Source organism: Spirosoma humi (assembly GCF_054776575.1).
Genome location: NZ_BAAHBR010000003.1, coordinates 286,934 through 402,276, shown reverse-complemented (window position 1 = coordinate 402,276; position 115,343 = coordinate 286,934). Strand labels below are relative to the sequence as shown.

Here is a 115,343-nt window from a genome sequence, read left to right as displayed (position 1 = left end):
GCCGTTAGTCATTCTGGCGAATGGGCCGTGTGGATCGGGCTACTGAGGTGACCAGCCGGTTCAGCGTCAGCCCCTGCCCAATGATGGAAAACAGGACCACACCATAACAGCAGGCTAATATCAATTCATTATAAGAGGAATCGGGCAGGGATAAGGCCAGCGCGATTGAAATGCCCCCGCGCAGGCCTGCCCAGGTTAAAATACGAAGACTTCCTTTGGGTTGCTTGGCTAACTGAAACTGAAGCAGGAACGGCAGCAGAATACTTAACCAGCGGGCTACAATAACCAGACAAATTGTACCCAGCGCGATCCAGCCATACTTCGATAAAGAAGGTGAACTCATTACCTGTAAACCAATCATGACGAACAGCACGGTATTCAACAATTCGTCGATTAGGTGCCAGAACCGTTTGAGGTAAACTTTGGGACTTTCGGCTGACTGGCCACCGGGTAAACGCCGTCCGAGCAACAAACCGGCTGCCACTTCTGCCAGAGGAACCGAAACGTGCAGGGAATTGGCCACCACGGACAGAATCATTACCAGCGCCAGTGAAAGCAACACCACCGTTTGGAAATCGTCACTTGCCTTGATGAGCCGGTAAACCACGAAACCCATGAACAGCCCTAAGCCAATTCCCCCGATTACCTCCTGAGCAAACAACTTCACGGCATCAATCAGGAAAAAGTTAACCTCAGGATCGGCTACCTCCTGCAGAGAAACGAACAGCACCAGCCCAATTCCATCATTAAACAGGGATTCACCCGAGATAATGGTCTCTAGCCGCGGTGGAATGGGCGACTGCTTCAGGACAGCGCCTACCGCCACCGGATCGGTTGGGGATATCAGGGCACCAAACAGCAGACAACCCAGGAGAGGAATGGGAATACCCATCCACTGCGTCAGCCAGAACAAGCCAAACCCAATTAAACCCGTCGAGATAACGACACCAACCGTGCTGAGTACCAAAACCTCCCGAAACTGCTTCTTCAGCGCATCCAAGTCCACCTGCAAGGCCGCAGCAAAAAGCAGAAAGCCAAGCATGATATCGAGTAAGGTGCTCGAAAAATCGATCTGTTCATTGATCTGAAGGAGCTGTTGAGCCGTATGGGTGGAGAAATTGCCCGCTAATCGAACCAGCACGATGAGAACGAGTGTCAACACAACGATACCGATCGTGCCGGGTAAACGAACAAATCGGTGATTGATGTAGGAGAGCAGAGCACTGAGGCCAACCAGGGCACTGACAGCCGAAAAAAGATCCATAGTATTTCATAAATGATCTTCTCAACGCATGTATTGCACTGAGGATGGGTATTCCGAAAGGAACCCGCTACTGATAAAAGTAACTCTGGATTAAAAAGTTTATCAGCGGGCAATATACCCATCTCTGACGGATACGGCCAATCCGGTACCTACACTGGTTGAGCAGCGCCTTTTTGACCAACGTGCGGCATCCGTCGGCCGTATCGGCATGGCGGTCAGTTCCTCGGATAAATAGCCCAATTCAGGATTCGTTTCCCATACTGCCGAAAAAGGGCTAATGAACATCGATTTTTACCGTCTCAATCTGGCTATGTTCAACGGTTAGATTGACAGAGCGCCCATCTTTGGGCCGGGTTCTGTGGGCTACGTTTTTAGGGATGGTAACGAGTTGGCCAGGATACAACTCAATCGTTTCGGTTTCCAGATCAATCAATAAAACCCCTTCCATCGTAATGAACGTCTCATCCGAATTGGGGTGATAATGCCAGAAGTAGGGCTCGGTCATAACACTCAGCTTTACCACATGGTCATTGACTTGGGCTAAGTCAACATTCGCGTAATCGGTTGTGATGGCACGAGTCAGTTCGCCGATATCGATTTTAGTCAGTGGCGTAGCGTTCATAATGGGGAGTTGAAGATGGTTAAGGTAGTAGCTACCAAGTCAGATGCAAAGCCTTAAAGCCGCTCTGCTCATTAAGAAGCGGGGCTATAGGGTCCAGTAGGCTTTATTCTTCGCTCAGGATTTCGGCCGCCAGCGCGTCAACCGTTTCCCAGGCAAACGGATACCACTGGTCACGGTAGGCATCGAACACTTCCGTAGCGGCCTTGCAGGCAAATAATTTGTAGTTAAATTTCGTGTACTTACTGGCCAGGTAACCGGGATAGTAATAGGCCTTTTGTTGACGCTGGGCGAAATTGATTTTCAGCAACATCAGGTATTTTCCCAGACTCTGTTTGTGATAGTCTGGGTGATAAAAATTCATAATGCCGGCAATACTTTGCTCTCCATTATCGAAAATACCAACCGCAATCAGCTTATGCCCATCCCGAATTTCAATAGCATAGGTATCGAACACGTTGTCATTGGCTCCATCGAGCAGGCAGGCTTCGACGGATTTGGGCGCATCAAAATTTATCCCCCCTTTATACGTGGCATACAGGGCTTCGATCTCCTCCGTAATGACCAGGGGCCTGATGGTCACGGAGAACGTTTCGTTTATTCGAAAGAGCCGGAGTTGTTCTTTTCCGAAGCTCACATCCGCCAGCACAATACGCAACCAGTGTACCGGACAAACGGTATCCTCAAAGAGCACGGCATAACAGGTAAAAACTTCCTGCTGCATCCTGAAATACCCTTTGCTCAAATACAAATCCAACTTACTCCCTCTCATAATCTCCCGGGCCTTTTGATAAAGCAGAATAGGCGTTGAAAGCCAATGAGCAGCCAACGCCACTTCCTGTCTTTACTACAGCCCACTTCGAAAATCAATTCCCTACTGCCGGCTTTTTTAACGCCAGAGTTTGGTTTTTGAGCCCCGCTGGTCCGTCACTCCCCCCATTCCGGCGGGTACTGGTTCCATTGTTCGAGCAGGAAATCAGCTAAATCGGCACCAGCCGCTCGTTCGGGTTCAGTAGCATTATCCTCCAGATAAGTCGACACAGTTATGTTGAACCCCTGCGCCAGCAACTCACCGGCAACCCGGTTCCAGCGGTCAAAAGCGCTTCCGTCTTTTGAGAGATCGGGAAACAACTCTATTTTCCGATTCCGCACGGGAGCCAGCCGCTCAGCATTCAGATACGATAAGGCTCCCACCGCTAACCAGACAAAACCCGGAAAGTAAGGGGTTGCAATGACCGCCGTTTTAGGAGCCTCCACAATCGCGACCGGCTTATCGGAAGGAGCGGTTAGTAGCTGGGGAAGCCCAAACAAACAAGGTGACTTTTGTACGTCGTTGCGCTCATCCAGATAGGCGGTGAGCCAGGCAGGATACGGTAATTTCTGCTCATGGCAGCGCTGGGCAAAGGACGAATGTACCCAGGTCGTCCGGCTTCGTTTTTCGCCATCCTTCACCACGTACGTGACGGTATGAAACGTTTCATCGAATAACTTGATCTGACCACCCCGTATGCGCTGAAACTCATCAATATACCAGAACACACACGCCCCCGGCCAACGACCAGAAGTGCCAATATTGAACCGCTCTAACAGTTCATCGGCCACGTTACGGCCAAAATGACGACGCAATAGCCAGGCAAACTGATTGCGGTCATAATGCCCAAGCGACTGCTTGAGCACCTCGTCAGGAATGGCAAAAACCGTTCCTACTGAACCAGGGGCAGCCCTGACAGGTGTAGCATCGGGTTTGTCGAACAGGAAAGCTGCGACCCGCTCCGCTTGTTCGAAGGTGGCGTTTTCAGTCTGTAGAAGGCCCTTAATTATTTCCTGTTTCGATGCCCCTTTGTATTTCTGTCTGGCCGCTACCGAAAACCAGTCTCGGGGAATAGGGCCCGGATTGGTACGGGCTTTTACTTCATCGTGATAAGACAACCCCGAAGGACCTTTCTTGTACGGATTAAGGTGGTATCCGCAGTTACTTTCCCGGTCGCAACGCCCGTATATTTCGGGTAGTGGCTCGTTGGTTAACGTATCGACGTAGCGGCTCAAGGTCCGGCGATGTTTCGGGGCACAATCCGGGCAATCGGTTTTAATGGCTTTCTTGGGTAGTTGGTATCGGAAAGTTGAGGAAGACATATGGGTAAATTTACGTATTTGTTATTTACCTATACATACTGAATAGCCGTTATTGTTAGCTTTCCGGGAATATCATAGCCATCATCCGTTCGGATTCGGGATTCAAGGCACACCTGTTGAACCGCTTGTTCATCAGAATACAATTTGCTGACAAGTAAAAATCATGGACCATACGAATGGGCATCACTAAACAAACAGGGTAAATTTCCGACCGCCACGGCGGACCGTTTATGCCCACCAGACAAAAATCGAATACACAATCTATCAAATTCTAGTGTTAACGCTTTGCGAATAATTTGACGATTACAAGGCAACTATCGTCTCACAAACTCAGCTAAAATGTGAAATTTTGGACGGTCCGCCGTTGCGGTTTGATTAGCGAGACGACATTTTGAGACCTAAACTTATTTAGACTGTCTGTAGATGGATAGTCGTGGTATCCATCTCATAAATGGGGGGTTATTTCGACTTCTTTAGATTGCTCAGAGAAACATCAACTTACTGACCTCACCTTCTGGCTTACAGCTGTAACACAAGGCTTGTTTTTGTCATACATTCTGTAGTACTTAACATAATCCCATTTATATAACTTTTCAGATACGTTTGATTCTTCGGTATTAAATCTTCTCCGCGATGAAAGTCAACCTCACTTTTTTGGTATCAATCGCCTTCCTTTTTAGTCGATGTTCACCCAATGAAGGTCTCTCTCCTAAGATAGACTACGATCAGGCCAGTATCGAATTGATGCAAGAGATACAACCCAAAATTGTAGGGCAATGGACACTCCGTCAAGTGAATATAAAGTATCAGGACTTCAACTATTCCCAAAAACAACTTAAGATTACGAAGGATACGGCTTTCGTTGACTTTGCCACGTTGTCTATCATTCCCACCAATGAACCACGTAGTTCCCCCAGAGATTTACGTACGGGTGAATACGATGGTACGATTCAATTTGGTACCAAGGCGTATCCTATTCAATTTGATCTACGGTCTAATGCCGAGTGGATTTATAGTAAAAAGGGTCCTCAAGCATTCTTTTCCTTTAGTTACAAATTCCCAGTAGGTACCCGTGTAACAGAAAGTGAAGAGAGATTTTTAGAAGATATAGGCTTGATGAATGATACGTTTTCTTTAGAATTCTCTACTGATCCGAAGAAGATGATTTGGCGAGGTTTGAACCGAGGAGTAAGCAGAATAGAAATGACCAAAAAATAGTAATTACTCGATAAGTGCGTATCGTTTACTGTTTCAGCGTTTCTTTAAATAGTCGAATAACATAAAAACAGTGGCTGTTGCAAAAGTCTGAAACGGGTGTGATGGCCTTAAATAAGTTGCTAATCTCACCGCGTTTACTAGGCAAAACCGGCTTACCCAATATGGCTTTTTGTAGTCTTGTCGACTTTTGCAACAGCCACAATGATTATACAACAGCTTTGCTTTTGCTAGTCAAGTGGTTCGCTATACTCTGGGTTGTTTGGTAGGTATTTGATAATAAGTGAATCCCCGATTTGTAAATCAGGATCTCTAGTATCGCCTTCATAGCTGTTCCCATTTACGGAAAACCTGTAAGAGTATGAGAATTGTTGAGAAACCGGGCTATTTCCGAGGTAGTTCTTCTTGCCAATGACAACGGCTCTAGTTTGTACTGTTTCGCCTTCTAAAGCATTGTTCTTGGCTGTATTTTGAAAACAAGTTTTAAACAAAAACCTATCACTCCAATAAGCATTAGTAAGCCGAACGTATTCTTCAACGTCCAAAAAGGGGTGTTTTCCTCTCTGTCAGCTTTGTATTTTTTTAGACATTACAAGTAAGACGCTTTTATCGGTAACATTAGATCACTCACATAACATAATCTTAGTGGCTGTCGCAAAAGTCACGAGAGGTTTGATTTGGCCCAATTTGGAGGCTTGATTTGGCCCATTTCTAATTTAAAAATAAGAGTCATTAATGGGAGATCATGGCTAGTACCAGCTTTTGCAACAGACACTAGCATTATGTTGAGCTATGGCAATGGATGCTTAGAAATATAGACCACCCCCCGCCCCTGCTTACTGTTGCAGAACGAAAAGGATTCTCCCGAATGCCCCCGCTTACAGACCGCATCGGTACCGGCGATATAGAGCCGCTGTTGCTCATCCAAATACAGACTCTGCAGCTGATGCAACTGAGGCAGATCAATTCGACGACCGGTAGCCGTGACAACACCAGGCGTTTCGAAAATACCAGTCGTGGCGGTTGGCCCATCGAGGAAGACTCGGTTGATTTTATAGCTGTCTCCCGTGGTCGTCACAACCGGATTGACTAGCAGCCGTTTGTCAACAGTGCCGGGGGTAGGCATATCTGACAATAACTGGTTGCGCCCCGAGTAGTGTTGCCAAGTCTGGCCATCATCTAAACTGTAATTGTCGGCCGTGATTAGGAACTGTGGGGACTCATTGGATCCTTTCACGGTTTGGCTTGCCAGCCCATTCATCGTGAACAGTGTATCGCCGTTCTGGACTACGCCAAACATAGCGATCGACTGTTGATGGGCCTGTTGCCAATTCTTACCCTGATCAGTTGAGCGGAAAAGTAAATACCTGGTCGAGATCAACAAGGTCTTGTCCCGATTGCCCCACACGCCTTGAATATCTTTGTCCACTGGCGCTTTGAGTATGTACCAGTCTGGGTATTCGGATAGTACGGTGTCTGGCTTAGGATCGACGACGTCAGCTGGAGTCCTTGTACAAGACAAGGTTAATAGCAGTAGGCTACAGTAGAGCAACGTTTTCATGGTTGTTGAGTCTTAGTTTTACTGCTTTTAAAAGGTACTAATAGCTGCTTATACTCTCTCTGATTTACCCAACGATTATGCTATTACCCTACAGAAATTCCATTAACATAATATCGACCTTTCTTCTCCCCTTTCCAATACACAATCTGGCCTCTTTCCAAAACTTATACAAAGTGTATGATCTTAGAGCGCGTGGACAATTAGGTAAAAGCGGAGTCGTTTCGCAACTTTGCTAAATGCGACGCTATGAGATTACTGACCAGCAATGGCAACGAGTGGCTCACTTACTACCCGGTAAAGTTGGTGATGTTGGCCGATCAGCAGCCGATAACCGACTGTTTATCAACCCAACTCTGTGGATCAATCGCAGTGGCGCACCCTGGCGTGACTTGCCTGAGCGCTTTGGCCCCTGGAATTCGACCTACCACCGATTCTGACGGTGGGCCAAGACAGGCGTCTGGCAAAACATCTTCGAGGCCTTACAGGAACCCGACTTAGATTGGCTGATGATCGACTCGACCATCGTGCGGGCGCATCAACACGCGGCAGGTCAGGCCAGACCCGGGCAAAAAAAGTGATACCGCCAGTGAGTGTCTAGGGCAATCGGTGGGTGGTTGGAGCACTAAAATTCACGCTGCGGTCGACGCTTTGGGTAATCCGTTGCGGCTCATTTTGACGGTTGGCCAACGAGCGGATATCACCCAGGCTCAGGATTTGATCGCTGATTATGAGCTGGCGGCCTTGTTGGCTGATCGTGGTTATGATGCTGATTCGTTGATGGAGTCATTGGTCCTGGCGGGTGTTGAAGTGGTGGTTCCATCCAAAAAGAATCGGCGCGCCGAACGAATAATTGACAAAAATCTGTACAAGGATCGCAACAAGGTGAAACGGTTTTTTAATAAACTCAAGCAGTAGCGCCGGGTGGCAACTCGATACGAAAAGATCGCGACAAGCTTTGCTGGATTTGTTTATTTGGCTTCGGCCATGATTTTACTGTGTTAATAGTCAACACGCTCTAGTTTCCTCCCCTTTTTCTTACCGTTTGTTACAAAGTTCTTGGTTTTGGGTAACCTTCCATTGAAGTTTATGTCAATTATAAAAAACATATGGATAGCCCTGTATTTAATAGAAGTCGGAGCAATAGTCGAGATAGCTCATCTAGAAGTCGGAGTCCTAGTCCAGATTCAAATAAGCGGTTAAGCTTCGGTGCTCACGATCCCAGCCAGAGACAATTAGCCGAAAGTCTACAAAAGCGGTTTGGCCAAATTAAGACTGAGGCTGGCAAACAGAAGCACCACCCGGTTTACAAAAATAGTAAAGAAGAAATAGTCGACATTGACTCATGGGCAATGGACAAAGGTTCATTTCTTTTCTTTAAGAACTTTGGTAATGATCATAAAGCGGATGAAATTCATTTATTATTAGAAGAAAGTGTAAAAAACTGGAACTGCAAAGGCAGTATCATAGAAGATGTTATGCCCATTTTGGACGCTTATTTGAGTGGCTTAGAGGAATTATCACCAAGCGACATTCAACTTATCGACTATTTGTCCGCTCTTCAAAGCAATATAAAAGATTTACGGGTGAACGATCTTGACGAGCAATGCACGACCCAACTAGAGCTTACAAGTGGCAAGACTCTTAAAGGTGTAAAGGAATTTAAAGTAGCCTTAACATTAGATTGGAAGATAATTCTGGAAGAATCTAGAAAACAGATGCAGATGCACGTGAATGGCAAAATAGCGAATCCTCCAGACAAAGACGTCGTTACAAAAATTGTAGATGCCGCTATAAAAAAAATAGCCTCAACAGATGAAGCTAAGCGAGATTTAGCAACTGTCGATCAACATAAGAAGGTACCTCCTCAAAAAATACAAGAGCATAAGCTTTATAAAACTAACACCACTACAGAAGAAGGTTTAAGGCGTTTATATGCTTTTGGCTTTCTGGCTGAACCGGGTAAACATGATAAAACTGAAGCACTGAATTTTGGCTTAGGTAAAAAGGCTACAGATAAATTTTTCCTAACAAACACAACTCCCAAGTTTGAGGAAACTAAAGCAACTGGGGAAAAGGAGATGAAACAACCCAACTTCGAGTTCAGTAAGAATCATATCCGATTTATTATCTTTTTGGAGTGGAAAGCCATATCAGAACTATTAAACTTGACAACTATTTTCAAATAGCCGTCGTTTTCGCAAAATTATTCTACAATAGATTGCTGATTGCCAATCTGTTATACTCTATTTCGCATAGGCAGATGAAACGTTTACGGACCGCCGTTGCGGTACCAGTTATACGTGATACCCCATCACTCCACCGGACGGAATTAATGGAGTTGGCTTACAACACAAATTGACAGCTACCTCAGTTACCTAAGTTATACGCAATGCATCTGTCACTATGTTCACTACTTACTTTGCTCTAAGTACATGGGGCATTTTTTGGATTGGCTGGGCCATATGGGGGTATACAACACGCCGTCGAGTCCAGGTGCAGCAGCAAACTAAGACGAGTTGGTATCGGCCAATCCATGTGGGACTTGTCGTGCTGTCCTTCATCCTGCTGCTCAATCCACTACCCATGGCTTTCCATAAACCGGTTTCCGGTTTGCCCCCCTGGGTTCACTTACTGGGCATGGGGTTGATGCTGATGGGCATGCTGTTGGGGGTCTGGGCCCGCCAGGCGCTGGCTGATAACTGGAGTGGGGCCATTCAGCAAGTTGAAAACCAAACTTTAGTGACTAGTGGTCCCTATCGTTACGTTCGCAATCCGATGTATACGGGTTTCCTTTCGGCCGCGTTCGGGACGACCCTGTATCAACCCAGCCTGTCAAGCTTGACGGGCTTACTGATCTTGTGTGGAACCTATGCGGTGAAAATAAGCCGGGAAGAAGAGTTCTTATTGCAAGTACTTCCAGGCTACGCTGCCTATTGTCAGCATACTTGGCGTCTGATTCCGTTCCTCTACTGAGTTGGGAATCGGCGAGACGTACAGGTATTGCCACAACTGAATTCCCCGGTTGGAGAACGCTACCAAGAAGGTTTTTTTGAGCGGGTTGGCTAATTTTTGCGCAGATCAATAATAACGATGCCGAAAACACACCACCTCAGTAAACGCTCCTAAACCAGACGATTGCTTGTACTACCATTTTAGCGGCCAGCAGCGGATGACCGACCACTCGTTCTCCCAGAGTTATTCGAGACCCTATGCCTGCCCTTCTCAGCTGGTTTGTTACTATATTTGGTCTGTCCTCACCCGATCAACAATGACACGTTTCTGCGCTATTCTTCTCCTAAATGTGCTTGGCAGCATCGCCGTATTGGCCCAAACAGACCGTAAACCAACCGATGACTCCTCATTTAGAAAAAATATCCACTTCAACCATTTGTTTGTCGTCGTCGATGATTCAACCTACACCTATTTATTTGACCGTTTACACTTACCTAAAGACTTTGCCTGGACCCGTGAACAAACTCAGGATGCCGGAAGTGCATCCTGGAGTGGAAAATATATCATGGGAACCCATAATTATTTGGAGATTTTTAAAGCCGGCGGTCTCAAGGGAAGTAAGGTAGGCGATGGAGGATTAGGCTTTACCACAGATAAACTGGGAACTCTAGATTCATTGCATACGTACTGGGCAAACACATTGGACAGTGTGCATGTGGATCATACCACATCCAACAATGATGGAAACGTAGAGCCCTGGTTTACTTCCGTATCCATACCGAATGTTGATGGGCTAAACATTCGCGTCTGGGTGTTTGAAAACTCAAAAGAGGAGATGACGTATGCTGGTTTTAGCGACCAGGAGTTGACTCGGGAGATTTCCTACTGGCAATACACGAAACACATCACGGCCAAACTACGTAAGGTTGCTCTCGACTCGGTGGTGGACAATAAGCGCTTCGATAGAATAACTTCGGTCAGTTTAACGCTATCCCGTAAAGAATTGTCCTACCTAAGAAGGTCTCTACAGGCTATTGGTTTCACCAAGAAGGGCAATTCATTTATAAAGGGAGATTTCCAAATCAGGTATTTATTGACGGAGTCAGCCCATTTTATAGTAAACGAGATCGGCATTTCGCTGGCGGCACCGTTGACCAGGAAAACGTATTCATCCCCAAAGATAGTCCTGCTGGTGGAGGGGAAGCGCGCCAGGATGATTTTTAAGAAATAGTCAAAAACTAACTCCAACTTAATGGCTTTGATGCTTGACCGATACTATTCGCCCTTTATTCACTCCATACGCTCTTCACGGAATTATCCGGGTATCGATCCGGCTCCTGATTACCCAGGGCGATGGGTCAATCTAATGATCGTTCGAGAATAGAGCCATGAGTTGATCATACGGCCCCAATGCCTCAAAATTTACGCTGGTCGATTCGGCTATGCTAGCCAACGGAGCGATTTTAGGATACTATTATTTTGCCGGCTCATCTCCGAAACCAACGCGTTGGTAATTGCCAATCCATGCAGACCAAACCGAATTATCAAGTGCGTTATCTTTAAAGGGTTCGTACATTATGGCTGCCTGATTAATGGAATCTGCAAATTGGTGGGACGGTTCCCTTCAGTGTCGAAGCCACGTCCATCGACGTGCCGCGCCCCCCAAAATAGCATATTGTTCAAGACGTATATTAGATCGTATTCTTAAGATTTGCCCTTCCGCTAACCCAAATGGCGCAAACGCTTTTCCCTGAATACTTTGCGTACCGTTTACCTCCCAGGTATTGAAATTAGCCCTGGCAAACTGATTCAGTATGCGCACAAAATCCGGATGCAATGGCGTTACTTCATACGCTACATCGGCGCTGAAATCGACCTTCTGCGCACCAGCAGCAATCGGGTGCTCGCCCTGCCACTGTACATGGCCTTTGATGAACAGGTTGGCTAAGGGCAGGTTCCCGTAGACATCGGCAAAATTTACAATCTCCAGCGTAAAGGTGTCGTCAGTCTGGTACGTAAATCGTCGGGATAAATAAAATGGCTTGGCGCTTCCATCATCGTTTCGCGAAAGACTTGGACGCACTTCAGGGGCAATACTTATCCATTCACCGCCCGCTATCACTTCTTTGATTTGTTTGATTGTCATTGCTTCTGTAATTGAATACACAAAGCTGTTATCTTCGTCTAAAACAGGCAAGTAGTTTGCTTTATATTACTTAGTATATCTTTTTAGACTAATGGCTAATTTGCGCAAAAACAAGGATTTCAATCCGCACAACTGCCCGGTTACGCACTGCCTGAATCGAATCGGTGGTCAGTGGAAAGTACTGATCCTGTATGGCATCAGTAAAAACTGTAATCGGTTCAGTAAACTGCAACGTGCTATTCCTACCATCAGCAAACAGATGCTCGTCAATCAACTCCGTGAACTGGAAGAAGACAGCATTATCGAGCGGATTATCTACCCGGAAATACCACCTCGTGTTGAGTACAAACTAACTGATTTCGGCGAGTCGCTGATGCCCGTCATTTACGTCATGCAGGACTGGGGAATTCAGGCGATGAAAGACAGATAGTTTGATTATAAGACTTGATTGATTAATTTATTTATATCGCTTAACAGTGAAGCATAGGCTACTGACTAGAATTGACAGATATTAAAACCTTTGTCTCACAAATCGCTTATTCTTGAGATGATACAATCTCCATACATCTGCGTCAAAAACGGGCGTTTTCTGAAATAGTATTTAGCCTGACGTTTTGTACTTTGGCTAACATAACGTCTGATTCTAATAGAGCCTGCAGTACATTGCAGTAGGCTACCGGCAATTCGCTAGATAGGTCCGCTCTCCGTTTGAGAAGAAATTAGTACCTACTATAATCAACGACATGGCCAAAAAATCCCCTTCGACCCCGCAACCCATCCAGCAGTTGACCGAATACCTCTTTGCCCGGCGCGAACCCATCCTCAATAACTGGCGTACGCGCTGTTCAGCCGATGCCGACCTGCATACCCGCACTAGCTTTTCCCGAGAGGAATTTACCGATCAGGCTCCGGTGTTACTCAATATCTTCAACCAACGGCTGCTGGGGCAAGAAGCCGAGTCTGCCCCCGTAGACCGGGCCGGTCAGCATGGCTTACACCGCTGGCAACGGGGATACTCGTTCCGCGAGTTACTCAATGAGTTGAATCACTTATACCTGACCCTAACGGATGAATTTGAGCAGTATCTCACCCTTTATCCTCAGACGCCAGCTCACGTAATGTTGTTCGCCAACCAGCAGCTGATTCGGTTGATTACCGAGGTCAATGTAGGCAGCATTATGTATTACGATGATCTACGCCAAACCACGGCTGCCGAACAAGTGCAGACGCTTCAACTGGCCTTAGATCAGCTACATCAACTCACTAACCGGCGCAGCCAACACCTGCGGGAGACGACGCACGATTTACGGGGTAACTTTGGTATTATCAACTCGGCGGCTCACCTCCTTAAACTGCCTACCGGGGAGGAAGAACGGCAGTTGTTTTTGGCTATGCTAAGTCGCAACATGGACACGGCGCTGTCTTTGCTGGAACAGCTAGCCGATTATGCCCGATTAGAGGCCGGGCAGGAACAATTGACCATCAAAGCGTTTGATGCCGCTGAGTTAGTACAAGATGTAGTGAACGGGGCGCAGCACCTGGCCAAGGAACGTAACCTGGTGCTCCAGGCGGATGGCCCCCCTCAGTTACCGGTAGTGAGTGACCCGCTTAAGGTGCAACGGATTGTTCAGAACTTACTGATGAATGCCCTAAAATTCACCACCAGCGGGTGGATCAGTGTTTCCTGGGCGGCCGAGAACGATACGCGCTGGCTCATCAGCATACAAGATACAGGGACCGGTTTACATGAGGGGCCAGTAGCCATGCTCGCGGAGCAGCTAAAACCACTTTCCGAGCCCACGAGTATTCACCAACCGGGAGGCCCCGAGGATTACCCCTCCCAAGCCACGCCAGCCACACACGCTCACCAACAGGAGCGAAGTCAACCCAATGGGGAAGGCATTGGCTTGTTTGTCGTCAAGCGGCTGTGCCAATTGCTCAAAGCCAGCATGGATATTGAAACGGTACCAAGTCATGGCACGATGATTCGTATTCGACTGCTCACCGACCAGACCAAATCCGAACACGATACGACCGGTGTTTAGTGGAACAAGCACACCCTAAAGGCGCTTCGCTTACCCGGTAGGGAGCGTAACCGCATGCCACCCATATTGGCGTAGTGCAAAGCAGGTAAGCCATTGAGGATAATCCGAGGGTTTGGTAATAAAGAAGAGGCCATTCGCGCATCCCGTCAGTGATTACCTTAGCTTTAGCGGGCTGCTCAGACATCTAACCGCAACGATATGGCACCTTCCTCCCAACCCAATGACTCTCACCAACAGCAGGCCGACGACCTACTGGCAACCCAGAAACTGCTTAGAGCGACCCTGGACGCGTCCATGGACATGATTCAGGTCTTTCAAGCCGTCCGTGATCAACAAGGCCAGATCATTGACTTTACCTGGACCCTCAATAACCACACGTCCGAAAAAATGTACGGCGATGTGGTGGGCAAAAGCCTGCTGCAACAGCAACCCGGTGTCGTAGAGGAAGGTATTTTTGCCGCCTTTAACCAGGTGATGGAAACCGGTCAGCCCCAGCAGTATGAAAAGCATTACGTCCACGAGCAGTTTGATGGCTGGTTTCATCAATCGGTGGTCAAGCTCCATGACGGCGTGGCCACCACCACCGCCGACATTACCCACCGCAAGCGGGCTGAAGAGCAGCTTCAGCAGAGCCAGGCCCTTTTGCAATCGGTTATCAATAGCTCCCTGGATGTGATTCAGGTCTTCGAAGCAGTGCGGGATGAGACGGGCTCCATCCAGGATTTTAGGTGGGTCATGAACAATCAGCGAGCCGTTGCCCAAAATGGGGACGTCATTGGCAAAAGCCTACTGACAATAAACCCCGGCGTGGTGCCAGCCGGCATTTTCGACCGCATGGTCGAGGTGGCCCAAACCGGGATCGCTTATGAGCAGGAACAACAGTATGCCTATGAGCAGTTTGATGGCTGGTTCTATCAGGCGCTGGTGAAAACCGATACTGGGCTAGCCATGACCATCCGTGATATTACTCAGGCCAAACAAGCGGAGCAGCAAATCCTACGACTTAAAGATGAATTGGCGCAAACAGCCACCGATAAATACCGCACCCTGTTCGACTCCATTGACGAGGGGGTTGCCATTGTCGAAGTCTTGCTCGACCAGCAGCAGCGCGTGGCGGACATGATCTGGCAGGAAGCCAACCCCAGTGTGGCGCGACAAACGGGCGGACTCGATTTTATCGGGAAACGGGCCAGCGAAGTAGTGCCCCATCTAGAGCCCGAGTGGCTGGATGCGCTGACCAGCGTTTATCAAACGGGCCAGCCAGTGCGCATGGAAGCCTATAGTGTAGACCTGGACCGCTGGATTGATACGTATTACTCCCAGGTTGGCGGCTCGGGCAGTCCATTTATTGCCGCCGTGTTCCAGGACATCACCCAACGTAAACGGCACCAACTCCAGAAGGACTACCTGCTTCGCTTGAGCGATGCCTTGCGAACGCTGTCCGATCCAAAGGCGATCCAGCAAGCCGCCATGCAGTTGCTCGGCCAGCAGTTGCAGGTGAGCCGCGCTTTTTACGGCGATATGCAAGCCGATCAGGACACCTTACTCATGGGCCCAGGCTACGCCCGGGATACATTTGCGCTAGAAGTTCAGGTGCGGTTTTCCGAGTTCGATGCAGATCTGATCGCCTACTATGGCCGGGGGCAAACCGTCGTGATGGCTGATGTTAATGACCATCCCCTGGTCAATGAGCGATCAAAAGCCGAATTTGCCCAGATTGACTGCCGGGCCGCCGTGGGTGTTCCGTTGCTGAAAGAAGGTAAGGTGCGGGGCATACTTAGTTTACACCAAACGGTTCCTCGTCACTGGACGGCCACCGACATTTCATTGGCCCAGGAAACCGCTGAACGTACCTGGGCCGCGGTGGAACGGGCGAAAGCCGAAGCCGCCTTGAGCGAGTCGCAACAGCGTTTTGAATCGATTGCCAATCTGGTGCCTGACCTGCTGTGGGATAGCCAACCCGACGGGGTCACCAACTGGTACAACCAGCGTTGGTTGGACTACACCGGACAGCATTTCGAGGAGGCCATCGGCTGGGGCTGGATCGATGCCATTCACCCCGACGACCGGGAGGCTTCGTCCAGGCGCTATGGCCAGGCCGTGGTCGCCGGTACTTCCTTTCAACAGCTGCACCGGATACGGCGCCACGACGGCGAGTACCGCTGGTTTGTGGTTAGTACCTCCCCGCTGAAGGACCCGACCGGTCAGGTGGTCAAGATGTATGGGGCAGCCACCGACATCCACGACCGCAAATTAGCCGAAGAAGCCTTGCAGCGACGAGAGGCCGAACTGGCCCGCGTCCAGCAAATCGGACTGATCAGTGGCGTTGTTATTGATGTGGTCAATCAGCTAACCGGAAAGCGCTCGCCTGAGTACCTGCGGTTGCATGGTTTACCGGCGGATACCCAATCCGAAACCCATGCCGACTGGCTACGCCAGTTGCATCCCGATGACCGACAACCGGCTGAACAAGCCTTACTCTCAGCCTTACAGGGCGAACAATCCAGCTACGAAAGCGAATACCGGATCATTCGTCCGAACGACGGTCGGCTGGTGTGGATTTATGCCAAGATGGACATCGAACGCAATGGGGCGGGCAGCCCGGTTCGACTGGTCGGCATTCACATTGACATTACCCGCCGTAAGCAAGCCGAAGAAGCGTTGGCCCGATTGGAACAGCGCAATCGGCTGGCCATTGAGGCTGCTGAACTAGCCACCTGGGAATGGGACCTGGTCAGTGACCAGGTATATTGGAATGAACAGCATTTTCGGCTGTTGGGCATGGGCATTGAGCCTAATCCGTTGCCGGCCCAAGCCTTTCTGAGCCACCTGCATCCCGACGATGCCGAGTCCATCCAGGACCAACTCCGGCAGGCTATTGCCCAGCGCACGCTTTATGATGCGGAGTTTCGCATCGTGCGGGAGGACGGCGTCGTGCGGTGGATGAGCGGGTACGGCCGGGTCACTAAGGAACAGGAGGGTCAGCCGGTCTTGGTTAGTGGGGTGATGATGGACATCACCGAGCGCAAACAAGCTGAAGAAGCCTTGCACCAGGCCGACCAGCGTAAAGACGAGTTTCTGGCCATGCTGGCCCACGAGCTGCGCAATCCTATGTCGACCATCCGTTCAGGGCTGCACATTCTGATACTTACCGATGGTAAAGATGAACCCACCGGGCCGCCGGTCGGCCACACCACGATTGAGATGATGAATCGGCAAACCGATCATTTAGTGCGGATGGTTGATGATCTGCTGGATATAAGCCGAATCAGTCAGGGCAAGATTGAACTGCATAAAAGCCGGGTGGATTTAGTCGAGCTGGCCCGCCAGGCGGTTGATGCAACACGGCCTCTGTTTACCGAGCAGGGGCGGAGCTTACACCTGGCTCTACCCACGACTTCTATCTACCTGGAGGGGGATGCCACCCGACTGACGCAGGTCATCGCCAATCTATTAACCAATGGGGTGCGTTACACCGGCGAAGCAGGCCAGGTCTGGCTAAGGTTGGCCTCCAGCACCGGGCTGGCGTTCGGGCAGGAAGCGATCCTGGAGGTACGGGATAATGGCATTGGTTTGGCGGCTGATCAACTGGCGGCCATTTTTGAGCTGTTTATGCAGGTGGACAACACCACGGCCCGTTCCAAAGGGGGGTTAGGCTTAGGCTTAACCCTGGTCAAACGTCTGGTGGAGATGCACGGGGGACGGGTGCAAGCCCAGAGTGAAGGGCTGGGCAAAGGCAGTACGTTCCGGGTTTATTTACCCACCCTGGAGATGGCTCCGGCAGTCAACCCCAAGCCCGTTGACGAGACTCCCTCCCCAACCACTCATGATCGGATTTTAGTCATTGATGACAATGCGGATGCGGCTTTCACGCTGGCGATGCTGCTCAAGCTAAAGGGCTATGAGGCTCATACCCGGCATAGTGGTCGTGCAGGTCTTGAAGCGGCAGAAGCCCTACACCCATCCGCCATTGTATTAGATCTTGGTATGCCCGGCCTGGATGGCTATGAAACGTGTCGGCAGCTTCGTCAGCAGTCTTGGGGTGAGCAAGTACCGGTGATTGCCCTAAGCGGTTACGGGCAGGAGGAAGACCGGCAACGGACGAAGGAGGCTGGCTTTACGGGTCATTTGATCAAGCCGGTGGATCTGGATGCCTTATTACGTTTACTCGCCAAGAGCCAGTTATATCCCAAAGCGGAGTAAACTACCTGTTGTTTACCGTGTATTGCAAAAACGCTCCCGAATGAGACAAGATTAAACTATATACTGATCAAGGAACCGCTGACTAAGTCAACTTTTTGCGTAAAACGTCACTCGATCTTCGTCATTGGTCAGCGAGTAATCGTAGGGTGGAGACTAATTTTATCCCATCATTTTAACCGCTACGACTATGTTTCTCGGTCATTTTGGGGTCGCCCTGGCCACCAAGCCCCTTCAACCACGCGTCTCCTTAGGGACCCTGTTTCTGGCTACGCAACTCGCCGATTTACTCTGGCCAACGCTGTTACTGTTGGGCATAGAACGGGTCCAAATTCACCCCGGCCTGATGGCGGCTTCACCTTTTGACTTCATTTACTACCCCTTCTCCCATAGCCTGCTAGCCCAACTGCTCCTGGGCTTGCTAGTGGGCACAGCCTATGGCCTCGTCCAGCGTAATTGGCCAGCCGCCCTGCTGGTGGGATTAGTCGTGCCTAGTCACTGGTTTCTAGACTTAGTGGTCCACCGCCCCGATTTACCGCTCTATCTTGGGGACTCACCTAAAGTAGGGCTGGGCTTGTGGAACAACTTATCCGCTACGGTAGCCCTCGAAGTAGGCTTGCTCGCCCTAGGTCTTTGGCAGTATACTCGCACCACCCGGCCCCGAAACCGTACCGGTCGCTTGGCTTTATGGGGTCTGGTTGTGTTTCTGGTGGTTGTCTATTTAGGGGCGGCCTTTAGTCCACTACCGACCGATGTGACGGCATTAGCCTGGAGTGGTCAAGCCCTCTGGCTGACGGTAGTGTTAGGCTATTGGGTGGATGCGAATCGAGTGCCAGCGGGCAAGGTCAGCTAGTTTGGTAAAAGACGTACGCTTGGGCTTTACCGGGACAGCCGTTACCGTAGTGGCCAGCAAGCCTAAAAGGATCGTTCTCAAAAAAGGCTCCTGCCTGAGATGAATAATCGTTCTTAAGTAGGCTTGTGCCGGGAGGACTTTCATGTATCTGTTTATAAAATGGGGCATATAATGAGATGGGAATTCTGTTAGTAAAAAACAGACATCGTAATATTGCGATCAATAATTATTGTGCTACCTTTGTGGCATGGGATTGACCAAAACAGAAATATTCACCAAAGAGCAAAACCGCATCGCAGATTTGGCAAAAGCCTTTGCCCATCCTGCCCGGGTGGCAATACTGCAAATGCTGATCGAGAAGAAAGCTTGCGTTTGTGGTGATCTTGTTGGCGAATTGCATTTGGCCCAGGCAACCGTTTCCCAGCATCTAAAGGAATTGAAACGGATCGGCATCATTCAGGGCGACATCAATCCGCCCCGCGTGTGCTACTGCATCAATCCGCCCGTATGGGAAGAAGCGAAACAAACCTTCGGCGCATTGCTGGATGCAATGGTGGAAGTGCCCTGCTGCTGACAAAGAGCGGGCTTTTTTTTGCCCTTATTCATCGCAATATTACGTTAAACCAATAAATAAAAATCACATGGATACCGCTGAACAAATCAAAGAAGTCGTGCGCCAGAAATACAGCGCGATTGCCGAACGCGGCCCGGCTGAACAACCTGACGCCAATGGCTGCTGGGGCCCAACCTCATGTTGCGGCCCGGAGATCGATGCGAACGTGCCGATCGTTATGGCGCAGGATTACCAGGAACTGAACGGCTATGTGGCCGATGCCGATTTAGGATTGGGTTGCGGTCTACCTACGCAGTTCGCCCAGATCAAACCCGGTGATACGGTAGTGGATTTGGGTTCGGGGGCTGGCAATGATTGCTTTGTCGCTCGGGCGGAAACCGGCGAAACAGGCCGGGTGATCGGCCTGGACATGACCCCGCCCATGATCGACCGTGCCCGAAAGAACGCCAAAGCCTTGGGCTTTACCAATGTCGAATTTGTCTATGGCGACATCGAGGACATGCCGTTGCCGCAAAATTTGGCGGATGTGGTGGTAAGCAATTGCGTGATGAACCTAGTCCCCGACAAGCAGAAAGCTTTCTCGGAAACCTTCCGCATCCTGAAGCCGGGCGGCCATTTCAGCATTTCCGACATTGTGCTGAAAGGCGAGCTTCCCGAAGGCTTGCAGCATGACGCCGAAATGTATGTGGGCTGTGTATCAGGCGCGATCCAGAAGGACGCTTATTTGCAGCTCGTGCAAGATGCCGGATTTACCAACATTCAGATTCAGAAAGAGCGAGAAATCGCCCTGCCCGACGATGTGCTGCAAACCTACCTGTCAGCGGATGAAGTGGCTGACTACCGTCAGCAAGATAAGGGCATCTACAGTGTGACGGTATTTGCCCAAAAACCAGTCCCCAGCACCGAGACCATAACAGCCGCAGCCGCTTGCTGTGGCCAATCCAGGCCGGGACCTGATTGCTGTCATTAATCTATTAAACCACAACGATCATGAAAAATATTCTAGTGCTTTGCACGGGCAATTCAGCCCGTTCGCAAATGGCTGAGGGCTATTTGCAGTATTTCGCGGGCGACCGCGCCCAGGTCTACAGCGCGGGTGTTGCTCCCCACGGGGTCAATCCGTTGGCCATTCAGGTCATGGCTGAAGATGGGATTGATATATCCCACCACACGTCGAACTATGCCGACGAATATACCAGCCTACCACTTGATTACGTGATTACCGTTTGCGACAATGCCCGCGAACAATGCCCCTATTTTCCATCGACGGCCAGGAAGGTGCATCACAGCTTCACCGACCCATCACACGCCCCTGATGGTGATAAGTTGGCGCAGTTTCGCGTGGTCCGCGATGAAATCAAAGCCTATAGCAAGCAATTCATCGAAGAGAATGTAACGGGCCAGGCGACCCGTGCCTAGACTCTCGTTTCTTGATCGCTTACTAACGCTGCGGATCTTCCTGGCCATGCTGATCGGCGTCGGCATCGGGTGTTTCTTCCCACAGTCACAAACCTTCATCAACGCGTTTAATTCCGGCACGACGAACCTACCCTTGGCTTCGGTCTATGCCTACGTTTTATCACCATGCTACCGCCCTTGTTCGGGCGGAAAGGCTATACCGTCAACATTCCCATAGGCGAAGTGGCCAAAAGCGTTTTTATCTATTTGGATGTACCATTTTTGGGTGGATTATTCTCGCGAATCATCCTCACAAGGATTTTCGGCCGCCAGTGGTATGAGGAACGCTTTTGCCCGCTATCAGCCCTATGACACTTATTGCACTGCTGTTCACCATTGTTGTGATGTTCAGCCTCAAGGGGCAGTTGATCGTCTCCATCCCACTCGATGTAGTGCGTATCGCTATTCCGCTGACGATCTATTTTGCCATCATGTTTTTTTCGGCATTCTATCTCTCAAAACGGGCCGGAGCCGATTACGCCAAATCGACTTCGTTGGCCTTCACCGCAGCAGGCAATAATTTCGAGCTAGGCATTGCGGTGGCTATCGCCGTGTTTGGCATCAATTCCGGTGCGGCCTTTGCGGCTGTCATCGGCCCGCTGATCGAAGTTCCAGCCCTGATTCTGCTAGTCAATTTTGCCCTGAAACAGGAGAAAAAGTTTGTCCCTCATTACACAAAAGCCATTCAAAGGCATGTGTAAAAAGTCAGCAGAAAGCCTGAAACGACTTTCCGATTAATTGTCCTGTTCACATACGTACGCACGTATGTGAACAGACTGAGTATTCTCAAAAATCGCTCCCAAATGAGACAATATAATCTTCATGCATCGGCGTCAAAAACGGACGTTTTAGGAGATGTGTAGTAAACGCATTTGGCTAGGTATAATATCGTAAGAGAAGACCTATTAATGCCCCTCCCCCAATCAGGTATAACTCAGAAAGTTTCTTGAATCGGTAAAGTAGCCCCAGTGTACCAATAGCAATCAGGATAGCGGGTATGTCCATTAACTGGCGACGCGCCAACACGACCACCGCCCCGGCAATGGCTCCTACTGCGGCCACGGTAATCCCATCGACGATGGCCTTCACGCCTGGATGCTTCCCCCAGCGTTTGAAGTAGGGAGCGGGCAGGACCGTAAACAGATAACAGGGCAAAAACGTAGCCATGGCCGCCACGCAGGCTCCTGGGAATCCAGCCACCAGGTAGCCGATAAAAGCGACCGTAATTACCACTGGTCCAGGCGTGATCATGGCTACCGCCACCGCATCTAAAAACTGCTGTTCGGTCAGCCAGCCGTATTCTTTGACTACTCCACCGTACAGAAAGGGAACAATGGCCAGCCCACTGCCAAAGACAAAAGCGCCCGCTTTGGTGAAGAACAGGGCCAGTTTCCACAGCAGTGAGTCGGTGGGCAGCGTGAGGGCCTGTAGCAAGAACGGAGCATAGCCGCTGCCTACGCCGGTCCGAATGAAGCCCGACGTTTTAACCAGCCAATAAATTCCCCCTGACAACAGCACCAGCCATAGGATCTCTTGTTCGGCAATGGCCGTCGATAGGGCCGAAATCACAAAGAGAACCCAGCCCAGCGTGTCTTTGCCCACCGTTTTTAGGGTCAGCTTGTAGGTGCCAATGGCAATGATGCCAATCACAGCGGCACCGATGCCGTAGAAAATAGCCTGCATCCAGGGAAAGCCGTTGAACTGGACGTAGGCCCAGCTTAGGGCCAGCACCATGACAAACGAAGGCAGTACAAAGGCCAATCCGGCCAGGGTTGCCCCCAAAACGCCATAATGAACATACCCTAGATAAATGGATAGCTGAGCGGCTAAAGGCCCTGGTGCTAACTGGGCCAGGGCCATGCCTTCGCGGTAGTCTTCTTCCGAAATCCACCCACGCTCCATGACCAGATCATGGTGCATGGCACTGACCAGAGCGGGCGGTCCCCCAAAACCCAGGGTGCCTAATCGCAGAAAGTACTTAACCAGATCAGTTTGCGTATAAGACGCCTGAGATAATTCCATCGCTAAAACGAGTTAAAAGACAATGCCAAATTGGAAACCGATGGTGAAGGAGGCCGTATGATCGTTACCAAAACGAACCGGTAGCGGTACAGCCACAAAATAGCTGTTGGTGGGACCTTTGCGGACGATCTTGTTCAGAACGGGCGTGAATCCGTACCGACCCGATGTTTCGAAGGCCAGACGAGTGGCCAGCGTGTAATCATGGCCCAGGTTAATTAGTACGCCCGGATGAAACAGCACATTGGCGACCCGACTAGTGCCGTTTTCGGCGCGGATTAGTGGGACCACTTCTACGCTAAAGCCAAGCTGTTTGGTTTTCCACAGGTTCAGACCGATGGGAAAGCCCACCACATAGTAGCGATCAAAGTTGGTTTCCGTACCGGTTGAATGCCAGGTAACCAGCGGGTGTAAAACGCCCAGGTAGCCCGCCATGCGCGGGTAGGCTGGTGCTACGGGCGTAGACGGGGGCGGGGTTTGAGCCATTAGCCGGGATGATGGCAGGGCCGATAGCAACACAATAAGAGCAATCCCCAAAAAGAGCCTCTTAGTAGCTGCCCGCTGGGGAGCCGATGCAATAGGTTCTAACGAGTAATGTTGGTCCATGGAACGCGTATACTTTTGGCAAGAATACGCGTTTGCTGATGCCAAAAATAGAACAGATCCTACCTGTTTGTACCTGCTTTACGTTTGGGCATATTTTTTCGGTAGTCGGAGGGATTTTGACCCATCATTTTCTTAAAGATCCGGGTAAAGTGGCTTTGATCGGAGAAGCCCGTCAGGTACGCAATCTCCGACAAAGAATGCGGGGTATCTTCTAAAAGTTGAATGGCTTTCTCGATCCTCAGCTTACGAATATAGTCACCAAAGGTCAGGTTATCGAAGTACTGGGCAAAAACGCGGGACAAATAGGTTGGATTAACCTGTAAAGAGCTGGCCACGGCCGACAGTGTAAAGCTGAGGTTGGTATCGATATGATCCTGAATCAGGTCCCGAAGCTCAGTTGTCCAAGCGGGAGGGGCTATTTTCCGATCCGCTCCTTTCTGGAGATAGGTAGTAAAAATCTGCAACAGCAGTTGCTCTTCGGGTTGCTGGGTGTGCTTTTGATGCTGGAGGTGTTTAGCCCAGCTATATAGGGCATCATAGAGGATGATCCCTTGCTCGAGCAGCGCATCATCGTCCTGAATGTTGTGGGCCAGTCCGGCGGAGATGGCCCATAACCCAGCCGCTTGCTGGGCCAGTTCGTGATGATCGGTATCAGCCCCCCGCACAATGGGTGCGATGGCAACCAGCGCCGGGTCGGTCAACTCATATTTTTTCAGGAAGTAGTCGAAGGTGCAATCCGTTCCATAATGGGAGAACTCGACGCCAGCTATGTCAAAGGGAGTACCGCCTAATTCGGTGGCCTTTTCAATGACTTTATCCGCAGGTACGAACAGGATTTGGGCCTGTGGATCGATAAACCGGCGAATCAGCCAGGGGCAGGCTAACCGGTCGATTTTAGGACGCTGACGAGTGATCCAGATCATGGGGCTTAATGTTTCATTCCTCCGCCTTTGCCTAATTGATCCAGGGCCGCTCGAAAGCCCTTCGCCAGTTTGACGGCTGGCCCCCGCCCGTAGTAGTGCAGGAACACCGTCCGGGGCTGCTCGCCCAGCATGTGATGGTGTAAGGCGACGACTTCCAACTGATGATCGCGTAAGGCCCGCACGACCGCGTTGACCTCTCCCTCCAGCATGGCCATGTCGCCAGCAATGTGGGCATCTTCCTGTTTACCCGCAAACGAAGCCCAGGAGTTAAGCCCAATGGCGGCCGTCATCTGGGCACCCATCGCGACAATCTGCACGTCGTCACGCCCAACGGTGTACTTGTAGGTGGGACCGTTGACGACACCCTTGTACTTCACCAGTTCGTCCAACGCAGGCAAGTCGAACAACTCTTTGCCGGTCGGCATGGTACTCTGGGTCGTTGGGGTGGCGTTATTGCCCGACTGAGCTGCTTGGTTAGGCGTAGCCCCGCTACCCGGCTGACTGGCCGACGTGGCGACGCCCGGAAACAGCTTGGTATGCTGAATAGCCTGCGCGTATTTTCGGGCCAAATCGGCCGTCTGGCCCATGCCGTGCAGGTGCATGTAAACGATGCGGGGCTGCTCGTAGAAGAAGTGGTTGTGAATAGCACCTACCTCCAGGCCCGCTGCGTGGGTGGCATCAATGAGCGGATTAACCTCGGCTTCCAACAGGACGGTATCACTCATCATAACGGTCTGTTTACCATCAAGGGTCTTTTTGAAGGCCACCCAACCTCCAAAGCCAAAGGAAATCGGTACTGGCTCGCCTTTCACCGTTACGTTAAGGTCATGGCGAGGCAAGGGCACCGAGTAAGTCGCCTGCGCGTCATTATAGCTTCCCTTTTTGCCTAAAGCGGTCGCAATGGCCGCTTGCTCGGAAGCCGATAAGGCCGGAGTTGGCCCTACGGGCGGAATAGAGTTGGAGCTGCCTCCCGTGCATAGGGGTATTACGCCAGTGAGAGCCGCTGTTTGCAGAAAGTTTCGCCGTTTCATAGTCAGAGTGATTTTAGGGCAAGATTACACAATGGCGAAACCCAATAATAGAATGAATTTAACTACTTGACTATTCTTTACCTGTTCGCCTATTTTTTCAGAAAAATACTGGGCATAGCTTAAGGAAATCTGTAATCGTAAATTTCCTTAAGCTCACAAATCGCTCCCAAATGAGACAGCCTATTGTAGTTAACAAGTTGCGTCGTGAATGAGTCGACAAGTCAACGCCAGCATCCAAGGCTCTCAAAATCGATACATTATGTATATACTGAGATGAATTAGTTGACCCGTTTGCCGATTAGCTCACCTCACATCGTCTATTTGAACTTGCTGGCATCCAGCCGAAAGAAACGTACCGCATTGTTGAACAGGATGTCCCGCTTCTGATCAAAGGACAGGTAGTCCGCGTTTTCAATCACACTCAGGGAAGTTTCAATTAATTTGGGCCATACCAGCAAATCCGTTCCATAAAGAATCCGTTTGCCAAAACCGGCCTGCACCAATCGCTTTAAGTAGGCGTGGATCTCCGCTTGGGGATAACTCCAGATAAATCCTGCCAGATCCACATACACGTACGCATTAGCCCCCATCAAGGCGATCATCTCATCAATCATGGGGTAGCCCGCATGCATCACCCACAACTTTAACTTGGGATGGCGGGCCAGCATGTCTTCCAGCAGGAAGGGCCTGCCCAGAGAAGCGCGGTAAGTAGCCTGAGTCAGGTTGGCCATCCCGTTTCCACCCGTTCCCATGTGAATACCGACGGGTATATTCAGTTTTTCGGCAGCGGCAAAGTAACCATCCAAACTCATATCGCTGGGGGAAAGCCCCTGATACTGGGGAGCTACCTCGCCCATTACCTGATAAAACCCTGACGAAAGAGAATCGGTAAAGGCCTGGACACTCATCTCCTTAGGCGAACTAACGCCGATGCCCGCAATGACCCGGCCGGGAGCCGCTTTTTTCCATTTTCTAAGAATTACCGGATCCCCAAAGGCAACAATGGTCATGTTGAGTCGCTCCATGGTCGCTAAAATGGCCGCTTGCATGTCCTGATCGGATTTAGCCGGCTGCAGCGGCTCGGCACACTCCGTGTTCAGAAAGGCACGCATTTGCTGGTTAGGATCTCCTCCCGGCATGTCTCGAAGAAACCAGGGACACATCTCAACCGCAAAGCTCGGATTGACCTTCATGGCATGCACATGCACATCGATGATGGGAAGTGGCCGTTTGGGGGGTGTCGTCTGTGCTCGCAAGCTGGACATCAGGCTGCTCAAAGCAACCACTAGTAGTAACGTGTTTTTCATAAACAATCAGTAAAAGATAAGGCTTGACCTGTGGACAAAAATAAACTAACACCCATACTTCTGTTGCTTCATGGTCTTTATTTTATAATCTCGATTTCAACTAGTATATATACTGTAAAAAATTTCTTTAATTTATAACCTAGTAGTTATCGATTTAATAAAAATGAATGCTTATTTCGTCCTATCTGATTAGAAAATATCGTCAAAACGAGCCCATTCCTATTCAGTATTTCTTCTTGCCGATTTTGACAAGTATTTCACTGACCGAAGAGAGCTACTGTACCAAACGGTAGTCTCGACAAAAGCCTTCAATGAAATAGCCACTGGGATCCGGTATATAAACCAGAGAAAGGCTTCAAAGGAATACGAACCATCGGATTATTTTACGTTTATGGAAAATCCTGTTCAAACCGTTCAGATAACTGAGTTTGCTGAAATTACCCCTAGCCCACGTAGCCTGCTATTTTTTACCCCCTTACTTAATCAACAAGGTCATTTAGTGGATTTACAAGTACACTCCAGTGAACAAGCTTGCACCCGAACGGGCAAACCAAATACCGTAAACGCGCACCTGTCTGACTGGATGACTCCCCAGGCAACTCCTTTCCTGAACGCGCTCTGGCGGTCGCTGGAAAAAGGCATTTCCTGCAGGCTTACCTACCAACTGACACCTTCTACGTCGGGCCAGGCAATGGTTACACCGATTAACGGGGGTTATTTAGTCGAGTTTTTTACACCTGACCCAACCCAGGCTGCAGATCCCCTTAGGGAACTAGTGAAGGAACTAACGGACGGCCCATCCCTCCTATCACCGCCAGCTGCACCCCTTCCTCAGCCATTAGGTGCCACTCCCCACTTGTGGGAAGAGATACTATCCAATACCCCGGTTGGGCTTGCCCTTTTACACCCACTAAGACAAAGAAAACAAATCACCGATTTTGTCTATCTGTTGACCAACCCAGCCAATGCCGCTATGACGGGACGCAGCATGGAAGAAATGGTGGGGCAAACCTTTAAAACCCTGTTTCCCGGCACGATTCGAATAGATCTGTTTGAGCGGCTGGTGCATGTTGCCCAGAGTGGTATACCCCAACAGTACCAGGAACAGGTTGAGGTTAATGGTATTTCTATGTGGGGGCAATTTTCCTTGGTACGAGTGGGCGAGAACGTTCTATTCACGGTCATGGATATATCCGCCCTCAAACAAACTCAGGCGCTGCTTGACCAAAAGAACGCACAGTTGGAGAAACGAGTACAAGCGCGTTCGAGACAAATCAGTACACTAACGGTGGTGCAAAATGCGATTCTCAAACATGGCGGTCAAGCCATTATCTCCACCAGTGTCGATGCGGTGATCCAGACCGCCAACGAGGCCTGTGAAAAATTATTGGGCTACTCCGCTCAAGAGTTACTGGGGCAGTCAGTACAGGTCAGGCCTGGTAGCGGCCCCAATCAGCTTCCCGTTATTTCCTTCCAGGCTGGCCAGCAAGCCATGGGCAACACCACTAGCGCAATCTTGCAGAACTCCCTGAATGAACAGGAATATACATACCTGGAAGGTGAAGTAAAAACCAAAACAGGCATGACCATACCCATTCTTTTAGCGGCTATCGCTTTGCAGGATGAGCAGGGCGTTACCATCGGTTACCTAGGGATTGCCTCCAATATATCAGCCTTAAAAACTACCCAGGCCCGACTTCGCCAGAAGAACCGGGAATTAAGCAGCTTCTTCGTGAACGCCCTGGACATGCACTGTATTTCCACTAGTCGGGGCGTTATATCCAAAGTTAACAAGGCCTTCCAAACGGCGCTGGGCTATTCGGCAGCGGAGCTGAAGGCTATCCCTTTCTTACAACTGATCCATCCCGACGAGCAGGAATGGGTGTATCAGCACCGGCTGAAATCCATTCTCCAGCAACCGGTGCGCAATCAGATCAACCGAATGCGTTGTAAAGATGGCACCTACCGCATTATTGAATGGAATGCCATTGGGATAGAGCAAGTCGTCTATGGCTCCGCTCACGATATCACCGAACGCCAACAGACCGAACTTGATTTAAGGAACCTCACTCAGCGATTGCAACTGGCTACCCAGGCGGCAGGCCAGGGCATCTGGGAACATTCGATAGGAACCCATAAATTGATGTGGGACGATCGCCTGTGGCAGTTGTACGGATTAGCCCCCCGTCCGGATGGCTGGAGTTTTGAGGAGTTTATACAATTCATTCATCCTGAGGATTTACCCTCCTTCCTGGAAGACGCTCAGCAGCCGAAACAGCCTAGCAACCGAATCAGGAATGAATTCCGCATCATCCGGCCCGATGGAGCCATCCGGTTCATCGAAACCAACGGTTTAGTGGTCCAGGACGAACACGGTCGCCCGGCGCGAACGATTGGCGTTGCCTGGGATATAACCAGACGGAAGTTGGCAGAAGCGGCCTTGCGAGAGAGTGAACAGCGGTTCCGGGAGATTGCCGACAATGTGGACGAGGTCTTCTGGATTCATTCGGCTGACCCCTTTCGGTTACTCTATATCAACCCAGCCTATGAACGGATTTGGAACCGCACTCGGCAGAGCATCTATGACGATCCGACTTCCTTCATGGAAGGCATCGTGAACGAAGATCGACCGGCTATGGCTGCTTTCTTTCAAGGCTACCGGGGAGGCCAGGAAGGCCAATTGGACTATCGGCTACGACGGCCTGATGGGTCAGTGGCCTGGTTATCGGTTCGAACATTTACCATTCGTGATACGACCGGCAAAGCTGATCGTTATATTGGCATCGTCAATGACATTACCAGTCAGAAAGAAAAAGAGCTGGTCCTCAAACAATCCTTAGAGCGGGAACAGGAACTCAACCAACTCAAGTCCCAGTTTGTCTCCACGGCCTCCCACGAGTTCCGCACGCCTTTAACAACGATTCAAACGAGTGTTGACCTGATCGAGTTGTATCTGGATGTTCCAACGGGTCAGGCATCGATTCGACAGCTTGTCGAGGTGATCGGCAAAGAGATTGGACGCGTGAGTGAACTACTATCCGATATGTTGACTATCGGCAAAATTGAGGCAGGCCGCGTGAGCCTCCAGCCCCGATGGTTGGACCCCATTAAGCTCTGCACGGAGTTGATTGCAACCCATTACAGCGGACGACCTGATCAGCGTAAGGTGCAATTTCAGTTAATGGGTGATCCTTATCTGGCTTATCTGGATGAGAAACTGATGAGGCATGTACTGATCAATTTAGTATCTAATGCCTTCAAATTCTCGACCCAAGACCCCCAGTTAACCCTTTGTTTTCTGGCGAACGAATTGCGCATAGAAGTGTCCGATTCGGGCATCGGCATACCTGCTCAGGATATCGACAATTTATTTCAGGCCTTTTTTCGGGCCAGTAATACCATGGGAATTCCCGGGACGGGGTTAGGCTTGGTCATTGCCCGTCAGTATGTGGAGCTTCATCAGGGCCGGCTTACGGTCCAGAGCGAAATTAAGCAGGGAACGACCTTCGCCATTCATTTACCCACCCTACCTGAAGCGGTTTAGCTATTCATTGCCTGCTATACGTTTTTTTAATGAAGTAAACTTATTCGCATTTATATATGCCCCCTAAAATTCTACTTATTGAAGACGAAGAGCAAATTCGAAAAAACTTGCTGGACATTCTAAGCCTCAAGGGCTATCAAGTTGTTGCTGCTGCCGATGGCTTAGAAGGCGTCGATATAGCCAAACAACAACCACCAGATTTAATCCTTTGTGATATTATGATGCCGCATCTAAGTGGGTACCACGTATTGGAGCTCATTCGCAGGCATGAACCCTCAATGTTTGTTCCGTTTATTTTCTTAACGGCTAAATCGGATATGGTCGACTTGCGCCGGGGCATGGAGTTGGGGGCTGATGATTATCTAACCAAGCCATTCAGCACAAAGGATCTGCTGGCGGCCATTGAGAGTCGTCTGAAACGGCATCAACAAAAGCCCCTATTTCAGCCACCACCCAGTTGGCTCCAGACAATCCAGGCACACGGGGAGGGAGGTAGCAGGATGCTACAAATAGCCGATTGTCTTTGCTTTTATGTGCACAACAGAGCCTATCGGGTGCGCCATCCGTTAGGCACCTTTCAGATTAACTTATCCCTGACGGAGTTGGTTTCTAAACTAGATTCAAGGCAATTTTTCAGGGCTAATCGCCAGGCGATTATTCAGCGCAATAGCATCCAGAAATATGCCTACTGGCAGCAGGGGAAGTATTGTTTATACCTGACGAATAGTGCGGAACATAAAGAAATTATTATATCGAAGGCCCGCTTTAGGCAACTAAAGAAATGGTTAGCCGATTAAATACCAATTTGTGGAGACAAAACTTCCAACGACCTAATTGTATTCAATCTTATACGTAAGGACTAAACCCTTCCCCCAAGTTACCCCTATGAGTTGATCACGCGGGTGAGTTAGGGATGCAGTCCCGTTTCGTTCAGCTTGACCTGACGCAGACTTTGACCGAATTGCGGCTAGTATTGCTTCACAAGCCCATCGCTGTAAACTTTGCCTCGCTGACGGGTGCCCTGCCAACCCAAGTCTGACAATACCACCAATAGGTTCATCTCCTCCCCCAGCAGCGCTCGCTTGCCCGCGTTTTGATATATGTCCCGGTTTTGCAATAACAAGTTGGCCTCTGATCGCCGTACGGCGGCTACCGAACCCTCGCGCGGGGAACGGCATTGTGGCCATCTGGCTTCTCAGAGCATGATAAAGCTAACGATAAGATTAAACCGGGACTTTTAAGGCGAAACCGTCTGTAAGCTTTAGTCGAAATTAGCCGTGGCAGCCGTGAACAGTTGGTCATCCCCTACGGAATTTCCAGTTTAAGACCACACTAATTCGTAGACCCGCTTGTTAAATCTTACCTAATAATTGAACTAATGATAAAGTACTGGTAAGTACCTGATTATTTGAAAAAAATTTTCGATAATTACTCTACTAGCTATCCACTGACCAAACAACAACCCTCTCGATATGATCAACAAGATAGTGGTGATCGAAGATGTAGACCAGATTCGCAACAGTATCGTGGAAATCCTGACGCTGAATGGCTATCGAGTAGGCGCTACGTCTAACGGAATGGATGGTATTAAGCTCATCGAGCGATGGCGACCTAATCTTGTTCTTTGTGATATTATGATGCCCCAACTGGATGGTTACCAGGTCCTGGAAGCGATTCGAAAAAGTCCAGATCAAGCCCATATCCCATTCATTTTTATTACCGCCAAAACGGATGTAGTGGATATACGCCGTGGTATGTATTTAGGAGCCGACGACTACTTACCCAAACCATTTTTAGCCCGTGATCTGTTGAATGCTATCGCAAGCCGACTTAGGAGGAGTCAACAGCAAAGTCAAACATCAATCAATTCAGACTCTGATTTTCTGCTGACAATCCAAGGCCAGGATCAACGCGGGAACAGGATACTGCAAATTCAGGATTGCCTTTACTTCTTTACCCAGCAACGTTCTTACTTCGTAGCCCATTCACTGGGCACTTTCCAGATAAAAAAAACAATTGACAAGCTAGCGGCCGAACTCGACCCGAACCAGTTTTTTAGAATTAATCGACAATTGATCATTCACCGTAGAATGGTTAAAAGCTATGCCTACTGGGAGAAAGGTAAATACTGTTTGGTTTTAGCGCATCCTACCATAAGCCAAGCAATCTTACCTAAAGCACGCTTTGATGCCTTCAAGCGATGGTTACAGGGCTAAAGTTGCCCCTATCAGGATATAGTATGGATAGATACGCCTTTGTCTCTTCATCCCAGCCTGGTGACCCATCCGTCTGACTAAGCCAACCCTCTAACGACTTTACGCTTGGATCGTCTTTTACACGTCTGGTTTGAGTCCTCCCCCCAGGGGGCGGCCATTTTGGAACCCATCCGCTCGACAGGAGAGCGTATCACGGGTTTTCGCTACCAGTTGGTCAACCATGTGTTCGCAGCCATGCTGGAACAAACACCGGAAGAGCTACTAGGCCATCCTCTGAGTACCCTGCATCTGGACAAGTCCGCGAACCAGATTGCCGTGGCACTGCTTGGGGCTAGCGAAGCCATTGATCCTCAGGGCCGCTATGACTATCGAAGCCAGATAGAGCATGGCTTCACCTACCGAATAACGTTAACCTGGCAAGCCGATGAACAGCTACTGCTGGTGAGTATTCTGGATGTACAGGAACAAAAAAAAGCGGATCAGGAGCTGCGCCAACGCCTGGCGATGGAGTCCATCATTTCAACCATAGCCGGACAGTTGATGACCCTGGAAGGGGGGGCGTTGGATAGCTACATCACGGATGCCCTAGGCCAAATCAGTGCCTACAATGGGGCGGATCGAGCCGCTCTGTTTTGGTATTCAGCGGATCATCAACGGGGCAGCTGCTCTCATGAATGGTGTGCACCGGGTATTCCCTCCAGTAGCGCCAAGCTACAGGATTTACCAATTTCTCAATTTGCCTGGGTGCATCAACAGCTGGCCAGCGGTCAAGTCCGGCAATTTTCGACCAACGAATTACCGCTCCAGGCAGCCAGCGAGCAGGCGCTGTTTGAATGGCTCTCCGTGCAATCCATGGTACTTATTCCCTTGACTCATGGCCATGAAACGGTTGGCTTTATTGGGTTTTATGCTATTCGGGCCAAAAAGACATGGGATGCCAAAGACCTTGCTCTATTAAAAACGTTTAGCGCTTTAGTCCTCACCGCCCGGCAACGACAGCAGCAACAAATTGCCATCCAACGGGCTACTCAACGCCTGGAAGGCCTACATGCTATTGATCAGGCTTTACTTAGCCCCCAACAAACGGGAAAATCTTCCCTTCTGATCGCCTTGCAGCACCTGAATGCGCTGGTCCCTTGTGAGCGATTAACGCTATTTCGCATCGACCCCAACTCGGGTATGGCCAAGGCTGAGTATCGATTAGCCAAGGGCGTGCTGGACCCAAACACCAATCTGAGCTTTCCTGCCCATTATATAACCAATCTACTTCCTAGTCAGGAACGCTATTACCCGGATTTACGCGTGGACACGATCCGTCTACCCCCCGGCTTGAACCTGGTCGATGAAGGGTTTCGCTCCATGGTGGTTATTCCGCTGTATAGTGGCCCGATTTGCACCGGTGCCTTCACGTTGCTCTCTTCAGTACCCTTCTTCTTTACGGAGGAGTACCGGCAAATTGCGCAGGAAGTTGCCTACCATTTAGCCTTCGTCTCCAACCAGCAGGAGCAGGATAAGCGGTTAAAGCGGCAAAATGAAGACCTCGAGCTGCGGGTGGCCGAACGGACACGAGCTATTCAGCAGTTGTCAGCCCTGAATCAGGCGATTCTTAAACACGCCGGGCAGGCCATTGTCTCAACGGACATAAACGGAATCATCCTGACGGCAAATCAGGCTACGGAAACCTTAACCGGTTACAAGGCCGACGAGCTTCCCGGCCGCGTAGCGCGGCTTTTCCCTGGTCCCGGAAACAATGCCCCCCCCTTTCTTTCGTATATCGATCAATGGTCGATGAACCTGTCTTCACACGTTATGCAGACTGAGTTAACTACGCAGGGTCATTTTACCCAGGAGTGTATTATGCTCGGGAAAGCCAATCGACAGGTACCTATTTTATTAGTTTCCAGCGTGTTGCAAGATCAAGATGGGACAACGATTGGGTATGTGGGTATTGCTACGGACATTTCAGCCCTGAAGGTGGCCCAGCAACAACTCCTGCAAAAAAATCGGGAACTGAATACGTTCTTCGAAGGCGCTTTGGATATGCACTGCATTTCGGATAGCCAGGGGAGATTGGTCAAAACCAACCTGGCTTTCCAGGCGGTCTTGGGCTACTCCGAGGAGGAGTTGATGGCCATTCCGTTTTTGTACTTAATTCATCCTAATGAGCAGAAATTCGTTTATCAGCAGTTCCTGGCGAACATCCTCCAACAACCGGTTCGTAACCAGGTTAATCAGTTCCGCAAAAAAGATGGAACCTACCGAATCATTGAGTGGAATGCGATTGGGATTAATGAATTGGTGTATGGTTCAGCTCGTGATATTACCGAGCGACAAAAAAATGAGACGCAGGTACGTCAGTTGAATCAGCGGCTGCAACTGGCCACCCAAAGTGTTGGACAGGGTATCTGGGAAGAAGATCTGGAACAGGGAAAGTTGCTCTGGGATGACCGCCTGCTCGAAATGATTGGTCTCGAACCGGGGCGTACCGACTGGAGTTTTGCTACATTCATCAGCATGATTCATCCCGATGATCGCGCCCCTTTTCTGAAAGATACGCAGCGAGTTACTCAAACCGGTGCCCAGGACGACAGATTCTCTAATACTTTTCGGATTATAAAACCCGATAACACGATCGTCTATTTAGAATCACACGGGTTGGTGGTGAAAAACCCGGCTGGTCAACCTGTTCGGGCCATCGGAGTCGCCTGGGATGTAACCGAGCGAAAGCTAGCCGAAGCGGCTCTGCGAGACAGTGAGCAACGCTTCAAGGAAATTGCGGAGAATGTGGATGAAGTATTCTGGATTCATTCGATCGAGCCGTTTGACTTATTATACATTAATTCAGCGTATAAACGGGTCTTTGGTATTTCCGACCAGGCTAATTTAAGCGGAGACTATTCATTTCTGGATACGGTCGTTGCCGAAGACTACGACCGAGCGCTGGCCGAATTCAATAACTACCGGCAAGGGCAGGAAGTAGTGGTCCAGTGCCGGGTGAAGGGAACTCACCCCAGCATTCGCTGGCTTCAAATTAAAACCTTCGTCATGCGTGATCGTCAAGGTATTCCCCTTCGTTACATTGGTATTGTCAATGATATCACCAGTCAGAAAGAAACCGAACTTGTTCTGCAACAATCACTGAGCCGGGAACAGGAATTAAATCAACTCAAATCACACTTTGTGTCGACGGCCTCCCACGAATTCAGAACCCCCTTAACCATCATTCAAAGCAGCGTCGACCTCATAACGCTGTATCAGGACCTGCCCAGGCGTCGAGTCCGGGAGTTGATCCAAACTCATTTAAGAGTCATTCAGGATCAGATCGAAAAAGTAACCATGCTGCTCACAGACCTGTTAACGATTGGCACAATTGAAGCGGGCAAAATAGCCTTCAACCCTCACTGGGTAGATGTTGTCGGTTTCTGTGAGGGCTTGAAGACCACTCATTTTGGCGAACGACAGGATGGCCGGACAGTTCAGGTATCAATTGAGGGGGTTCCTCGCCGGATATATCTTGACGAAAAGCTACTCCACCATGTGTTGGTCAATCTGCTCTCCAATGCATTTAAATTCTCAAGCGGCCTTTCACCTCATCTACGGATCATTTTCAACGAAGAGACCCTGGTTATTCAGGTGATTGATACGGGCATTGGTATTCCCGCCGGTGAGCAATCCACCCTTTTCGACGCCTTTTTTCGGGCCAGTAACACAACCGGGATTCAAGGAACCGGCCTGGGCCTGGCTATCGCCCGGCAGTTTGTGGAGCTCCACCGGGGGAGTATTGAGGTTGAGAGCGAGGAAAATAAAGGAACTACCTTCACGGTAACACTACCGGTTGGCGCAGTCAGCCTTGATGGTTCAGACGAGGGGGCCTCGGTAGTTCCCCTAAACGATTCATTGCGAATCATCAACCGTTCATAAAGCGATTCCCGCCACTGGTGGTCAAATCTTTGGGGCACCTGATTGCTAGCAGCACCTTTGCCATCAGTAAACAACCAGCAAGCCAGCCATGGCCCCATACAATAATGCTACACTCAATCGCACCAAAGAGTAACACAACACGCCTGAAGGTGTTGCTTGACAAGAGTAAAACGACCCTTTATCTGGTGGCTTCGCTAAGCGTCTTTTCGTGTCAGGAAAATAGCTTGGTCAATCCCGAATTAACTCAACGGCAGCATTCGACAACCGCCTTTAACCGGGCCAGGAGCTCCGCTCTCAAGAAATACACACTCACCAAATTTGGCGAACAAAAGCTGATGTATTACCCCGATGGACGGATAAAGGGGTATGTGTATCCCTCCTATGGTCTCACCGCCACGTATAGCTATAACTATACGCCTGGCACGATGTACACCTCAGGATCGGTCGATGTGGTTCTCCAGGCGTCCTACCCCAATACGGTGAATGTTAATCAAACCTACTGGTTCAATAATAAGGGGCACTGCTACAAATATAAAGAAGTCGACCATCAACCTTCTGGTGACGTAACCCTCATGTTTATTCTGGGCTACAACCCCAATGGGCAATTGGTTGATTGCCTGCAGTGGCTTAACAGCAATGTTAGGGGACGAGAGCACTACGACTACAACGCCGATGGAGATTTAATAAAGGTCACGAGCTTAGATGCCCAACAGGTTATCTACCGAACAGTTGTCTTTTCCTACACTGATGCAAATGGGGGGGCTCCGGTGGACGACTTATACCCGGTGAGCTCGAGATGGAGTGATCTTTATGAGGGATTTCTGCCTTATTTTGGCAAGCCCAGTAAGCACCTGGTTCAATCCGTTGTTGAAACTCTTCCAAAGAGCCCGAATCCCACAAGGTATATTTATTATAGCTATGTACGGAATGCCGATGGGTATGTGACCCAACGCAAGGGTACTTATAAGCTGGGCAGTGAGCCGTTCGAGATTACGCCGTATGAGTATGAGGTTACTTTAATTAAAATTCCTAATTAGGGTCTGTAATGCAAAACGGGGGTGGCTGTTGCACAACTCTATCAGTACTGACAACTTGGATTAGGTTGAGTTTTTGTATCTTCAGCTATGCGGGACAGAAATACGACCACGAAAAATTCATCACCTCATTTCAGCTTTCCAGCTGTATTCCCAAGCATAACCGCCCCGGCGGACCGGCTTTGTTCATACTTACACGCATCGTCGCTCGGAGCACAGTCCAGAGCTATTTATAGAAGGCCCTCGCTTTAGAATGTGTTGGGAAATCAAGTTTGGTGAGCGAGTCAAATGTGTTGAAGCATACTCTGGATGTTGGCTGTATTTGGCCAACATCCAGAGTATGCTTCAACGATTACAAGTCAGAAACCAAATTTAATTCCAAAACACTCACTAAAGATGATACCTGTAAAATTGTGGCATCCACATTTCAAGTTCAGGGATTACAGCAACGGCCCTTGTTTCTTGAGCAGGTAGCTGATAATAAGATACTATGCCAGTCGGTGAATCGGGAAATGAATGAGGTAGTGAATTCGCTGAGCGCTTATATCCATAAGAATACCGATAAGCCGTGGTAGTGAGAATTAGATAAAAAATCATACCCAAACTAGTTAGTGATTGCTCGGTTAAGGTCCTTTTATACTCCCTCTAAAAATGAAATAGTAATAAGTTAATTAAAAAAAGGTGTTTTTCCCATTATCACATACTGTTTAAAATCAGACATTTATGGCTACTAATATGATTTGTATAAGTAAAGTCAAACAAATAATTTATACCTATTATTCATGGCTACACCTATTCCACAACGCCCTGTATCAGGACATGGAACACCTTTACGTGGTTTAAACTCAACAGTAAATTCGGAGCTTTTTCAAGGTCGTTTTGGGCGTATGTTTCGTGCTCTTCCCCCTGCTATCTTCGAGGATGACGACCTGGTTAAACTGGCAGAGGCAATGACAGCCCAAGCGGAGTCCGCCCTTACGTCAGAAACTGTCAATGATAACGAGGAGAACTTCGGTATTCCAGCTGGTTACACCTATTTTGGTCAATTTATCGACCACGATATTACGTTCGACCCGATGAGTAGTCTGATCAAGCAAAATGATCCAGACGGACTTGTTGATTTCAGAACCCCTGCACTTGATCTGGATAATCTGTACGGTCGTGGTCCTGACGATCAGCCGTATATGTACGAACGCAATGGGCGGAAGTTTGTGCTTGGGGATCAATTTCTTACAGGGGGCATTCCCGAGCATAAATTGACCAACGATTTACCCAGGTTTCATGAGCGAGCATTAATTGGTGACAAGCGTAATGATGAGAACGTAATTGTCTCTCAACTACAGGGGCTCTTTTTGCGGTTTCATAACCATTTGGCCGATACTTGCCCAAATGATACATTCGAACAGATTCAACGGCAAGTAAGATGGCATTATCAATGGTTAGTCATTTTCGATTTCTTACCCCGCATTGTAGGTCATAAAATGGTTTTAAACATTCTACCACATTTTGATTGGAGTGTTAAAAAAGTACCTAGTTACCCAGACTATTCAGCAACTATTCCTGATATTAAGCCGAAACTGAACATCTTCAAATGGAAAGAAAAGCCATTTATGCCAGTCGAATTTAGTGTAGCTGCCTATCGCTTTGGGCATTCGATGATACGGCCTGTTTATCGCTTAAGTGAACTGAACCTGCCAAGTCAAGTACAGGTAGATGGATTAGAGGGGCGAAAGATGATATTTTCTCCTATTGCCAATGATGGTCTAAATGGGTTTAGGGAGTTCCCGAGCACTTGGGGTATCGATTGGAATCTGTACTTTGAAACGCCAACCCACAAACTTTCACCTGATCAGAAAGGGCCAACTCGTGTGCAGCCATCCTATAAAATAGATACGTCTCTGGTGAGTCCATTGAAATTTTTACCGGAATTTTCAATACCTGGGACCAATGACCCAATTGATGTTTTCGGCTCAAATCCTCCGCGTAAAGAAATCAGTATGTTAGCGCTTCGCAACTTAATGAGAGGTAGTAAATTGGGCTTGCCTTCAGGACAAGCAGTAGCTCATAAGATGGGCTATGTTCCCATTCCTGATGCAGAACTTCTTTTGGGTAAAGCGAACGCAGATTCACTGCCCGGAGGAAAAGATGCAGCAAAAACAGTATCAATTACCGAGATTTCGCCAGCATTTAAGGACAAAGCTCCTTTGTGGTTTTATATTCTCGCCGAAGCGCGTCATAACTGGGTAAAAGCAGTACATAGTTTACCTTCGGATGAGGAAAAAGATAATACACCTACCCATTTAGGTCTGGTTGGTGGACGTATTGTAGCTGAGGTTCTGATCGGACTGCTTTGGGGTGATAGTGATTCGTTTTTAAGTGCAAATACTGCTTTTCAGCCTGCTTTTGGTAATAAGTCAGCTGAGTCAGTTTTCGATCGGTTTACGATGGGGGACCTTATAAATGCGGTTCCAGCTCTTGTATAGAGCTAAGTAAATTATAGGATTTAATGGCATCGGGTCCAGAAAACGCTACAAAGCGTTTTCTGGACCCGATGCCATTTTGTTTTGCATAGCCAATTACTGTATCAGTAAACCATCGTGAAAAGGGGAATTAAATTCGATGAAATCTGCTATTACCAGTTAAGAGTAACCTTAATATATCAAAAGCATCAGTATTATGACCACCCTCTGATATAAATTTATGTGTCAAATTTTCCCTTTCGATTATATCCTTTTCTGATAGTCCATTTTTACAAATAAGATTAGCTGAATCTGCTCCGAATTCTTCAGATAACCTAATTAATCGTTCTAATACAATTTCGGTGGATGGTCGATGGATACCCGTTATTGACGAAAGACTCTGTTGTTGTCTAATGATAAGAGGACTTGAATCGACACAATTTGAGAGCTGATGGCGCCCATGAAAAGAAACAACATCTGATTGAGATGAACGACGCCTAGGCGAAGATGTACTGTCTCGTCTATCAGTGAATTCCGGGGATGGGCTCATAGTACGTTGAAATTTAAGGATTTTGTAAATAAGTCATCAATTTTGGCCAACCTGTTCTGCGATTACTCATCCGTATATTACCGTTCTTGATTTCAATGCTGATGTGTTTGCCTTTAATGCATGCAAGAATATCTGCGGTACCTCTGACCGTAGTTGATTTGCGTCAGCGCCTAGCTTTCTGGTTATAAATACCATTTAAGCTACGCAAAAGGTGGCGGATTTGTCGGGCTTCCCTTTGGCAACCACTCCAGTCACTTGGTCCAGCCTGCATTTCTTAAATAATTATCTGATTACCAGTTCTCCAGTTTATGTTCGGCACAACTTTAGCCAAGGGCATCGTAGTCAACCTGTTTACAGTAGGCTATCAGCCGTTGCGAAAGTCTTACTGTTTAGAGATATCTCGACGCATCAATAACTACAACTACCGGATGTTTGAAAATTAGATTACAAATTCTTTGCCTATAATAAATTAAGGTTCAACTTCCTCTTTTTTGCTATGCAGTCTAAGACTCAACTTAAAACTCAGCCTGAGACCAACAATAAACGTCCCCGTGTCCCTAGTATAACAGATACCCGTGCGCCTATCAAAGGGTCTAAAGGTTTTTCTTTTTTGGATCCTCCAGGTACCATTAGTGCCGAGAAAGCTCGCAAAAAAGTAGTAGCTCCAAGAAAGAAAGGAACGCTGGTTCGAATCACCTCAGGCCCACAAGCATTAAGCAGAATTACGGGCAGTTGGGATCCCAAAAAAAGTCAGTATCAAATCAGTGAAGTAGTTATTGGTGGGCGCACTCCATCTCCCTTCGGTTCAACAATGGGAGCCCATTCAACCGCTTGGGTTGCTCACGTTGACTCGATTAGACGACATTTAGTTGGCACGGATTTACAAAACGCCGTCAAGTCATTTGTGGAGTTAATGGAATCTGAACTAAATTCTCCTTTGCTTGAACTGAAAAAATATATAGGAAAAGATCACCAACAGAAACTTGACGAAGCCTCAGATGCTTTGAAAGCAGCAGGCAGGACATTAATCAATGCGAATAATGCGACGCTTACTGAGGATACGTATAATGCCGTATTACAGCACCTGCGATCGACCATTAATATATATCTGACTTACGTCAACTTTCTGCCGATGGCTACCGTTTCGGGTGGTGACCCATCCGGACACGGAGAGGGTGTGGCACGAGGTGAGCTGACGATGTTCGAAGCAGCGGCTTCGATTAAACACAGTAGGCACGGCGCTATTAAGGATGGCGAATCACTCGAAACCATTACAGCGGTCAAGACTAATGAGAATGGTCAGATACAAGTAGGCGATATCGAGTTGACAGGTATTGATGCAAAGCTCAAGAAGTTATTAACGAATGACTTATCTGATGAGGCCGAAATTAAATATAAACAGCAAATTCGCACGATGTTATGGCAGATGTTTGCCGCCGAGACACCCATGATTTTTTTGGCAAATTCGTCAATTGATACCCCCACACATTCACAAGCCGAGGTATGGGCTTTCGCTATACAAAATTTTCTACGTACCATTCGTATGGCTTACCCATATGCCTACAGTTTTAGCGAAATATATAAGGTAAAATATATTGAAGATAGTCTGGGCAAAGGCGAGTTGAAAAAGAAATTTAAGGCTAACGCCGACAAGGTGATCGCTCTATTGACAGGAAAGGCAGCCTTTACAAATGATTTTACATTATCTGCTAACGATCAAGTGGGACCATCGAAACTGAATCACCAGGCAGTTGGAATTTCAGACTACACCAAAATGGGGACTGAACTTCAAGCAACTGTCCTGCTTACTGCTAATGATAAAATAGGTGATATTCATTTCCAGGGACGCACTCAAAGCCCCTTTGGTAGTACAATGGGTGCGCACTCGACGGCTTGGATAGTCCATTTGGACGCGGTAAGCCGAAAACTGAAAGATGAGTCCCTTCCTGATGCATATCAAATGCTCAAATCCATGACGACAGAAGCATTCAATAACGATGCATTAGAGTATGCTGGTGTTATCAATGAGAAGCATCAGATATTCCTTATCGCAGCTTATAACGTTTTAAAAAATCTGATTTCAGAAACCAACTTCTCTGATTATAATATAGGGACTCAACACGCCAAGATTGAGAAATGTATTTCAGCCTACCTGAATTTTTTAAATCTAATCCCATTATCAACCGTTGAGTCTGGTGGTCTTAACGGCGGGCGAACTGAAGGGTTGCATAGAAAATTTTTACAAAACTATGAGCTGTATGGTGATGACGTATTTGGTAAAAGTAAGAAAAGCAAAGCGGAGATTCTTACTGATCACTTAATGGGCATGTTTGATATTAAAGGGGTTCAAAATTTTATTCCTGAAGTACGCGACGAAGTATATAATTTTAGTGAAAATGTTGAGTATGATGATGGTCACTTTTTATCACCCAAGCTTGGGGATTTTGAAAATGAGGCCAAGAACACAGAGGAGTATGCACTTCAAAACTTTGTCAATACGATCGCCGAAGCATACCCAAAATCATATGAGAATAGTGCTTTAAGGAAGAGAATTTTGAAAAAGTATGGAATTGAGGTAAAGGATCCTGAAGACCATTACAAAGACAAAGTAAGACAAAGAACTAAACGTACAAGAATATCAAAGGGATGGACAAAAAAGGTTGGAACTAGAAGTAGTAAGATGAATTATGAAGAGGATATGGAAATAGATAAGTGATATTTATTTCATGTAATTAGGTAGCCCAGGCGACGGCCAGCTTTTGTCAGGGTTTCTTCTGGAGAGCCTCATTTTGTCTTCAAGTGCTCAGTACCCACGCAGAAATTCATATCCATTTATTCGTGTCAAGTCATCGCTCACAATGAAACTATAGGTCTTATTTTAAAGATTGTAAAAAATCAGTCAGGTGGTTTCAACAATGGGTTTCTTAACTCGAGAAGTTGAACGGCAAACAATATGATCAGCTCAAAAAGCCCTCCGTCGTTCGCGCCGGAGGGCTTTCTTATATCACTTCGTTAGCGGATTACTCGCTATGACACGGCCTGCCTAAACGCTTCATCGACAGTAGCCTACACTTCAATTAATAGATTACGGTCATTCAGGCTGAAACTTTTGTCTCTCCTGTTCACACCTGCCACCTTTGAACCACAAAGCAGCAGGGCAAGCCAATGACCTGATACCGAGTAAGCAAAAATGAACAGTAAACAACATCTTCTAATCATTAAAACCATGTCAACCAATTCCTTTTTCAAGAGCCTGCTGGCAGGCGCATTACTACTGGCCGGTTCGGCCACCTTCGCCCAAACGACGGAAACCTCCCGCCCGTTACTCGTTGGGGTTTACCAGACGAAGCAGGTGAACAAAATTTGTCTGTCTGTTGAAAAACAACCCAATACCATCGCCTTCGTGCAGTTGCTGGCACCCACCGGCGAAGAGTTGTACCGCGCTCAACTGCCCAAGAAGGGCGTTTCCTTCAGACAGGTTATTGATATGAACGAACTGGAAGACGGCACGTATAGTCTGCGTATCGAACAGGGGAAAGACGTCATAATCAAGTCAATTCACTTACAGACAGCGACGCCGGACCCCGCCGTGTCTGCCCGGTTTCTGACACTGGGCAATTGAGCGGATCAACGCGCCAGCCCGCTATTTCTTACTATTCAACTTTAATCACGACGAACACAGTACCCATGAACACATTGTTTTCAAAAATTGCGGTTTCCTTTGCCGTAATAATCGGCTCTTTTGCCTGCCAGAATGATAACCTGGTTAACCCATCGAATCCCGAACAAGTGGCCGACAAGGCTACAAACAGCCTGATTCCGGACAAGCTCCCAAACTACGTGCTCGTCAAAGACGGACCAGAGACGGTGAGTTATTATCCGGATGGCCGGTTGAAACGTGTAATTTATGGCGCAGACGTACCGGGTAATACCAACGAACGTACGGATTATACGTATGAAGGCACCCAGTCAGTTAGAGTAGCCACAGTCTACAACAATAAAACGTATAACGAGGAAACGTTTACGCTCGACGCCAACGGCCGGTGCTACCAGTATAGAGCGTATAACTATCCCGACGGCAACGTGACTAAATTTAAGTACGTGTACAACTCGTCATACACCTACGACAGTCAGGGCCGATTAAAAACCTGGACCAGTTACACGTCTGCTTACACGCTACAGTATGACTATTTCTACACGGTAGACGGTGACCTGAGTAAGGTGGTCAGGCACAATGGGGCCGTGGCAGACGAAGAATTTACGTTTGCCTATAAACTGGCGGAGGCCCCCGCGCTTCTATCGGATTCGTATCCACTGAACGCTCAGTTGAACTTTAAAGGATGGGGCCTTCTCAACGACACCTATCTGGGTATTTTTGGTACCTCCAGCAAGCATTTGGTGAAGCGTATAACCCGAAAAAATCTGGTTAAGAATCAAGTGGAGCAGGACACTAAATTCACCTATACACTGAATGCCAACGGGTACGTATCGAATCGGACGAGCGTTGATGTCCTAACGGGTGTAGTACTGGATAACAAAGCGTATGAGTATGTATCGACCGAAACTCCGCCATCTTTTTAGGCCATTCACGTAACCTGTCCGATTTCATCATCTTTGAAGGGCTTACCCGTCTTGTATAGTCCCGCTTCCCTCCTCTACCAGCTAATCCAATGACTCCCGAACAGAAACGACTCATTAAAGCGACCGTACCGGTGCTAAAAGAAAGTGGCCTGCTGCTGACCACGCACTTCTACCAACGTGTTTTCTCGATCAATGCCGAATTGAAGAACACCTTCAGCATGGCCAATCAAGAGAATGGCCGACAACCGACAGCTCTGGCAATGGCCGTGCTAGCCTACGCTGAAAATATCGACGATCCGGCGGTCCTGCTAACTGCGTTAGAGCGCATTGGCCACAAACACACCAGCCTAGCCGTTCGCCCCGAACACTATGCCGTTATTGGTCGCCACCTGATTGCGTCCATCGGTGAAGTACTGGGTAAGGCGGCAACCCCGGCGCTGCTCGATGCCTGGACAGCGGCTTATGACCAATTAGCCCGTCTGATGATCGGCATCGAAGCCAATTTATACGCGGCTCAGGTAGCGAAACCAGGTGGCTGGACAGGCTGGCGTTCGTTTATTGTCAACGCTAAAATCGCGGAGACTAACGGCAAAACCACCTTCCATCTGTATCCAACCGACGGTGGAACGGTAGCCCATTTTGGGACGAGTCAGTACCTGAACGTGCGCTTGTTTCTGCCCGAACTACAGCTATTTCAGCCACATCCGTACCGCCTTGCGAGTGCGCCAAATGGTCAATATTACACCATTGTGGTCAAGCGCGAAACGGGCATACCTGGTAGCGTTAGCAACCGGCTACTCGACAATGTGCAACCCGGCGATCGCCTTGACCTTAGTGCACCCGCCGGGGCTTGCCCAATGGAAGTGCCTGCTGAAAAGCCAGCCGTTGTCAATCGCGCGGGCGGTTGCCCAATGCATCAGGCTGCTTAATGCCGCTAGTATAAATCTATAGTAATTCGTAACCATTGAACAACTACATAACACTCATGAACCAACAACCATCCGGGGCTTTCATTGCCGCTGCCTGGGCCGCCTTATTTGCCGGGCTGTTAGCGTTTAACATAGGGCTGTGGAACGCACAAATGCCGCTAAATGAAAAGGGCTATTATTTCACTGTTCTTATGTACGGCCTGTTTGCGGCTGTTTCGGTGCAAAAAAGCGTACGCGACCGGCAGGAGGGCATTCCCGTCACGGCAATCTATTACGGCCTGAGCTGGGTATCGGTACTGCTATGCCTGCTACTGCTTACCGTTGGCCTGTGGAATGCTACACTGACACAGAGCGAAAAAGGCTTCTACGGTATGTCATTTACACTTAGCCTGTTTGCCGCCATTGCCGTACAGAAAAACACGCGGGATGCCCAACCCAGGGGACAGGAAGGACAAGGGTAAGTTTATGATTGATCCACAAACCGGCGCCATCTGCTTTTCTGAAACCCTACGCGCAACACCCGCCCTGGCACGGTCGGTGGGCGCAGAACCCGGGTGAGGGGCAACCAATTCGCTACGAGCTAAAACCGGTGCTGCCCGGTATGGTTGATCACTTCATGAGTTGGGCTAAAAAACAGTATCCAGCTATGGAGCCCAAAGTGGAGCGATCTGAGGGTATGATCAGTGCCGTGTTCACCGTCAATGGGTCTATGTTCACCCTCTACGTTCGTGACGACTACAAAAGCCTGAGTCTGGAAAGCACAGACCAGCCGCTGCTCAGAACCATCGGCGATCAGTTTGACGGGGAGTTGCGCAAAGGCCGGTTTCAGGACGGGTTTGGTGAAATGGACCCCGACTGATGCCGAATAATCTTATCTCAAATCGTTAACCGTCCACGCCTGTTTGTCATGCAACCTTATGGGTATTTTCTCTTCCTTGTTTTTGCTTCCGGCTGGGCAGCGAGCCAACCCGTGCGGGAAACACCGCAGCAGTCGCTTAACCGGTACGTAACCTTCCTAAATCAATCGGCTGATGAACTGACTGGTCGTTTTCAAATGCTACAGGGGTATTATGCTGCTGCTTATGCAGTTACCAACAAATCCCACCAAGTTGCCCCCTTACAGCTCCGGTTGCCGTCGTCGGGACCTTTGAACGACTATGGGTACCGACAGGCGCTGGCGAGCGACGGCCTAACACCCGCCGAAAAGCAACGACTCACGGTGACAACGGAATCGCTGTGGCGCTGCCTGACGAAGCTCGACCAAACGGCGAAGGCGTTGGAAACCTACGTCCGGCTTAATGACTATCAGCGTGACAACCTGCGCCAGTCCGATGTACTGATTGGCCAGATGCAGTCGCTGTTTGTGCAGTTTGGCAAGGAACGAGCCACACTCATTAACCAGCTCAGACGTATTTATCGCCGGTACCAGCCCCTGCTGACTACGGACGTTTATCTGGCTACCGAAGAGGGCATGGACCGAATTTTACATAGCCAGCAGCAGTTGCTCGATACGCTTACGTTTTACCTGCGAACCAGTGATCCATCGGACTGGCCGGTTGAGCGGGTACAACAAAGCCTACTGGCCGATGCGAAGATGCTGGACAGTTTTGACAACAACCCGCTGGGGATAGCCTACCCTACTTCCGGGATGATTAGCCAGTTTAGTGTCGCGCTCAAGTCTATTCAGCAACTCAAGCGCGACGCAGTAGACGGCTACACGGTTGCCGCCCGGCAATCCCCCGAGCATGGGAACGCTTTTTACCGCGCACTCCTGATGCACTACAATCAGGATTTATTGGCAGCCCGTGACGGATTCGTCAACTATAGTGTATCGATCAAACGACTGCTCCATTCCCCTAAACTCATACCGGCTTTTAGCCTCGCCAGGCCTACCCCATCCGCCCAAAACTCAGGACAAACACCCGCATTTCAGGACATGGCCCCGGTTGCGTTTACGATTAAACCGGCTACTTCACCCGCCTCGAAAACCACCGTCCAGGTTCTTTCCGACTACGTTGGATTTATTAACGAATCGTTGCGACAGATGCACCGGATTCAGCTTCTGATCCGCAATTACCAACCCATTGCCGAGCGCTATCGGAACCCGGCTGACGCGGCAAAACGTGCCCCACTCACCTACACGTATAAGGAGGTCATCCTTCCGGTTTCGGCCTATCAGCTCCTGCACACGACAAGCCGATCGATTCCCCTGCCTTATCGCACTTCGGTGACGGGTCAGTTAGAGGTGCTGTTTTCGATGCTGACAGAAATGGACGGCCTGAGCACTGAGCTGGTCCGCTACACCACCGAAAAACAGTATCTGCAAGACCAGTTGCATCGTTCCGATGCCATTCTGGATCGGTATGCCGACCTGTTCGAACTATTCGACCAGAAAAAAGAACGGCTCTATACGGACGTACGGCGCATCTATGAAAGTTACCCACCTGCCAGCCGAACGAGTGCCTGGTATGTATCGGGCCGGGCACTGCTGGAGACCATTGATCGGAACCGGGAAGCTATTTTTGGGGTAAAACGATATTTGAGGACACAGACTGATCACCTACCGGCGATGGACTCGGTCAGGGCACACGCCCGAACGCTGATAGCCGATGAATACGCCAATTTGAACGGCCTCAAACGCTACGGACGCAGCAACGGCCTATGTCCCTATTCTCCCTACGAAGATGTAGCCGAAAATTCGCTCCGTTTCGAGAAGGTGGTGGCGGCCGTGAAGCCCGTTACGTCGTCAACGAATCCGTTTGAGTCGGCTTATTACTTTTACAACAACGAGTTGATCCACCAGTACAACAAGTTTAGTGAACTGGCTCCGGCGGATGTACTGCCGACGATCAACCAACCCGATTTGTTTGTCTTTCGGCGGCAACCGCCTATTGACTCCGTAGAACCGGTGGTCCAACCCGTTGAGTCAACCGTTCAGTTGAGCAGGACAGCGTCGCTGGCTGGTTATGCGCCCAACAACATGGTCCTGTTGCTGGATGTTTCCTCTTCTATGAGTTCGCCCGATAAACTGCCCTTATTGAAGCAGTCGATCAAGTCGCTGCTAACCCTGCTGCGGCCCGAAGATCAGGTTTCCATTGTTGTTTATTCGGGTAAGGCACGGGTGGCCCTCAAGCCCACCTCTGGGACTAATAGTAGTGACATTAGCCGTGTCATTGACGAATTAAAATCGGATGGCGATACCGACGGAAATAAGGGCATCCAGCTGGCCTATAAAACGGCCAATAAAAACTATATCGAAGCGGGCAATAACCGGATTGTACTGGCAACAGATGGCGAATTCGACATCAGCGACGAGGTGCAGGCATCGGTGGCGAAAAACACGCAACGCGCCATTTTTCTAACCGTTTTCACTTTCGGAAAAGCGGAAGTCAATGGCCGAAATCTCCAAAAAATTGCCCGTTCCGGCCAAGGAAACTACATCCACATTACCCCCGCAAACGCTGCCCAGCAATTGATTCTGGAAGCACAGGCAACGAAGATACCCTAACGTAATGGGCCATCGGAATGTTGTGCTTCCCGGTTACTCCTTGACGTAACCATTTCACAAAACGTTTCATTGCCAACCCAGTACGGTTAATCGACCAAAACAGGCAACTCGGCTATAAATAATTGCTGAACGGTGTAAGCGTACCCACTTTTGTGTCATCAATTCACCCAGTCGGCACACTACAGCTTATAAACTACACCTCACCATGCGTCTTCTTCTCATCGGCCTGCTCATGGCCTGGTTCCTAAAACCAAGCTACGGAATCGTGAATTGTCCACCCGTTATCACCAACGGAAAACTACAGGGCATTCTGCCGGTAGTGAATCAGAAAGTAAGCTACTCGGAGGTAACCGACTGCGACGCTGTTTCGCAGGTCGATCTGTTCCGGCGCGTCCGGTTGTGGATTGCCCAATCCTGCTATTCACCCGGCGATACGTTCTCACTGAGCGACAAGGAAGCCGGGGATTTGGTCGGTCGGGTGTCGCAGGTTGTTACGCTGCCCCGTACGGAGACGTCAGCCGGTGGCATCTACACGTTTCGGTACAGCTTTATTATCGAATGTACTAACCGCAAATACCGGGCAACCATTACACAACTTGATGTGCTGGAGATTGGAACCAAAACAACCCCGATCGAAAGCTACTGCCAGAAAAACGAAGTGGAACTTCGCGCCATCTACACAGCCCTCGATGGGCACATCAACCACAGGTTGACATCACTTCAAGAATACGTAAAAAATTACAAAACGTTCTGACGATCAGCTGATCAGACAGCATCCTAATTAAACAACTTTACAATCATGGCAAACGAAAAAACGATCATCGACGAATGGGCGGTCAAAGACCTCGAAGACGGCTCCTCACTAAGTATTACAGTCGTGCATTGCACCGAACTAGGTAACCAGTCGCTACCCGGCATACAGGTAATGTACATGGGCAACATCATTAATTACGAGCCGCTGGCAGTAGAGCAACTGGCGTATCAGGCCAATAAAGCTGGCGTTGACGAGTACCTGCTGGATACTCAATCATGGATTGTACATGACGATCAATTCGTTAAAAACTATCTCGTGCTGGGCTCACCCCTGAAGGCTAAAGTAGCCGTGAAAACCCGTAGCTCTAAGGTAATAACCAAAGAATACGAACTCCCTTTTGACGTATGAAAACCATTGACGATCAGCACGTCAGACGTATAGGGATAGCAGTCAACGACTAACCGATTCTTACCTGAATGGGTGGCGAACGTTTTTTAAAGAACGTCAGGAAGGTTTTCAGATCAGACCGAAGGCCCACCCACTGGATTTGATTATGATTTAGTCATGCTCAACCAGGATGCGGACAGGCAACTGGCTTCGCTCAAATTGCTGAAGATCAAGCAGGTGAAAATTGACAGACAACAGGCTATCGTAACGTGTGTGCTGTCCGACCACCTACGAGTTCCGACTGGTGCGCGACACGAACCGATGGCTGATTAATGAAATCCTGAATCTAAGTTACGAGTAACAACAGGGCCGTAAACAGCTCAATTTAAGTCACTTAAACAATGTACTTTTTCTGGATCTTATGGGGTATCGACGCATTTGTTGCCCTTGTATGTATTTACTTCTTTGTTATCGGCCTGGGTGATGGCACCGTCTCGTCGTTCAACATTGCACTTTGGCTGGTCATTCTAAGCGGTCTGGCCGCTGTGTTATTGGGTGGTTATTGGCTGTTTTTGCATCAATATACCGTCATGGCCAAACTTCTACTTGCCATCCTGGCGGTACCCAGCCTACTCTATGGCCTGGTCATGGGCCTAGTGCTTCTCGGCGGTAATTCAAGCGGCTGGAAATGAGCAGGAATAAGCTTACTGCCTTACACCATCCGCCCTACTTACCCAAACAAGAATCAAGACAATGAGGCTTTCAGCGATACAGGAACAGGTAGATTCCCTTATTCGCTATCAGTACACGGGCCTATGGAAAAGAGGTTGATTCATTTCTGATAAAACTAAAGGTATGTTTTGTAATAGTATACTGCCTATCGGTTGGATAGAATGAAAATGAAGGCGATCTGAAGCATAGCCTCCCAACTTTCTATGCTTTTCTCCACATCCCGAAACAACCGACGACGAAATCTGACTATCAATGGCTACCAGACTGGGCGCTTCTTCTCGTTGCTGTCGCTTCCGTTCGCTCACCATCAGACTGTCCAACCGTTGCACCCAAACACCCTGCCGTTTGAATTGGCGGAAATAATAATAAACAGTCTGCCAAGGTGGTGATCCTTTAAGCCGGTTCAACTCCCGCCATTGTAGGCCCGTATAGTTCACCCATAGAATGGCATTGACGATGATACGGAGCGAATGCCAGCGTTGACGCTGGTTATCTACAATTTTCGCTATAACTTGCCCTTGAGAGTCTGTTAGTTCTTGAAACGATTCGTTCATGATATCTGGTAGCCTGAGAACTTCCAAGATAAGACAGACGCTCGTTTTTATCCTATCCAAAACATACTCTAAAAGCAGATAAACCTCTGTTGGTTAACGCAGTAGCTCAGTTTTCGCTATCGAAAATACGTATCCTAAAGTCGTAACAGCGTCCAGACAGTGCATCGATCTACCTCACGTTGAGCACCCTACCCGTATGTCCGAAGATATAGTTTCGCCTGATCGTAAGTACAAAGTAAGTTTTAGCAGTTACGAGGTTCGCATGAGCCACTGGATCGACCAGCCTTACCTTATCCGGGTGAGCGACGGCGTTTGTCTGTTTGCGATTGACGCCGATGGCTGGTCGGCCTGGGCGGTGCGCTGGCTGGATGATTCGACGGTCGAGTTATTGATGCGAAAGTACCCCGGTCAGATCGAGTGTACCATTGAACTGAATACCGACACAAATCAGGCTCAGGCCGTAAGCCAGACGGCTTCGGTTGCGGGTAGCTTTTCGGCAGTAAAAGAATGGGTGCTGGAATTAAATTAGCCTAGGTGTTTGACTGCGTTTTTCTGGTGTATTCAGTATCTGTATTTCCACATACGCACTCTACCTGCTTTGATCTGTTGTTCTGGTCCAATTTAAAGACAATTTCGTACCATTGATTTTTTGGGACGTTTGGACAATCAGCTGAAACTACGCGGCTTTTGGATTGAACCGGCCAAGATCGAACAGGCGCTTTGTCGGCACCCCACCATTGCCCAGGCTTTAGTGGTATCTGATGAACTAAGTTCGGCGACAAAACGCCTGGTGGAACGAGCGATAGAGCCTTAATAGCACAAGTGATACAGGAGGTTACTAGTCACAGCAACTTGATAACCCCAGTAACATGGACAGTCATCTATTCTCAGCCGTTCTCCACATACCTACTTAAAAGACATCTCAATTTTTGGCCAGATGTGGCGGCTACCCAAGACTGACGACCGGATAATAAGTGAATCAAGTCCATCGAGTACGTGCTCCCCTATATTTAGTCGACGGTATTACATTCCGTCTCCAATTTCCATGGCGCTTCGGCTATACATTTTCATCCTGTTCAGTAGCTTGACTACTCACCTCATCTGGGCACAATCAGTTAAGATGATCAAAGACGTTAATCCCGGAGCTGAGTGGGGTGCCCACTGGGATGCACGCCCCATACGTTTTGGTGACAACGTTTTCTTTATGGGTGATGACGGAGTACACGGCTTAGAGCTGTGGAAGTCTAACGGTACCGCCAAGCGTACCGTTATGGTGAAAGACATTAACCCTGGTAAGAATGGTAGTCGTCCAAAATTATTTATCGTAGCGGGTAATCAACTTTTTTTCGTTGCGAATGATGGGCTGCACGGCCAGGAACTATGGCGTACGGATGGCACCTCTGAGGGAACCCGCCTGGTCAAGGAACTGACACCGGGGGATAATGACGAAAGTAAAATTAACTTCGAGCATTACCACTCCGTCGGCTCAACGCTTGTCTTTGGCTTAATTCAAACTGATGGCATCTACTATTGGCGTTCTGATGGAACAACCGCTGGCACCCTTCCTTTGAAGGGCTTGAAAGTTGGTATCTGGCAAGATATGATAAATTACCGAGGGCTACTCTACTTCGCGGCTAACGACGGACTACATGGAACAGAACTTTGGCAGACGGATGGAACCGTTTCCGGAACAACGTTGACCCGTGAGCTTACCCCCGGTAAGCAAGGTACCGTGATGACCAATTTCACTTCCTTTCAAAATAAGTTTTACTTTTTTGCGGATACTACTTTTCAAACGAATTCATCCGATAAGTTTCATGGTGCTTCGCTTTGGCAGTCGGATGGAACAGCGACGGGCACCTTACAGGTAATCAATCCACAACCAGATGCGAAACAGACCTATTCACTACAGAATCTTACGGGTGCCGGTAATCGACTCTATTTTTATCTGACCAAAAATGGCAATACGACGATAACGGAATTGTGGCGCTCGGATGGTACAGCAGGTGGCACTTCATTAGTTAAACCAATCAAAGTGCAGGGCCTCTACCAACTCTCCCCCTTAGGAAGTACTGTATTCTTTACGGCGACTGACCCGGTGAATGGGATGCAGTTATGGAAATCAGACGGAACAGCGACCGGAACGGCTTTAGTTAAAGTAATTGCACCCGCTAAAGGGGGCATGGGGTTTAGTTTGGATTTAGGCGTTTTAAAATCAACTCTTTTTTTTACGGCGGATGATGGCGTGCACGGATTGGAGCTTTGGCAAACGGATGGAACAGCCGCTGGAACAAAATTGACTAAGGACATCGACCCAGGCAATCCCCCTACCATTACCCCTGCTTCTCAGCCAACTGACGGCGTGGTTAAGCTAACGCGACGTCCAATAAGCAAGAGTCCTTTCCGCGTTTTCTCAACAGACGGGTTGTATTTTATTGCCGATGACGGCGTGCATGGCCGCGAACTATGGTGGATCGCTTACGACTCGGTAAACTAATGAGTCGTTTTGGTGAACGTGATCATACAACTGCCTTGACTTGGCCCTGCTTCTATTGGCTAACACGTATGGCAGCTAACACGAGCGAGCCTACGATACCTAAAACCAAAGTCATGGTCGTGTTAACAGCGGCTAATGGTACACGGGATTCGGTTTCAGCACTCGTCAGTATGGTACCTCTGGATGCAGCTTTTACTCACACAACTCCACTAAATAAGACGTATTCATGTTATTCCCCTTTGATGTATTTAAACGAAAACAAACCGCCGGGAGCAACCCTGTCATGTCTTTATCCAGTTTCACCCCCTATTACTTGTATGGGTTTACCCAGAATCCTAACAATGTAGCCGATGACAAGCACCTCTTCGGTGAGCTCTACCAACTGGTTATTGGAGAGATAGGAGGCATTGCCATCAACAATTCGTTTCACCCCTATTTTATTATCAATTCCAAAGGAACAACCGTTTGGAATGCCGCCTACGTAAAGGTGTACGTCAACGATAACCAGGCGGAGGTATTCAATGCCATACAAACCAGCAAGGCGGTCTACACGGTTGATCTGTCGACCCTCTTTCCAGAAGTCAACGTCTGGCCAGATACCAGGTTAACCTATGAGGAAAATCCCCTTTTCAGTACTTATGCGCCTTTTGTCATTCCGTTTTTGGTCGATTCTCAAAACAAAGGCATCAGGTGGGATGCGGAGATTGCCAAAGAAGTTGCCGAAAACGGGCACGCGTCGGCGTATGTAGAACGCGTGACAAAGGCCCTGCGATTTTTCATGGCTGAACCTGCCTTTGTGATTGGCTTTGACGAATTTGATGAGAAAAATCCCTCAGGCCTGATCGACAATTTTATTAAGTGCAAGCGACTACTTTCTGGCCAATGAGTAGCGTTGATGCGGCCGTACGCCTTGGCTGAGTGGCAGACCTTGCCCGATCGCATCATCAAAACCGATAGCCCAGGGTCAGGCCAAAGCGGGGCGTAAAACCTTTCCGGCTCATCTGTTCCGGCAGGACTGCCTTGAGAGGGGGACTGCTGGTCGGTAGTTGATAATGAAGTCCCAAAAACAAATCGACCACCACACGCGGTGTGCTTGTCTGCACGCCCGCCATAGCGCCGGGCATCCAGACGTAAAGCTGCCGTGTACTCCTGACTAATGTACCGCTCGGGTCTCGAATAATAGTACCCTGATTGTCGAACTGGTAGTCGTCGAGCGTAAGCCCGGAATAGCGACCGTATACGCCTGCGTAAAAACCCGTGGGGGACAAAGGACGCCGACGGAAATAGTGCCGATATTCCAACGTAACCCGCTTATAGTGAAATAATCTCGGCAAGGGGTTGTTGGCGTTGTGATACTCATACGTTTCCGAACCGAAGCCCACACCACCCACCAGCGATGCACGTTTGGTCAACATCCGTTCATAAAACACAGATACGTCACCTACAACAAGACTCAGGGGGTTAATTTTAAGACTATTCTTTCGGGTAGCTGAGGAGTCTGCCGTTGACTGGGCGTAGGCCGTATACAGGCTGACGGTACTAAGGAGAACAAAAAGGGATATTTTCATTATCAAATTTGGGTGTCCGTTATGGCCTGTCACCAACAAACTGACATCTGCTATTTTTTTCTGCCGTTGCCTGTTCTGCCATTGCCAGCCTGACGGCCTCGTACCGGTTGACAATATTATCAGTTTTTGAGAGTGCGGCAAAATTAACCTTCTCATTGGTCCCAGGTTTCATCAGTGGTGTGTGCTAAACCAGTCCATACTGCGTAACGATGCGCGTTGAATTGGCAGGAATAGTTTGGGCTCTATTCATATCGAAAGATAATACAAATTGACACCAAGCAAACCAACGTTGGCAGGCAAACACGCACAGATCTGTAACAGTCGTTTCTGCCTCTACTAATTCTCTTCAAACGCTCCAATTCAAGAAGAAGACGCCTGTTCAAAAACGGACCCAACAAGCAAGCAATCTGGTAGATAACTGCCCGGGTTTCTTTGGCTCCAGGCAACCTTGGCTGGTGTTTTGGCATTCCTTGGGTAAACCCTACTCAGTCGATGCTTCCAGCCCAACTTCACCAACCTTTCTGCTTATTCACGATGCGCTACTTTATGTGGGTGGTGTGCTTCCTTTTTTCTAGCTATGGAAACGCCCAGATCGCGAATCCGCAACAACTGCCCCAGCCCGTGTCGCAGGAGCCGAGCCAACTCGATTACCCATCCTATCACCGGGCCATCGTTGAGGCCGAGCGATTAGTGAGCCAGAAAGCGTATGAAACGGCGTTGGGCAGTTACCAGTACTCGTTCGCCACCTACCGCACAGGCTTTCTGAAGGATTACAAAATTGCGGCTCAACTGGCCTTCTATCTGGGAAAAACTAGTCAAGGGTTCAGCTTATTGCAGCAGGCAATAGCCCATGGCTGGGAACTAAAAGACATTAAAAAAATGAGCTTTTATGATAAAATCAGCGCGCAAACGGAGTGGAAGACGATCACCAATCAATACGCTACCAGCAGGGAAACGTATTTACAAGGAATACACCTGGATGTTAGAAAGGTTGTCCATCAACTGTTCAGAAAAGACCAACGAAAGGCCTTTAGAGCACTTTTCCTTTTTACCACGAAAGCGCGGGATCGATATGGGAAACGGGTATTTGCTCCGCACAGCGAAAGGCAAGTCCAGCAGCTCAACAAAATTATGGCCACCTATGGCTATCCGGGGGAAAAGTTGATTGGAAATAGTTATTGGGCATCGGTTATACTAAGCCATCATAATTCGATGTATGGCGACTACGTGAAAACGGATACGCTGTATCCGCAAATGCGGAGCAGGTTATTGCAAGCTGTTGACCTGGGGCAGATGTCGCCCAGGGAGTTCGCCCGAGTTGATGATTGGTATCAAGTGATCAAGAGTGAAGGGAACGACAACGGGTATGGCTACATCAGGCAGGTCGAGACGAAAAGCGAGCAGGAACAGGCCGATCAGCGGAGGGCGCAGGTAGGGATCAGCAGCCTAGAGGTAGTCAGAAAGCTGCTGGCTATTGAGCGAGAGACAGGCTTAACGTTTTACCTATCCAAAATGTAAAGGCTTGCACCTTTGTGTTTACTTCTTGAAAGCAGATTAAAAGTACAATACCCGGTCTGCTATGCGATATGGCCGGGCGTTGTCGAAACGTTTGCCTGCTCGCTAGAGAACCTCTGCGGGGCCGTTCAGAGCCTTATAAACTACGGCTAATTCACCTTACATGGCATACGTACTTATTCCTATAATGCGTCAGGGTAATTTATACAAAAGAAGACAACGCTTAACGGGCGTTGTCAGGTATTCGACACTGATCGTCTCATAAATCGCTCTTCAAATATCTGCTTATTGAATGGGGCCTTTCATGAAACGAAACATCCATGAGCAGATAGCCTAAGAATCGCGCGCTATTTGGACTGAGATAAGAGAGTATTAGGAAACTCCCTTATTTCTTAGTTTACAGCAACTAGTGAATATCGAACTTTTTTTACCGACTAGCCGTCAAAAGAGCATCATTCAGTAGACACTATTTTGCTTGAACCTTCAGCCACTAATCGATCAATTTGAAACCTTGATTCCTTTCAAGGAGAATGAAAAGCAGCTTCTTAGTGAACATGTTACCGAGCGTTCAATTCGACGGCGGCAAGCTATTTTGCAGGAAGGGTTTCACTGCAAACACTATACCTTCGTTGTTGAGGGGTGCTTTCGGATGTATGCCGTTGATCCCAAAGGGACGGAGCATAATATCCAATTTGCCGCTGAAAATGACTGGATTGCTGACATCGGCAGTTTTCATTCTGGTAAGCCAAGTAGCTTATTTATCGAGGCAGTAGAGCCTTCCATTATCCTGCAAATCGAACGGCAGAACCTCTATTTTCTCTATACCAATATAACCAAATTGAATCGAATCTTTAAGGTTATCATTGAAAACAAGTATGTAGAACTTCAAAATCGTGTGTTGCAAACCATCAGCTCAACCGCTCAACAAAACTATCTTACCTTTCTGGAACAGTACCCCAAATTGGCCGGGCGGCTTCCCAATAATCAAATCGCTTCCTATCTGGGTATTACCCCTGAGTTCCTGAGCAAAATCCGGAAGGACATCGCTTCATGATGTCGCAACCGGAACGCCGAGTGCCGGCCCAGCGGTCCGATCTTAAACTAGTTTAAGCCAATTTCTTACGATAGTTTATTGGAGTGCCCTGGCATTCCAACGGAACTTTGCATGGTCAATAAATAAAAAAACCATGTCAAATACGTCAAATTCAAAAGTCGCTGTGATCGGCTTAGGCAAAATTGGCCAAGTCGTGGCCACCAATCTAACCAAGGGCAATCGGTCAGTGATTCTGGCCGACCGTGAGTTATCAAAAGCAGAAAGCCTCGCTGAAAAACTAGGAAGCTTGGCACAGCCGAAGACAATCGAGGCCGCCCTTGAAGAAGCCGACATTATTGTTTTGGCCATTTGGTTTTCAGCCATCAAAGAGCTGTTGACTCAGTATGCTTCTCCGTTAGAGGGCAAAATTATTATCGATCCGTCCAACCCGATTACGCCGGATGAAAAGGGTGGTTTTGTTAAAGTCATTGGCGAATCCGAATCCGCTGGTCAACTCAATGTCTCATTTCTACCAAAAGGCGCTAAGCTGGCTAAAGCGTTCGGCACCCTGGGCGTGGCTTCACTGGCTAAGGCGTCAGGGCAGATGCCCGATCAAGCGGTTCTTTTCTACGCGACCGACGATCAGAGCATCAATGCTGCTGTTGAAGAACTTATTGTCGATGCTGGTTTTGCCCCCCTGCGTGTCGGTGCGCTCGATCAATCCATTCGCTTAGAAGTTTTCGGTGAGCTGCACGAATTTGGCGCATTAGGGAAAACGGTCACGTTAGCCGAGGCAAAAGGGAAAATTTAATTGGTCGTTCTTAGCAAACAGGGCGGCCAGGTTTAGACTGGCAACCAATCCGACCATCTATATAAGACGGGATTGTGGCGCAGTAAGTCTAGCCGTGTTCACCTACAAACGTCGGTTTGTGGGTAAACACGGCTTTTTAATGCATGTTGACAGCATCTCGCAAAACGCTCCAAAGCGAGATTATAGCTATAATTCGTGGACAATGCATTGAGGTGGTCCAATTTAGTGGACGACATACATCGTATATTTATCCGATTGACTGGGGTAGTTGAAGCCAGTAGTTTTGAATCAAACTTAAACCCGGGCTCAACCCTTGGCTCTTGTGAAGTATTTCCCACTCATTCTTGGTCTACTCTGTAGTATAGGAGCCCTCTATCAGCTTTATCGGGGGAGCTGGTTATTCCTGAATGGGCAATCGGTTGAGGGCCGGGTTGTTGGTAATGAACGGAGTTTGGGTAAATCGAGTGTCTATTATCCCATCGTGGAGTTTCAGACACCGGACGGTCAGACCTATAGGTGCAAAGGGCAATCTGGAACATCCCCGGCTGAATACGACGTCAATGATACCGTTACGGTTCATTTTGACCCTGCTAAGCCGACTAACACCATTATTGGCAATTTCTTTAGCGTGACCCTGGGAGCTCTTTTTTCCATGGGGCTGGGTGTTTTGTTCAGTTGGTTTGGCCTGAAGGTGCTAGGCTGGGGAAAGCCACAGACCTCTACCCGTGGAAATTAACTAAACCACCTTCATTAAGAAAGCGCACATGAACGGTTAGCTGTTCGTATCAAATTAGACTGGTTGATAAACACCGCTTGATAAGTAAACTTATTGGTAACTCGTTGAAACGACTACCTTCTCAAAACCTCATGCAGCCTCTAACCTATCCACCCCTGATGAAATCCGGCTTCTTTACGTTTGCTTTAATTTATCTAGGCTTACTCGCCAGTACGGTCTACGCCCAAACTCAGCCTGATCAATGGCATCACCTTGATCCAACCACCGATAAACTTACCGGCATCAGTACTCAGCAGGCCTATCAACTGCTCAGGAGTCTGCCCTACCAACCTACTCAACCAGTCATTGTGGCTGTCATCGATGGTGGTATTGACACCAACCACGAAGACCTGAAAGCCGTCTTGTGGCATAATCCTAAAGAAATCGCGGGCAATCGAAAAGATGACGATGGTAATGGCTATCCCGACGATGTATTCGGCTGGAACTTCATGGGTAGCCCTGATGGCCGCAACTACGTCCATGACCAGAAAGAAGAAACCCGTTTGTATGCCCGCTTAAAGCCTCTTTATGCCGGTAAAGCCAGAGAGAGCCTGCTTCCCAGTCAACAGGCTGATTATGACTTATGGATTCGAGTCAAGCCCTACTTCGAACGCAAACGAGCCGAAACCCTAATCAACTACCAGCAAGACTCGCTCTACTTAGCCGAGGATATGGCCAATATTCAAACGCTCAAAAAAGCATTCGGCGTGAGCCGGTTGGATTCAGCCTTATTGCATAGCCCACCCACCACCGACACGACCCTGCAGAAACTGGCGAAGCGGTATTATCGTGGAGTAAGCCAGATGAATCTGGTTACTACCGACAGTCTGCTAGCCCACTATAAACGCTACAATGCCGAACAGAAAGCGCGGGTTGATTATGCCTACAATCTGGAGGCCAACGAGCGGGCCCTGGTGGGCGATAAAGCCGGGGAGTTCACTCAACGCCATTACGGAAACGCCAACTTAACAAGCCCCCTGGATGGTCATGGCACCTTCCATGGCTCCCACGTGGCGGGTATCATCGCTGCTGACCGCACTAACAAACTGGGCGTGAACGGTATCGCCGACCATGTTCGCATTCTGTCAGTACGCTGTATTCCCGATGGCGACGAACGCGACAAAGACGTGGCCAATGCCATTCGCTACGCCGTGGACAATGGCGCTCAGATCATCAACATGAGTTTCGGGAAGTATTTCTCCCCCGAGAAAGCCCTGGTGGATGACGCCATGCGGTATGCGGAAAAGAAAGGGGTCTTGCTGGTTCATGCGGCTGGCAACGATCACCTGGACCTGGACTCGACGATGGAGTATCCTTCCCCGATGTACTTAAACAGGCAACCCATCGCCAACCTCATTACCGTGGGCGCCAGTGGTCGAACGAATGATAGCAGTTTAGTAGCTGGCTTTTCAAACTATAGTTCGAGGCTGGTCGATGTCTTTGCGCCGGGGTTTAACATCTGGTCCTGTGGCCCGGCCAATACCTATCGGCCGGCCAGTGGTACCAGCATGGCTAGTCCCGTGGTGGCGGGTATGGCAGCCGTTCTGAAAACCTACTTCCCAAGGCTTAGGGCAGCCGATTTGAAGCGTATCATCCTGCAGTCGGCGGTGGTGTACCATACGCCGGTGCTGAAACCAGGTACCAAGCAGAAGGTCGATTTTTCCAGCTTGTCAAAAACGGGAGCCATTGTCAATCTGTATGAAGCCGTCAAGCTGGCGCTGAGCGAGCAAGGCTCAAAAAACTAAGGGGATGCCGCGAGGAAGGCGACAAACCAGGTTTGACAACTGGATATGAACGTGCCCGTCACTGACTCCCGCGATATGGGTAGTGCGTTAAAAAAAGCGGATGGCGCTCCCCGCTACACGGAATAACCCCATGCGGCTTACGGCATCTGGAAAGAATGAAGACGTCTACCTTGCTGAATTGGTTTACATTACGTTTCACTTCGCTTGAGCGAAGTCACGAATTGTCGGCTTCTCCGCAAACCTATTCAGCATCGAGCGATCTTCTCAGGTTTTTATCGGCCTGGTTAACGGTGAAAAATAAAAGCAGGCCCAATACAGTCCCGGTAACGAGAATGGTTATCGATAGTTTCTTCATAATTTGGTCTTGGTTAGACTGTAGATTAATTCAACAATGGGTCACTTGTCACCAACATCCTGTTCTTAACGAAGCTGTTTACCGCGGGCCAGTAGTCAGCCCCGTAGCGGCCATCTCTGGAATAGCTTCGGGGCGTTGGCTTTAAGCCAGGTGGTTGGAGGAAGCGTACTTTTTATTAACAGAAACGGATGGAGTGTCTCGGATGTTTGCGTTGACGTAAGCTTTAAAGACCTTTCTCACTTTTCTTTTTCGTTCAAGGTTCGCTATCAGCTACTTAAAAAAAACTCAACTTATAATGGCAAAAAAACGCTCCTGAGTGAAATAAAGAGAAATCTTTAGTCCGACCATTTCTTAGTACGCCTATGAACACTTGGGCCACGAGGTTTCCAATAGATCTGTAAACCGATTCAGTCAATGTGAGAAAAAAAGTCAACCAGGAGGCAAATGTGCTCGGCTGTTTGGGTAAAGCTGGCGGGACACTGAAACAGAATGGTGGTAACCCTCAATACTCAGGAGCAGCCTCGTTTTTTTTAATGCTTAAGCTACAGCTTAATTGGAATCGTGACGGAAGCGGCTAACCTGGCACCTTTCAGATTCACTTGGCCGGACGCTGATTTGGCTAAGCTCAGTGCTGGTTTTTGCGATAAGAAATAGGCATTCTCGAAAGATAAATGTTCACTGCTGGCTCCTGAAAAAGTAGCCCGCACGTCGAAAAATGATTCAGCAAAGCTGGCATCGTTTAGCGTTGCGTTGCCAAAATCAACCGCATCGCGAAAATGGCAGTTGGTAAAACTGCTTCTACCCGTAAGCTGCGCATAATTAAAGTTGAGCAGGCCGTTGATTTGGCTTAGGGAAAAATCGACATTCTTTCTAAAATTAGTCAGGCTAAACTGGGCGTTGCTTCGATAGACCACCCCCTGAAAGTAGGCGACATCCGCCCAAACAGACTTCCAGAAGTTAACAGATCGTTCAAAAGTAGCGTTTTGAAAACGCGCTTCCTGAGCGAAAAGAACCTCATCGAAATAAGTCTCCGATTGACATTGAGCCCCTTCGAAAGAAGCCCGCCGATTGAACTGGCACTTGGAAAAACAGGCTACGCCTGCTACCGAAACGGACTGAAAATTGACCTCGTTATTAAATCGACAACTATCGAAGGTTAGGTTTTTCCGAAACGCGCAGAGTACGCTATGTCCATTGACCTGACTGAAACCCAGAACCTTACCGGCAAACACGCAATTTTTAAAGAAAATTGGCGACTCGACGGCCGTTTTATGGCTATCAACCGTTTCGGGATAAGCGGTTAGCGAGGTGAAATCGACATCGCCTTCGATCGTTACGTTCTCGTAGAAGACGGGCGCTTGCTGGCTGATTTTTTCCAGAATCTCGGCGGCCCGTACCGTCGGGTGGGTGGTAGCCGTTGCTGTGCAGGCCATACAGCCCGCCCACAGCAACAGCCCCGGCAACAGTTTACTGAGCAGCATGGATCGATGAGGTTGTCTTTTGACGTTGGTACTCCTGAACTTTTTGCGCAAATGCGCCACTTTTCTTTTGTTGACGGATAAAGTGTGAAATTTCCTGAGTCGAATAAGCATTCTGATGCTCGGCATTGATAGCCGAATTAAACGGACGACGTAGTTTATCAGAGCTCTTGATAGTCAGCAGATTTTTGAACGAAAATGCCCCTTTCGCCTGGTCTTGCCCCACATAACCCTGACGGGCGGCATAGCCATTGCGAAATTTAATGGGTCGTTCGGTTGTGTAGAAGTAGTTATCCTCTTCGTCTCCTTCATCAAACGTGTTGTCACCATCGACGATCAAGACCAAATAGTAGGACCCGTTCAGCGTAGCGGGCATACGGTAGTTAATTTCCGCCCCCTCTTCACTGTTGCCAAAAAGCACATTGGAGAGGTCATCCTTGGCCGGGATAGAGACATTCAGTTCACAGTTCCCATTCATACAGTTTGTCTGATTGGCTGGCAGATTCCGGGTCGTGTACGTATGCTGAAATAAAACGCCGTAATCATTGGCATTGCGAGCATTATAGTAGATGTAATAGGCTGTCCAGGGCGTTCCAGGGTTGGCCTCTTTGCTCCCGTCATTGTAAATGTTGAAATTAAGTGTTCGATCAACCGCAGCACCCGTTTGGGAGTACATTGAATAATCTTCATTGACCCAAGCAACTAAATTGACACCACCGGTGCCTGGTTGTGGCGTGGGATCGTCCGTTGGTTTTTCCGCACTTTCGCTCATCACCATCAGAAATTTTTCGCCATTACCAGCATCCCCGGCGAAGGTGTTAACCAGAAAGTTGTAATCGATCCAGATAAAGCCCCTACTCCCCCAGCTAGCCCCCCAGGAATTCACGACTTTGAAGGCTCCGCCAGGGCCTTTTGTATCATCGTAGCCCACAATGGTTAAGGCGTGTCCTGCATGTTGGCCAACCTGCTTGTAGGTTGTATTGGACGAGAGAACGTTATCGCTATTCCAGGTCATGAAATTATCAGACAAAATCGCTCCCAGCAATACGGGTATCTTGCTAGCCAGTTGCTGCTTGATGCTGAAAACGCTTGCTTCGATGGTCCGGTACGTTTTGATTTTGTGTTTAGCGGCATCCGTTTCCCAACCGGCCGATGCCGACGATTTCCGGCAGTCACCCAGGTCCGTATACGGGGCGGTGCTCAAAGTAGCTACCCCCCGTTGCTGCATCATATCCAAAGCGGCCATAAAGGAAGTACCGCCACAGTTCGACCCTTTCTGATTGTCGGGTAGGGAGGTAAACAGATCACGGGGACTAATCTGGTATTGTGGATTCGACAATTGCGAAGCAGAATAGCCTTTTGAAATTCCTTCGATGGTTGTCTTGGTGTAATAGCCTGCGGCCCAGGCAACGCAGGTGCCGTAGCTTCCCTGATTGCCGATAGGCGGCAGGTAGGCGCTCAAATCAATGGACGTGGGTAGACTGTTGGCGGCCAGTAAGCCGAACGTTGTGGCAACCGGCACTTCGCTGATGTCTTCGCTGCTTGCCCAGCCCAGGGCACGTCCGGTGCTGTTGGCGGGGGGTTGCTCGGGCGTTGGTACGGCTTCTTCTTCCGTCTTACAAGAGGCTAATAGTATGGTAACCGTACAGACGGCTAACAGAATTTTGGGGGAGAACATGGTGATCGGTTGCTTGTGATTAAAAAAGAGTCGTTGTGAACAATGTCATTCGTGTACTGCGCAATGCAGGTGGACCACTCCGTTTTTTTAAGTAAAGAGAACGTTGTGACCACACAAACGTAGCCCGCCCCCGTTGGCGGCTAAACGTGAATTGAGTCGAATTGAGCAGGTTGCAGGTTGAGTTGCAATGACGACCTGTTGAATTGTCGGTGTTCCCGGCGAGTCTATCTTACACTTTCCGGGCAAAATCAGCCGAGTCCAATGCCTGACAGAACACAGGCTTATTGGCGATGGCCGTTTTCTTAAACCGAATTGCAACGTGATTACCTGCCTTTAGCTTCACCTGGGTTTTGCCAATCCCTGTCAGCAAACCACCCCGACTGGTTTAGCGACTCCACTTATATATGCCCTTGGCGAGCGGGCATTGACGGGCCAGGCAGTCCGGTTGTGTATTCCCTCAATTCAGGATCGATAATGCTCAATTCGACCCGTATCCGATTGGCTCGGCTGGCTTGTGTGCGCAATTTTGACCCGTCAAGAACAAAATGACCTCTGCCAACACAAGGCCATCAACTGGAAACCTCTATCAGCTTTTAACTAATTTATTTACCACAATGCGTATCAATCACTACTCTGTCCACACCCTTCTTTCCCGCACGCTGCGGTACACAACGGCCCTGTTTGCCATTGGGCTCGTCGCCTGCTCATCGCCCGGCAGCACACCCACGCCTGGCAACACGCCCACAACTGGCAACAACTACGTTAAAGTGACCCTCAATGGACAAACTAAAACATACACCAACGTTAGGCTGGACAACGAGTCCGTTGTCGGTTCGCTCAGGCTCTGGAGCGTGGAAGTCAACATCAGCGAGGATGAACATTTATCCCTTTCGTTATGGGGAACGGGAGTTGGTAGCTATCCCTACAAGCCAGCCATTGACGCCTTCAACCAAGTGAGTCAGATCGAATACAAAACCAAAAATGGAGTCCTGAACAACTATGCCGCACTGGTTTGTCCCGATATGTCAGGCTACTATGCGCCTAAGGGCACTATCGATGTAACGCAGTATACCGATGGTAAAGTCGCCAAAGGCACGTTCAGTGGAGCGCTGATGAGCAATCAGGACGCCGACAATTGCAACAAGCAGGGCACCCCGTTCAGTGGCGAATTCTCCATCAGTCAATAAATCCTAATGCACGAACAATCACCTCTTTTTTAATCATGACTAGTCTTTTATTCCCTGTTCGCCGGTCAACAGTGTTGCGTTACCTATTCCTCCTGGGTATCACGTCAAGTATCAGCCTGGCCTGTACCAAATCTGCTGAAACCGTTGATCCCGACAAGCAATCGCCACCGCCCAGTGGCGTAGGGGGCAAATGGAACTACGGCACGTTCTCCCCCAGCAGTTTCTGGGGAACGAACGGCACCTACAACGGCAGTGCCTATGAACAGGCCATGGCGTTTAATTTTGGCGCCAACGGAACCTACGAGATGTACGTGCTGAACTCAACCACCTACTACAGCTGCCGCACGACATCGTACACCTACTTCAAGGGAAAAGCCAAATTTAATGAAGCCGACCAGTCGATTACCCTGACCACCAACGAGGGCTCCCAACGGGGCGAATACAGCTGCACGCCGGGCAAAGACTTCAAGCGGGCTGCCAACGATGAGGAATTACAGCGCGCCACACGGACACTCCATTATGAGAAAACGACGGACAGTAAGGGTAAACCGGCCTTGCGGCTTTACTTCGGCAACGACGACCAGAAAGGAGTTGTTCTGGAGGCTGGTAACTGGTAAGCCTGTTAGCCACGACCATGATTTATTCAAACAAGAAAAATTTTCAGCTTTTTCTGACTACGACAAGTTGTTATCTGGCTTACACGCTACTACCAATAGCGTGTAAGCCAGATAACAGGGAGCCGCACTCCCTGTTGACAGACTCGGTTCAGATTAGTGGAATCACGTACCCAACCCAGCGTATTGGTAAGCAGCGCTGGACAACGATCCATCCGTTCGCTACACACTACGTTTTGTCAGCGATCAGTAAGCAACAGCAGCCATTCACCTCTACTCGATCATTCCTCAATTCATGTTTATTTCTATCATACGTAAGACCGGTTACGCACTGGGTTTATTGAGTCTGGCACTCGCCTGTAAGCCGGGAACAGAGCCGACAGCTTCCAGCGAGCCAGTTAAACCGGGCGTACCTACCGCCGTCGGCAAACCGCTGAGCGCGCAGCTGAGCAAAACGATTGGGCCGGCGGGTGGTACGCTAAGCAGTGCCGACGGTACCATGAGGCTGCGCGTTCCCCCTGGCGCGCTAAGCAAAGAAACGCTGATTACTGCTCAGCCCGTCGAAAACACGGCATTTGGCGGGGCAGGCGTGGGCTACGAGTTCGGGCCCCACGGCACACAGTTTGCCAAGCCCGTTACCCTTAGCTGGACCTATAAGGATGCCGACCTGCGGGGTTCATCGCCCGAAGCACTGGGCATTGCCTACCAGGATGACAAAGGTATCTGGCAGGGGCGGAACAATCTCGTCGTTATAGCCAATCAACACCGGGTGGTGGCTCCCCTTTATCACTTTAGCCGGTATTCATTTTACGAGAATTTCTGGATGGAGCCGACAGAGAAAACGCTGGCCCCTAATGAAACAGTTGAGTTGAAGGTATTCTATCAGGAGAACCACGCCCTTTGGGAAGGAACTGGTGCAGATTTGCCAGATACCCTCAAAACCCTTAACGAAATGCTAACACCCTTGACTAATACGGTAGAACTCCTCAAAGAGGATCAGGTAAAAAACTGGCAGATTAACGGGCAGACCATCGTGAACAAGCCCGATTCACCGATTGGCACGATGGGTCGTAATGAGGGAAAATCCGTGTACTACAGAGCCCCAGCCAAAGCGCCGGAAAAGAATCCGATAGCGGTAAGCGTAGAAATCGTTTTGAAGGGAAAAAGGAAATTGCTGCTTCTCAGCAATCTGACCATTGAATCACCTAACGAGCTTTTCATCGGTGGAAGCAAACAGCCCGAAGCTTATGCTGCCGCCGACATCACACAAGGTTACCTGGCGGTCAGTGTAACCGGCAAACTTTATGATGGTACTAAGCAGGCAGGCGTCTCCATTCAACTAATTGGTATAAATGGTCCGGGTAGCTATAATCTTAACAAAGAAAACGAAGGAAAACTAACCGTGAATGGTACTGATAAAGCGTTGACCGACTACTTCTGGACGTACACACCTTTCATGAGCAAACCCGTTTACGGCCCTGGCAACATCACCATCACCGAATATGACGCCAAGAATCAGGTAGTCGCGGGCTCTTTTTCGGCCACACTACACCATTACAACGCGTCGACTAAAGTCTATAAATCACTGGCCGTAAAAGGGCAATTCAGGACCGGCGGGTAAAGGGATTCTCCTCGCGTCTGTTCCGCCTGGCAATTTGGTCTAAGCCTTGAACAAGTAAACAACTACCTGATTCGTGAAAGAAGGAGACGACCGGTGGGTACGCATCATTGGTATAGGCCTGCTGTGGTTGCGCGATATGTACACCAACAAGGTGTTTATCAACGAACCTAGCTGGTTTACGCTCAAGCACGCACTGGAATTGCTGATGCTGACCTTCCTGACCTGGGAGGCAACTCGCTGGGTGCTGCGTAGTTTTCAGCGTCGCTACCCGCAGCTTTCACAGACGAAGATGCGGATTAAGCGAGCCCTGCCCTTCTGCTGGCTGGTTTGCCTGTCTGTCGACTGGATCGATATGGGGCTGGTAAACCTTTTCGATTACCATAGTCAATACCCATTGAAATCATTTTTGAACGCCATACCGGGTGCCCTCCTGTTCTGTGGTCTCATTATAGGCATTCAGGAAGCCGTTTTCTATTTCCACCGCCTGGTAAAGTCGGAGCGGGAAGCGGAGGCTCTGAAAAAGGAAAATCTGCAAACGCAACTCGACAGTTTGAAGCAGCAGGTAAACCCACATTTTCTGTTCAACAGCCTGAACACGTTGTCGTACCTGATCGGTGACGACACGGAGCGAGCCGAAGAATTTCTCGACGAGTTGTGTAAAGTGTACCGATACCTGCTGCGGGCTAATGAACACGAACTGATCGATCTGCACACGGAATTACAGTTTATCCGGTCGTATTACCACCTTCTAAAAACCAGGTATAGTGAAAGTCTCCAGCTGGTTATCAATGTTGATCCCATTTATGAGCCGTATTGGCTACCCTCATTGACAATTCAACTACTGCTCGAAAACGCTGTGAAACATAACATAGTCGACAAAGCGCAACCCTTGCTGGTAACCATCTCCACTGGGCCAGACGGACTGCTGACGGTACAAAATAATCTACAGCCAAAGTTGCAGCCGTTGCCTTCCACGCAGGTAGGTCTGCGGAACATTATGACCAAATTTCAACTACTTGGCCAGGGTGAGGTCGTTATCGCTAAAACAGCCGACCACTTTACGGTTTCGTTTCCGCTCATTACGGTCGATGGCCTCTCCAACCACGCCACACCCGCCAAAACAACAATCAGCGAATGAACTTACTTCTAGTTGAAGATGAAGAGATGGCCGCTAAAAAACTGACCAAAACGCTGCGGCACATTGCGCCTGAAGCGAACGTGGTTGCCGTCACCAGCAGCATCCGGGAAACCGTCGAATGGCTTCGCCACTACGGCTCAGGCCATTTCACATCGCCCGATCTGATTCTGATGGATATCGAACTGGCCGATGGGCAAAGCTTTCAGATTTTTGAACAGATCACGGTGAAGCCGCCGGTTATCTTTACTACGTCCTACGATGAATACGCCATCCAGGCGTTCAGGGTAAACAGCATCGACTACCTGCTAAAGCCTGTCCAGAAAGATGAACTGAGAACGGCGCTCAACAAATTTACTCATCAGCGAGCAGAGACCCGGTCAGCGCCTGTCGATTCAGCAAAGACGGTGCGGCAACTGGTGTATGATTTGCAGAAGCAAGTACAGCCAAACGAATATCGGAATCAATTCCTGGTGCAGTATGACAACCGGCTGATAGCGGTTGAAACACATCAGATTGCTTACTTTTTTGCCGAAGACAACCTAAATCAGCTTCAGGGAACCGATGGAACGAAAATGATTATCAATTACAGTCTCGATGAGCTGGAAACGATGCTCGACCCCGCCTATTTTTTCCGTGTAAATACCTCGTTTATCGTATCCATCCGGTGTGTCGATCAGGTACATACTTATTTAGGTAACCACCAGACTCTGCGCCTAACACCAGCGATCAACAAAGACATCATTATCAGCCGGGAAAGGGTAATGCTCTTTAAAGAGTGGCTCGGTAAATAAACCGCCAACGGTACGAAGGACTTTTCGATTGCCTCTAGTTTTTACAATTCATACGCTCTTTTCTACAGTTCATGGCCGGAGTTGAACGGCCTGTATCCTTCTGGCATAAGTTAAACCGGCGAATGGAGTAACTTCGTTGCTATGTTTCAGCGACCTGTTACTCGATTGCGTCTATGATCCGTTTGCTCCCGTTTCGGCTGCCTCGTCCGCTCTTTACCCGCCCCGAACTGTGGTATCATTTAGTATGGTTGCCCGTTGTGTATCCGGTGGCCGGTGGAGTTCTGTTCGGCGAACGGTATTTCAGGCATCTCGACGTATTTGTTGTTGGTACGCTGACCATGTTTGCGCTCCATGTCGTGAACTTGCTGGTGCTAACAGTACTCGTTAAAGGGATCATTGCCCATTTTGCGGACGGTCAGCAGGTGCAACGACGTAACCTGACAACCCTAGCCGTGGGTACGCTGCTCTCGGCCCTAATGTCGGTAGGTTCCGTGTGGATCTGTAGCCAAGTGCCATTGCTGCAAACCTCTTTCTCAGCTGAGGTAATGCTTTACGTCGCCGGCATAGGGGCTATCAGTGCGTTGTTGATGGGCTATGTGCTGATCGTAACGGATACCTACGCACGCTGGCAGAAGAACCAGATCGAAAAGGAACAACTCCGGGAGATGGCCATGCAGCAACAACTGGATGCTTTGAAAGGACAGATCAATCCCCATTTCCTGTTTAATTCGCTTACATCGGTCTCCTCATTGATTGCCGATGAACCCCGGCAAGCCGAAGCGTTTGTCGACGAAATGGCGAAAGTGTACCGGTACATGTTGCAGGCGCATACCCGAATCTGGGTACCGTTGAGTTTGGAAATCCAGTTTGCCCGGTCGTATGCCCAGCTATTGATGGTGCGTTATCGCCAGGCGCTGGTCATCCAAATCGATGTTCCCACGGGTGACGAACAATATGGCTTACCTCCACTGACCTTTCGCAATCTGCTCGACCATATTTTGCACCATCAAATTGTTCAGATCAATAAGCCCCTTTGCATCAGAGTGTGGGCAGTGGGTAACCAGCAACTGCTGATCCAGTACAATCGCCAACCTCGTGCATTGCTGGTAGAAACGAAAAGCGCGGGATTCAATGATGTGATAAATCTGTACAAACTGATCGGTGCCCTCCCACCCCACTGGGAAACGGAAAATGGCGATGATCGGATTTGTCTGCCATTAATTCCCGCTTCGCTCAGCGCCAAAACAGCCGTTGACACGGACTAATTTCACCCACCCGGCTTCCTGGCTGAACATACACATCACTTGATTCGACATGGTATTGCCCAACATTTTTTCTGAGCGTATGCACTGGTACCGATCCACGAAACAACTTAAGCAACAGGTGCCACTGGTGCTGCCGTGGTATATACCAGTGGTCACGTATCTGCTGCTGGGGCCAGCTTATGTTAGCCATTGGTCTACGCTCGCGGGCGCTACGTTGATCAACTTCGGTATCGGCTTAGCCGGCCAGTTTTTGCTCGACGTAGTGACGAAACGTATAATTGACCGTTACTTCGATCTACGCCAGACCGGACTCCGCGTGTCCCTGCTGATGCTTAGCTACATGGTCATCACAACCGCATTTATCGTTGCTACCATGTGGGGGTACGAACACGGGCACTGGTTCGGATATGAGTATCAGCCGGGTACTGCCACGCGTATCCTGCTGTTCAATGTAGTGGTCAACCTGATTTCGGTGGGCGTATTCGAGAGTAGCTACTCAATGCGCATGTGGCGCACCAGTGTGGTTGAAAAAGAGCAGCTAAAAAAGATAAACCTGCAAAGTCAATACGAAAGCCTGAAAAATCAGGTCAATCCGCACTTCCTGTTTAACACGCTCAATTCGTTGTCGTCGCTGATTGCCGACGAGCCTGAGCGAGCCGAGGAGTTCGTGGACGAAATGGCGAAGGTGTACCGCTACCTGTTACAAACCAACCGCCAAACTGACGACACGGGTGAATTGACGACACTGGCTACCGAAATGGCTTTTATTCAGTCGTATTTCCACCTTCTTAAAACGCGCTATGGTTCAGGAATCCAACTTGATGTAACCATCGACGAGGCTGATCTGACGAGTCTGCTGCCTCCACTCACGCTGCAAATGCTGGTTGAAAACGCCGTGAAGCACAACGTTATTCACGCAAACAAACCGCTGATCATTGAAATTAAGTCGGCTCCCACTGGCCGGTTATTGGTTCAGAATAACCTGCAGCGAAAAACCACCCGGGTGCTCAGCAACCAGGTGGGACTAAATAATATCATAGCGAAATACCGGTTGCTGGCTCAGCAGCGTCCCGGCCTTGTTCCCGCCACAACCGACATTACAGTAGCCGAAACCGATTTTTATTTTACCGTGAGTCTCTCCCTTATAAATCCCAATCCCTCATGAACGTACTGATTGTCGAAGACGAAGAATTAGCTGTTCGCAAACTTCGTAAGTTGATTGCCAGCACAGAACCTACCCTAAACATACAAGGGGTTACTGGTAGCATTGAGGAGTCGGTAAGCTGGTTGCAGCAGCATCCGAGTCCAGATTTAATTTTCATGGACATTGAACTGGCCGACGGGCAGAGTTTCGAGATTTTTGAGCAGGTGACTATCCGCAGCTGGGTTATTTTCACAACGTCCTACGATGAGTATGCGCTTCAGGCCTTTCGGGTCAACAGCATTGATTACCTGCTGAAGCCGATTCAAAAAGAAGACCTGCAACGCAGTCTAAAAAAACTCCGCGACCTGACGGCTCAGGGACCTATCCAGGCACCTGACGCACCCACGCCTGGTCTGAATATCGAGAAACTCCTGCGCAAGTTACAGGGAGTAGGCAACTTGGCCAAAGATTACCGCAAGCGCTTTTTGGTTAAACAAGGGCAAAAACTATTGTCGGTCGAAACGGGGGATATTCTTTATTTCTACACCGACGAACGATTCAGCTTTTTCAAGACTCGTTCGGGGCAAAAATTCCTGGTCGATTATACGCTCGACGAACTGGCTGATTCACTCGACCCGGCTCAGTTTTTTCGGCCCAATCGGGGACTCATTATTACGCACCAAGCCGTGGAGCAAATTCAACCTTACTTTGGGAACCGCCTTTCCCTTACGCTTAAACCGGCTTTCGATAAAGAGGCCCTTGTTAGCCGGGAGAAAGTAAGCGAGTTCAAAGACTGGATGGGTAGGTAAGGCAATTGGCCTTGCCAGGTAGAGCTATCTGACAGGAGCAGGAACAAGTAACAGAGAATTGGTCAAACGGGGTTTTATTTGCCTGAGCTGCCGACGAGAAACGGATAGTTTCCTGTTCCTGGAGAGCTGGACAAACGGGGCGTTCATTTTGCTAAGCTGATAAGCCTCGATATAATCCGGGTTGACCAGCGTTCCTTTGTGAATACGCAGGAAAGATGGCAGTCGCTCCGAAAGGCGTTTGAGGGTGATGGCCACCAACATAGGTCGCTGATTTCGAAGGTGAACCAGTGAATAATTGCTCATCGCTTCGAGGTACTCGATTGACGCCACTGAGACGGGGCGCTTAATGGTAAAGTCGGGTAAGAGTAGAGTTTCCATCGATTGGTTAATATAAAAGTTAGCGTAAAATAGACCCGGAACCACCTGGTCTTAACACTGATTGCTTTAAAGCGTCATGAACGTTGGTTGAAACGTATCAACGGCTTATGAACGGTGAACTGTTCTTCTTACACTGGACCGAACAAGTACTTACCGGATCATAACCGATAAGATTACTTACTAGACCAGGAAGGGCAGGTGGCGCAGGTTACCCGCTGAAGGCTGTCGACAAAGCGACAGCCCCCACCGGACCTGGTACGATCAATAGGTCATCGGCTCTGAAGCTAGCATTCCATTTTCGGGACCGATGGTTTTTCAAATAGCCAGAAACTGTTCCTAGTAACACTTCCTGACGAGTCTAGCCGCTGTTAAGAGAAATGGTTAACCGCCACATAAGTTAACGGCGCGGTTTTGGAACAGTAGCGGACACCTTTTGCGCCGTAACGACCGGTTTTGGCTTGTAGATGGCCCCCGTCGCAAAATCAATGGCAGCACCCGGCCAGAACAGCAATACATCGGCAATGAGCGCACCGATCCGTATTTCACGTTGCGGCTCACCTAATAAAGGTTTTCGCTTTTGATGCTCGGTTACGCGGCCGCCGAAGACTGTTGCGCAACTGCTTAATGACCCCGACAGAGTGATGGTGGCTAAAGCTAAGAGAATAAATTTTTTAGGCGTTTTCATACGATTTAATTGACTGATTGATAGTTATTTAAAAACAGAGTAAGTTCATTTCTGCCAGCGGTAGGACATTGCTAATCGCTCCAGCGATACAAAGGTGGGCAGCCGCGTCAGGCGGATGAAGCGGGCAATGTATGAGTTGATGCAAAAGCGCATTCAACTGATAAGATGGGCTATCAAATTGAAACAGATCTGTCTGGCAGGCTACGCGATTGTCTTCTCTGCGCCATCGCTCGATTTAGTCGCTGGCAACTTCCAGTGCCAGGAACCAGTGAGCGTTTAAGCACTCATCGGCCTGGGCGGCCCTGTGCCCCTGGCGTTTTTTTGATGATACCTTGACGCATCCATTTATGCGGACCCAGCTCAACAACCAACTGCTTTAGGTGCTGGTCTTCTTTGCCTTAGGCCGGCAGATCCAAGTTGTTGCAGCCATCGACGGTTGGAAACCCGTAGTCCATTATAGTGCTATCGGCTTGGCAAAGCGCTAAGCTGATAGCACTGTCCACCCAGTTGCGCTTCGGTGAATTTTGTCTTTCTCAGGAAGTCTCTTAGGCTATTAAATTATCGAAAGAATCGCGGCATTGGCCGTCTGACCGAATTCACTACTAAGATTGGGCCAGTCTACTGGGAGAAGGTCTGGCTCGGGTTTATCTTCCATGACGGCCCAATACCAAAAACTCAAGCAGCCCACTCCCAAGATTAGTGAAGAGAAGGCCTGATTTAGCGCTCGTTTACGGTTGAGTATGCCAACACCCGACTGTATCGTTTCAATGGAATTGAACAGGTAATCGAAGTAAAAACCAGAGAGAGATTAATGACGAGTAAGTTCGTTAGGAATAATCAATTCTTTGATCTTATCCGACAAGAAGTGGCCATAAGGTGGCTCTGTATTGGACAGGATAATTACGGTATAGCCACTATGGCGATACATGTTCAACTCCGTGCACACACCAATGTAGCCACCGCTGTGGCCTGTGACCACTTCCGCCCCTAACGCCTGATATTCCTGACCCAGTCCCCAGTCTGGTGTATGCTCGGTTAAGAACCGCTCCAAAGTCGATTTTTTTAACAGTTTTCCCTTTTGGATCGCCTGTGCTAACGTATACATATCCGGGCTGGTAGAGAGGCCGCCCCCAGCTCCGCTGTCAATAAGTGTGTGGTGCATGCCCGCAGGTAAGAGGATGTTCTTTGTGACAAAGTCAGCAAAGCTGGAGCCGGTTACTTTTTCAATGAGCAGCCCTAATAATAAAAAACCCGTATTGCTATACCGAAAGGCAGTGCCTGGTCGAAAATGCGGTTTATCCTTTTCGATGGCAGGCAAAAAGTCGGCTTGGGTAATGACTTTGCCCGTTTGTGGCTGATAAGCCGGGTCGTCAAAAAAATCACCCATGCCGCTGGTATGGGTAAGCAGTTGCCGGATCGTGATGGGATGGAGTGCCTTGTTTTTTAATTCAGGCATAAATTTTCCGACACTGTCGTTGAGGGATAGTTTTCCTGAGTCGACCAGTTGCAATATGCTGATCGAGGTAAACAGCTTACCTAAAGAAGCCAGATTGAATTGTTGGCCCTCCGTATTAGGACTTCCCTGCGGATTGTTGCCGAATGATTTTGAATATATGATCTGGTTGTTATGCGCAATGAGGACATTTCCGGCAAATACATTTTTGGCTAGCAACTTAGTGATGTAGCTGTCGATACCGGTCAGAATCTGCGTTTGTGTAAGCTTGGCAGAACCAAGTCCCTCATTTGAAAGGCGGACCGGCCACATGTGGTGTTCTCTGAAATGGTTCGTACTATCCGTGAGGACAACTAGTTTCCACCAGGAATCATAGGTATTTGCCTTAAGCAACAATTCGGTTTGAACGGGTGATAATCTTGTTGATTGTTTGAGTTGCACCGGCCCTATCTGGGCAAACTCCCGTTGCATTCGGCGACTGTTTGCTGTAATTTGAGCCTGATCAGTGGTTATACTCGCAAAATAGGTTTTAAAATTAATGGAATCCCCGGTGTTGTACACGGCCACCAACTGATCCGTAAACAGCGTGACAGGCGTCAGTGTGGGGGTTTGTGCGGCAACTGTAGCGCCTAAAAGAAGGAATAGTATGGTTTGGCGAAACATAGTCTGAATGGTTTTAGTGAAGGGCGAAGGTGAGGTATTTGCCCTCCGGGTAAAATGTAGCTATGCACCAGATGCGTTTAAATAGCGCTGATCTGGCCAAATAGGCTGTTGAATTGTAAGGCTATCCGAGGAGTTACAATCTGGCTACCAGCCAGATTCTGCTGCGTACGCTTCATAACTTGAGCACACAAAAAAGCCAGACGGCATACCGTCTGGCCAAACACCCAAACCTAATGTGATCGACAAACACCAGGTTACCGTGCCGTCATAATTCCCTGAAATCAGTCGAAGCCACACCCATTCAGACGAAGGGTTGTGTGGTAGTTCGCCTATTAACTGCGTGAGATTTCACTAAATACAAATGAGCTGTGAAGCTTTTACTACAGCTTTTAGCAGCGACATTGTTGTCCGCCCTGGATCACATCTTTATGCTATCGGTTACTGTTGCACACCGCGTTGTGAAGACTGTATCTTTGAGAAAGCAATATCAAATCTGCATGTATGCTATTTCGGCAATGGTTGCTGTGGTTTATTGTCCCGCTTCTGATGAATCCTACAGTGGTAACGGGGCAACCATCGGATGTGTCTTTTCAGCATTTCTCCACACAGAACGGCTTATCGAACGATCAGGTGACGGCGATCCTGAAAGACCGACGCGGGTTTATGTGGTTTGGTACCGTTAATGGGCTGAATCGCTTCGATGGGGTGAAATTTACGGTTTATAAACGGAATGAACGACCCGATGGACTACCTGGAAACTACATCGTATCAGACGGATTAGCTGAAGACCGCGACGGATTTATCTGGGTCTCGACTCATCGGGGCCTTTGTCGGTACGACCCCAAATCCGACCGATTTCTTCCAATAGCATTGCCCCAGCAGCAGGACCAGTTAGCCGATAATGACTTTGTTTCACCCGTACACTTCGATCAGGCCGGGATTGGGTGGTTTGCGTCGGTTGATCATATCTATCGCCTGGATCCACGAACCAGGCAACTTGCTGCCTTTCCCGTTCCCGCAGTTCACCCTGGTACCTATCCCATTCCCCTTCCTGATCGACAGGGACACATTTGGGTATGGCAATGGGGGGCTGTTTACCGGCTTGACCTGACAACTCGCCAATACACCCATTTTCTGGGGTCTGACCCTGCCCATCCGAACGAGCACAGACAAGTTGAACGATTAACCGAGCAAAACGGGCGTGTATATACGCTTTTGACGCAGGGCGAAGTCTGTCTGTATGATTCGACTACTGACCGTTTCAATAAACAGTTCAACCATTCTGAAGTCAGTACAGATCTGGTAGAAGATCGACTACCGGATGGTCAACCGTTACTCTGGCTGGGAGGCTACAACCGCATCATGGCTTACGTACCCGCCACGAAACGGTTTACGGAATTCACGCACGTAGCCGACGATCCGTTAAGCTACCCAGGCGGCTCTGTTGGCGTGATGTGGGCAGATCGGCAGACGGGTATTGTCTGGATAGGTACGTCGGAAGGTATCGCGAAAATTGATCCCGTAGCCTTGAAATTTAGTCGAAAATGGTTGCCGAATCTGTCAACTGGACCACCTGAGCCAGTTGAGATTGTGCGTCAGGATACCCGAAACGATAGCTTGTACTGGGTGCTTGGCCATCAAATGCTTTATCAATGGGATCGTCAGTCCGGCTTGATAAGGGCAGTTTTAACAAAGCCCAACATGGCCAATCGCCGATTTTACAGCATGCTTCAGGATCGGCAGGGGCGGTTGTGGATTGGTATGCAGGGCGGAATCGCTGTATATAATCCGGGAACTGAGCAGTGGCAAACGCATACCGATCTGGGCGGTAAAGACAACCCGACTCAACTTACGATACCAGCCCTTTGTCAGGGTGCTGACGGACGGATCTGGATTGGTACTACCGCCAGTGGTCTGTTTTGGTATGATACCACTACCAATCAATTTCATCGGTGGCTGTCGCCGGGAACAGATCAATTACCGATGGGCATTGGGCTATTGCAACCAGACCCATCTGGAAGGATATGGGCGAATACCCGATCGGGTCTTTTTCGACTGAATCCGATAACGGGTCAAACGAAACGAATAGCGTTGCGAGGTTTTGAAAAAAATGTTCAGCCCTCCGACCAGATCCATAGCACTTTTTTGGTCGATAAACAGGGAAAGCTTTGGGTGTCTGGAATTGATTTTCTGGTCCAGGCCGATACAAATGGACAAATTCAGCAGACCTATACCCTACCCAACGGCCTACGGGCCGATCATGTATTTGGTATTACCGAAGACAAACAAGGGCACCTTTGGCTGGCCACCGACGAACAACTGCATGAGCTGAATCCCAAAACAAGGCAATTTCGGTACTATAATGAATCGAACGGTTTATTTTCCAATACGCAGTTTAAAACGATCAGTATAGACCGGCAAGGGGCGTTGATCACCGGATTTTTCGGCGCGTTTGCTTATTGGAAACCCGAAAATCTTCGACTGAATCGTGTGCCGCCCCCGGTGGTGATCACCCATATCCGGGTCAATAATCAGCCACGGTCAATAACGTCCGCAATTCGGTTAGAACCGGATGAAACAACCCTGGCAATTGATTTTGCGGCCCTCAGTTTCAGTCAGCCTGAAAAAAACCGCTACGCCTACCAACTCGTTGATTTTGACACAGACTGGATCGTAACCAACGAGCGCACCGCAACCTACACGAACCTTGAACCCGGGAATTATACGTTTCGGGTAAAGGCCGCCAATAATGATGGCGTCTGGAATGAAACCGGAGTTACTCTGCCCATTCGAGTGGTACCACCTTACTGGAAAACCGTTTGGTTTCGATTGCTCGCAGTATTTGTAATCCTTGGCATTCTGTATTCCATCTATCGCAATCGTGAACAGCAACGTCAGCACGTTGAACGTATCCGGGATCGAATCGCGACGGATTTGCACGATGACATGGGCTCTACGCTCAGTAGTATTCGTATTTTCAGTGATGTAGTGCAACAGCAGATTGCGCCCACAACGCCCGAAGCCATCCCTGTTCTTCAACGAATCAGCACTAGTGCCACGGCTTTATCCGAATCGATGCAGGACATTATCTGGACTATTCAGACAACGCATGACCGGCTGGAAGACGTAGTCAGCCGTATGCGCGAATTTGGCCTGAAAATGGCCGAAGCAAAAGGCATTATGTTTCGAATGGATGTGTCCGATCAGTTTGAGAAAACCCGGCTGAATGTTGAACAGCGACGGAATCTGTACCTTATTTTTAAAGAAAGTATGAACAACGCGGTGAAGTACGCTGAACCCTCACGGATTGAGGTTAGCCTGACGATCAACACCGGAAAACAGCTACGCCTGACTATAAAGGACGACGGCAGAGGATTCGATCCAGCCACCGTTCAGACCGGAAATGGATTGCCTAACCTCCAAAAACGGGCTTTTGAAATAGGCGGTAGCTTAACGCTGACGTCTAAACCGGGAGCCGGCACCTCGATAGAATTACTGACAAAATTATGATTGACGTTATCAAACTAGTCTATTACGAAGACAATCGCGATCTCCGCGAAGGCATCTCTTTTTTACTTCAGGCCACACCAGGTCTTACATTACTCGGCGCGTTTGCCAACTGCCGAAACCTGACGGATGAGATGCGATCCCTGCAACCGGATGTTGTTTTAATGGATATTGATTTACCCGGAATTACAGGCATTGAAGCCGTTCCCATCGTAAAAGCGACATCGCCCCAAACGCAGGTGCTGATGCTAACGGTATTCGACAATGAAGAGAAGATTTTCCAGGCGATTCGCAACGGAGCCAGCGGGTATCTGCTGAAACACACGCCACCTTCGGAAATCGTCGCTGCCATTTTTGATGTTCACCAGGGCGGTTCACCCATGACGGCCAATGTGGCCCGGCAAGTACTTCGTTTCTTCCAACAGCAAAACGCCCTCCCGACCGAAGCTCCTTCCAACAACATAGCCACACCTACATCGCGGCCGACTACTGAGGACTATAAGCTGTCGACACGGGAGCTGGATATCGTGAAGGGATTGGTGGCTGGTTACAGTTATAAACTCATTGCCGATGAGCTTCACATCAGCATCGATACTGTCCGGTCACACATCCGTCACATCTACGACAAATTGCAGGTAAACTCCAAGACCGAAGCGATCCTGAAAGCCATGCGGGAAGGGCTAGTGTGACTGGCTTTTAGCCCCTAAATCCCCTGAAGGGGACTTAGGGGTTTTTCGGCACTACACCCCCAGAAAAATCACATCATTCGGGCTTTGATAGGGACGTCATTCACATGTTTGTGCGATTGATGGGCGTTCGGTAGACAGCCAACTTTGTAGCCACTAATGAATGCTACAAAATGAAGTGTCAACCTCTCTCCAAAAACCGTATGGCCAGTTTCTTTACTTCCTCCGGTGTAGATCCGTTCCTGATTGGCCTAATCTATCTGCTCAGCGTTAGCCTGATTGCTTCCGCCACCTATGCACAACAACTAAGCCGAACCCGAGTTACCGGTTCAGTTCGTGTTGCGACCGGCAAACCGGTTGAATTTGCCACTATTCTATTAATCAAGGCGGGCGCATCGACACCCACCAGTAGTCAGTCAGCTTCGTCAACACAGTTGGTTAAGGGAGCAGTTACCGACAGTAACGGGCAGTATATGCTTGATCATATCGCACCGGGAAGCTATCAGGTAGCCGCCCAACTAGTGGGTTATCAAAAAACGACTTCTGCTCCCTTTACCGTTGTGGTCGATGAATTCGAAGCTACGGTGCCCCCCATTACAATGGCCCAGTCGGAACAAACACTGAGCGAAGTAACGGTAGCTGCCAAGAAGCCGTTTATCGAACAACTACCCGACAAAACGGTGATCAACGTAGAGAACAGTATCATTTCAGCGGGAGGTACAGCGCTGGAAGTACTGGAAAAAGCGCCCGGTGTCTTTGTCGATAACCAGAACGACCGCATTACCCTCAAGGGCCGCGAGGGTACGCTGGTGATGATCGACGGAAAGCCAACTTATCTATCGACGCAGGAAGTGGTAAATCTGTTACGAAACACACCATCCAACGGAATTGAAAGCATCGAGCTTGTGACCAACCCATCGGCCCGCTATGACGCGGCCGGTAATGCGGGGATCATCAATATTCGCCTGAAACGAGGGAGCCGTAAAGATGGAACCAACGGTAGTGCAACGGCAGGGACTGGCTATGGCCGATTTCCGAAAGCATCGGCTGGATTCACGCTAAATCGCCGAACGGGCGGCTGGAATTTGTTCAGCAACTATAATTTTGATTACCGGGAGACCTACGGTTCCGTGGATGCCCTACGCAAATTTGGCTCCGGCGATTCACTAACTACCGTCAATAATCTTGGTTATCGTCCTAGCAGTGCGCAAAATCACACGTTTAAAATTGGCGCTGACTATGCGCTGAACAAACGGACTACCGTTGGCCTGATGGTGAATGGACTATTCAGTAACAGCCAGACGATGATTGACAACCGGAATCTCGTTTATAATTCGAGCGGTCAGCTAGAACAAACGCTTACCATGATTAATACCTCCACCCGACGTACGCAACGAATGGCTGTCAATGCAAATGCAAAACACACCTTCAATTCCCCAGGCCGCGAATTAACAGCTGACCTGGACTACTCCCGCGTGAACATTCAGCCGCAGGACAACATGCGGACACGGTATCTGGGTGCCGGTGGCGAAGAAACGCAGCCCGAACTCGTGCAACGAAATCTGCCCCCCTCAACGGTTACGATCCGGGCCGCCAAAGCCGATTATGTGCATCCACTCCGCAGTGGTGGCCGACTGGAACTGGGGGGTAAAATCTCTTACGTGACCTCCGATAACGACGTTCGCTTCGAGACATTAACCGAAAATGGCTACACCCCCGATCCGCAGCGCACCAATCATTTTTTATACGACGAAACCATCACGGCAGGTTATCTGAATGCAAATCGGGATTGGGGCAACTGGTCGGTGCAGGCTGGATTGCGGGCGGAGAACACGCGCTCGCTGGGCAATTCGGTAACGCTAAGCAGAGTCCTCGATCGCAATTATCTGAATCTGTTTCCGAGTGCTTTTGTGACGTATAAGATGACCGAAGATCATCAATGGCGTGCTTCTTTCAGCCGACGTATCGACCGACCTAACTACCAGGATTTGAACCCGTTTGTGTATGTCATGGACCCGTATACGTATTATCAGGGAAACCCATTTCTGCGGCCGCAATACACGAACGCCTTTCAGGTAGGCTACACGTATAAACATGAAACAACCGTCAGTCTGAGCTACAACCATACTACCGATGTCATAACGGGCGTGAATGAACAACAGGAGCGAATTATGCGGGTGACAACCGTAAACCTGGCCGCGCTCGATAACATCAACCTGAGTGTCAGTCTACCCCTGAAACCCACCAAATGGTGGACACTCCAGCCGAGTGCCAATGTATTCTGGAATGCCTACAATGCGGAATTCGCCGGGCAGCGACTCGATTATCGGCAACTATCGGCCAATGTAACGCTAAATCAGAGTTTTATCCTGCCTCATGGCCTAACGGCTGAGCTGTCTGGATTTTACAACTCACCTTTAGTCTATGGCACGATGCACATGCGCGGAATGGGCCAATTGAGTGTGGGGGTTCAAAAAAGTTTGTGGAACAAAGCAGCTACTCTCCGATTGAATGTCAGTGACGTATTACACACACTCCGGTCGGGTGGCACCATGAATTTTGCGACGACAAACCTAAGCTTTGTCAATCAGCGGGAAAGCCGCGTGGCCCGACTAACATTCACTTACAATTTTGGCAATCGAACCATGAAAACCACTCGCCAGCGTCGGTCAGGGGTTGAAGAGGAACAGAATCGTATTGGTGGCGGCAACAATTAAGTCCAACTGTGGGCATGGTGGTTGACACTACCCAGCATAAACTGACCAATGAATTAATACCCCCAACTCGCTGTGAAACAAAACCCCGCTTTACTCACAGCATTTATACACCGATCATCCCATCTTAAAGTTCTGTTTCTTGACCTATAGCATTTCCACCAGTTGAATATTATTCCCGCAGGTATCATTGAAAACCGCTAGTTTAACGGTTCCCATGGCTGTCGGTTTTACACTAAATTCAACCCCAAGATGAACCAGACGATCATATTCGCGTTGGACATCGTCTACGTTGAATTGCGTGTATGGAATCCCCGCATCGAACAAGGCCTTTTGATACGTTTTGGCGGGCTCAAAGTTTTCAACGGATGGCTCTAATAAAATCTCCACTCCGTCCTGGTCTTCTTTAGCCACCAGGGTTAACCACCGATTCTTTTCGCTTAGCGGAATGTCATGTTTTTTGATGAAACCCAATGTTTGGGTATAGAAGTTTAGTGCTTTAGTCTGGTCTTGAACTGGGATGCTGACCACTTTAACTTTCATATATACGTGAATTTGATTAGCCTTCGCAACTTCTCAAATCAGTCTCTAACGCACGTTGCGAAAGTTGCTCTTTTTTGAAATTCAATGGGGGATTGACCAATTCGTTGTTTAAAAAGAGTGCTGAAGGAACTAGGCGTGCCGAATCCTACTCTATAGCAAGTGTCGGTCACCGTCATCCCTTTTCTTAAACAGTCCTTTGCTTCCTCAATTCGTTTACCAATCAAATATTGCGTTGGTGTTAGTCCATAATATCGCTTAAAGAGTCGGAGCAGATGAAACTTAGATGTGAAACAGTTATGAGACAGTTTGCCTAACGTCAATTCGTTGTCGAAATTATTATTGATAAAATTCCGGAGCGCGATTACGGTTTGAAGTTGTTTCTGATTAGAGTAGCAGATACGTCTAATTCGGTTTATTTCGGTTTGGTAGAAGGTCATGCGGTTAGTTTGCGGGCCGTAGCCACCCACATTAGGTTATTTGTTTTTCTTAGAAAGATAACTCAAAACCGAGTTCCGTATGCTATTAACTGGACGCGGTGGTGCCGATCAGCCGCTACTGGCCACTTGATAAGTGATTAACAGCTAATCATCCCATAAGACCCTGATTCAATTTGAACGATAAAACGACGGTAATGAATTTGGGTCGTTAACCGGTTATCACCCGCGATTATGTCTCATTTTAAATCAAAAGGCTATCAATAAGTACATTATAATATAATTATTAACAAACAGTTTACTATACTTACCATTTAGTACATAGCCTTTAACAACAAGGCTGTACGCTGCTATACTTTTATCTACTGTCCATCTATATGCCGAATACACCCTTACCCAACCAAAATCCGCTTCGCGAGAAATTGACAGAATACTTAGATCAGCATTCTGTCACTAAAGGCGGAAAGCATTACAAAGGATCATACCTATTCAATCCAGTAGGGTATCACTTCATTGACCTGTACCGCCATGAGAACGAAGAGACGGCCACAGTCATCGTAATAAACGAGCGGGAGCACAATTATAAGGTCAAAGCCAAATACAGTACAGGCAGAAAATACGAAGCTGAGTTCACTACGATTCAGGAAGTAATTGACTTTATCGACAACTTTTCGTGGAAAGACGTGCTTTTAGGTAAATCAACTACGATTGGTGAATGATGATTGGTGAGCGTACGTCACCTCCCAACGCATTAGCCACTAGTCAATAAGCCTATTAAAACAACAGACTCCAGCTTGTTGCAGGCTGGAGTCTGTTGTTTAGTTTACGTGTATCCCCGCTTTTCGGAATTAGTGCTAATCACCAAAAAATGACAGTGAATTTCCTTAAACGAATTCATTGTCCAGTAACTAAAGAAACCCCTATGTTCGGGGCATACAGGTCTGCATCGCTCCTCGGTTAGGCCGCGACCATCTCCAGTGCCGGCCGGCTCCAGTGGCGCGACCCCACCAGGGCCACGAACTGATCGATGGCTTGCTCTTGCCTGCTACCATTGTTTTCCGAAACCACACCCATCTCATTCAGTGCGGCTCCGGCGGGCAGTGCTTTGGTCAGCAAGTCTACCGCTTCACCCAACACGCCAATGGCTTTACCATGTTTGTAAGTCTGGGCTAAAAAGACGCTGGCGTCGCCCTTGGCGGTCAATGTACTCGCTCCTGCTCCCCCCGGCACGAATACCGCATCGAACAGGGCCGGACTGGTATTGGCCAATGTTTTGGTGATCTCCAGTGACTCACCAAGCATCCCTAAACTAGAACCGACCAGTTCACTCGTGGCCCCCGCCTTTTTAAGGGCTTTTTTGAGGGCAATGATTTGATCAACGGCCATGTCATTGGCGACCAGAATGGCTACCTTCCGGCCTTTGGGACCGCCCGGCTGGCCTTCCATACTTAATGCTTTGGACATTTGAAGTCCGCCCGACGCGGTGGTTTCTGACAAGGCGTCGGCCAGTTTCTGAGCGCCCGCAACGGAGTCGGCCGAACCCCGTGCCAGACCATTCTCTTCGGGTTCGCCCAGGGCAGCGGCTACCTGCTCGGCCAGCATGCCATTGATCTGTTGCAGATGCTTGAGCATGCGCTGACGAACAGAGCGGGTTTCTACTTTACTCAGTTCGAACTGAAGGGCTTTAACAATGTGCTCTTTCTCGGCACCGCTCATACTGTTCCAGAACAATTTAGCCTGCCCGTAATGATCGTCAAACGTTCGGCTACGCACCCGTACTTTGGGTCCACTCACGGATTCAGGATAAGTCTTATAGCCGCCCTGACTGGGAGTTACCTCCTCGGGAGAGTGGCCATCCAGCGAGGCTGGTGCGTAGGACACCCGTCCTTTATCGATGGTGTACCGCATCTGGGCATCGCGCTGGTTGTTGGACACTGTAGCAACCGGGCGATTGATCGGTAACTCGGTAAAGTTGGGGCTGCCCAGTCGGCTCAACTGCGTATCCAGATAGGAGAAGTTACGACCCTGCAACAAGGGATCGTTACTGAAGCTGATCCCCGGTACTACATTCGTGGTATTGAAAGCAACCTGCTCGGTCTCGGCAAAGTAGTTGTCGGGGTTACGATTAAGCGTCATCTTACCCACCCGACGAACCGGCAGCAGCTCTTCGGGCCACAGTTTGGTGGCATCCAGGATGTCGAAATCGTATTTTTGTTCGTCTTCTTCGGCCAGCGTCTGAATACCCAACTCCCATTCCAGAAAATTACCTTCTTTAATAGAGTCAGACATGTCACGACGGTGGAAATCGGGATCTTTCCCCGCAATCTGTTGGGCTTCGTCCCAGACCAGGGAGTGAACACCCAGGACGGGTTTCCAGTGGAACTTGACAAACGTCGATTTACCCTGTGCATTGATCAGGCGGAAGGTGTGCACTCCGAAACCCTCCATCGTGCCAAAGCTGCGGGGAATTGAACGGTCGCTCATAATCCACATAACCATGTGCATGGATTCGGGCGTGAGAGAAATAAAGTCCCAGAATGTATCGTGGGCCGTAGCCGCCTGCGGAATTTCGCGGTCGGGCTCGGGTTTGGCCGCGTGGATCAGATCGGGAAACTTAATGGCATCCTGAATAAAGAACACCGGAATATTGTTACCCACAATGTCCCAGTTACCCTCGGGGGTATACAGCTTGACGGCAAATCCACGAACGTCGCGGGCGGTGTCAGCCGACCCGCGCGAACCGGCCACGGTCGAGAAACGCACAAAAACGGGGGTCAGCAATGAGGTATCCGTCAATACTTTTGCCGTCGTCAGCTCTTCCAGTGATTCGTAGAGCTGGAATTGACCGTGAGCGGCTGCACCCCGGGCATGGACAATGCGCTCGGGAATGCGTTCATGGTCGAAGTGCTGCAATTTCTCCCGCAGCAGAAAGTCTTCCAGCAAGGTGGGTCCGCGTTCCCCGGCGCGCAACGAGTTCTGGTCATCGGCAATGGGTTGGCCCACGTTCGAGGTTAGGGGTGAACGGTTGTCGTTGAGCAGCGGCTTATTGACGGGTACTGTATGAGCAGAATCTGTTGATCCTTTCTGGTCCGATGACCGGTCGGCTAAAGTACTGCCGTGATCGTCTGCCTTAGTGGAGAGAGGATACTTGGCGTCTTTTGGCTGTTGTTGCATAACCGTTGAGTTTTTGTTTTATTAGTTAGTTCAATAAGGTTATTTATAGCCATATTGTTTAGCCACTCACTCCGTCAAGTGTTCATCTGTCTATGCAACAATGAAGCTTGTTTTCCATTGTAAGCTTTGTTTCTTTACGTAGCTGTCACTTTTTGAAAGGGGGCAGCCGTTGGTGGTCAACGGTATAGGCCATCTTTTGCCAACAAAGGCATGGATTGGGATCAGTCCAAGCAGCATTGGGCTGTGTTTACGCTTATACTTATCTCAATAGGTTCTTGAGAGCAGCTCTCATGGTGTTTTTCGACTAACGTTCAAGCGTCGGCAAGCGGTACCGATAAATTTCTCATCCAGTCATTCCAGGCCATCCAAATACAGCATCTTACTGAAAAGAGCGACGGGCATATACCCTATTTAAAAGGGAGCTGTAAAACTCACCGATGAACCAGATTATAGTTTCGGTATAAAAAAACCACGATTGAGAAGCAAATCGACTCAATTCAGTAGTCGATCGATTTAGAAGTCAGATCGTTGCGCTGAGCTTTGCCCTGTCAACTCAAACACCGATTCAATGGCAGTCAGGTATTTACTCCTGTTCTTTCTACTCTCCAAGGCGACGATAAACTGTGGTCAGACGCTAACGCCAGCCCAGTTACAGGCCGATTTTACCCGCTTCCAAACGGCCCTGAATGAGGCCCATCCGGCTCCGTACCGCTATTCTTCGAAAGCCCATTTCGACTCACTCTTGGCCGCCGTAGCTACCCAGTTGAACCATCCCATGACACACCATGAGTTTTACTTAACAATGACGCCTTTACTAGTGGCTCTGCGCGATGGCCACATCAAATGGCTGATGCCGGACCAGGATGAACATTACCCCTTTTTTACCAACAACCTGTTTCCTTTAAAACTGTATTTTCTAGACAAGAAGGCTTGGATTATAGATCACTACGGAGCCAACCCGGCACCAGCCGGGGCTGAAGTGCTAACCATCAATGATCAGTCCATTGAGACTATTATTGGCAAACTCCTACCTAACCTATCTTTCGCGGATGGATACACGATAGGTAGCAAATATGAAGACCTCAATCACTTCTTTTCTGGTTATTACGCTACCTATATTGGCGCACCTGCCGTCCATCAGATTACCTATAAGATTGGCGACTCTACACGGACCGTTCAGTTACCCGCTCAGCCATTGGCTGCGATCAGGGCCTACAACGACGCCCATAAACTAGATACACAACTACCTTACTACATCACCTTTGAGGACAATAACCACACGGCTACGGTAACTATTAAACGGTTCTGGACGGAAAAGAACGAGCAGAAATTTAAATTATTCTTAGCCGAAGCATTTCGTCAGATTGACCAAAAGCATATTCAGCATCTCATTCTGGACCTCCGTAACAACGAAGGAGGGGAAGAAAACTACGGTGTCTGGTTATATAAGTATCTGGCCCGGCAACCATTCCGTTACTACGACCACATCAGCGTTCGGCAAAAAAAAGCCTATTCATTTCCGGCTTGGACGCCTAAACTTTACCGAATGCTCCGCTGGCTCGTGGTCCGGAAGCGAGGGGATGGGTACGTTTTCACGAAGCAATCGGGTTTGAAAATGCACAAACCTCAACGCAATGCCTTCGCCGGAAAGTTGTATGTACTGATTAACGGCGGCAGTTTTTCCGTTACAACCGAATTGGCCGCCCGGATTCACGCCGATGGGCGCGGCACATTTATCGGGCAGGAAACAGGCGGGGCATTCGAGGGAAATAACAGCGGCATTTTTGCCATTACGCAACTGCCAAATTCGAAGATTGACCTGGGAATTCCCCTGTTTGGCTTCTACATGGCTGATTTACCCCACAAGATAGAAAAAGGGCAGGGCATTCGACCCGATTATCTGGTAACGCCGACAATTGATGATGTGCTCACCGGTAACGATCGGGCGATGCAATGCGTACAGCGTCTAATTCAACACGGTGACTCAGTTACGCCCCATAGAGCGTCTACGAATAATTGATTAACCAACTACAGCGAATGCCATGAAAACTATGCTTTCGACAGCAGTACTGTCGCTGGGGAGCGCTTTGACCTTTGCGCAGATTTCCCCTTCCCTATCCAACAGGGGTAGTGAACTACAAATCGGGTACAGCCGTCAGACGTTTAAGATGCGCGATCTTGGCGCTTCGCCCATGCTGTATGTGGCTAATCTAGACGGTGTTCACGTGAGCTATACCAGGCTGACACAGCAAAATCAGTGGCAAGCCCGTGTGCAGGTCGGCTTGGGCGACCTTATTCCCCCCGGCTTAGGGATTCGTTCGGTAAAGTTTGCTCAGGAACAAGCGCAGCCGCTCTGGTTAGTACCAACGTTGTACCGTGGCCAACTCGAACTGAATTACCGACGACGCATCGGGCATACGGGTAATCGCACGAGTTGGCTGGGTGTTGGCCTTCATGAACTCATTGGCTATGCGGACGGGTTGGCCCTCAATACCTGGGCATTCAACAGTGCCGCCCTGCGCTTGACTTATCAAAAGCGCTTGCTGATTGGCAAACGCCATACGCTAATCATCGATGCAGCTTTGCCCATGCTTGGGGCTCTTAGCCGGATGCCCTACAGCAACGTCGTTTCCGAACCCAATCGTACCGAGATCAGGTCTTTTTTCAGAGGTACCCGGTTGACGACGCTAAATCGATACATCAACCCGGAAGTGGAGGTAAATTACCATTTTGCTTTTAGCCGCCACGTAGGCTTCGGTATCGGCTACCGCTACAATTATCTCTACTATACTAATCCGCAGTTAATTCGAACGGCTGACCATAGTTTTCAAGCTTCCATAGTCTACAAATGTCAACCTCCTATTCAGTAAACGTATGAAAACTCGACTCACTAAACCGCTTGGCTTCAGTCTGCTTTTCGCCCTGCTGACGGCCTGCAACGACCTGACACTCGGTCCTGAACCAGTTAATACGCCCAACGCTAATTTTGACCGGCTCTGGCAGGAATTTGATCAATTGTATGGGCAATTTGACTCAAAAAATATTGATTGGAGCGCGCTTTATCAGAAATACTGTCCGCTAATTAAGCCGACCACAACGGACGATCAATTGTTTGATGTAATCGCGCAGATGCTAGGCGAATTAAACGACGGACACGTCTGGCTGCTCAAACCCAGTCCTAATTACCGCCGATACGACAGCGGCCCCACGTATACCGGCGAAGACTTTAGCGCCGAGGTCACAAGAAAGTATGTACAAAACAGTCAAATGCTTGGTACCGCAGAAGGTGTCAACCTAGTATATGGCAAACTGGCAGATAAGGTAGGTTACGTATACATCGTTAATCTCGGCGAGAGTCCCTCATTTTACGAAAAGGCCCTGGATGAAATCTTATCGGCCCTAGCCGATACGAAGGGGCTCATTGTGGACGTGCGCAATTGTGAGGGCGGGCTTGACCGATCAAGTCAATATGTAGCGAACCGGTTTGCGCAGCAGCGGAAATTGTTCATGACCACCCGTTTTCGTAGTGACCCTAAGCACAGCAATTTTACCGCCCCAATCGACTGGTACGTTGAACCTGCGGACCAGGTTCGCTACGCCAAACCTGTCGTTTTATTGACCAACCGATTGACCCAGAGCGCAGGCGAAACCTTTACGTTAGCAATGAACCAAAGTCCCACCGTCACTCAAATGGGCGATACCACCTACGGCATTTTCTCGGATAATCCTAAACGGGAATTACCCAATGGTTGGCTTTACGCGGTGCCATCGGGCGATTTTCGGGCGGCCAATGGGCAGCGTTATGAAGGTATAGGTATAGCGCCTAAGATTCGGGGCGTAAATACGAAAGAGGATCTAACCGCTGGCCACGATAAGGTACTCTAAACAGCAATGAGACAGTTTTAACGGCGACAAGTAACGGTAGCCTTGCTTGGGTTGTTTTGTCGACGTTTGGGATCGTCTCCAAGTTGAGCGGTGGACGATTAATTTGCACCTTTACTAGCTGATGGAAAACCTGAGAGACAAGTGGTTACGGATACTTGCCATTGTAGTAGTGACGGTGATAGCAAACTTTGTTTTCTATCAGTCCGACAGCGATGCACAGCGTATGGGTTGGTTAAACGGGCTACTCATTGGTCTTGTTGAATGGACGATCCTGCTGGAGATTAACCGACAAGGCATTCGGGTGGCGCGTTACTATTATCCCCGGCTGGCGCAGACCAAGCAACGGCTTGCCCTGGAATTGAGTTGGTTCGTCTGCGCCACCGTGTCTAAACAAATTGGCATTACCTACCTCTACGATATAACGCATTTTTGGGGTTATCCGCTGCCGGGCGGCACCTATTGGGTGACGACACTGGTGTCGTTTTTATTTACGTTACCCGTAGCTGCCATCTATGAAGGACGCTATCTATACCGACAATGGTGGGCTACCTACCATGAGGCCGAACGACTAAAGAAAGAACAGTTGCAAACGCAGTTGGATAGTTTGAAACAGCAGGTTAATCCGCATTTTCTGTTCAATAGCCTGAGCACACTCTCGTCGCTGGTTCAGGAGAACCCTAAGCAGGCCGAACGGTTTATTGAGGAACTGGCTTCCGTGTACCGCTACCTGCTGCAAACCAATGACCAGCCGTTAACAAGCTTAGCACAAGAACTGGAATTCATCCGGGCTTATTTTCACCTGTTACAAATGCGGTTCGGCAGCAGTATCACTTTAGACATTGACGTTGCCCAGCGGTATGCCGAGTGCCTGCTCCCCCCTCTTACGTTGCAATTGCTGGTCGAGAACGCCGTTAAGCATAACACGGCAATGCCTCACCGGCCACTGCAAATTCGTATTTACACCGACGATGCCATAAATCTGTTCGTGCTTAACAATCTGCAAAGAAAGGTCGTAACCATACCGTCCAACCAAACAGGGCTACAAAATATTGTTAGTAAATACCGACTACTGAAACAGGCCGACGTGGTTATTCGGCAAACGGAAACGACCTTCCAAGTCACAATTCCACTCATTGAAACGAAGCGCCATGACTATTTTACTGATTGAGGACGAAGAGGCAACCGCTCGCAAACTGCAACGGCTACTGGTCGAGGTAGAACCCTCGGCTAAGGTGGTAGGGCAATTAAGTAGCGTTGAGGAGTCGGTGGCGTGGTTGAAAGCTCAACCCACCCCCGACCTGATATTACTGGATATCGAGCTAGCGGATGGGCAAAGCTTCGAAATTTTCAATCAAGTGGTCGTAACTAGCCCGGTTATCTTTACGACGGCTTACGACGAGTACGCCATTCGGGCGTTCCGGGTCAATAGTATTGATTACCTACTCAAACCTATCAAGGAAGCAGACCTGCGTCGGGCGCTGGCTAAATTGCGGACGATGAAAGACGCGTTGTCAGATCAGTCGGATAGTCTGCAGACGGCGCTGGTTAATCTGTTGCATCAACTACCGCTAAGCCTTAATTCTGCGTCACTCCTGGAATCCCCAGTCAAAGATCCTTCAGTTCGGCACCCTCCAGCCGAAAGTCGGTCTGGCCGGGAGCGCTTTTTGGTAAAGCAGGGGCAGCGCTTGCTTTCTATTCCTATTCATGAGGTGGCTTATTTTTTCAGTCGTAATAAGATGACATTTATTCAATCGGCAGCCGGCCCTGAGTGGCTGATTGATTACACGATGGAGGAGGTCGAACAGTTGCTTGATCCGCACCGCTTCTTTCGAATCAACCGCCAGATTATTGTCGAACTACGCGCTATCAAGCAGGTCAATCTGTACTTCAATGGTAAGTTAAAAATTACGCTCCATCCAACCTTTTCCGACGATGTGCTGGTCAGTCGTGATAGAGCGGGCGGGTTTAGGCGCTGGCTAGGCGAATAGTATAGACGGATTAGCTAAGCCATCAAAGGTTTATAGATCACCAACTTCATACAGGTTTTCCACACTTATTAAGAGCCCATGACCACTTAGAAACGAGCTAATAATCTGATTCTAAAGATCAGATTCGATTAGCAGAAAGATAGATTTGGCTAACAGCGTTTGTTTCCCGGTCCTGACCTTTGCTTAGTAAAAAATTAAGCAAACCATGAGTGGTACCGACAAGACATTAGCGGGTAAACTAGTTCTGCTGACTGGTGGCTCTTCAGGAGTGGGAAAAGCCACGGCGTTAGGTATTGCCCAGAAAGGAGCCAAAATTGTCATCATTAGCCGTAGTGCTAAAAACGCAGAACAAGCGCTTCAGGAAATTGCTCAGAAAACCGGAAACGACCAGGGTGACTATCTCCTTGCAGACTTATCTTCACAAGTTTCCATACAGAAAGTAGCTCAGGAATTTAAGCAAAAGTATAACAACCTGCATGGGCTGGCTAATTTGGCAGGTGGTATTTTCTTTGATAAAAAACTGACCGAAGATGGAATTGAACGATCGTTTGCGGTGAATTACCTGAGCCATTTCCTATTGACACACCAGTTGATGGATATCCTCAAAGAGAGTGCTCCGGCAAGAGTAATCACGGTCGGGGGGAACCCCTCTTTTCTAAAAAATCCCTCTATCAACTTTGATGATACACAAAGCCTGAATCGCTTTAATGGGATGAAAGCCACTGCCCAGGCCATGTATGCCCGCATATTTTTTGCCTTTGAACTAGCCAGAAAATTACACGGAACCAATGTAACCTCCGTTGCTTTCAATCCGGGCGTGATCAAATCAAACCTTACAGCTCAGGCACCCTGGTATATGCAGCTTATCGGGGCTATGTATCAACCCTTTGCCAAGGAAATCTGTGAAGTCGGTGCCTATTTAGCCACCTCACCCCAGGTTGAACATACGACAGGTGTTTTCTTCAATGAGAAGATGCAGATCGTCCCTTTGCACGAACGATTTGACCCTTCTATCGGCGAGAAATTATGGGCTGTCAGTGAGTCGCTTATAAAAATATAAACCAAACAAATTCTTTTTACGCCTACCATGCAGCCTTATCGAATAAAAACCATCAGTGAGCATCATCGACTGATAGGCTATGCGAAACCGTTACATCCGTTACTGAGTGTGATCCAACTGGATTTGGTAGAACGACTTCCCGTTGAGGAGTCCACCAAACTAGTTTACGATTTTTATTGCATAAGCCTAAAAAAGAACATCGGTATACACTTCAGCTACGGGCAGCAGACCTATGATTTTAACGAGGGAACGATGTTTTTTATGGCGCCCGACCAAATTTTTGGCTTTCATGTTCATGAGGAGCCATTAATAAAGCCAGAAGGATGGGCCTTGCTAGTGCATCCCGATTTTTTTTGGGGCACCAGTCTGGCTAAGACGATTAAGCGGTATGAGTACTTTGAGTATGCTACGAATGAAGCCTTGCATCTTTCCCAGAAAGAAGCCTTTATTTTATCAAGCCTAATCAGCATCATCGAGCAGGAGTACCAATCGGCAATTGATACGTTTAGTAAGAGGATTATTATTACACAACTCGAATCGTTGTTCACCTACGCCGATCGATTTTATCAGCGACAATTCGTTACCCGGGAAATCGCTAACCACCATGTTCTAGGTCAATTAGAACGTCTGCTTTCCGCCTACTTTACTGACAAAAATCTGGTCGAGAAAGGTATTCCAAGTGTAGCGTATGTTTCAGACGCCCTGCACATGTCCCCCAATTACCTGAGTCGTTTGTTGACGACCCTTACGGGAAAGAGCACGAAGGACTTTATAAGCAATAAGTTAATCGAATTGGCTAAGATAAAGTTGTCGACCACAGATGTGTCTGTTAACGAAATCGCCTATGAATTAGGTTTCGTCTACCCCCAATCGTTTAGCAAGCTGTTTAAAGCCCGCACCAACCTGACGCCGTTAACTTTCAGGCAGTTGTTTAACTAATTGTACCTTTGACTATTGCCCGATTTAATAGCTGAACTTATCATATAGCCAGCCTTTACTTAGTCTCGCTAAGCGCTCTCTTTAGAGAGCACTTAGCCTTCACGCTTCGGCCGCAAAAAGGGGCGCTTCGTGGGGCACTATCTTTGGTCGCTACATTGAATTAGCCTGGGTCGATTTACTGAAACCTGCCAGCTCGTCATCACCCCTTCTATCTCACCAATTTTGAGCTTCCACATCTAACTTTATGGTGGAACATAAAGAATTTGACCTTATTTATGAAAAGAGGAATGGTAATTTTTATTGTCACTATCGTCACCGTTGTTGCCGCTCACCATCTGATGGTCTTAGCACATGAGTGGTCCCATAGTCTGGTTGGCTGGCTGTTGGGTTATAAAGCGCAACCACTCGATATTATTTATGGCGATTGGACTCTGTTTCACGCCGAAGAAGACATTAACTACGAACCCATCTTTCGATCCTTCCCCTGGAAAGCCTCTTTAATTGCCGTTGCCGCTTTGGCAACGAATGTCTTATTGTACTTGCTGTCACAAGCAGGATTACATAAATCAGCTACCCAATCAAGACCATTTTTAACCCAAGCCTTCTTCTGGTTTGCCGTGTTTAATCTAGCCGAACTCTACAGTTATATGCCCTTACGAGCCTTTTCGGCTACCGGAGACGTTGGCCATTTTGAAACGGGTTTGGGTATCCCAGCTGGGGTTGGCTTCGTTTTGGGCACACCCTGGATTGCCTGGCAACTGATCGTATTGCTGACCAAAAGTTTGCCTATTACTTATAACTCTTTAGAACTCAGACGTACGGGCTTAAAGATTGCGTACAGTTTCCTAACGGCTTCCATTGTATTTGGTTTATACGGGAGTGCCCCGATCTTCTATTACAGCTTAGTAGCCCCTCAAGCCAGGTGGTCGCTCTTTTCAGCCCTAGTTTGGATCGTTGTACTATTCCTATTAACCCGTGGTCTACTCAAAAAGCGATCAACTGCACTTAGTTAACCACTACACGGGTCCGTAGCACAACTATATAGCATAGCCAGAGGCAACATCTAAGAGCCACTCACCCTGCTAATCTGTTGAATTTGGGTCTGTAATGGCTCGGCTAATGACTAGCAGCCCAGCAATTTTCATTTTAATTATGTGTAGTGAATACATTGCCCCGTTCTTCACCATGCTACGGTTAGCTACCACCAGTAGATAAACCACCGACAATCAGGCCGTTAGAAGGAGAGCTAATTGACTAGCTGCCTGTTTGGCCTAGCTTTACCAGCTCTACCCGCCGGTTCTTGGCCCTGTTTGCCTCGGAATCATTAGGGGCCAACGGCTTTTGCGCCCCGTAGCCAACAGCCGTCAACCGGGATGCATCGATCCCCGACGCTGTTAATTCACGGAGTACCGTTTTGGCTCGCTCTTCAGACAATGTTTTATTGTGGGCAGCATTGCCCGTATCATCTGTGTAGCCTTCTATACGCAGCTTTAGGCTTTTGTCGCCGGTCAGTACTGCCCCGATTTCCTTTACCGCATCCCGGCCGTCCGCCTTCAGCGTTGCCTGATCGACATCAAAATTGATGTAAAGGATCGCTTTCCCAGTTTGAGTCAACTGGCGCTGTATCTGATCCGCTTTGAGCAACGTAACCGTTTGTTTGAAGGCTTCCTTCTGGAGAATATTGAGCTTGCCCGAAGCGTTATTTCCACTCAGCTGAATATAGACGTCACTGCCATCAGCTCGGCGAATGAGGTACACCTTTATGTTTTCTTCCGTGTAGCCGATCGACCCATCTTCGCCTAAATAGGATGCCTGATCGTGATAGCGGTCATATTCCTGACTGGTGATTTGCCCATCAAACACCTTGACGCCCCCCACACTCTTGATGGCTTCGTCGTAGCTTTTCTCAAAATAGGGCAGTGACCACTCATCGGTGTTGCCTGACTGTGTCACAATGTAACTCTTCCAGACTTTCCCCTCCAGGGGGGTCATCACCCCATCCAGTGGAAAGTAAAGCTTGTCAAACATGCGTTGGACGGGTTTGTTTTGTTCGGCCAGGCCTTTTGGCAGACTAAAGAAAGGAAACGCACCCAGCTCATGGGTAGAGACGGGAATCGTGCTACTATCAAATTTTTTTGACGGTTGGTCATTGGTGGGCACCCTCTGCTGAGCTGTCTCATTTTGTGCCGTCGTATCGGCTTCTTTCTGGTTCTTATTGCCTGCATTGTGGCAGGACGCGCTCAACATCAATAGGCCAAGAGAAGATAAGGTGAGCAATGACTTAATGGATCGAATCATACGTGATTGCATAGTTGAGGTATAGAGAAATGGAACATTAATGAGTCTGTTGTCAGCATCCTGTTGACTATTCTGACAGCCCCAGCGCATAGAGGCCACAATGTTTGCTTTTCTGAGCCTAAGTTGCAAGCATAAATGGATCTTTGGTGGATAAGTAAAGTTATTCTGCTGATAACAGGTACAGGCGGCCATCCGTACAGCATACCTATTTATAGTGATCACAGAGATCGGTAAGCGACCTGCGGCTAAGCTGCCCATTGTGCAGGGCGCGCGACTAGCGCAACTAGGCTGTCTGTTTAATTCATATAAATCTTAGCGGAGTATATCTATCCGTTCAGGCTGTAACCTTTCGTCAAAACAGGAGTTGCCACTCGAAATCTCTATCACTTTTAGGCGAGTAGCGGGCGTTAGGAGATTTACCACCGTGCCAAACAGTTGCTCATCAGTAACAGCCAAACCAACTAATTATGAGTCATTTTTTTGTCAAACTTCTTGTCGTCAGCCTCCTCTTGGGAACACATTCTCTAAACGCACAGATGGCGTATGAAGTCCAGGATCACTATACTAAAACCGAGACGTATATTACCATGCGCGATGGTGTCAAATTGTTTACGGCTATCTATACCCCTAAACAAGCCACGGCGACCCACCCCTATCCCATCCTGTTGCAACGCACCTGCTATGGCATTGCCCCTTACGGTAAAGACAGTTATCCCAACCGCGTAGGCCCATCAATGACGATGATGCAGGAAGGCTATATCATGGTTTATCAGGACGTACGGGGCCGCTACAAAAGTGAAGGGCAGTTTACCAACCTGACACCCATAACGATTCACAAAAGTAATACGGACGTAGACGAAAGCTCCGATACCTTTGACACGATTGATTGGTTGGTTAAGCACGTACCGAACAATAATGGCAATGTGGGTCAGTGGGGGATCTCCTACCCAGGGTTTTACGCAGCCGCCGGTCTGCTGAGTAACCATCCCGCCCTGAAAGCATCCAGCCCGCAGGCACCCGTTTCGGACTTCTTTTTTGATGACTTTCACCATAATGGCGCCTTTTTGCAGAGTTATTTTTTATTATTTCCCTGGTTTGGCGTCCCAAAAAAAGACACGACCACTTTTGCCTGGTACGATAGCCAATCGATCAATACAGCCAAAGTGGTTCGAGATGGCTATCAACTTTACCTGGATCAAGGCCCGCTGACGTTTGCTGACACCTTCTACAAAGACAACGTCTTTTGGCAGGAAACGGTGAACCACCCTAATTATGACAACTTCTGGCGAAAAAGGGGGTTACTTCAGCACTATCAGCCCAATCTAAAAACGGCCGTTATGACCGTTGGGGGCTGGTTTGACGCCGAAGACCTGTCGGGGCCACTGAATCTCTACAAGACGATCGAGAAGAAGAGCCCTGGCACCTACAATACGATTGTCATGGGACCGTTTGGTCACGGGGGATGGGCTCATGAGACCGGCCATACGTTGCACAGTAATCTCTATTTTGGCGACAGCCTGGCGACCTTCTATATGAATGAGATCGAAGCCAAATTCTTTCGTCATTTTTTAAAGGGCATCGGCGACAGCACGGGTTTACCGGAAGCGTATATGTTTGATACGGGCCTGAAAAAATGGAATCAGTTTGATCAATGGCCCGCAGCTCGTATTCATAAGCAAAAGCTTTACTTAAATGCAGCGGGAACACTGGATCGGCAGCCTCCTAAAAAAACTAAGTCCCTATCCTACCCTAGTGATCCGATGAAGCCCGTTCCCCACACCGAGGATTTGACATCAACCATGAACTTTACGCCTTACAATTACATGAGCGAAGACCAGCGCTTTGCAGGCCGCCGGCCCGACGTGCTGACGTTTCAAACCGGTGCTTTGTCTGAAGATGTGACCCTAGGGGGTGAACTTAAAGCGTATCTTAACGTAGCTAGTACGGGTACGGATGCTGATTTCTTTGTAAAACTGATCGATGTGTATCCTTTGGACGAACCCAATCATGCCTACATGCCCAACAAAAACGTCACTTTGAGTAATTACTGGCAGATGGTTCGTTCGGAAATGATGCCCGCCCGGTTTCGCAACAGCTTTGAAAAGCCTCAGCCACTCCGAGTTGGCCAGAAAACGGCCGTCCATTTTCAGTTGCAGGATGTGCTCCACACCTTTAAAAAAGGGCATCGGATCATGATCCAGGTTCAAAGTACGGCCTTCCCCTTATTTGCGCGCAACCCCCAGACATTCGTGCATAACCCGTATAAGGCGAAGTCCTCCGATTATGTGAAGGCCACACAAACTGTGTTCAACGACAGTTTTATTGAGGTGGATTTGCTACAGGGGGCTATTACTGAAAATGCCCAGCAATCTGTCTGGAATTTTGAGGACTACCGACCAAGAGTGATTGGCATGGCTCCATTCGAAAACGGGACTCAATCTGTTAGCACGAGCGCTTCGGTGGTTACCCTTCGCTTCTCCCAAAAGATGGATACGCGATATTATAGTTTTGGCAAAGGCTCTTTGGGCATAGAAAGCATGCCGAAGGTGAAAAGGTTACTAGGCTTTTCGGAGGATGCTAAGTCGTTCTCCTTTGAACTCGAGGTGAAGCCGAATCAGCGTTGCCAGTTAGTGATCGGTTCAAGTTTTCGCAATGAGAATGGCGATCGACTCAAGCCTTACCTGATTGATTTTAAGACTAAGGAATAGAAGTTATTAGCCAGTACAGCAGTTCTGAACAGCGCTATGGCCATTTATACTTTTCGAGAGGTGCCGGTTTTCCAGACAATTTCGGTTTAGACCAGGCGTAATCCGGGTCGACATGGATTAGGTAGCTTATTAAGCCGCTATGGACGCTTACTGAAAATAAATCGTGCTAACGATACGCGCAGTTCGTGACCTTAATGAGTCGCTGAACCCTTCAACGCTCCACCCGGGGTAGTTGCCAGTCCTGCTTGATGGACAGCAAGCGAAACAGCGTGATGAAGCCCGCCGACACTACCACATTTAGGGTAGCCTCCAGGCCTTGATGCTGATTGACTTGATACAGCAACGCACCTCCTAAACAGGGCGTCACGTAAAGTTGACGGCCGAAAATAAGGGGTAATTCATTGACAAACGTGTCTCGAATCACCCCTCCAAACAAGGCCGTCATGATACCTAGCAGAATTGAAGCCCACGTATTGACCCCCGCCAGCAGTGCCTTCTGCATGCCTAGAATCGTGAACAAACCCAGACCGATCGTATCGAAGAGTACCAAAGGGCGTCGCAAGGCACCATGCCACCACCGGCGGCCAACCACGGCCACCAGAACGCCCAGCAGAATCACCAGCAGATAAGCTGGATCGCGGATCCAGACCAGGGGATAGGCGCCCATGAGCACGTCCCGCAGGGTGCCACCGCCCAGAGCGGTCAGAAATCCCACGAAAAACAGGGCGACCACATCATGGTACATTTTCTTAGTCAAGGCCGATAGCGCGCCTGAAACGGCGAACACCCCTGTACCCATTAGATCGATAAAATACCAAATAGTCAATGCTATAAATGATTCGTCAGCCGCCGTCCAGGGGCCTGGTAGCGTAAATGAATGAGTAAATTTACAGCGGATCGCGGCAAATTCCTCCTTGATCGTAGGTTGCGAACGGTAGTTGATCAAAAGGGAGAGTTGAGTGTATAGACGCAACTACCCCGGGAAGGGCCCAATCGAGGAGAAAACAGCTAGCTTAGCACCAAGTATCTGCTGTACTCAGGGTCTCACTAATCCCCAGTTTATCTTTTCAAGATTTTTATTGGTAGCTTCAGATGCGTCAGACTCTATGATAGGATATAAGCCAATTGAACGAAGTGATTAGAGCTAAGAGCGTTTCCTGAGGCATTGATCTCAATTTCTGTCAAACGTCATTCGTATCATACGAATCATGTTGTTTAACCAAAAATAACATCAAAATAGGGCTTCGTGTAATAGTCTACCTGCCGACACCATAACCACCAGATAAGGCCCCAGGACTGATTCGCACGAGGGCGATTCAATCGGTCGGTGATCTGATCAATGACCCATTCCTTATCGTAACCTTGCCAAACGCCGGCTACACGCCATAAATTGTTGAGCAGCACGGGGGCCACTTCGTGGTAATTGATTCGTTTAATCTCAGCTTGCGAGTAATCACTTTGGACAAATACACGCCGGATATAAGCCAAATCAGAAGCTTGCAATTCATTGTCTGCGTAGAGGTCCGATAGGGCTAACCAGACGAGCCGACGACGTTCACTGGTGAAATCCTCCATAAAGATGTTTACTGAAATACTCGTCATAAATATGCGTCATTACTGGGGGTTTTCGCCCATACGTTGAGTCCCAACGAAGCAAGGTTCAAGGTTTAGAACACGCTTCCCAGTTATAATCTACCAAGGGTGCTGTCGTAAGGACCAGTAACCAACTTAACGATACTGGGGCGAGTCTACGTTAACGTTCTTAAATGATGTTCCATGTGTAGGATGTAATCGTCAAGTAACCAGGCCAACGTTTGAGTGGGGGCGTCATCTGCGCCAACTCGAATGGGTTGGTTGCGAACCGGAATGGACATGGCCTTAGCCACATAGACAATCTGGCGATTGAGGCTACTCCATAACCCCAGTAAATGGTCTAACGGAAGGGTTTGATACGTATTAGCAATCACGAATTGATCTTGGTTATAGCCTTGCACCTGGTACAGCCCTTCAGCAAATTGAGCTTCGGTAAACCGCTTCAGGTTGTGCAGTGCGGAATCAATCAAATGGCCTAAAACCTGTTTTCGCGACCACTTTCCAGGCAGATGTTGCGTTAATTGCTCTTCAGAGAAGGCCTGCAACTGCCGGGGGACTTGGTCAATATAGTGCTCAAGTTTGTCGAGGGCATTCATAAGTGATTAGACAAGATAGCTATCTGGCGGACACCGGCACAATATAAGCTATTTGGGTCAAGTTCTTTTGGGAGTAACACTGAAAGCCCCTCCCCCATAAGCTGGCCCAGGTTTACTGAACTGTTGAGTTAACCCAAAGTACGAATACGACCTATCGTGGGCTGCAACGGAAATACTGGCTATGGCAGTTCGTCAACGTCTTTCTGACCTTTCAGTAAAACGCTCCTCCATGTGAGCAACCTTACTTATGACTAGTCGGGAATTTTCCCCCTTTGTTTGGTTATGCCCACCAATATAATTTATCAATTGGGCAAATAATATTGTAACTATTCGGTACTTTTCGCAAGGCAATAAGTTACTTCCTCTCCTATTTACTGCATGAAACGAGTACTCTACTCCACTGCTGACACTGTCACGTATTTATCTGGCCAGGGCAATTATACATATTGTCACTTGCTGACCGACAAGAAGTTACCCCTCACACGAATCCTCTCGAACTGTCTGGACCAGTATTCGGACTTTATTCGCATTCGCCGAACCTATTCTATTGATTCGGATTTTCTGGATGATATCCGCCGACTAGACGCGGCTGCCGACGAGGTGCCCCTGGCGGGCCGTTGGCTCCTCGTTGGCCGGCGACGGTTACGTCTGGTTTTCAGGCATGTGAACCAGCTATCGGTTCTATTTAATGAGTAGTCAGGCCCACGTACTCATATACTTCCTTCGATTCCTCTGCTCTTCGGAACGTTGGTGTTTGGTGAAATTATGGCTTAGAAACCGGCTTTCCCTTCTTTTTCCTATCATGCGATGAATCCAATCCGGGCCAATATTGGCCTTCTTTCTACGATTGCCAGCGACACGGGTCAGGACTATACGGATGCGTATATGGTATGGCAGTTAGTTCGTCAGTATGACGATGCGTACAGAATTGTGGATACGGTACTTTGGTTAGCCAAACGCCAGGAAATTCATGTTCTCGACGCGCTGGAACTTTATAAAGGAATCGAAGAACTCCTGGGGTAAGTCGCTTCCTGTAGGCTATTGATCTATGGGCCACGAGCTACACCAGAAAGCGTAGACCAACCCATACGAAAAGCGATAAAAAAACCCGGTCTACGGTATCGTAGCCGGGTTCAAACCATCAATGGGTTAAGTCAGCTGTAAAAGCTGTACTTAAGACGCACAAACCATCATATGGTAACGTTCGGGTATACCATCAATTCGGCGGATGGACCGTACCCAAGGTTCCACTGCGTTTTATTCTTTTTTCTGCCGGTAGAGTGCGATTTGAATGCCAACGGCCACCGCCGTCAGGACTCCCTGCGTCACGAATGAGATCAGGTGAAATTTCGCCAGCGCAAACGCGCCAACAACCAGAACGGCCGTAAAAATGGCCAGCACGACGGGGCGTCGATAAAAAGGAGGTTTTGTATCCATTACACGTGCATTACAGAGATGCTTCAGTACGTAAAGGTATGACCTTTAAGCAACCGAACAGGAAAATGCCTTTCATGAGGAAGAATGCGAAAAGGGAATCCAATTTGCTCCACCTATCGTATATACTTCTTTTCCGCGCTCCACACCACAGGTCGCCCCAATAGTTGAGGGCGGCTTTTTTTTGAAAGCCAGTCAAACTGTATGAGTTTATTTAGTCTTCGGTAAAGCCATGCATAGAAGGCAAAAATCGTTCATGAGTGCGGCTGTAACTCCCAACGTTTATAGAAGCGGTTGATTTCGCGCACCGACGACAGTCGGATTTTAGGTAAAGTAAGCGCCTGAAACATCCGCTCATACCGAATTCTATTTTTCGGAGTTCCGGCAATAATGTGATGAATCATGATCCACTTGAGGCTATCCTGACTCCCTTCCAGTCCTCCATATCGGCTCAACTCAAAGAGGGTTCTGTTGACGTATCGCCATAAACTCGTTAAGGTGGAAACATCCAGTAGAATCAGCCCGGTAGCGCGCTCAAAACGCGGGCCCATGCAAATGGAGTAATTGCCCTCTATCACCCATTGATCGCCAGCAATGGCGGCATTGTGTAAGGCGATAAATTCGTCGGATGGACGCACCTGCCAATCTGTATTTGGCAAATGATGGAGTTGGTCGAGATGAATGACGTCCAAACTACATTTTCGACCGATGGCATTGGCAAGGGTAGATTTGCCGCTGTTCGATGGCCCTAAAATGCAGATGCGTTTTCCAAGATCGGAGAGTGAGATCATGAATCAACTTTTATCGAGAATAGAATAGACAGGCATCAACGCTGGCAAACACATTTGTAATCAACAAGTCGGGCAAAGTGGCGGGCTTGGCTAAAACATCGCTACACTTCTTTGCTTAACTGCACGTCGATCTGTCGTAGAATGTGGGTAAAATCAGCTGAGTTTTTCGCAAAGTCGATGCCATCTACGTCGACAATAAGCAACGGTCCTAACTGGTAAGAAGCGACAAATTCTTCGTATAACTGATTCAGGTTATTCAGGTAATCGTCACTGATGGCTTGCTCATACGACCGGCCCCGCTTCTGAATTTGCTGACGGAGTTTCGGCAGACTGGCCCGGAGGTAAATCATCAGATCGGGGGGACGGATAAGGCTCGTCATGTTGGCGAACAACGCCTGATAGGTTGTAAAGTCACGTGCCAGCATATCCCCGCTCTGGTACAAATTACGGGCAAAAATGGCGGCATCTTCGTAGATCGTCCGGTCCTGCACGACCGTATGCGGCTGCTCCTGTCTGGTTTGATTTGCCTGATGAATGTCGATGATTCGTTTTACCTGCGCAAATCGACTGTTCAGAAAATACACCTGCAGGTTGAAGGCCCAGCGCGGCATATCACTATAAAAATCAGCCAGATAGGGATTCCCCTCAACCGCTTCGTATAAAACTTCCCAACCATAATGGGCGGCCAACTGCTCGGCCAGGGTTGTTTTACCGGCCCCAATATTTCCTGTAATGGCAATATGCATACGAACGAAGAAAGAAAACGACCGGACAAAAGGGATTTCTCTCTTCCGATCGGCAACGAATGAACTTTCGCAAATTGGGTTTAATTTTGTAATAGAAAACGATTGAGTCTCCTTTTTTCATTTTTGCTGCTCCGGCAGCCCGGTCTTTTGCCTGTACTGTACCTATGAAACCATACCGCGTCCTGCTCTATTATATTTATTCGCCCATCGAAAACCCAGAGCACTATCGGGAAGAGCATCATCTGCTGTGCCTCAACTTGAATCTGCTTGGGCGCGTGATTGTAGCACCCGAAGGACTAAACGGTACGGTGTCTGGCCTGACCGCCGACTGCGAAGCGTACATGGACACGCTCCGGGCCGATCCGCGCTTTGCCGGTATTGCCTTCAAGATCGACGAAAGTGACGGGCATACGTTTCAAAAACTGCACGTTCGGGTAAAAGCCGAAATCGTTCACTCCGACCTGCCCGTTGATCCGCTTCGGCAAACGGGGATTCATCTGGAACCGGACGAATTCCGGCAGCTTAAAAACGATCCTGATGTCGTGCTGGTCGATATGCGGTCGAATTATGAGCATGAAGTCGGTAAATTCAAGGGGGCCATCACCTTCGACATGGAAAACCTGCGCGAACTTCCCGACCACATTCACGAACTCGATCACCTGAGAGACAAGAAAATTATCACCTATTGTACAGGCGGCATCAAATGCGAAAAAGCGTCGGCTTACCTACTGGCTCAGGGTTTTGAGAACGTCTATCAGTTGCATGGCGGCATCATCCGGTATGGTCTGGAAACGGGTGGCGAAGATTTCGACGGGGAGTGTTATGTGTTCGACAACCGTGTAACCGTGCCCGTCAATCACATAAACCCCGTAACGGTATCGGTATGCTACCGCTGCGGCACACCCACCAGCCGAATGATCAACTGCGCCAGTCCAGTCTGCAACAACCACGTAACCCTCTGCGAAAACTGCGGTGCGGAGCATGGCGGTACCTGCACCGATGCCTGTAAAGAAGACCCAAATCTTCGCGCCTACGACGGAACCGGTTACTATGGCAAACAGACCCAAAGTTACTCGCCCGTTCAGGGCTACAAAAGCCGCCAGGGTCAGCGCGTGGGGGTAAGTCTGGGCGGAGTGTAGTGGTCGATGATAGACCCGTCAACCGTGCCATTTGCCCTTTACATTGTCCAGGTACTTCTGGCCCGAGCCGGTGTTGAGCAGCACAACGTGCTCGTTGGGCTGTAGCCAGCCCTGGTGCAGTAGTTTTTTTGTGGCCGCCCAGATGGCTCCGCCTTCGGGAGCCGCAAAAATGCCCTCGTAACGGCACAGGTCACGAACGCCCTCCAGCATGGCCTCTTCGGAAACGGCAATGGCGGTCCCACCCGACTCACGAAGCACATGCAGCATGAGCGGTTCGCCAATGGGCCTGGGTACGGCCAAGCCGTTGGCAAGGGTCGGTTTGCCGATGTATTGTTTGCTGTTGGCCTGTTTGCCGAAGTACGTATCCACAACGGGGGCGCAGTTTTCGGCCTGTACGGCTACCATGCGCGGGAGCCGCTGCTCCTTTGGCAGCCAGCCCAGCGCTTTCATTTCGTGAAACGCTTTCCAGATACCAATCAACCCCGTTCCGCCACCCGTTGGGTACATGATTACATCCGGTAAGGTCCAGTTCAATTGCTCAGCAATTTCGTAACCCATTGTTTTCTTGCCCTCCAGCCGGTACGGTTCTTTCAGGGTCGACACGTCGAAGTAGCGTCCATCTTGATTTAGTTCGTGCACTTTGGCCGCACAGTCGTTGATGAGACCATCGATCTGGATCAGGTTGGCGTTGTAGCCGATACACTCTTCTTTGAAGGCATCGGGCGTATGGCGCGGCATGACTACTACGGCTTCGAGTCCGGCGCGGGCACAGTAGGCCGCCATGGCCACCCCGGCATTCCCGGCTGTCGGGATAATACAGGCCTGCTCCCCATTTTCTTTTGCTTTCGAGATGGCCATGCACAAGCCCCGTGCTTTAAACGATCCGGTCGGATTGAGTCCTTCGTCTTTCAGGCTTAGGTGGCTGAACCCAACCGTATCGGCCAGGCGACCAAGAGCCAGCAAGGGCGTGAAGCCCTCCCCTAACGTTACCTGATTGCCGGACTGGATTACAGGCAGTAGTTCTTCATAGCGCCAGAGCGATTTGGTACGCGTCTGCAGATCGGCTTTCTGCGGCCCCTCCGTATTAAGTTCATACGCAGCCAGGAGCGGGGCCTGACAGCAGCTGGATAAGGTTTGGCGAACGAATGCATTGTGCGTCGATCCACACTGCGAACAGCGCAAATCGGTGAATAGCGATGAAGTGGAGGTACTGATCATGGTTGTAAAATTTCCCGAAAAGTCCCGGTTAACAACGCACGAAGCAAATACCGTTTTGGTATGAGTTATTCCCTGCCGGAATAATGGTGTTTCAAAAACTGAATGAATGTATTGACCAATCGATTGCCTTCGGTTCCTTTCCGCTGGATGAAATAGAACGTTCGCTGAAGCACGAAATCCTGAATAGGAAGCACGACCAGTTCGCCCAGTGCCAGTTCCTTGCTAATCGCACGCTTCGGCAGGAAAGCCAGACAGGTATCCGCCAGCGCGAAGTTTTTGAGTGCTTCCGTCCCGCCCAGGCGAATCAAAACGCGCAAAGACGACAGGGATATGCCTTTGTTGCTCAGTTCGTTCTCAATGATGGCCAGCGTGCCCGACCCATTTTCCCGCAGGGCCATCGGAATAGTGGGCAAATCGGCAACGGTAAGGGTTCGCCCCCGCAACGGACTTCTGGCCGAGCAGACAGCCAGCACATCGTCGGTCATAAAGGGCGTGTAGGTTACGGTGTTTATCCGCGTCAGCCCTTCCACAATACCGACATCGATTTCGTGGGCCAGCAACGCGTTCTGGATGGTGTCGGAATTGCGGTTAAGCACATCGACCTGAATGTGTTCGTGTTGCCGAAGATAAGCAGACAGCGCCGATGGCAGGACGTATAGACTGATGGTTGTACTGGCCCCGATGGCCAGCTTTGTCAAGGGCAGAAACGTCTCGTTGATCTGTTGAAGCTCCTGGTGCAGCTCCTCCTGTAACTGGCCCGCTTCCAGCAACTTAGTGTATAAGGCCTGCCCGGCTTTAGTCAGGCTGATGTGGTTTCCGTGTCGCTCGAACAGGCCGGTTTTGTAAAAATACTCCAGGGCCTTTATGTGCTTACTAATCGCCGACTGGCTCAGAAACAAGGTTTGGCTGGCTTTGGTAAAGCTTAATAAACGAGCCACTTCCATAAAGACCAGGTGGCGGGATGAAAGCATAAGCGGGATATCGTTTCGGTTGCGTCACAACGTCAAAGATACCCCATTTGTGCTGCCAGAACTACCCGCTGGTTCTTCGCGAGGAAAGCTTACGCCCAGTTATCTAAACCCAGCAACTTCCGGCCCAGCGATGAGAGTTCAGCGGTTTGCTCACGCTCCTTTTCCCAATTGCGGGGGTCGCCGGGAAAGGCGTACCCTTCGGGAGCCTGCCGCTCGCGCCAGGACATAATACGCCACTGCCGCAGGGCTTCATTGTCCTCCTCGGCGGGCATCATGGAAATATACTGGGCAATACGCACCTTATCCGTCGACAAATTGGGACGTATGCCGTGGGGTTGCGTGCTGTTAAAAATCAGGAGGTCGCCCGCTTCCATTTTTACTTTCACAAACGCAAATCCGGTGGTGTCGGGTTTAAAGTGGTCGCGGTCGGCGGGTTGGGTTAGTTTCCAGGTGTCGTACGTGCGGTAGAGTTCGGGCAGGCATTGGAAACCGCCCATATTCTCGTCGGTCTGATCGGCCAGCGCCAGTACCCCCTGCACGTTTTGTGGGCGGGTTTCGGGATCGTAGTCCCAGTGAATAAACCCCTTGAACTCATGCCCCGGCCGAACGGGTACATTCAGGTTGGCGCGGTCGATGGTCACCCATAGTTTTTCGGTACCCCAGATATCGACAAAGGCATCGTACACGCGTGGATATTGCCGATTGTCCCACTCGTACTGGTGGTTATACAGTTCGACCATGCCGCTATTGGTGAGTTCCTTCATCTTCATTTCGGCACGGGGCGGGGCATACCAGGTAGTGGGGTCGTTGGGGTCTTTCTCCTCAAATTCCCAGATAAATCGGGCCAGTCGGTCAGCATTTTCCTTGGGCACCGCCTGTTTGATAACGATATACCCATTTTCTTTCCAGAACGCCCAGTCTTCTTCGGATAATACGCGCAGAGGCTCCCCATTGGGACGATCATTGAGCTTGAGTTTGCTGGTCGTGGCTGTCGACGGATTTCCGGGAATGTCTTTGTGTGCATTAGCAGGAATTCCTGCCGGAGCCATTGCGGCAGGCGTACCTGTAGGCTGCATCGTTTCCATGTTAATAGGATGTTAAGGTGTTTTTGTTGAATCAAAATTAGTCTATCCAGGAAGAGACATGTTAAGACGATACTGGCCAGTTTTTGCACTATATTGCTCTTTGGTCTGTCTCTGCCCGTCGTTTATGTCATTTAGCAGCAAAATTGTCTGATTTATGAAGATCACTCTTGAGCAAATCAGCCCCGATACCGATAGTTCGTTTCACATGTTGCTCACTCCCCATCTGAGTGATGTTTTTTTGTGGCACTACCACCCTGAATACGAAATCGTTTACATCGAGGGCGCCAATGGCACTCGGCATGTTGGAGATCATATTTCGCGTTACGAGGGGAGCGATCTGGTCTTTATTGGCCCCAACATCCCACACCTCAACTTCGATTACGGGGTTAAAACCGATCACAGCAAGGTAGTTGTGCAGCTGAAGGAAAACTTTCTGGGCGAGGTGTTGTGGCAGGCTCCCGAGTTTGCGGCCATTACAAACTTATTCGAACGCGCCCGGTCGGGCATTTCCTTTTATGGACACACGAAACAAATCGTTGGCGAACGCCTGAATCAACTGGCCAGCCTCCCTCCTTTTGAACGGTTACTGCTCCTCCTGACGATTTTTCAGCTCCTGGCGACCAGCACCGAATGCACCCCTTTGCAGGGAGAAGCCGTTGCGAGCGCTTATAATCTAAAAGAGCAGCAGCGACTCAAACGGGTAAATCAGTTTATTGCCGAACACTATACCCGCCATCTGGCCATACCCGAAGTGGCCGCCATAGCTAACTTAACGGAGGCTGCTTTCTGCCGGTATTTCAAACGGATGACCCGCCTTACGTTTACGCAGTTTTTGAATCAATACCGGATCAATCAGGCCCAGAAACTGTTACTGTTGAATAACACGGTTTCGGAGGCTTGCTTCGCGTGCGGCTTCGACAGCCTGTCGTACTTCAACAAGATTTTCCGGCGGGTCACGGGTGAGAATCCGCTCCAGTTCAAAAAACGGCATCAGCCTTAACGGCCCTGTCAACATGGCTCTGCGATTAAGTTTCGTCCATCTTTATGCCGTATTTGTGTAGTTTAGCGGCTGCAAAAGTCAGTCGCTAATGGCCGGAAAGCGGTGAACGCGCGTAAGCTACTGACCAGTACCCGGTATGGGCGATTGACACATGACAACCCAGTTTTTATGTCCGAACAAAAACCATTGATTCTTATTACGAACGACGACGGCATTACCGCCCACGGCATCCGCACGCTCGTTGACTTAATGAAGCAAATCGGTTCGGTGGTGGTCGTCGCCCCGAATAGCCCCCAATCGGGTATGGGCCACGCGATCACCATTGCGAATCCCATACGACTGTATCCATCCGATATTTTTGGCGATGTACCCGCCTACGAGTGTTCCGGCACGCCCGCCGATTGTGTTAAACTGGCAAAGAATCACGTACTGAAAGACCGGGCTCCCGACCTGGTTGTCAGCGGTATTAACCACGGCAGCAATTCATCCATCAGTGTTTTGTACTCAGGCACGATGTCGGCAGCGATTGAAGCCGCGATTGAAGGCATTCCGGCAATTGGTTTCTCCCTGGGCGACTTTACCCGCCAACCTGATTTCTCCCATACGCACGAACACATTCTTACCATTGCCCGAAACGTGCTGGAACGGGGTGTGGAGCGCGGTACGGCCCTGAACGTAAACTTCCCGATCCGTGGCGCCGAGCCGTTGAAAGGCATTCGCATCTGTCGGCAGGCCAACGCCAAATGGCAGGAGGTTTTCGATGAGCGACGCGACCCGCACGGCCGCCGGTATTTCTGGCTGGCCGGTGATTTTGTCAACTTCGACACTCACGCCGAAGACACGGACGAGTACGCCCTGTCACAAAATTATACGTCCATCGTCCCTTGTAAGTATGACCTGACAGCGTATACGATGATGGACAAACTGACTGAATGGAAACTGTAAATTTTAATGAAGCATGATGCGTGAAGAATGAGGAAAAAGGGACTGCTATCTGGCGTGTTTTATTCCTCATTCTTAACACATCATGCTTTACGCATCGACAAACATGGCTTTATTAGGTAGTATGCTCAAAAACGGGATTCGATTATCGAATGTCGTCCGACTGCGGAAGTTCAACGCCCTTCGTCAGCAGCGCAAAGTCTTCCGTAAGCTAATCCGCAAAGCGCAGTTTACCGCTTTTGGTGAAGCCTATCACTTTGATGACTTACTCCGGGCGGCCGAATTCGGCACCGAACGGGAATTCTATCAGAAATACAAGCAGAATGTGCCCATCCACGATTACAACAAGATGTTCGATTCGTGGTGGAAGAAAACGCTGGCGGGCGAACCCAACGTGACCTGGCCCGGAAAAGTGAAATACTTTGCCCTCAGCTCGGGTACCTCAGAAGCCGCGACGAAGTACATTCCGGTTACCAAAGCGATGTCGAAAGCCATTCAGCGGACCAGCATCCGGCAGATTCTGACCCTCGGAAAATACCAGAACCTCCCCTCCACGCTGTACGAGAAAGGCTGCCTGATGCTGGGCGGTAGCACTGACCTGAGCGTTCGGGAAGGCCATTACGAAGGCGACCTGAGTGGCATTACCGCCAGCAAAATCCCCCTCTGGTTTGAGCGATTCTATAAACCCGGCCGCGACATTGCGCAGGAGCGCGACTGGGCGCACAAACTGGACGAAATAACGGAACAGGCTGCGGGCTGGGACATCGGCTACGTGGTGGGCGTTCCGGCCTGGATCCAGTTGCTGATGGAGAAAATCATTGCCCGCTACAAAGTCAACACCATCCACGACATCTGGCCAAACCTGATGGTGTTCTGCCACGGGGGCGTTTCCTTCGAACCGTATCGGCAGGGCTTTGAAAAGCTGCTGGCCCATCCGATCACCTATATTGAAACGTATCTGGCTTCGGAAGGCTTCATCGCGTACCAGACCCACCCCGATGCGGAGGGTATGCAGCTGGTGCTCAACAATGGCCTCTTTTTTGAGTTCATTCCTTTCAATGAGCAGAATTTTTCGGCCGATGGCGAGCTGGTCGAAACCCCCGAAACCCTGATGATCGACGACGTGGAAGAGGGCAAAGAATACGCCCTCCTGATTTCGACCTGCTCTGGCGCGTGGCGCTACCTGATTGGCGACACCATTCGGTTTGTCAATAAAAGCCGGGCTGAAATTGTCATTACCGGCCGTACCAAGCACTTCCTGAGCTTATGCGGTGAGCACTTATCGGTCGATAACATGAACAAGGCCATCGAAATGGTTTCCGACGAGCTGGGCATCTCCATCCGGGAATTCACCGTAGCGGGCGTAACCTACGATACCCTGTTTGCTCACCACTGGTACATCGGCACCAATGACGCCGTAGACGCCAACGTACTCCGCGACCGACTGGATGCCAAACTCAAAGAACTCAACGATGATTACGCCGTTGAACGCCGACACGCCCTGAAAGACATTAGCGTGACGGTACTACCGACCAAAACCTTCTACGACTGGATGGCTTCCCGCGGCAAAATGGGCGGTCAGAATAAGTTTCCCCGCGTCCTGAAAAAAGGGATGATTGCGGAGTGGGAAGCGTTTTTGACGAAATGAGGAGTGATCATCCCGACGTTCTTACGTTAAGTGTGGTGTCAGTTTCTTAAAACTGACTTGATAGGTTTCTTAAAACCGTATAATTAAGCTGGTTAACGCGGTTTTGAAAAACCGCTCATGTCAGTTTTAAGAAACTGACACCACTTTAACGAGTAAGAAGTTAATAGTTTGGGTACAATTCATATTCTTAGCTTTTCACAGCACGGGCGGCCCCGTCTTCATTCTTCACTCAAAATCTCACCAGTCCAACGCTTTCGATAGCGGCTCAAGCAACCGGGTGTAGGCAATATTGGCGGCTCCGATCAGGAAAACAACGCCCGTTGTCCGGTTGAAAATCAACACGACACGGGGCGTAAAGAGCCGTTTGAGTCGGTTAGCGTAGTAGGCCAGCGCCGATTCGGTCACGAAGACGCCTACTAGAGCGGCAGCCATAAAGCCGTATTGCTGCCCGACGGAATAATGCAGGTGCGACCGGATATAGGCCACGATGGCGACCCACGATACAAAGTTGACGGGGTTGAGCGCGTTCAGAAAGAAGCCGGTGGTGAAGTAATAGACGAAATTACCAAAACTCGTTTTAGGATACGCCAGCCGGGGGGTTCCTTTCAGGATATTGACCAGCCCCATGGCTACCAGGAACAGCACCCCGACAATGGCCATGAAGTTCTCGAAACCCTGCACTTTGGGAATGAACGCAGTGCCCAGCAGGGCCGCCAGCACGAAGAGCGTATCGCCGGTAATAACGCCCAGAACGATTTTCATTCCCGAGCGAAACCCATTATCAACACTGTTCTGGATTAAGGCAAAAAATACCGTTCCAAATGTCAGGCAAAGCGCCACCCCGACCAGGAAACCGAAAAGGATAGGTAAAAACACAAGCAGATTTTCGTTTGTTGGTTGTTGTTCGTGGTTTTCTATTCCAGCTTATGGTAGCCCAGTAGAGCACCATAGTGACAACTAACAAAC

At 49.1% G+C, this 115,343-nt stretch carries 97 protein-coding genes and 2 pseudogenes; 65 read left to right on the top strand and 34 right to left on the bottom strand.

From position 1 onward, the window contains the following. Positions 1 to 4 precede the first annotated feature (4 nt). The 4 genes from ACYU8Y_RS05290 to ACYU8Y_RS05275 all read right to left on the bottom strand — a co-directional run bounded on the left by ACYU8Y_RS05290 (position 5) and on the right by ACYU8Y_RS05275 (position 4,016). Complete coding sequence (locus ACYU8Y_RS05290; protein ID WP_460934923.1) at positions 5 to 1,264, bottom strand: cation:proton antiporter; 1,260 nt, start codon at positions 1,262 to 1,264, stop codon at positions 5 to 7. Positions 1,265 to 1,538: 274 nt separating this feature from the next. Beyond that, entirely contained in the window at positions 1,539 to 1,886 is a 348-nt protein-coding gene (locus tag ACYU8Y_RS05285; protein WP_460934921.1) for a cupin domain-containing protein, read from the bottom strand. Between the two features lie 103 nt (positions 1,887 to 1,989). Next, positions 1,990 to 2,655, bottom strand: a complete 666-nt coding sequence (locus tag ACYU8Y_RS05280) for an arginine-tRNA-protein transferase (protein WP_460934919.1) — start codon at positions 2,653 to 2,655, stop codon at positions 1,990 to 1,992. 155 nt (positions 2,656 to 2,810) lie between these two features. Then, positions 2,811 to 4,016: a DUF6371 domain-containing protein gene (locus tag ACYU8Y_RS05275; RefSeq protein WP_460934917.1), complete on the bottom strand. Its 1,206-nt coding sequence runs from the start codon at positions 4,014 to 4,016 to the stop codon at positions 2,811 to 2,813. 633 nt (positions 4,017 to 4,649) lie between these two features. Here ACYU8Y_RS05275 and ACYU8Y_RS05270 point away from each other — a divergent pair. Then, positions 4,650 to 5,234 carry a hypothetical protein gene (locus ACYU8Y_RS05270; protein ID WP_460934915.1) on the top strand — a complete coding sequence of 195 codons (585 nt, stop codon included), beginning with the start codon at positions 4,650 to 4,652 and terminating at the stop codon, positions 5,232 to 5,234. A 227-nt stretch (positions 5,235 to 5,461) separates the two neighbouring features. Here the strand turns inward: ACYU8Y_RS05270 and ACYU8Y_RS05265 are convergent, their stop codons facing one another. Both ACYU8Y_RS05265 and ACYU8Y_RS05260 read right to left on the bottom strand, forming a co-directional pair. After that, positions 5,462 to 5,776 (bottom strand): hypothetical protein, encoded by a 315-nt coding sequence (locus tag ACYU8Y_RS05265; RefSeq protein ID WP_460934913.1) that lies wholly within the window; start codon positions 5,774 to 5,776, stop codon positions 5,462 to 5,464. A gap of 245 nt (positions 5,777 to 6,021) precedes the next feature. After that, positions 6,022 to 6,660: a hypothetical protein gene (locus tag ACYU8Y_RS05260; RefSeq protein WP_460934911.1), complete on the bottom strand. Its 639-nt coding sequence runs from the start codon at positions 6,658 to 6,660 to the stop codon at positions 6,022 to 6,024. A gap of 368 nt (positions 6,661 to 7,028) precedes the next feature. Here ACYU8Y_RS05260 and ACYU8Y_RS05255 point away from each other — a divergent pair. From ACYU8Y_RS05255 to ACYU8Y_RS05240, 4 genes and pseudogenes are all read left to right on the top strand, one after another. Continuing rightward, positions 7,029 to 7,794, top strand: a pseudogene (locus tag ACYU8Y_RS05255) (IS5 family transposase). Positions 7,795 to 7,898: 104 nt separating this feature from the next. Then, on the top strand, positions 7,899 to 8,978 hold the full coding sequence (locus ACYU8Y_RS05250; RefSeq protein ID WP_460934909.1) for a hypothetical protein: 1,080 nt from the start codon (positions 7,899 to 7,901) through the stop codon (positions 8,976 to 8,978). Positions 8,979 to 9,195: 217 nt separating this feature from the next. Beyond that, positions 9,196 to 9,765, top strand: a complete 570-nt coding sequence (locus ACYU8Y_RS05245) for a methyltransferase family protein (RefSeq protein WP_460934907.1) — start codon at positions 9,196 to 9,198, stop codon at positions 9,763 to 9,765. A gap of 295 nt (positions 9,766 to 10,060) precedes the next feature. Further along, on the top strand, positions 10,061 to 10,975 hold the full coding sequence (locus ACYU8Y_RS05240; protein ID WP_460934905.1) for a DUF5829 family protein: 915 nt from the start codon (positions 10,061 to 10,063) through the stop codon (positions 10,973 to 10,975). 393 nt (positions 10,976 to 11,368) lie between these two features. Here the strand turns inward: ACYU8Y_RS05240 and ACYU8Y_RS05235 are convergent, their stop codons facing one another. Continuing rightward, positions 11,369 to 11,890, bottom strand: a complete 522-nt coding sequence (locus tag ACYU8Y_RS05235) for a hypothetical protein (protein WP_460934903.1) — start codon at positions 11,888 to 11,890, stop codon at positions 11,369 to 11,371. A gap of 91 nt (positions 11,891 to 11,981) precedes the next feature. On the opposite strand from ACYU8Y_RS05235, the gene ACYU8Y_RS05230 reads away from it, so the two are divergent. The 8 genes and pseudogenes from ACYU8Y_RS05230 to ACYU8Y_RS05195 all read left to right on the top strand — a co-directional run bounded on the left by ACYU8Y_RS05230 (position 11,982) and on the right by ACYU8Y_RS05195 (position 21,721). Further along, the gene (locus ACYU8Y_RS05230; protein WP_460934901.1) at positions 11,982 to 12,320 is read left to right on the top strand and encodes a winged helix-turn-helix transcriptional regulator; all 339 of its coding nucleotides are present in this window, start codon (positions 11,982 to 11,984) and stop codon (positions 12,318 to 12,320) included. 313 nt (positions 12,321 to 12,633) lie between these two features. Beyond that, positions 12,634 to 13,935 (top strand): sensor histidine kinase, encoded by a 1,302-nt coding sequence (locus tag ACYU8Y_RS05225; protein WP_460934899.1) that lies wholly within the window; start codon positions 12,634 to 12,636, stop codon positions 13,933 to 13,935. A gap of 198 nt (positions 13,936 to 14,133) precedes the next feature. Then, a complete protein-coding gene (locus ACYU8Y_RS05220; RefSeq protein ID WP_460934897.1) occupies positions 14,134 to 18,138 on the top strand; it encodes a PAS domain-containing protein in 4,005 nt (1,334 codons plus the stop codon). Between the two features lie 187 nt (positions 18,139 to 18,325). Further along, the gene (locus tag ACYU8Y_RS05215; RefSeq protein ID WP_460934895.1) at positions 18,326 to 18,988 is read left to right on the top strand and encodes a hypothetical protein; all 663 of its coding nucleotides are present in this window, start codon (positions 18,326 to 18,328) and stop codon (positions 18,986 to 18,988) included. A gap of 247 nt (positions 18,989 to 19,235) precedes the next feature. Further along, positions 19,236 to 19,562 carry an ArsR/SmtB family transcription factor gene (locus ACYU8Y_RS05210; protein ID WP_460934893.1) on the top strand — a complete coding sequence of 109 codons (327 nt, stop codon included), beginning with the start codon at positions 19,236 to 19,238 and terminating at the stop codon, positions 19,560 to 19,562. Positions 19,563 to 19,629: 67 nt separating this feature from the next. Further along, a complete protein-coding gene (locus ACYU8Y_RS05205) occupies positions 19,630 to 20,532 on the top strand; it encodes an arsenite methyltransferase (RefSeq protein WP_460934891.1) in 903 nt (300 codons plus the stop codon). A gap of 20 nt (positions 20,533 to 20,552) precedes the next feature. Beyond that, positions 20,553 to 20,981, top strand: coding sequence for an arsenate reductase ArsC (locus ACYU8Y_RS05200; protein WP_460934889.1), 429 nt, complete (start codon positions 20,553 to 20,555; stop codon positions 20,979 to 20,981). A 46-nt stretch (positions 20,982 to 21,027) separates the two neighbouring features. Next, positions 21,028 to 21,721 (top strand): annotated as a pseudogene (locus ACYU8Y_RS05195) (arsenic resistance protein). A 175-nt stretch (positions 21,722 to 21,896) separates the two neighbouring features. Here the strand turns inward: ACYU8Y_RS05195 and ACYU8Y_RS05190 are convergent. The 5 genes from ACYU8Y_RS05190 to ACYU8Y_RS05170 all read right to left on the bottom strand — a co-directional run bounded on the left by ACYU8Y_RS05190 (position 21,897) and on the right by ACYU8Y_RS05170 (position 26,906). Beyond that, positions 21,897 to 23,042 carry a chromate transporter gene (locus tag ACYU8Y_RS05190; protein ID WP_460934887.1) on the bottom strand — a complete coding sequence of 382 codons (1,146 nt, stop codon included), beginning with the start codon at positions 23,040 to 23,042 and terminating at the stop codon, positions 21,897 to 21,899. 12 nt (positions 23,043 to 23,054) lie between these two features. Further along, positions 23,055 to 23,645 carry a hypothetical protein gene (locus ACYU8Y_RS05185; RefSeq protein WP_460934885.1) on the bottom strand — a complete coding sequence of 197 codons (591 nt, stop codon included), beginning with the start codon at positions 23,643 to 23,645 and terminating at the stop codon, positions 23,055 to 23,057. 59 nt (positions 23,646 to 23,704) lie between these two features. Beyond that, positions 23,705 to 24,568 (bottom strand): chromate resistance protein ChrB domain-containing protein, encoded by an 864-nt coding sequence (locus ACYU8Y_RS05180; protein WP_460934883.1) that lies wholly within the window; start codon positions 24,566 to 24,568, stop codon positions 23,705 to 23,707. Positions 24,569 to 24,573: 5 nt separating this feature from the next. Continuing rightward, entirely contained in the window at positions 24,574 to 25,599 is a 1,026-nt protein-coding gene (locus ACYU8Y_RS05175) for a DUF1259 domain-containing protein (protein WP_460934882.1), read from the bottom strand. Positions 25,600 to 25,916: 317 nt separating this feature from the next. Beyond that, positions 25,917 to 26,906, bottom strand: coding sequence for an amidohydrolase family protein (locus ACYU8Y_RS05170; protein WP_460934880.1), 990 nt, complete (start codon positions 26,904 to 26,906; stop codon positions 25,917 to 25,919). A 391-nt stretch (positions 26,907 to 27,297) separates the two neighbouring features. Between ACYU8Y_RS05170 and ACYU8Y_RS05165 the strand changes: the two genes are divergently transcribed. The 17 genes from ACYU8Y_RS05165 to ACYU8Y_RS05085 all read left to right on the top strand — a co-directional run bounded on the left by ACYU8Y_RS05165 (position 27,298) and on the right by ACYU8Y_RS05085 (position 51,481). Continuing rightward, positions 27,298 to 30,450 (top strand): sensor histidine kinase, encoded by a 3,153-nt coding sequence (locus ACYU8Y_RS05165; protein ID WP_460934878.1) that lies wholly within the window; start codon positions 27,298 to 27,300, stop codon positions 30,448 to 30,450. 56 nt (positions 30,451 to 30,506) lie between these two features. After that, on the top strand, positions 30,507 to 31,247 hold the full coding sequence (locus tag ACYU8Y_RS05160) for a response regulator (protein WP_460934876.1): 741 nt from the start codon (positions 30,507 to 30,509) through the stop codon (positions 31,245 to 31,247). Positions 31,248 to 31,922: 675 nt separating this feature from the next. Then, on the top strand, positions 31,923 to 32,666 hold the full coding sequence (locus tag ACYU8Y_RS05155; RefSeq protein WP_460934874.1) for a response regulator: 744 nt from the start codon (positions 31,923 to 31,925) through the stop codon (positions 32,664 to 32,666). Between the two features lie 105 nt (positions 32,667 to 32,771). Next, entirely contained in the window at positions 32,772 to 36,587 is a 3,816-nt protein-coding gene (locus ACYU8Y_RS05150) for a PAS domain S-box protein (protein WP_460934872.1), read from the top strand. Positions 36,588 to 36,691: 104 nt separating this feature from the next. Further along, entirely contained in the window at positions 36,692 to 37,624 is a 933-nt protein-coding gene (locus ACYU8Y_RS05145) for a hypothetical protein (RefSeq protein WP_460934870.1), read from the top strand. 410 nt (positions 37,625 to 38,034) lie between these two features. Further along, a complete protein-coding gene (locus tag ACYU8Y_RS05140; protein WP_460934868.1) occupies positions 38,035 to 38,196 on the top strand; it encodes a hypothetical protein in 162 nt (53 codons plus the stop codon). Positions 38,197 to 38,403: 207 nt separating this feature from the next. Then, a complete protein-coding gene (locus ACYU8Y_RS05135; protein ID WP_460934866.1) occupies positions 38,404 to 40,104 on the top strand; it encodes a peroxidase family protein in 1,701 nt (566 codons plus the stop codon). Between the two features lie 1,022 nt (positions 40,105 to 41,126). Next, positions 41,127 to 43,346 (top strand): hypothetical protein, encoded by a 2,220-nt coding sequence (locus ACYU8Y_RS05130; RefSeq protein ID WP_460934864.1) that lies wholly within the window; start codon positions 41,127 to 41,129, stop codon positions 43,344 to 43,346. 510 nt (positions 43,347 to 43,856) lie between these two features. Beyond that, the gene (locus ACYU8Y_RS05125; RefSeq protein WP_460934862.1) at positions 43,857 to 44,252 is read left to right on the top strand and encodes a hypothetical protein; all 396 of its coding nucleotides are present in this window, start codon (positions 43,857 to 43,859) and stop codon (positions 44,250 to 44,252) included. Positions 44,253 to 44,317: 65 nt separating this feature from the next. Beyond that, the gene (locus ACYU8Y_RS05120; RefSeq protein ID WP_460934860.1) at positions 44,318 to 45,211 is read left to right on the top strand and encodes a hypothetical protein; all 894 of its coding nucleotides are present in this window, start codon (positions 44,318 to 44,320) and stop codon (positions 45,209 to 45,211) included. An 89-nt stretch (positions 45,212 to 45,300) separates the two neighbouring features. Continuing rightward, positions 45,301 to 46,140, top strand: coding sequence for a globin domain-containing protein (locus ACYU8Y_RS05115; RefSeq protein ID WP_460934858.1), 840 nt, complete (start codon positions 45,301 to 45,303; stop codon positions 46,138 to 46,140). A 56-nt stretch (positions 46,141 to 46,196) separates the two neighbouring features. Beyond that, positions 46,197 to 46,601, top strand: coding sequence for an inner membrane protein YiaA (gene yiaA / locus ACYU8Y_RS05110; protein WP_460934856.1), 405 nt, complete (start codon positions 46,197 to 46,199; stop codon positions 46,599 to 46,601). A gap of 8 nt (positions 46,602 to 46,609) precedes the next feature. After that, a complete protein-coding gene (locus tag ACYU8Y_RS05105; protein WP_460934855.1) occupies positions 46,610 to 46,999 on the top strand; it encodes a hypothetical protein in 390 nt (129 codons plus the stop codon). A 48-nt stretch (positions 47,000 to 47,047) separates the two neighbouring features. Next, positions 47,048 to 49,648 carry a vWA domain-containing protein gene (locus tag ACYU8Y_RS05100; RefSeq protein WP_460934853.1) on the top strand — a complete coding sequence of 867 codons (2,601 nt, stop codon included), beginning with the start codon at positions 47,048 to 47,050 and terminating at the stop codon, positions 49,646 to 49,648. A 205-nt stretch (positions 49,649 to 49,853) separates the two neighbouring features. Continuing rightward, positions 49,854 to 50,402: a DUF4468 domain-containing protein gene (locus tag ACYU8Y_RS05095; RefSeq protein ID WP_460934851.1), complete on the top strand. Its 549-nt coding sequence runs from the start codon at positions 49,854 to 49,856 to the stop codon at positions 50,400 to 50,402. Positions 50,403 to 50,447: 45 nt separating this feature from the next. Next, complete coding sequence (locus ACYU8Y_RS05090; RefSeq protein ID WP_460934849.1) at positions 50,448 to 50,810, top strand: hypothetical protein; 363 nt, start codon at positions 50,448 to 50,450, stop codon at positions 50,808 to 50,810. A 380-nt stretch (positions 50,811 to 51,190) separates the two neighbouring features. Further along, positions 51,191 to 51,481 carry an osmoprotectant transporter permease gene (locus ACYU8Y_RS05085; RefSeq protein WP_460934847.1) on the top strand — a complete coding sequence of 97 codons (291 nt, stop codon included), beginning with the start codon at positions 51,191 to 51,193 and terminating at the stop codon, positions 51,479 to 51,481. A gap of 108 nt (positions 51,482 to 51,589) precedes the next feature. On the opposite strand, the gene ACYU8Y_RS05080 is transcribed toward ACYU8Y_RS05085, so the two are convergent. Continuing rightward, on the bottom strand, positions 51,590 to 52,075 hold the full coding sequence (locus ACYU8Y_RS05080) for a transposase (protein ID WP_460934846.1): 486 nt from the start codon (positions 52,073 to 52,075) through the stop codon (positions 51,590 to 51,592). Positions 52,076 to 52,271: 196 nt separating this feature from the next. Between ACYU8Y_RS05080 and ACYU8Y_RS05075 the strand changes: the two genes are divergently transcribed. The 3 genes from ACYU8Y_RS05075 (at position 52,272) to ACYU8Y_RS05065 (ending at position 55,458) form a co-directional block, all read left to right on the top strand. After that, the gene (locus tag ACYU8Y_RS05075; RefSeq protein ID WP_460934844.1) at positions 52,272 to 52,604 is read left to right on the top strand and encodes a hypothetical protein; all 333 of its coding nucleotides are present in this window, start codon (positions 52,272 to 52,274) and stop codon (positions 52,602 to 52,604) included. Between the two features lie 516 nt (positions 52,605 to 53,120). Beyond that, on the top strand, positions 53,121 to 54,572 hold the full coding sequence (locus ACYU8Y_RS05070; RefSeq protein ID WP_460934842.1) for an ELWxxDGT repeat protein: 1,452 nt from the start codon (positions 53,121 to 53,123) through the stop codon (positions 54,570 to 54,572). 226 nt (positions 54,573 to 54,798) lie between these two features. Further along, a complete protein-coding gene (locus tag ACYU8Y_RS05065) occupies positions 54,799 to 55,458 on the top strand; it encodes a hypothetical protein (RefSeq protein ID WP_460934840.1) in 660 nt (219 codons plus the stop codon). 58 nt (positions 55,459 to 55,516) lie between these two features. Here ACYU8Y_RS05065 and ACYU8Y_RS05060 read toward each other — a convergent pair whose 3' ends face one another. After that, positions 55,517 to 56,140 (bottom strand): hypothetical protein, encoded by a 624-nt coding sequence (locus tag ACYU8Y_RS05060; RefSeq protein WP_460934838.1) that lies wholly within the window; start codon positions 56,138 to 56,140, stop codon positions 55,517 to 55,519. A 492-nt stretch (positions 56,141 to 56,632) separates the two neighbouring features. On the opposite strand from ACYU8Y_RS05060, the gene ACYU8Y_RS05055 reads away from it, so the two are divergent. From ACYU8Y_RS05055 to ACYU8Y_RS05035, 5 genes are all read left to right on the top strand, one after another. Continuing rightward, complete coding sequence (locus ACYU8Y_RS05055; RefSeq protein WP_460934836.1) at positions 56,633 to 57,658, top strand: hypothetical protein; 1,026 nt, start codon at positions 56,633 to 56,635, stop codon at positions 57,656 to 57,658. Positions 57,659 to 58,166: 508 nt separating this feature from the next. Beyond that, positions 58,167 to 58,709: a Crp/Fnr family transcriptional regulator gene (locus ACYU8Y_RS05050; RefSeq protein ID WP_460934834.1), complete on the top strand. Its 543-nt coding sequence runs from the start codon at positions 58,167 to 58,169 to the stop codon at positions 58,707 to 58,709. A gap of 70 nt (positions 58,710 to 58,779) precedes the next feature. Then, positions 58,780 to 59,499 carry an NADPH-dependent F420 reductase gene (locus tag ACYU8Y_RS05045; RefSeq protein WP_460935197.1) on the top strand — a complete coding sequence of 240 codons (720 nt, stop codon included), beginning with the start codon at positions 58,780 to 58,782 and terminating at the stop codon, positions 59,497 to 59,499. A gap of 322 nt (positions 59,500 to 59,821) precedes the next feature. Beyond that, entirely contained in the window at positions 59,822 to 60,235 is a 414-nt protein-coding gene (locus tag ACYU8Y_RS05040; protein WP_460934832.1) for a DUF3592 domain-containing protein, read from the top strand. A 131-nt stretch (positions 60,236 to 60,366) separates the two neighbouring features. After that, the gene (locus ACYU8Y_RS05035) at positions 60,367 to 62,019 is read left to right on the top strand and encodes a S8 family peptidase (protein ID WP_460934830.1); all 1,653 of its coding nucleotides are present in this window, start codon (positions 60,367 to 60,369) and stop codon (positions 62,017 to 62,019) included. 897 nt (positions 62,020 to 62,916) lie between these two features. Here the strand turns inward: ACYU8Y_RS05035 and ACYU8Y_RS05030 are convergent. The 3 genes from ACYU8Y_RS05030 to ACYU8Y_RS05020 all read right to left on the bottom strand — a co-directional run bounded on the left by ACYU8Y_RS05030 (position 62,917) and on the right by ACYU8Y_RS05020 (position 65,900). Beyond that, positions 62,917 to 63,855: a pentapeptide repeat-containing protein gene (locus ACYU8Y_RS05030; protein ID WP_460934828.1), complete on the bottom strand. Its 939-nt coding sequence runs from the start codon at positions 63,853 to 63,855 to the stop codon at positions 62,917 to 62,919. Then, a complete protein-coding gene (locus ACYU8Y_RS05025) occupies positions 63,842 to 65,530 on the bottom strand; it encodes a C1 family peptidase (protein ID WP_460934826.1) in 1,689 nt (562 codons plus the stop codon). Before ACYU8Y_RS05025 ends, ACYU8Y_RS05030 begins: the two co-directional genes overlap by 14 nt. A gap of 229 nt (positions 65,531 to 65,759) precedes the next feature. Next, a complete protein-coding gene (locus tag ACYU8Y_RS05020; protein WP_460934825.1) occupies positions 65,760 to 65,900 on the bottom strand; it encodes a hypothetical protein in 141 nt (46 codons plus the stop codon). Positions 65,901 to 66,144: 244 nt separating this feature from the next. On the opposite strand from ACYU8Y_RS05020, the gene ACYU8Y_RS05015 reads away from it, so the two are divergent. The 8 genes from ACYU8Y_RS05015 to ACYU8Y_RS04980 all read left to right on the top strand — a co-directional run bounded on the left by ACYU8Y_RS05015 (position 66,145) and on the right by ACYU8Y_RS04980 (position 74,099). Then, positions 66,145 to 66,717 carry a hypothetical protein gene (locus tag ACYU8Y_RS05015; RefSeq protein WP_460934823.1) on the top strand — a complete coding sequence of 191 codons (573 nt, stop codon included), beginning with the start codon at positions 66,145 to 66,147 and terminating at the stop codon, positions 66,715 to 66,717. A gap of 35 nt (positions 66,718 to 66,752) precedes the next feature. Continuing rightward, on the top strand, positions 66,753 to 67,334 hold the full coding sequence (locus ACYU8Y_RS05010; RefSeq protein WP_460934821.1) for a hypothetical protein: 582 nt from the start codon (positions 66,753 to 66,755) through the stop codon (positions 67,332 to 67,334). A gap of 292 nt (positions 67,335 to 67,626) precedes the next feature. Further along, positions 67,627 to 68,952, top strand: coding sequence for a hypothetical protein (locus tag ACYU8Y_RS05005; protein WP_460934819.1), 1,326 nt, complete (start codon positions 67,627 to 67,629; stop codon positions 68,950 to 68,952). A gap of 73 nt (positions 68,953 to 69,025) precedes the next feature. After that, entirely contained in the window at positions 69,026 to 70,090 is a 1,065-nt protein-coding gene (locus tag ACYU8Y_RS05000; RefSeq protein WP_460934817.1) for a sensor histidine kinase, read from the top strand. Beyond that, positions 70,087 to 70,881: a LytR/AlgR family response regulator transcription factor gene (locus ACYU8Y_RS04995; protein ID WP_460934815.1), complete on the top strand. Its 795-nt coding sequence runs from the start codon at positions 70,087 to 70,089 to the stop codon at positions 70,879 to 70,881. The genes ACYU8Y_RS05000 and ACYU8Y_RS04995 overlap by 4 nt, the downstream gene beginning before the upstream one ends. A gap of 173 nt (positions 70,882 to 71,054) precedes the next feature. Continuing rightward, entirely contained in the window at positions 71,055 to 72,146 is a 1,092-nt protein-coding gene (locus ACYU8Y_RS04990; RefSeq protein ID WP_460934813.1) for a sensor histidine kinase, read from the top strand. 79 nt (positions 72,147 to 72,225) lie between these two features. Next, positions 72,226 to 73,311: a sensor histidine kinase gene (locus ACYU8Y_RS04985; RefSeq protein ID WP_460934811.1), complete on the top strand. Its 1,086-nt coding sequence runs from the start codon at positions 72,226 to 72,228 to the stop codon at positions 73,309 to 73,311. Continuing rightward, on the top strand, positions 73,308 to 74,099 hold the full coding sequence (locus tag ACYU8Y_RS04980; RefSeq protein WP_460934809.1) for a LytR/AlgR family response regulator transcription factor: 792 nt from the start codon (positions 73,308 to 73,310) through the stop codon (positions 74,097 to 74,099). Before ACYU8Y_RS04985 ends, ACYU8Y_RS04980 begins: the two co-directional genes overlap by 4 nt. Positions 74,100 to 74,123: 24 nt before the next feature. Here the strand turns inward: ACYU8Y_RS04980 and ACYU8Y_RS04975 are convergent, their stop codons facing one another. From ACYU8Y_RS04975 to ACYU8Y_RS04965, 3 genes are all read right to left on the bottom strand, one after another. Further along, the gene (locus ACYU8Y_RS04975) at positions 74,124 to 74,477 is read right to left on the bottom strand and encodes a LytR/AlgR family response regulator transcription factor (protein ID WP_460934807.1); all 354 of its coding nucleotides are present in this window, start codon (positions 74,475 to 74,477) and stop codon (positions 74,124 to 74,126) included. 397 nt (positions 74,478 to 74,874) lie between these two features. After that, on the bottom strand, positions 74,875 to 75,162 hold the full coding sequence (locus tag ACYU8Y_RS04970) for a hypothetical protein (RefSeq protein WP_460934805.1): 288 nt from the start codon (positions 75,160 to 75,162) through the stop codon (positions 74,875 to 74,877). A gap of 808 nt (positions 75,163 to 75,970) precedes the next feature. Continuing rightward, the gene (locus tag ACYU8Y_RS04965) at positions 75,971 to 77,278 is read right to left on the bottom strand and encodes a serine hydrolase domain-containing protein (RefSeq protein WP_460934803.1); all 1,308 of its coding nucleotides are present in this window, start codon (positions 77,276 to 77,278) and stop codon (positions 75,971 to 75,973) included. A gap of 546 nt (positions 77,279 to 77,824) precedes the next feature. On the opposite strand from ACYU8Y_RS04965, the gene ACYU8Y_RS04960 reads away from it, so the two are divergent. From ACYU8Y_RS04960 to ACYU8Y_RS04950, 3 genes are all read left to right on the top strand, one after another. Then, positions 77,825 to 80,788 (top strand): sensor histidine kinase, encoded by a 2,964-nt coding sequence (locus ACYU8Y_RS04960; RefSeq protein WP_460934801.1) that lies wholly within the window; start codon positions 77,825 to 77,827, stop codon positions 80,786 to 80,788. Beyond that, positions 80,785 to 81,474: a response regulator transcription factor gene (locus ACYU8Y_RS04955; protein ID WP_460934799.1), complete on the top strand. Its 690-nt coding sequence runs from the start codon at positions 80,785 to 80,787 to the stop codon at positions 81,472 to 81,474. Before ACYU8Y_RS04960 ends, ACYU8Y_RS04955 begins: the two co-directional genes overlap by 4 nt. Positions 81,475 to 81,674: 200 nt before the next feature. After that, a complete protein-coding gene (locus ACYU8Y_RS04950; RefSeq protein WP_460934797.1) occupies positions 81,675 to 84,188 on the top strand; it encodes a TonB-dependent receptor domain-containing protein in 2,514 nt (837 codons plus the stop codon). Between the two features lie 144 nt (positions 84,189 to 84,332). Here ACYU8Y_RS04950 and ACYU8Y_RS04945 read toward each other — a convergent pair whose 3' ends face one another. Both ACYU8Y_RS04945 and ACYU8Y_RS04940 read right to left on the bottom strand, forming a co-directional pair. Further along, positions 84,333 to 84,728 carry a VOC family protein gene (locus ACYU8Y_RS04945; RefSeq protein WP_460934795.1) on the bottom strand — a complete coding sequence of 132 codons (396 nt, stop codon included), beginning with the start codon at positions 84,726 to 84,728 and terminating at the stop codon, positions 84,333 to 84,335. Between the two features lie 38 nt (positions 84,729 to 84,766). After that, a complete protein-coding gene (locus ACYU8Y_RS04940; RefSeq protein WP_460934793.1) occupies positions 84,767 to 85,165 on the bottom strand; it encodes a helix-turn-helix domain-containing protein in 399 nt (132 codons plus the stop codon). A 374-nt stretch (positions 85,166 to 85,539) separates the two neighbouring features. Here ACYU8Y_RS04940 and ACYU8Y_RS04935 point away from each other — a divergent pair, with 374 nt between their 5' ends. After that, positions 85,540 to 85,881 (top strand): hypothetical protein, encoded by a 342-nt coding sequence (locus tag ACYU8Y_RS04935; RefSeq protein WP_460934791.1) that lies wholly within the window; start codon positions 85,540 to 85,542, stop codon positions 85,879 to 85,881. A gap of 238 nt (positions 85,882 to 86,119) precedes the next feature. Here ACYU8Y_RS04935 and ACYU8Y_RS04930 read toward each other — a convergent pair whose 3' ends face one another. Next, entirely contained in the window at positions 86,120 to 88,336 is a 2,217-nt protein-coding gene (locus ACYU8Y_RS04930; protein ID WP_460934789.1) for a catalase, read from the bottom strand. A gap of 568 nt (positions 88,337 to 88,904) precedes the next feature. Here ACYU8Y_RS04930 and ACYU8Y_RS04925 point away from each other — a divergent pair. The 8 genes from ACYU8Y_RS04925 (at position 88,905) to ACYU8Y_RS04890 (ending at position 97,221) form a co-directional block, all read left to right on the top strand. Beyond that, complete coding sequence (locus tag ACYU8Y_RS04925) at positions 88,905 to 90,356, top strand: S41 family peptidase (protein WP_460934787.1); 1,452 nt, start codon at positions 88,905 to 88,907, stop codon at positions 90,354 to 90,356. 22 nt (positions 90,357 to 90,378) lie between these two features. After that, positions 90,379 to 91,206, top strand: a complete 828-nt coding sequence (locus ACYU8Y_RS04920; protein WP_460934785.1) for a hypothetical protein — start codon at positions 90,379 to 90,381, stop codon at positions 91,204 to 91,206. 4 nt (positions 91,207 to 91,210) lie between these two features. Next, positions 91,211 to 92,221 carry a S41 family peptidase gene (locus tag ACYU8Y_RS04915; RefSeq protein WP_460934783.1) on the top strand — a complete coding sequence of 337 codons (1,011 nt, stop codon included), beginning with the start codon at positions 91,211 to 91,213 and terminating at the stop codon, positions 92,219 to 92,221. A gap of 121 nt (positions 92,222 to 92,342) precedes the next feature. Then, a complete protein-coding gene (locus ACYU8Y_RS04910; RefSeq protein WP_460934781.1) occupies positions 92,343 to 93,389 on the top strand; it encodes a sensor histidine kinase in 1,047 nt (348 codons plus the stop codon). After that, entirely contained in the window at positions 93,370 to 94,209 is an 840-nt protein-coding gene (locus ACYU8Y_RS04905) for a LytR/AlgR family response regulator transcription factor (protein ID WP_460934779.1), read from the top strand. The genes ACYU8Y_RS04910 and ACYU8Y_RS04905 overlap by 20 nt, the downstream gene beginning before the upstream one ends. 205 nt (positions 94,210 to 94,414) lie before the next feature. Continuing rightward, the gene (locus tag ACYU8Y_RS04900) at positions 94,415 to 95,269 is read left to right on the top strand and encodes an SDR family NAD(P)-dependent oxidoreductase (RefSeq protein ID WP_460934777.1); all 855 of its coding nucleotides are present in this window, start codon (positions 94,415 to 94,417) and stop codon (positions 95,267 to 95,269) included. A 27-nt stretch (positions 95,270 to 95,296) separates the two neighbouring features. Further along, on the top strand, positions 95,297 to 96,208 hold the full coding sequence (locus ACYU8Y_RS04895) for a helix-turn-helix domain-containing protein (RefSeq protein WP_460934775.1): 912 nt from the start codon (positions 95,297 to 95,299) through the stop codon (positions 96,206 to 96,208). A 275-nt stretch (positions 96,209 to 96,483) separates the two neighbouring features. Further along, positions 96,484 to 97,221, top strand: a complete 738-nt coding sequence (locus tag ACYU8Y_RS04890; protein ID WP_460934773.1) for a hypothetical protein — start codon at positions 96,484 to 96,486, stop codon at positions 97,219 to 97,221. Between the two features lie 241 nt (positions 97,222 to 97,462). On the opposite strand, the gene ACYU8Y_RS04885 is transcribed toward ACYU8Y_RS04890, so the two are convergent. Further along, entirely contained in the window at positions 97,463 to 98,506 is a 1,044-nt protein-coding gene (locus ACYU8Y_RS04885; protein WP_460934771.1) for an OmpA family protein, read from the bottom strand. A gap of 536 nt (positions 98,507 to 99,042) precedes the next feature. Here ACYU8Y_RS04885 and ACYU8Y_RS04880 point away from each other — a divergent pair. Beyond that, a complete protein-coding gene (locus ACYU8Y_RS04880) occupies positions 99,043 to 101,214 on the top strand; it encodes a CocE/NonD family hydrolase (RefSeq protein ID WP_460934769.1) in 2,172 nt (723 codons plus the stop codon). A gap of 211 nt (positions 101,215 to 101,425) precedes the next feature. Here ACYU8Y_RS04880 and ACYU8Y_RS04875 read toward each other — a convergent pair whose 3' ends face one another. From ACYU8Y_RS04875 to ACYU8Y_RS04865, 3 genes are all read right to left on the bottom strand, one after another. After that, complete coding sequence (locus ACYU8Y_RS04875; RefSeq protein ID WP_460934768.1) at positions 101,426 to 102,160, bottom strand: trimeric intracellular cation channel family protein; 735 nt, start codon at positions 102,158 to 102,160, stop codon at positions 101,426 to 101,428. Positions 102,161 to 102,429: 269 nt separating this feature from the next. Further along, positions 102,430 to 102,816 (bottom strand): DUF7079 family protein, encoded by a 387-nt coding sequence (locus ACYU8Y_RS04870; RefSeq protein ID WP_460934766.1) that lies wholly within the window; start codon positions 102,814 to 102,816, stop codon positions 102,430 to 102,432. Between the two features lie 146 nt (positions 102,817 to 102,962). After that, positions 102,963 to 103,403, bottom strand: coding sequence for a DinB family protein (locus ACYU8Y_RS04865; RefSeq protein ID WP_460934764.1), 441 nt, complete (start codon positions 103,401 to 103,403; stop codon positions 102,963 to 102,965). 378 nt (positions 103,404 to 103,781) lie between these two features. On the opposite strand from ACYU8Y_RS04865, the gene ACYU8Y_RS04860 reads away from it, so the two are divergent. Then, positions 103,782 to 104,099, top strand: a complete 318-nt coding sequence (locus ACYU8Y_RS04860) for a hypothetical protein (protein ID WP_460934762.1) — start codon at positions 103,782 to 103,784, stop codon at positions 104,097 to 104,099. A 111-nt stretch (positions 104,100 to 104,210) separates the two neighbouring features. Further along, entirely contained in the window at positions 104,211 to 104,426 is a 216-nt protein-coding gene (locus tag ACYU8Y_RS04855) for a hypothetical protein (RefSeq protein ID WP_460934760.1), read from the top strand. A gap of 234 nt (positions 104,427 to 104,660) precedes the next feature. Here the strand turns inward: ACYU8Y_RS04855 and ACYU8Y_RS04850 are convergent, their stop codons facing one another. The 3 genes from ACYU8Y_RS04850 to ACYU8Y_RS04840 form a co-directional block, all read right to left on the bottom strand. Further along, positions 104,661 to 104,840, bottom strand: coding sequence for a hypothetical protein (locus tag ACYU8Y_RS04850; protein WP_460934758.1), 180 nt, complete (start codon positions 104,838 to 104,840; stop codon positions 104,661 to 104,663). A gap of 251 nt (positions 104,841 to 105,091) precedes the next feature. Then, positions 105,092 to 105,628 carry a P-loop NTPase family protein gene (locus tag ACYU8Y_RS04845; RefSeq protein WP_460934756.1) on the bottom strand — a complete coding sequence of 179 codons (537 nt, stop codon included), beginning with the start codon at positions 105,626 to 105,628 and terminating at the stop codon, positions 105,092 to 105,094. A 101-nt stretch (positions 105,629 to 105,729) separates the two neighbouring features. Continuing rightward, on the bottom strand, positions 105,730 to 106,374 hold the full coding sequence (locus ACYU8Y_RS04840) for a deoxynucleoside kinase (RefSeq protein WP_460934754.1): 645 nt from the start codon (positions 106,372 to 106,374) through the stop codon (positions 105,730 to 105,732). 164 nt (positions 106,375 to 106,538) lie between these two features. On the opposite strand from ACYU8Y_RS04840, the gene trhO reads away from it, so the two are divergent. Beyond that, positions 106,539 to 107,513, top strand: a complete 975-nt coding sequence (gene trhO / locus ACYU8Y_RS04835) for an oxygen-dependent tRNA uridine(34) hydroxylase TrhO (RefSeq protein WP_460934752.1) — start codon at positions 106,539 to 106,541, stop codon at positions 107,511 to 107,513. 18 nt (positions 107,514 to 107,531) lie between these two features. Here the strand turns inward: trhO and ACYU8Y_RS04830 are convergent, their stop codons facing one another. From ACYU8Y_RS04830 to ACYU8Y_RS04820, 3 genes are all read right to left on the bottom strand, one after another. Then, a complete protein-coding gene (locus ACYU8Y_RS04830) occupies positions 107,532 to 108,731 on the bottom strand; it encodes a threonine synthase (RefSeq protein WP_460934750.1) in 1,200 nt (399 codons plus the stop codon). Positions 108,732 to 108,796: 65 nt separating this feature from the next. Next, positions 108,797 to 109,702, bottom strand: a complete 906-nt coding sequence (locus ACYU8Y_RS04825) for a LysR substrate-binding domain-containing protein (protein ID WP_460934749.1) — start codon at positions 109,700 to 109,702, stop codon at positions 108,797 to 108,799. Between the two features lie 89 nt (positions 109,703 to 109,791). Beyond that, complete coding sequence (locus ACYU8Y_RS04820) at positions 109,792 to 110,778, bottom strand: phytanoyl-CoA dioxygenase family protein (protein WP_460935195.1); 987 nt, start codon at positions 110,776 to 110,778, stop codon at positions 109,792 to 109,794. 163 nt (positions 110,779 to 110,941) lie between these two features. Between ACYU8Y_RS04820 and ACYU8Y_RS04815 the strand changes: the two genes are divergently transcribed. The 3 genes from ACYU8Y_RS04815 to ACYU8Y_RS04805 all read left to right on the top strand — a co-directional run bounded on the left by ACYU8Y_RS04815 (position 110,942) and on the right by ACYU8Y_RS04805 (position 114,377). Beyond that, positions 110,942 to 111,787, top strand: coding sequence for an AraC family transcriptional regulator (locus ACYU8Y_RS04815; RefSeq protein ID WP_460934747.1), 846 nt, complete (start codon positions 110,942 to 110,944; stop codon positions 111,785 to 111,787). Positions 111,788 to 111,955: 168 nt separating this feature from the next. Continuing rightward, positions 111,956 to 112,732, top strand: coding sequence for a 5'/3'-nucleotidase SurE (gene surE, locus ACYU8Y_RS04810; protein WP_460934745.1), 777 nt, complete (start codon positions 111,956 to 111,958; stop codon positions 112,730 to 112,732). A gap of 103 nt (positions 112,733 to 112,835) precedes the next feature. After that, the gene (locus tag ACYU8Y_RS04805; RefSeq protein ID WP_460935193.1) at positions 112,836 to 114,377 is read left to right on the top strand and encodes a GH3 family acyl-acid amido synthetase; all 1,542 of its coding nucleotides are present in this window, start codon (positions 112,836 to 112,838) and stop codon (positions 114,375 to 114,377) included. A gap of 237 nt (positions 114,378 to 114,614) precedes the next feature. Here the strand turns inward: ACYU8Y_RS04805 and ACYU8Y_RS04800 are convergent, their stop codons facing one another. Next, on the bottom strand, positions 114,615 to 115,253 hold the full coding sequence (locus ACYU8Y_RS04800) for a LysE family translocator (RefSeq protein ID WP_460934743.1): 639 nt from the start codon (positions 115,251 to 115,253) through the stop codon (positions 114,615 to 114,617). Between the last annotated feature and the right edge of the window lie 90 nt (positions 115,254 to 115,343).

What these genes read in the sequence shown, in the direction of transcription:
- surE (WP_460934745.1), top strand. Translation starts at nt 111,956, where the DNA reads ATGTCCGAACAAAAACCATTGATTCTTATTACGAACGACGACGGCATT.
- ACYU8Y_RS05035 (WP_460934830.1), top strand. Translation starts at nt 60,367, where the DNA reads ATGCAGCCTCTAACCTATCCACCCCTGATGAAATCCGGCTTCTTTACG.
- ACYU8Y_RS05235 (WP_460934903.1), bottom strand. Translation starts at nt 11,890, where the DNA reads ATGACAATCAAACAAATCAAAGAAGTGATAGCGGGCGGTGAATGGATA.
- ACYU8Y_RS04840 (WP_460934754.1), bottom strand. Translation starts at nt 106,374, where the DNA reads ATGCATATTGCCATTACAGGAAATATTGGGGCCGGTAAAACAACCCTG.
- ACYU8Y_RS04825 (WP_460934749.1), bottom strand. Translation starts at nt 109,702, where the DNA reads ATGCTTTCATCCCGCCACCTGGTCTTTATGGAAGTGGCTCGTTTATTA.
- ACYU8Y_RS05210 (WP_460934893.1), top strand. Translation starts at nt 19,236, where the DNA reads ATGGGATTGACCAAAACAGAAATATTCACCAAAGAGCAAAACCGCATC.
- yiaA (WP_460934856.1), top strand. Translation starts at nt 46,197, where the DNA reads ATGAACCAACAACCATCCGGGGCTTTCATTGCCGCTGCCTGGGCCGCC.
- ACYU8Y_RS04860 (WP_460934762.1), top strand. Translation starts at nt 103,782, where the DNA reads ATGAAACGAGTACTCTACTCCACTGCTGACACTGTCACGTATTTATCT.
- ACYU8Y_RS04980 (WP_460934809.1), top strand. Translation starts at nt 73,308, where the DNA reads ATGAACGTACTGATTGTCGAAGACGAAGAATTAGCTGTTCGCAAACTT.
- ACYU8Y_RS05065 (WP_460934840.1), top strand. Translation starts at nt 54,799, where the DNA reads ATGTTATTCCCCTTTGATGTATTTAAACGAAAACAAACCGCCGGGAGC.
- ACYU8Y_RS05060 (WP_460934838.1), bottom strand. Translation starts at nt 56,140, where the DNA reads ATGAAAATATCCCTTTTTGTTCTCCTTAGTACCGTCAGCCTGTATACG.
- ACYU8Y_RS05080 (WP_460934846.1), bottom strand. Translation starts at nt 52,075, where the DNA reads ATGAACGAATCGTTTCAAGAACTAACAGACTCTCAAGGGCAAGTTATA.
- ACYU8Y_RS04995 (WP_460934815.1), top strand. Translation starts at nt 70,087, where the DNA reads ATGAACTTACTTCTAGTTGAAGATGAAGAGATGGCCGCTAAAAAACTG.
- ACYU8Y_RS05215 (WP_460934895.1), top strand. Translation starts at nt 18,326, where the DNA reads ATGTTTCTCGGTCATTTTGGGGTCGCCCTGGCCACCAAGCCCCTTCAA.
- ACYU8Y_RS05070 (WP_460934842.1), top strand. Translation starts at nt 53,121, where the DNA reads ATGGCGCTTCGGCTATACATTTTCATCCTGTTCAGTAGCTTGACTACT.
- ACYU8Y_RS04915 (WP_460934783.1), top strand. Translation starts at nt 91,211, where the DNA reads ATGAAAACTCGACTCACTAAACCGCTTGGCTTCAGTCTGCTTTTCGCC.
- ACYU8Y_RS04830 (WP_460934750.1), bottom strand. Translation starts at nt 108,731, where the DNA reads ATGATCAGTACCTCCACTTCATCGCTATTCACCGATTTGCGCTGTTCG.
- ACYU8Y_RS05145 (WP_460934870.1), top strand. Translation starts at nt 36,692, where the DNA reads ATGCTACACTCAATCGCACCAAAGAGTAACACAACACGCCTGAAGGTG.
- ACYU8Y_RS04960 (WP_460934801.1), top strand. Translation starts at nt 77,825, where the DNA reads ATGAATCCTACAGTGGTAACGGGGCAACCATCGGATGTGTCTTTTCAG.
- ACYU8Y_RS05190 (WP_460934887.1), bottom strand. Translation starts at nt 23,042, where the DNA reads ATGGAATTATCTCAGGCGTCTTATACGCAAACTGATCTGGTTAAGTAC.
- ACYU8Y_RS04990 (WP_460934813.1), top strand. Translation starts at nt 71,055, where the DNA reads ATGATCCGTTTGCTCCCGTTTCGGCTGCCTCGTCCGCTCTTTACCCGC.
- ACYU8Y_RS05155 (WP_460934874.1), top strand. Translation starts at nt 31,923, where the DNA reads ATGATCAACAAGATAGTGGTGATCGAAGATGTAGACCAGATTCGCAAC.
- ACYU8Y_RS04870 (WP_460934766.1), bottom strand. Translation starts at nt 102,816, where the DNA reads ATGACGAGTATTTCAGTAAACATCTTTATGGAGGATTTCACCAGTGAA.
- ACYU8Y_RS04935 (WP_460934791.1), top strand. Translation starts at nt 85,540, where the DNA reads ATGCCGAATACACCCTTACCCAACCAAAATCCGCTTCGCGAGAAATTG.
- ACYU8Y_RS05125 (WP_460934862.1), top strand. Translation starts at nt 43,857, where the DNA reads ATGTCAACCAATTCCTTTTTCAAGAGCCTGCTGGCAGGCGCATTACTA.
- ACYU8Y_RS05270 (WP_460934915.1), top strand. Translation starts at nt 4,650, where the DNA reads ATGAAAGTCAACCTCACTTTTTTGGTATCAATCGCCTTCCTTTTTAGT.
- ACYU8Y_RS04900 (WP_460934777.1), top strand. Translation starts at nt 94,415, where the DNA reads ATGAGTGGTACCGACAAGACATTAGCGGGTAAACTAGTTCTGCTGACT.
- ACYU8Y_RS05200 (WP_460934889.1), top strand. Translation starts at nt 20,553, where the DNA reads ATGAAAAATATTCTAGTGCTTTGCACGGGCAATTCAGCCCGTTCGCAA.
- ACYU8Y_RS05015 (WP_460934823.1), top strand. Translation starts at nt 66,145, where the DNA reads ATGCGTATCAATCACTACTCTGTCCACACCCTTCTTTCCCGCACGCTG.
- ACYU8Y_RS04975 (WP_460934807.1), bottom strand. Translation starts at nt 74,477, where the DNA reads ATGGAAACTCTACTCTTACCCGACTTTACCATTAAGCGCCCCGTCTCA.
- ACYU8Y_RS04820 (WP_460935195.1), bottom strand. Translation starts at nt 110,778, where the DNA reads ATGCAGCCTACAGGTACGCCTGCCGCAATGGCTCCGGCAGGAATTCCT.
- ACYU8Y_RS05030 (WP_460934828.1), bottom strand. Translation starts at nt 63,855, where the DNA reads ATGCTGCTCAGTAAACTGTTGCCGGGGCTGTTGCTGTGGGCGGGCTGT.
- ACYU8Y_RS05185 (WP_460934885.1), bottom strand. Translation starts at nt 23,645, where the DNA reads ATGGACCAACATTACTCGTTAGAACCTATTGCATCGGCTCCCCAGCGG.
- ACYU8Y_RS04930 (WP_460934789.1), bottom strand. Translation starts at nt 88,336, where the DNA reads ATGCAACAACAGCCAAAAGACGCCAAGTATCCTCTCTCCACTAAGGCA.
- ACYU8Y_RS04955 (WP_460934799.1), top strand. Translation starts at nt 80,785, where the DNA reads ATGATTGACGTTATCAAACTAGTCTATTACGAAGACAATCGCGATCTC.
- ACYU8Y_RS05250 (WP_460934909.1), top strand. Translation starts at nt 7,899, where the DNA reads ATGGATAGCCCTGTATTTAATAGAAGTCGGAGCAATAGTCGAGATAGC.
- ACYU8Y_RS04815 (WP_460934747.1), top strand. Translation starts at nt 110,942, where the DNA reads ATGAAGATCACTCTTGAGCAAATCAGCCCCGATACCGATAGTTCGTTT.
- ACYU8Y_RS05280 (WP_460934919.1), bottom strand. Translation starts at nt 2,655, where the DNA reads ATGAGAGGGAGTAAGTTGGATTTGTATTTGAGCAAAGGGTATTTCAGG.
- ACYU8Y_RS05160 (WP_460934876.1), top strand. Translation starts at nt 30,507, where the DNA reads ATGCCCCCTAAAATTCTACTTATTGAAGACGAAGAGCAAATTCGAAAA.
- ACYU8Y_RS04945 (WP_460934795.1), bottom strand. Translation starts at nt 84,728, where the DNA reads ATGAAAGTTAAAGTGGTCAGCATCCCAGTTCAAGACCAGACTAAAGCA.
- ACYU8Y_RS05095 (WP_460934851.1), top strand. Translation starts at nt 49,854, where the DNA reads ATGCGTCTTCTTCTCATCGGCCTGCTCATGGCCTGGTTCCTAAAACCA.
- ACYU8Y_RS04880 (WP_460934769.1), top strand. Translation starts at nt 99,043, where the DNA reads ATGGCGTATGAAGTCCAGGATCACTATACTAAAACCGAGACGTATATT.
- ACYU8Y_RS05165 (WP_460934878.1), top strand. Translation starts at nt 27,298, where the DNA reads ATGGAAAATCCTGTTCAAACCGTTCAGATAACTGAGTTTGCTGAAATT.
- ACYU8Y_RS04910 (WP_460934781.1), top strand. Translation starts at nt 92,343, where the DNA reads ATGGAAAACCTGAGAGACAAGTGGTTACGGATACTTGCCATTGTAGTA.
- ACYU8Y_RS05075 (WP_460934844.1), top strand. Translation starts at nt 52,272, where the DNA reads ATGTCCGAAGATATAGTTTCGCCTGATCGTAAGTACAAAGTAAGTTTT.
- ACYU8Y_RS05225 (WP_460934899.1), top strand. Translation starts at nt 12,634, where the DNA reads ATGGCCAAAAAATCCCCTTCGACCCCGCAACCCATCCAGCAGTTGACC.
- ACYU8Y_RS05085 (WP_460934847.1), top strand. Translation starts at nt 51,191, where the DNA reads ATGTACTTTTTCTGGATCTTATGGGGTATCGACGCATTTGTTGCCCTT.
- ACYU8Y_RS05230 (WP_460934901.1), top strand. Translation starts at nt 11,982, where the DNA reads ATGGCTAATTTGCGCAAAAACAAGGATTTCAATCCGCACAACTGCCCG.
- ACYU8Y_RS04895 (WP_460934775.1), top strand. Translation starts at nt 95,297, where the DNA reads ATGCAGCCTTATCGAATAAAAACCATCAGTGAGCATCATCGACTGATA.
- ACYU8Y_RS05285 (WP_460934921.1), bottom strand. Translation starts at nt 1,886, where the DNA reads ATGAACGCTACGCCACTGACTAAAATCGATATCGGCGAACTGACTCGT.
- ACYU8Y_RS05090 (WP_460934849.1), top strand. Translation starts at nt 50,448, where the DNA reads ATGGCAAACGAAAAAACGATCATCGACGAATGGGCGGTCAAAGACCTC.
- trhO (WP_460934752.1), top strand. Translation starts at nt 106,539, where the DNA reads ATGAAACCATACCGCGTCCTGCTCTATTATATTTATTCGCCCATCGAA.
- ACYU8Y_RS04890 (WP_460934773.1), top strand. Translation starts at nt 96,484, where the DNA reads ATGAAAAGAGGAATGGTAATTTTTATTGTCACTATCGTCACCGTTGTT.
- ACYU8Y_RS05115 (WP_460934858.1), top strand. Translation starts at nt 45,301, where the DNA reads ATGACTCCCGAACAGAAACGACTCATTAAAGCGACCGTACCGGTGCTA.
- ACYU8Y_RS04970 (WP_460934805.1), bottom strand. Translation starts at nt 75,162, where the DNA reads ATGAAAACGCCTAAAAAATTTATTCTCTTAGCTTTAGCCACCATCACT.
- ACYU8Y_RS04950 (WP_460934797.1), top strand. Translation starts at nt 81,675, where the DNA reads ATGGCCAGTTTCTTTACTTCCTCCGGTGTAGATCCGTTCCTGATTGGC.
- ACYU8Y_RS04940 (WP_460934793.1), bottom strand. Translation starts at nt 85,165, where the DNA reads ATGACCTTCTACCAAACCGAAATAAACCGAATTAGACGTATCTGCTAC.
- ACYU8Y_RS04905 (WP_460934779.1), top strand. Translation starts at nt 93,370, where the DNA reads ATGACTATTTTACTGATTGAGGACGAAGAGGCAACCGCTCGCAAACTG.
- ACYU8Y_RS04920 (WP_460934785.1), top strand. Translation starts at nt 90,379, where the DNA reads ATGAAAACTATGCTTTCGACAGCAGTACTGTCGCTGGGGAGCGCTTTG.
- ACYU8Y_RS04855 (WP_460934760.1), top strand. Translation starts at nt 104,211, where the DNA reads ATGAATCCAATCCGGGCCAATATTGGCCTTCTTTCTACGATTGCCAGC.
- ACYU8Y_RS04985 (WP_460934811.1), top strand. Translation starts at nt 72,226, where the DNA reads ATGCACTGGTACCGATCCACGAAACAACTTAAGCAACAGGTGCCACTG.
- ACYU8Y_RS05025 (WP_460934826.1), bottom strand. Translation starts at nt 65,530, where the DNA reads ATGTTCTCCCCCAAAATTCTGTTAGCCGTCTGTACGGTTACCATACTA.
- ACYU8Y_RS04850 (WP_460934758.1), bottom strand. Translation starts at nt 104,840, where the DNA reads ATGGATACAAAACCTCCTTTTTATCGACGCCCCGTCGTGCTGGCCATT.
- ACYU8Y_RS05175 (WP_460934882.1), bottom strand. Translation starts at nt 25,599, where the DNA reads ATGAAACGGCGAAACTTTCTGCAAACAGCGGCTCTCACTGGCGTAATA.
- ACYU8Y_RS05010 (WP_460934821.1), top strand. Translation starts at nt 66,753, where the DNA reads ATGACTAGTCTTTTATTCCCTGTTCGCCGGTCAACAGTGTTGCGTTAC.
- ACYU8Y_RS05120 (WP_460934860.1), top strand. Translation starts at nt 44,318, where the DNA reads ATGAACACATTGTTTTCAAAAATTGCGGTTTCCTTTGCCGTAATAATC.
- ACYU8Y_RS04845 (WP_460934756.1), bottom strand. Translation starts at nt 105,628, where the DNA reads ATGATCTCACTCTCCGATCTTGGAAAACGCATCTGCATTTTAGGGCCA.
- ACYU8Y_RS05245 (WP_460934907.1), top strand. Translation starts at nt 9,196, where the DNA reads ATGTTCACTACTTACTTTGCTCTAAGTACATGGGGCATTTTTTGGATT.
- ACYU8Y_RS04805 (WP_460935193.1), top strand. Translation starts at nt 112,836, where the DNA reads ATGGCTTTATTAGGTAGTATGCTCAAAAACGGGATTCGATTATCGAAT.
- ACYU8Y_RS05220 (WP_460934897.1), top strand. Translation starts at nt 14,134, where the DNA reads ATGGCACCTTCCTCCCAACCCAATGACTCTCACCAACAGCAGGCCGAC.
- ACYU8Y_RS05240 (WP_460934905.1), top strand. Translation starts at nt 10,061, where the DNA reads ATGACACGTTTCTGCGCTATTCTTCTCCTAAATGTGCTTGGCAGCATC.
- ACYU8Y_RS05005 (WP_460934819.1), top strand. Translation starts at nt 67,627, where the DNA reads ATGTTTATTTCTATCATACGTAAGACCGGTTACGCACTGGGTTTATTG.
- ACYU8Y_RS05170 (WP_460934880.1), bottom strand. Translation starts at nt 26,906, where the DNA reads ATGAAAAACACGTTACTACTAGTGGTTGCTTTGAGCAGCCTGATGTCC.
- ACYU8Y_RS05130 (WP_460934864.1), top strand. Translation starts at nt 41,127, where the DNA reads ATGCAGTCTAAGACTCAACTTAAAACTCAGCCTGAGACCAACAATAAA.
- ACYU8Y_RS05275 (WP_460934917.1), bottom strand. Translation starts at nt 4,016, where the DNA reads ATGTCTTCCTCAACTTTCCGATACCAACTACCCAAGAAAGCCATTAAA.
- ACYU8Y_RS05055 (WP_460934836.1), top strand. Translation starts at nt 56,633, where the DNA reads ATGCTTCCAGCCCAACTTCACCAACCTTTCTGCTTATTCACGATGCGC.
- ACYU8Y_RS05290 (WP_460934923.1), bottom strand. Translation starts at nt 1,264, where the DNA reads ATGGATCTTTTTTCGGCTGTCAGTGCCCTGGTTGGCCTCAGTGCTCTG.
- ACYU8Y_RS05100 (WP_460934853.1), top strand. Translation starts at nt 47,048, where the DNA reads ATGCAACCTTATGGGTATTTTCTCTTCCTTGTTTTTGCTTCCGGCTGG.
- ACYU8Y_RS04885 (WP_460934771.1), bottom strand. Translation starts at nt 98,506, where the DNA reads ATGATTCGATCCATTAAGTCATTGCTCACCTTATCTTCTCTTGGCCTA.
- ACYU8Y_RS05205 (WP_460934891.1), top strand. Translation starts at nt 19,630, where the DNA reads ATGGATACCGCTGAACAAATCAAAGAAGTCGTGCGCCAGAAATACAGC.
- ACYU8Y_RS04925 (WP_460934787.1), top strand. Translation starts at nt 88,905, where the DNA reads ATGGCAGTCAGGTATTTACTCCTGTTCTTTCTACTCTCCAAGGCGACG.
- ACYU8Y_RS04965 (WP_460934803.1), bottom strand. Translation starts at nt 77,278, where the DNA reads ATGTTTCGCCAAACCATACTATTCCTTCTTTTAGGCGCTACAGTTGCC.
- ACYU8Y_RS05135 (WP_460934866.1), top strand. Translation starts at nt 38,404, where the DNA reads ATGGCTACACCTATTCCACAACGCCCTGTATCAGGACATGGAACACCT.
- ACYU8Y_RS04865 (WP_460934764.1), bottom strand. Translation starts at nt 103,403, where the DNA reads ATGAATGCCCTCGACAAACTTGAGCACTATATTGACCAAGTCCCCCGG.
- ACYU8Y_RS05180 (WP_460934883.1), bottom strand. Translation starts at nt 24,568, where the DNA reads ATGATCTGGATCACTCGTCAGCGTCCTAAAATCGACCGGTTAGCCTGC.